The organism is Burkholderia sp. BCC0419 (assembly GCF_902830285.1).
Classification (GTDB): Bacteria; Pseudomonadota; Gammaproteobacteria; order Burkholderiales; family Burkholderiaceae; genus Burkholderia.
Map to the genome: position 1 here is coordinate 1,591,697 of NZ_CADESR010000001.1, position 114,189 is coordinate 1,705,885.

Annotated in this window: 103 protein-coding genes and 2 pseudogenes (1 of these 105 running past the window's edge); 61 read left to right on the plus strand and 44 right to left on the minus strand. The window is 66.4% G+C overall.

Features of this window, described 5'->3' with window-relative positions; all coding sequences use genetic code 11:
• Positions 1-632, minus strand: the beginning of a protein-coding gene (locus tag HWW87_RS07120) for a pitrilysin family protein (RefSeq protein ID WP_244107146.1). Its footprint begins 670 nt before the window's first position; only the first 632 of its 1,302 coding nucleotides appear in the window; its start codon is at positions 630-632; its stop codon lies beyond the left edge, outside the window.
• 487 nt (positions 633-1,119) lie between these two features.
• On the opposite strand from HWW87_RS07120, the gene rimO reads away from it, so the two are divergent.
• The 3 genes from rimO to HWW87_RS07140 all read left to right on the plus strand — a co-directional run bounded on the left by rimO (position 1,120) and on the right by HWW87_RS07140 (position 5,357).
• Positions 1,120-2,481: a 30S ribosomal protein S12 methylthiotransferase RimO gene (gene rimO / locus HWW87_RS07125; protein WP_175819731.1), complete on the plus strand. Its 1,362-nt coding sequence runs from the start codon at positions 1,120-1,122 to the stop codon at positions 2,479-2,481.
• A 3-nt stretch (positions 2,482-2,484) separates the two neighbouring features.
• A complete protein-coding gene (locus HWW87_RS07130; protein ID WP_175819732.1) occupies positions 2,485-3,411 on the plus strand; it encodes a sugar kinase in 927 nt (308 codons plus the stop codon).
• A 764-nt stretch (positions 3,412-4,175) separates the two neighbouring features.
• On the plus strand, positions 4,176-5,357 hold the full coding sequence (locus tag HWW87_RS07140; protein WP_175819733.1) for a cystathionine beta-lyase: 1,182 nt from the start codon (positions 4,176-4,178) through the stop codon (positions 5,355-5,357).
• An 87-nt stretch (positions 5,358-5,444) separates the two neighbouring features.
• Here HWW87_RS07140 and serB read toward each other — a convergent pair whose 3' ends face one another.
• Positions 5,445-6,290 (minus strand): phosphoserine phosphatase SerB, encoded by an 846-nt coding sequence (serB, locus tag HWW87_RS07145; RefSeq protein ID WP_174431613.1) that lies wholly within the window; start codon positions 6,288-6,290, stop codon positions 5,445-5,447.
• Between the two features lie 212 nt (positions 6,291-6,502).
• Positions 6,503-7,456, minus strand: coding sequence for a LysR family transcriptional regulator (locus tag HWW87_RS07150; RefSeq protein ID WP_175819734.1), 954 nt, complete (start codon positions 7,454-7,456; stop codon positions 6,503-6,505).
• A gap of 124 nt (positions 7,457-7,580) precedes the next feature.
• On the opposite strand from HWW87_RS07150, the gene HWW87_RS07155 reads away from it, so the two are divergent.
• Both HWW87_RS07155 and HWW87_RS07160 read left to right on the plus strand, forming a co-directional pair.
• A complete protein-coding gene (locus HWW87_RS07155) occupies positions 7,581-8,597 on the plus strand; it encodes a zinc-binding alcohol dehydrogenase family protein (protein WP_175819735.1) in 1,017 nt (338 codons plus the stop codon).
• A 160-nt stretch (positions 8,598-8,757) separates the two neighbouring features.
• The gene (locus HWW87_RS07160; RefSeq protein WP_175819736.1) at positions 8,758-9,309 is read left to right on the plus strand and encodes a DUF6013 family protein; all 552 of its coding nucleotides are present in this window, start codon (positions 8,758-8,760) and stop codon (positions 9,307-9,309) included.
• 259 nt (positions 9,310-9,568) lie between these two features.
• On the opposite strand, the gene fetB is transcribed toward HWW87_RS07160, so the two are convergent.
• Together fetB and HWW87_RS07170 are read right to left on the minus strand one after the other, a co-directional pair.
• Entirely contained in the window at positions 9,569-10,372 is an 804-nt protein-coding gene (fetB, locus tag HWW87_RS07165; protein ID WP_027784553.1) for an iron export ABC transporter permease subunit FetB, read from the minus strand.
• Positions 10,369-11,070, minus strand: a complete 702-nt coding sequence (locus HWW87_RS07170; protein ID WP_175819737.1) for an ATP-binding cassette domain-containing protein — start codon at positions 11,068-11,070, stop codon at positions 10,369-10,371. Before HWW87_RS07170 ends, fetB begins: the two co-directional genes overlap by 4 nt.
• Positions 11,071-11,222: 152 nt before the next feature.
• Here HWW87_RS07170 and HWW87_RS07175 point away from each other — a divergent pair, with 152 nt between their 5' ends.
• On the plus strand, positions 11,223-13,520 hold the full coding sequence (locus HWW87_RS07175) for an AsmA family protein (RefSeq protein ID WP_175819738.1): 2,298 nt from the start codon (positions 11,223-11,225) through the stop codon (positions 13,518-13,520).
• A gap of 6 nt (positions 13,521-13,526) precedes the next feature.
• Here the strand turns inward: HWW87_RS07175 and HWW87_RS07180 are convergent, their stop codons facing one another.
• Complete coding sequence (locus HWW87_RS07180) at positions 13,527-13,979, minus strand: lipocalin-like domain-containing protein (RefSeq protein WP_175819739.1); 453 nt, start codon at positions 13,977-13,979, stop codon at positions 13,527-13,529.
• A 173-nt stretch (positions 13,980-14,152) separates the two neighbouring features.
• Between HWW87_RS07180 and HWW87_RS07185 the strand changes: the two genes are divergently transcribed.
• The gene (locus HWW87_RS07185) at positions 14,153-15,745 is read left to right on the plus strand and encodes an ABC-F family ATPase (protein ID WP_175819740.1); all 1,593 of its coding nucleotides are present in this window, start codon (positions 14,153-14,155) and stop codon (positions 15,743-15,745) included.
• 454 nt (positions 15,746-16,199) lie between these two features.
• Here the strand turns inward: HWW87_RS07185 and HWW87_RS07190 are convergent.
• From HWW87_RS07190 to HWW87_RS07210, 5 genes and pseudogenes are all read right to left on the minus strand, one after another.
• Positions 16,200-16,337: pseudogene (locus HWW87_RS07190) on the minus strand (IS3 family transposase); the annotation flags it as partial.
• 53 nt (positions 16,338-16,390) lie between these two features.
• Positions 16,391-17,425 (minus strand): AraC family transcriptional regulator, encoded by a 1,035-nt coding sequence (locus HWW87_RS07195; RefSeq protein ID WP_175819741.1) that lies wholly within the window; start codon positions 17,423-17,425, stop codon positions 16,391-16,393.
• A 96-nt stretch (positions 17,426-17,521) separates the two neighbouring features.
• A complete protein-coding gene (locus HWW87_RS07200; RefSeq protein WP_175819742.1) occupies positions 17,522-18,343 on the minus strand; it encodes an SDR family oxidoreductase in 822 nt (273 codons plus the stop codon).
• Between the two features lie 459 nt (positions 18,344-18,802).
• Positions 18,803-19,459, minus strand: coding sequence for a methyltransferase domain-containing protein (locus HWW87_RS07205; RefSeq protein ID WP_175819743.1), 657 nt, complete (start codon positions 19,457-19,459; stop codon positions 18,803-18,805).
• Positions 19,460-19,734: 275 nt separating this feature from the next.
• Positions 19,735-20,553: an oxidoreductase gene (locus tag HWW87_RS07210; protein WP_175819744.1), complete on the minus strand. Its 819-nt coding sequence runs from the start codon at positions 20,551-20,553 to the stop codon at positions 19,735-19,737.
• A gap of 402 nt (positions 20,554-20,955) precedes the next feature.
• Here HWW87_RS07210 and HWW87_RS07215 point away from each other — a divergent pair, with 402 nt between their 5' ends.
• From HWW87_RS07215 to HWW87_RS07235, 5 genes are read left to right on the plus strand one after another with little or no spacing between them, the layout of a single operon-like run.
• Positions 20,956-21,705, plus strand: a complete 750-nt coding sequence (locus HWW87_RS07215) for an FkbM family methyltransferase (protein WP_175819745.1) — start codon at positions 20,956-20,958, stop codon at positions 21,703-21,705.
• Positions 21,706-22,704, plus strand: coding sequence for a phosphotransferase (locus HWW87_RS07220; protein WP_175819746.1), 999 nt, complete (start codon positions 21,706-21,708; stop codon positions 22,702-22,704).
• Between the two features lies 1 nt (position 22,705).
• On the plus strand, positions 22,706-23,584 hold the full coding sequence (locus tag HWW87_RS07225) for a 4Fe-4S cluster-binding domain-containing protein (protein ID WP_175819747.1): 879 nt from the start codon (positions 22,706-22,708) through the stop codon (positions 23,582-23,584).
• Positions 23,581-24,648 (plus strand): asparagine synthase-related protein, encoded by a 1,068-nt coding sequence (locus HWW87_RS07230; protein ID WP_175819748.1) that lies wholly within the window; start codon positions 23,581-23,583, stop codon positions 24,646-24,648. The genes HWW87_RS07225 and HWW87_RS07230 overlap by 4 nt, the downstream gene beginning before the upstream one ends.
• Before the next feature lie 7 nt (positions 24,649-24,655).
• The gene (locus HWW87_RS07235) at positions 24,656-25,864 is read left to right on the plus strand and encodes a glycosyltransferase (RefSeq protein ID WP_175819749.1); all 1,209 of its coding nucleotides are present in this window, start codon (positions 24,656-24,658) and stop codon (positions 25,862-25,864) included.
• On the opposite strand, the gene HWW87_RS07240 is transcribed toward HWW87_RS07235, so the two are convergent.
• Complete coding sequence (locus HWW87_RS07240; protein ID WP_175819750.1) at positions 25,821-26,510, minus strand: CmcI family methyltransferase; 690 nt, start codon at positions 26,508-26,510, stop codon at positions 25,821-25,823. The two genes, HWW87_RS07235 and HWW87_RS07240, sit on opposite strands and share 44 nt — an antisense overlap.
• 25 nt (positions 26,511-26,535) lie before the next feature.
• Here HWW87_RS07240 and HWW87_RS07245 point away from each other — a divergent pair, with 25 nt between their 5' ends.
• The gene (locus HWW87_RS07245; RefSeq protein ID WP_175819751.1) at positions 26,536-27,501 is read left to right on the plus strand and encodes a phosphotransferase; all 966 of its coding nucleotides are present in this window, start codon (positions 26,536-26,538) and stop codon (positions 27,499-27,501) included.
• Between the two features lie 12 nt (positions 27,502-27,513).
• On the opposite strand, the gene HWW87_RS07250 is transcribed toward HWW87_RS07245, so the two are convergent.
• Positions 27,514-28,092: a polysaccharide deacetylase family protein gene (locus HWW87_RS07250; RefSeq protein WP_175819752.1), complete on the minus strand. Its 579-nt coding sequence runs from the start codon at positions 28,090-28,092 to the stop codon at positions 27,514-27,516.
• A 16-nt stretch (positions 28,093-28,108) separates the two neighbouring features.
• Positions 28,109-28,663, minus strand: coding sequence for a hypothetical protein (locus HWW87_RS07255; protein WP_175819753.1), 555 nt, complete (start codon positions 28,661-28,663; stop codon positions 28,109-28,111).
• 283 nt (positions 28,664-28,946) lie between these two features.
• On the opposite strand from HWW87_RS07255, the gene HWW87_RS07260 reads away from it, so the two are divergent.
• Entirely contained in the window at positions 28,947-29,429 is a 483-nt protein-coding gene (locus tag HWW87_RS07260; protein WP_175819754.1) for a DUF2501 domain-containing protein, read from the plus strand.
• A 163-nt stretch (positions 29,430-29,592) separates the two neighbouring features.
• Here HWW87_RS07260 and HWW87_RS07265 read toward each other — a convergent pair whose 3' ends face one another.
• Complete coding sequence (locus tag HWW87_RS07265) at positions 29,593-29,958, minus strand: hypothetical protein (RefSeq protein ID WP_006488152.1); 366 nt, start codon at positions 29,956-29,958, stop codon at positions 29,593-29,595.
• Positions 29,959-30,225: 267 nt separating this feature from the next.
• Here HWW87_RS07265 and HWW87_RS07270 point away from each other — a divergent pair, with 267 nt between their 5' ends.
• From HWW87_RS07270 to HWW87_RS07280, 3 genes are all read left to right on the plus strand, one after another.
• On the plus strand, positions 30,226-31,662 hold the full coding sequence (locus HWW87_RS07270) for an aldehyde dehydrogenase family protein (RefSeq protein ID WP_175819755.1): 1,437 nt from the start codon (positions 30,226-30,228) through the stop codon (positions 31,660-31,662).
• A 123-nt stretch (positions 31,663-31,785) separates the two neighbouring features.
• Positions 31,786-32,976, plus strand: a complete 1,191-nt coding sequence (locus HWW87_RS07275; RefSeq protein WP_175819756.1) for a nitronate monooxygenase family protein — start codon at positions 31,786-31,788, stop codon at positions 32,974-32,976.
• 65 nt (positions 32,977-33,041) lie between these two features.
• Positions 33,042-33,683 (plus strand): OmpW family outer membrane protein, encoded by a 642-nt coding sequence (locus HWW87_RS07280; protein ID WP_175819757.1) that lies wholly within the window; start codon positions 33,042-33,044, stop codon positions 33,681-33,683.
• Between the two features lie 75 nt (positions 33,684-33,758).
• Here the strand turns inward: HWW87_RS07280 and HWW87_RS07285 are convergent, their stop codons facing one another.
• Positions 33,759-33,962, minus strand: coding sequence for a DUF1289 domain-containing protein (locus HWW87_RS07285; protein ID WP_027784516.1), 204 nt, complete (start codon positions 33,960-33,962; stop codon positions 33,759-33,761).
• A 418-nt stretch (positions 33,963-34,380) separates the two neighbouring features.
• On the opposite strand from HWW87_RS07285, the gene HWW87_RS07290 reads away from it, so the two are divergent.
• The 4 genes from HWW87_RS07290 to HWW87_RS07305 all read left to right on the plus strand — a co-directional run bounded on the left by HWW87_RS07290 (position 34,381) and on the right by HWW87_RS07305 (position 38,464).
• Entirely contained in the window at positions 34,381-35,475 is a 1,095-nt protein-coding gene (locus HWW87_RS07290; protein WP_175819758.1) for a polyamine ABC transporter substrate-binding protein, read from the plus strand.
• 87 nt (positions 35,476-35,562) lie between these two features.
• Positions 35,563-36,723, plus strand: coding sequence for a polyamine ABC transporter ATP-binding protein (potA, locus tag HWW87_RS07295; RefSeq protein ID WP_175819759.1), 1,161 nt, complete (start codon positions 35,563-35,565; stop codon positions 36,721-36,723).
• Entirely contained in the window at positions 36,720-37,646 is a 927-nt protein-coding gene (locus HWW87_RS07300) for an ABC transporter permease subunit (RefSeq protein WP_050015507.1), read from the plus strand. Before potA ends, HWW87_RS07300 begins: the two co-directional genes overlap by 4 nt.
• Complete coding sequence (locus HWW87_RS07305) at positions 37,643-38,464, plus strand: ABC transporter permease subunit (protein ID WP_175819760.1); 822 nt, start codon at positions 37,643-37,645, stop codon at positions 38,462-38,464. Before HWW87_RS07300 ends, HWW87_RS07305 begins: the two co-directional genes overlap by 4 nt.
• A gap of 102 nt (positions 38,465-38,566) precedes the next feature.
• On the opposite strand, the gene HWW87_RS07310 is transcribed toward HWW87_RS07305, so the two are convergent.
• Genes HWW87_RS07310 through HWW87_RS07320 form a run of 3 tightly spaced genes read right to left on the minus strand, consistent with a single transcriptional unit; the run spans position 38,567 to position 41,978 of the window.
• Positions 38,567-39,373 carry a sulfite exporter TauE/SafE family protein gene (locus HWW87_RS07310; RefSeq protein ID WP_175819761.1) on the minus strand — a complete coding sequence of 269 codons (807 nt, stop codon included), beginning with the start codon at positions 39,371-39,373 and terminating at the stop codon, positions 38,567-38,569.
• Between the two features lie 18 nt (positions 39,374-39,391).
• Positions 39,392-41,059 carry a bifunctional protein tyrosine phosphatase family protein/NAD(P)/FAD-dependent oxidoreductase gene (locus HWW87_RS07315; RefSeq protein ID WP_175819762.1) on the minus strand — a complete coding sequence of 556 codons (1,668 nt, stop codon included), beginning with the start codon at positions 41,057-41,059 and terminating at the stop codon, positions 39,392-39,394.
• 34 nt (positions 41,060-41,093) lie between these two features.
• Complete coding sequence (locus HWW87_RS07320; RefSeq protein WP_175819763.1) at positions 41,094-41,978, minus strand: MBL fold metallo-hydrolase; 885 nt, start codon at positions 41,976-41,978, stop codon at positions 41,094-41,096.
• Between the two features lie 253 nt (positions 41,979-42,231).
• Here HWW87_RS07320 and HWW87_RS07325 point away from each other — a divergent pair, with 253 nt between their 5' ends.
• The 5 genes from HWW87_RS07325 (at position 42,232) to HWW87_RS07345 (ending at position 45,841) form a co-directional block, all read left to right on the plus strand.
• Positions 42,232-43,614, plus strand: a complete 1,383-nt coding sequence (locus tag HWW87_RS07325; RefSeq protein ID WP_175819764.1) for a sigma 54-interacting transcriptional regulator — start codon at positions 42,232-42,234, stop codon at positions 43,612-43,614.
• 83 nt (positions 43,615-43,697) lie between these two features.
• Positions 43,698-44,231: a DUF4124 domain-containing protein gene (locus HWW87_RS07330; protein WP_175819765.1), complete on the plus strand. Its 534-nt coding sequence runs from the start codon at positions 43,698-43,700 to the stop codon at positions 44,229-44,231.
• A 155-nt stretch (positions 44,232-44,386) separates the two neighbouring features.
• Positions 44,387-44,947 carry a DUF2975 domain-containing protein gene (locus HWW87_RS07335; protein WP_174387767.1) on the plus strand — a complete coding sequence of 187 codons (561 nt, stop codon included), beginning with the start codon at positions 44,387-44,389 and terminating at the stop codon, positions 44,945-44,947.
• A gap of 8 nt (positions 44,948-44,955) precedes the next feature.
• A complete protein-coding gene (locus HWW87_RS07340; RefSeq protein ID WP_012328573.1) occupies positions 44,956-45,180 on the plus strand; it encodes a helix-turn-helix transcriptional regulator in 225 nt (74 codons plus the stop codon).
• Positions 45,155-45,841, plus strand: a complete 687-nt coding sequence (locus tag HWW87_RS07345) for a hypothetical protein (protein WP_175819766.1) — start codon at positions 45,155-45,157, stop codon at positions 45,839-45,841. The genes HWW87_RS07340 and HWW87_RS07345 overlap by 26 nt, the downstream gene beginning before the upstream one ends.
• Positions 45,842-45,888: 47 nt before the next feature.
• Here the strand turns inward: HWW87_RS07345 and HWW87_RS07350 are convergent, their stop codons facing one another.
• From HWW87_RS07350 to HWW87_RS07365, 4 genes are all read right to left on the minus strand, one after another.
• Positions 45,889-46,917, minus strand: a complete 1,029-nt coding sequence (locus tag HWW87_RS07350; protein ID WP_175819767.1) for a MerR family transcriptional regulator — start codon at positions 46,915-46,917, stop codon at positions 45,889-45,891.
• A gap of 124 nt (positions 46,918-47,041) precedes the next feature.
• Positions 47,042-48,592: an efflux transporter outer membrane subunit gene (locus tag HWW87_RS07355; protein WP_175819768.1), complete on the minus strand. Its 1,551-nt coding sequence runs from the start codon at positions 48,590-48,592 to the stop codon at positions 47,042-47,044.
• A 2-nt stretch (positions 48,593-48,594) separates the two neighbouring features.
• Entirely contained in the window at positions 48,595-51,774 is a 3,180-nt protein-coding gene (locus HWW87_RS07360) for an efflux RND transporter permease subunit (RefSeq protein WP_175819769.1), read from the minus strand.
• Positions 51,771-52,880 carry an efflux RND transporter periplasmic adaptor subunit gene (locus HWW87_RS07365; RefSeq protein WP_175819770.1) on the minus strand — a complete coding sequence of 370 codons (1,110 nt, stop codon included), beginning with the start codon at positions 52,878-52,880 and terminating at the stop codon, positions 51,771-51,773. The genes HWW87_RS07360 and HWW87_RS07365 overlap by 4 nt, the downstream gene beginning before the upstream one ends.
• A 188-nt stretch (positions 52,881-53,068) precedes the next feature.
• On the opposite strand from HWW87_RS07365, the gene HWW87_RS07370 reads away from it, so the two are divergent.
• A complete protein-coding gene (locus tag HWW87_RS07370) occupies positions 53,069-53,689 on the plus strand; it encodes a TetR/AcrR family transcriptional regulator (protein WP_050015483.1) in 621 nt (206 codons plus the stop codon).
• A 27-nt stretch (positions 53,690-53,716) separates the two neighbouring features.
• On the opposite strand, the gene HWW87_RS07375 is transcribed toward HWW87_RS07370, so the two are convergent.
• Together HWW87_RS07375 and HWW87_RS07380 are read right to left on the minus strand one after the other, a co-directional pair.
• Positions 53,717-55,450 carry a ClcB-like voltage-gated chloride channel protein gene (locus HWW87_RS07375; RefSeq protein ID WP_208449935.1) on the minus strand — a complete coding sequence of 578 codons (1,734 nt, stop codon included), beginning with the start codon at positions 55,448-55,450 and terminating at the stop codon, positions 53,717-53,719.
• A gap of 151 nt (positions 55,451-55,601) precedes the next feature.
• On the minus strand, positions 55,602-56,678 hold the full coding sequence (locus HWW87_RS07380; RefSeq protein WP_175819772.1) for a YeiH family protein: 1,077 nt from the start codon (positions 56,676-56,678) through the stop codon (positions 55,602-55,604).
• 112 nt (positions 56,679-56,790) lie between these two features.
• Between HWW87_RS07380 and HWW87_RS07385 the strand changes: the two genes are divergently transcribed.
• The 8 genes from HWW87_RS07385 to HWW87_RS07420 all read left to right on the plus strand — a co-directional run bounded on the left by HWW87_RS07385 (position 56,791) and on the right by HWW87_RS07420 (position 64,588).
• Positions 56,791-57,684 carry a LysR family transcriptional regulator gene (locus tag HWW87_RS07385; protein WP_175819773.1) on the plus strand — a complete coding sequence of 298 codons (894 nt, stop codon included), beginning with the start codon at positions 56,791-56,793 and terminating at the stop codon, positions 57,682-57,684.
• A gap of 160 nt (positions 57,685-57,844) precedes the next feature.
• Entirely contained in the window at positions 57,845-58,609 is a 765-nt protein-coding gene (locus HWW87_RS07390; protein WP_175819774.1) for a TIM barrel protein, read from the plus strand.
• Between the two features lie 28 nt (positions 58,610-58,637).
• On the plus strand, positions 58,638-59,630 hold the full coding sequence (locus HWW87_RS07395) for a sugar kinase (RefSeq protein ID WP_175819775.1): 993 nt from the start codon (positions 58,638-58,640) through the stop codon (positions 59,628-59,630).
• A gap of 112 nt (positions 59,631-59,742) precedes the next feature.
• Entirely contained in the window at positions 59,743-61,023 is a 1,281-nt protein-coding gene (locus tag HWW87_RS07400) for an MFS transporter (RefSeq protein WP_175819776.1), read from the plus strand.
• A gap of 4 nt (positions 61,024-61,027) precedes the next feature.
• Positions 61,028-61,993 (plus strand): NAD(P)-dependent oxidoreductase, encoded by a 966-nt coding sequence (locus HWW87_RS07405; RefSeq protein WP_175819777.1) that lies wholly within the window; start codon positions 61,028-61,030, stop codon positions 61,991-61,993.
• A gap of 332 nt (positions 61,994-62,325) precedes the next feature.
• Positions 62,326-63,369, plus strand: coding sequence for a LacI family DNA-binding transcriptional regulator (locus HWW87_RS07410; protein WP_175819778.1), 1,044 nt, complete (start codon positions 62,326-62,328; stop codon positions 63,367-63,369).
• A 54-nt stretch (positions 63,370-63,423) separates the two neighbouring features.
• Positions 63,424-64,212, plus strand: a complete 789-nt coding sequence (locus HWW87_RS07415; RefSeq protein WP_175819779.1) for a YhfC family glutamic-type intramembrane protease — start codon at positions 63,424-63,426, stop codon at positions 64,210-64,212.
• Between the two features lie 13 nt (positions 64,213-64,225).
• Complete coding sequence (locus HWW87_RS07420) at positions 64,226-64,588, plus strand: DUF3022 domain-containing protein (RefSeq protein WP_175819780.1); 363 nt, start codon at positions 64,226-64,228, stop codon at positions 64,586-64,588.
• 33 nt (positions 64,589-64,621) lie between these two features.
• Here HWW87_RS07420 and HWW87_RS07425 read toward each other — a convergent pair whose 3' ends face one another.
• Positions 64,622-65,053 (minus strand): PGDYG domain-containing protein, encoded by a 432-nt coding sequence (locus HWW87_RS07425; RefSeq protein WP_175819781.1) that lies wholly within the window; start codon positions 65,051-65,053, stop codon positions 64,622-64,624.
• A gap of 132 nt (positions 65,054-65,185) precedes the next feature.
• Positions 65,186-65,737: a Spy/CpxP family protein refolding chaperone gene (locus tag HWW87_RS07430; protein ID WP_175819782.1), complete on the minus strand. Its 552-nt coding sequence runs from the start codon at positions 65,735-65,737 to the stop codon at positions 65,186-65,188.
• Between the two features lie 248 nt (positions 65,738-65,985).
• On the opposite strand from HWW87_RS07430, the gene HWW87_RS07435 reads away from it, so the two are divergent.
• Entirely contained in the window at positions 65,986-66,450 is a 465-nt protein-coding gene (locus HWW87_RS07435; RefSeq protein ID WP_006481526.1) for an Lrp/AsnC family transcriptional regulator, read from the plus strand.
• A 511-nt stretch (positions 66,451-66,961) separates the two neighbouring features.
• The gene (locus HWW87_RS07440; RefSeq protein WP_034181371.1) at positions 66,962-68,062 is read left to right on the plus strand and encodes a saccharopine dehydrogenase C-terminal domain-containing protein; all 1,101 of its coding nucleotides are present in this window, start codon (positions 66,962-66,964) and stop codon (positions 68,060-68,062) included.
• A gap of 131 nt (positions 68,063-68,193) precedes the next feature.
• Here the strand turns inward: HWW87_RS07440 and HWW87_RS07445 are convergent, their stop codons facing one another.
• Positions 68,194-68,811: an ATP-binding protein gene (locus HWW87_RS07445; protein WP_175819783.1), complete on the minus strand. Its 618-nt coding sequence runs from the start codon at positions 68,809-68,811 to the stop codon at positions 68,194-68,196.
• On the minus strand, positions 68,808-68,954 hold the full coding sequence (gene cydX, locus HWW87_RS07450; protein ID WP_175819784.1) for a cytochrome bd-I oxidase subunit CydX: 147 nt from the start codon (positions 68,952-68,954) through the stop codon (positions 68,808-68,810). Before cydX ends, HWW87_RS07445 begins: the two co-directional genes overlap by 4 nt.
• A gap of 201 nt (positions 68,955-69,155) precedes the next feature.
• Between cydX and corA the strand changes: the two genes are divergently transcribed.
• On the plus strand, positions 69,156-70,133 hold the full coding sequence (gene corA / locus HWW87_RS07455; protein WP_174431568.1) for a magnesium/cobalt transporter CorA: 978 nt from the start codon (positions 69,156-69,158) through the stop codon (positions 70,131-70,133).
• A gap of 7 nt (positions 70,134-70,140) precedes the next feature.
• Here the strand turns inward: corA and HWW87_RS07460 are convergent, their stop codons facing one another.
• Entirely contained in the window at positions 70,141-70,434 is a 294-nt protein-coding gene (locus HWW87_RS07460; RefSeq protein WP_175819785.1) for a YciI-like protein, read from the minus strand.
• A 457-nt stretch (positions 70,435-70,891) separates the two neighbouring features.
• Here HWW87_RS07460 and HWW87_RS07465 point away from each other — a divergent pair, with 457 nt between their 5' ends.
• From HWW87_RS07465 to HWW87_RS07535, 15 genes are all read left to right on the plus strand, one after another.
• Positions 70,892-71,380 carry a YbaK/EbsC family protein gene (locus HWW87_RS07465; RefSeq protein ID WP_059723782.1) on the plus strand — a complete coding sequence of 163 codons (489 nt, stop codon included), beginning with the start codon at positions 70,892-70,894 and terminating at the stop codon, positions 71,378-71,380.
• Positions 71,381-72,245: 865 nt separating this feature from the next.
• Positions 72,246-72,947, plus strand: a complete 702-nt coding sequence (locus tag HWW87_RS07470; protein WP_175819786.1) for an energy transducer TonB — start codon at positions 72,246-72,248, stop codon at positions 72,945-72,947.
• A gap of 86 nt (positions 72,948-73,033) precedes the next feature.
• Positions 73,034-73,939: a MotA/TolQ/ExbB proton channel family protein gene (locus tag HWW87_RS07475; RefSeq protein ID WP_175819787.1), complete on the plus strand. Its 906-nt coding sequence runs from the start codon at positions 73,034-73,036 to the stop codon at positions 73,937-73,939.
• Between the two features lie 20 nt (positions 73,940-73,959).
• Positions 73,960-74,382: a biopolymer transporter ExbD gene (locus tag HWW87_RS07480; RefSeq protein WP_011549764.1), complete on the plus strand. Its 423-nt coding sequence runs from the start codon at positions 73,960-73,962 to the stop codon at positions 74,380-74,382.
• A gap of 199 nt (positions 74,383-74,581) precedes the next feature.
• Positions 74,582-75,013 (plus strand): biopolymer transporter ExbD, encoded by a 432-nt coding sequence (locus tag HWW87_RS07485; protein ID WP_175819788.1) that lies wholly within the window; start codon positions 74,582-74,584, stop codon positions 75,011-75,013.
• Positions 75,014-75,029: 16 nt separating this feature from the next.
• Positions 75,030-76,220: a tetratricopeptide repeat protein gene (locus HWW87_RS07490; RefSeq protein ID WP_175819789.1), complete on the plus strand. Its 1,191-nt coding sequence runs from the start codon at positions 75,030-75,032 to the stop codon at positions 76,218-76,220.
• Positions 76,221-76,522: 302 nt separating this feature from the next.
• A complete protein-coding gene (locus tag HWW87_RS07495; RefSeq protein WP_175819790.1) occupies positions 76,523-77,098 on the plus strand; it encodes an XRE family transcriptional regulator in 576 nt (191 codons plus the stop codon).
• Between the two features lie 353 nt (positions 77,099-77,451).
• Positions 77,452-80,277, plus strand: a complete 2,826-nt coding sequence (locus HWW87_RS07500) for a TonB-dependent receptor (RefSeq protein WP_175819791.1) — start codon at positions 77,452-77,454, stop codon at positions 80,275-80,277.
• Between the two features lie 240 nt (positions 80,278-80,517).
• The gene (locus HWW87_RS07505) at positions 80,518-82,392 is read left to right on the plus strand and encodes an extracellular solute-binding protein (RefSeq protein WP_175819792.1); all 1,875 of its coding nucleotides are present in this window, start codon (positions 80,518-80,520) and stop codon (positions 82,390-82,392) included.
• Positions 82,393-82,404: 12 nt separating this feature from the next.
• Positions 82,405-83,457 carry an ABC transporter permease subunit gene (locus tag HWW87_RS07510; protein WP_175819793.1) on the plus strand — a complete coding sequence of 351 codons (1,053 nt, stop codon included), beginning with the start codon at positions 82,405-82,407 and terminating at the stop codon, positions 83,455-83,457.
• On the plus strand, positions 83,411-84,514 hold the full coding sequence (locus tag HWW87_RS07515) for an ABC transporter permease (protein ID WP_175819794.1): 1,104 nt from the start codon (positions 83,411-83,413) through the stop codon (positions 84,512-84,514). Before HWW87_RS07510 ends, HWW87_RS07515 begins: the two co-directional genes overlap by 47 nt.
• Positions 84,514-86,148: a dipeptide ABC transporter ATP-binding protein gene (locus tag HWW87_RS07520; protein WP_175819795.1), complete on the plus strand. Its 1,635-nt coding sequence runs from the start codon at positions 84,514-84,516 to the stop codon at positions 86,146-86,148. Before HWW87_RS07515 ends, HWW87_RS07520 begins: the two co-directional genes overlap by 1 nt.
• Before the next feature lie 112 nt (positions 86,149-86,260).
• Entirely contained in the window at positions 86,261-89,434 is a 3,174-nt protein-coding gene (locus HWW87_RS07525; protein WP_175820686.1) for a multidrug efflux RND transporter permease subunit, read from the plus strand.
• A 42-nt stretch (positions 89,435-89,476) separates the two neighbouring features.
• Positions 89,477-89,623: a Tn3 family transposase gene (locus HWW87_RS07530; RefSeq protein ID WP_347879279.1), complete on the plus strand. Its 147-nt coding sequence runs from the start codon at positions 89,477-89,479 to the stop codon at positions 89,621-89,623.
• 639 nt (positions 89,624-90,262) lie between these two features.
• Positions 90,263-92,983 carry a TonB-dependent receptor gene (locus HWW87_RS07535; protein WP_175819796.1) on the plus strand — a complete coding sequence of 907 codons (2,721 nt, stop codon included), beginning with the start codon at positions 90,263-90,265 and terminating at the stop codon, positions 92,981-92,983.
• Between the two features lie 438 nt (positions 92,984-93,421).
• On the opposite strand, the gene HWW87_RS07540 is transcribed toward HWW87_RS07535, so the two are convergent.
• Both HWW87_RS07540 and HWW87_RS07545 read right to left on the minus strand, forming a co-directional pair.
• Positions 93,422-94,762 (minus strand): APC family permease, encoded by a 1,341-nt coding sequence (locus tag HWW87_RS07540; protein WP_175819797.1) that lies wholly within the window; start codon positions 94,760-94,762, stop codon positions 93,422-93,424.
• Positions 94,763-94,884: 122 nt separating this feature from the next.
• On the minus strand, positions 94,885-95,730 hold the full coding sequence (locus HWW87_RS07545; protein WP_175819798.1) for a carbon-nitrogen hydrolase family protein: 846 nt from the start codon (positions 95,728-95,730) through the stop codon (positions 94,885-94,887).
• A gap of 173 nt (positions 95,731-95,903) precedes the next feature.
• Between HWW87_RS07545 and HWW87_RS07550 the strand changes: the two genes are divergently transcribed.
• The gene (locus HWW87_RS07550) at positions 95,904-96,722 is read left to right on the plus strand and encodes a helix-turn-helix transcriptional regulator (protein WP_175819799.1); all 819 of its coding nucleotides are present in this window, start codon (positions 95,904-95,906) and stop codon (positions 96,720-96,722) included.
• 30 nt (positions 96,723-96,752) lie between these two features.
• Here the strand turns inward: HWW87_RS07550 and HWW87_RS07555 are convergent, their stop codons facing one another.
• A complete protein-coding gene (locus HWW87_RS07555; protein ID WP_175819800.1) occupies positions 96,753-97,358 on the minus strand; it encodes a GNAT family N-acetyltransferase in 606 nt (201 codons plus the stop codon).
• A gap of 182 nt (positions 97,359-97,540) precedes the next feature.
• On the opposite strand from HWW87_RS07555, the gene HWW87_RS07560 reads away from it, so the two are divergent.
• On the plus strand, positions 97,541-97,702 hold the full coding sequence (locus HWW87_RS07560) for a hypothetical protein (protein ID WP_175819801.1): 162 nt from the start codon (positions 97,541-97,543) through the stop codon (positions 97,700-97,702).
• Positions 97,703-97,841: 139 nt separating this feature from the next.
• Here the strand turns inward: HWW87_RS07560 and HWW87_RS07565 are convergent, their stop codons facing one another.
• Positions 97,842-98,066, minus strand: a complete 225-nt coding sequence (locus tag HWW87_RS07565; protein WP_175819802.1) for a hypothetical protein — start codon at positions 98,064-98,066, stop codon at positions 97,842-97,844.
• Between the two features lie 209 nt (positions 98,067-98,275).
• On the opposite strand from HWW87_RS07565, the gene HWW87_RS07570 reads away from it, so the two are divergent.
• From HWW87_RS07570 to HWW87_RS07585, 4 genes are all read left to right on the plus strand, one after another.
• A complete protein-coding gene (locus tag HWW87_RS07570) occupies positions 98,276-98,695 on the plus strand; it encodes an organic hydroperoxide resistance protein (protein WP_175819803.1) in 420 nt (139 codons plus the stop codon).
• 66 nt (positions 98,696-98,761) lie between these two features.
• On the plus strand, positions 98,762-99,088 hold the full coding sequence (locus tag HWW87_RS07575) for a DUF4148 domain-containing protein (RefSeq protein ID WP_175819804.1): 327 nt from the start codon (positions 98,762-98,764) through the stop codon (positions 99,086-99,088).
• 62 nt (positions 99,089-99,150) lie between these two features.
• Positions 99,151-99,480, plus strand: coding sequence for a DUF4148 domain-containing protein (locus HWW87_RS07580; RefSeq protein WP_175819805.1), 330 nt, complete (start codon positions 99,151-99,153; stop codon positions 99,478-99,480).
• 168 nt (positions 99,481-99,648) lie between these two features.
• Positions 99,649-100,365, plus strand: a complete 717-nt coding sequence (locus HWW87_RS07585; protein WP_175819806.1) for a GNAT family N-acetyltransferase — start codon at positions 99,649-99,651, stop codon at positions 100,363-100,365.
• Positions 100,366-100,417: 52 nt separating this feature from the next.
• On the opposite strand, the gene HWW87_RS07590 is transcribed toward HWW87_RS07585, so the two are convergent.
• From HWW87_RS07590 to HWW87_RS07595, 3 genes are all read right to left on the minus strand, one after another.
• Positions 100,418-100,873, minus strand: coding sequence for a MarR family transcriptional regulator (locus tag HWW87_RS07590; protein WP_006482257.1), 456 nt, complete (start codon positions 100,871-100,873; stop codon positions 100,418-100,420).
• 107 nt (positions 100,874-100,980) lie between these two features.
• Entirely contained in the window at positions 100,981-101,109 is a 129-nt protein-coding gene (locus HWW87_RS37410; RefSeq protein WP_279608009.1) for a hypothetical protein, read from the minus strand.
• A complete protein-coding gene (locus HWW87_RS07595) occupies positions 101,106-101,477 on the minus strand; it encodes a GFA family protein (RefSeq protein WP_175820688.1) in 372 nt (123 codons plus the stop codon). Before HWW87_RS07595 ends, HWW87_RS37410 begins: the two co-directional genes overlap by 4 nt.
• 259 nt (positions 101,478-101,736) lie before the next feature.
• Here HWW87_RS07595 and HWW87_RS07600 point away from each other — a divergent pair, with 259 nt between their 5' ends.
• On the plus strand, positions 101,737-102,369 hold the full coding sequence (locus tag HWW87_RS07600; RefSeq protein ID WP_174430451.1) for a 5-formyltetrahydrofolate cyclo-ligase: 633 nt from the start codon (positions 101,737-101,739) through the stop codon (positions 102,367-102,369).
• A gap of 10 nt (positions 102,370-102,379) precedes the next feature.
• Here the strand turns inward: HWW87_RS07600 and HWW87_RS07605 are convergent, their stop codons facing one another.
• Together HWW87_RS07605 and HWW87_RS07610 are read right to left on the minus strand one after the other, a co-directional pair.
• The gene (locus HWW87_RS07605) at positions 102,380-103,513 is read right to left on the minus strand and encodes an AAA family ATPase (protein WP_175819807.1); all 1,134 of its coding nucleotides are present in this window, start codon (positions 103,511-103,513) and stop codon (positions 102,380-102,382) included.
• A 41-nt stretch (positions 103,514-103,554) separates the two neighbouring features.
• Positions 103,555-104,424, minus strand: a complete 870-nt coding sequence (locus HWW87_RS07610; RefSeq protein ID WP_175819808.1) for an RNA ligase family protein — start codon at positions 104,422-104,424, stop codon at positions 103,555-103,557.
• 470 nt (positions 104,425-104,894) lie between these two features.
• On the opposite strand from HWW87_RS07610, the pseudogene HWW87_RS07615 reads away from it, so the two are divergent.
• Positions 104,895-105,184: pseudogene (locus HWW87_RS07615) on the plus strand (RtcB family protein); the annotation flags it as partial.
• A 218-nt stretch (positions 105,185-105,402) separates the two neighbouring features.
• Here HWW87_RS07615 and HWW87_RS07620 read toward each other — a convergent pair.
• The 5 genes from HWW87_RS07620 to HWW87_RS07640 form a co-directional block, all read right to left on the minus strand.
• A complete protein-coding gene (locus tag HWW87_RS07620) occupies positions 105,403-105,615 on the minus strand; it encodes a hypothetical protein (RefSeq protein WP_014897011.1) in 213 nt (70 codons plus the stop codon).
• Positions 105,616-105,758: 143 nt separating this feature from the next.
• Complete coding sequence (locus HWW87_RS07625; RefSeq protein WP_244107148.1) at positions 105,759-108,356, minus strand: EAL domain-containing protein; 2,598 nt, start codon at positions 108,354-108,356, stop codon at positions 105,759-105,761.
• 39 nt (positions 108,357-108,395) lie between these two features.
• A complete protein-coding gene (locus HWW87_RS07630; RefSeq protein ID WP_175819809.1) occupies positions 108,396-112,079 on the minus strand; it encodes a hybrid sensor histidine kinase/response regulator in 3,684 nt (1,227 codons plus the stop codon).
• Positions 112,080-112,126: 47 nt separating this feature from the next.
• Positions 112,127-113,362, minus strand: coding sequence for an ABC transporter substrate-binding protein (locus tag HWW87_RS07635; RefSeq protein WP_175819810.1), 1,236 nt, complete (start codon positions 113,360-113,362; stop codon positions 112,127-112,129).
• Positions 113,363-113,698: 336 nt separating this feature from the next.
• The gene (locus tag HWW87_RS07640; protein ID WP_174430427.1) at positions 113,699-114,136 is read right to left on the minus strand and encodes a hypothetical protein; all 438 of its coding nucleotides are present in this window, start codon (positions 114,134-114,136) and stop codon (positions 113,699-113,701) included.
• Positions 114,137-114,189: the final 53 nt, after the last annotated feature.

The window sequence follows — 114,189 nt, forward strand, 5'->3', positions numbered from 1 at the left end:
CCGACCAGGATGACCACCGCATTGTCCGGCCAGTAGAAGGTGTCGTAGAAGCTGCGCAGCTTGTCCACGCTGGCATGCTCGATGTCGCTGCGCCAGCCGATGGTCGGATGGTGGTACGGATGCGCCTGGTAAGCGGTGGCCAGCACCTGCTGGAACAACGCACGGAAAGGACGGTTCTCGCCCCGCTCGTACTCGTTGCGCACCACCGTCATCTCGCTGGCCAGATCCTCCGGGCGCAGCAGGAGGTTGCGCATGCGGTCGGCTTCGATGGCGATATAGCCTTCCAGCGCGTGGCGTTCCAGCGTACCGAAGTAGTTGGTGCGGTCCATCGATGTGGTGGCGTTGAAGCTGGCGCCTGCCCGCTCCAGATAGTCGTTCACCGAGTTGCCCCGTTCCTTCGTGTAGTGCCGGCTGCCCTTGAACATCAGGTGTTCCAGCAGGTGGGTGCCGCCGGTGGTGCCGGTGGCCTCGTTGCGCGAACCTACCCGGTACAACACCTGGAAACTGACCACCGGTGCGGCAGGGTCGGGCAGGGCGAGCACCGTGAGGCCGTTGGCGTCCAGGCGGTATTCGTCGATACCGGCCAGGGAGCGCACATGGGTAAAGCCCGGTACCTGGGTGGATTGGGCCATCGCTGTGCCTGCGATCAGCAGGCACAGCGAGAGTCCTGTCCGTATTGAATGCGGCAATGACATTGGACTTTTTCTCGTGAGCACGATGAGCGTGAAGGGTTAGGGGCTGGCCGGCACGGCCAGCGAGGGGCCAGGCGTATTTCGCGTCGCGGCGCACGACCCTCGATGCTACGTGGCATCGGGTTCACCGTGGAATGAGACGGGTTCGAATTTTCGTGGCAAAAAGGAAGAAAGCACGGACGCGAGCGCAGGTGTCGTAACAGCCGGAGCAGGAACTGGCGTGGGGCGATCCGGGTCACGTCGTACCTCTGCGGCAGTCGCTCGCCCCGAAATGAAAGGGTCGCATCAAACTCCGATTCGTGACCCGCCGCCCGTCATGTCGCGTATTCGAGCGGGCGGCCCATGCCGTCGCCAGCCGCTCATTTTGGCTCGCCGCCCCTAAATCGCTGTAAACTCACGCTTTTGCTGCCACGCCCCCACATTCCAGATGTCCCAATCCCCCAAAGTAGGGTTCGTATCCCTCGGGTGCCCGAAAGCGCTCGTCGATTCCGAACAAATCATCACGCAACTGCGCGCCGAAGGTTATGAAATCTCCGGCACCTACGACGGCGCCGACCTCGTCGTCGTGAACACCTGCGGCTTCATCGACGAAGCCGTGCAGGAAAGCCTCGACGCGATCGGCGAAGCGCTGACCGAGAACGGCAAGGTGATCGTCACCGGCTGCCTCGGCGCGAAGTCGAGCGCGAGCGGCTCGAACCTGATCGAGGAAGTCCACCCGAAGGTGCTCGCCGTCACCGGCCCGCACGCGGTGGGCGAAGTGATGCAGGCCGTGCATTCGCACCTGCCGAAGCCGCACGATCCGTTCGTCGATCTCGTGCCCGCGGCCGGCATCAAGCTCACGCCGCGTCACTACGCATACCTGAAGATCTCCGAAGGCTGCAACCACCGCTGCACGTTCTGCATCATCCCGTCGATGCGCGGCGATCTGGTATCGCGCCCGGTCGCCGAAGTGATGCTGGAAGCCGAGAACCTGTTCAAGTCGGGCGTGAAGGAACTGCTCGTGATCTCGCAGGACACGAGCGCATACGGCGTCGATGTGAAGTACCGCACGGGCTTCTGGAACGGCAAGCCGATCAAGACGCGCATGACCGACCTGGTCGCCGCGCTCGGCGAACTCGCCGCACAGTACGGCGCGTGGGTGCGCCTGCACTACGTGTATCCGTATCCGAGCGTCGACGAAGTGATTCCGCTGATGGCCGAAGGCCCGTTCAAGGGCCACGTGCTGCCGTATCTCGACGTGCCGTTCCAGCACGCGCACCCGGAAGTGCTGAAGCGCATGAAGCGTCCGGCGAACGCCGAGAAGGTGCTCGAGCGCGTGCAGAAGTGGCGCGAGATCTGCCCGGACCTGACGATCCGCAGCACGTTCATCGCGGGCTTCCCCGGCGAGACGGAAGAACAGTTCGAAACGCTGCTCGACTTCGTTCGCGAAGCGGAACTCGATCGGGTCGGCTGCTTCGCGTATTCGCCGGTCGAGGGCGCGACCGCGAACGACCTGGACGGCGCGCTGCCGGACGAGGTCCGCGAGGAACGTCGCGCGCGCTTCATGGAAGTGGCCGAGGAAGTGTCGGCCAACCGCATGCAGCGCAAGGTCGGCAAGACGCTCAAGGTGCTGATCGACGAAGTCAGCGAAGAAGGCGGCATCGGCCGTACGGCAGCCGATGCGCCGGAGATCGACGGCGTCGTCTACGTCGAGCCGGCGGTGAAGGCGTCGAAACGCTACAAGGTCGGCGATTTCGTGTCCGTGAAGATCACGGGCGCCGACGGCCACGATCTGTGGGGCGAGGTGTAAGCGATGGCCGCTGCATTTCCGGAGATTCTCGCGCTCGGCGAGGCGATGATCGAATTCAACCAGTCGCAGCCGGGGCGTCCTGAATTCCTGCAGGGCTTCGGCGGCGACACGTCGAACTTCTGCATCGCGGCGGCGCGCCAGGGCGCGTCGACGGGCTTCGTGTCGGCGATCGGCGACGATCCGTTCGGCCGCCTGCTGGCCGACATGTGGGCGGCGGAGCAGGTCGACACGACGTACGTGCGGATCGACCGCACGGCGCCGACCGGCGTGTATTTCGTCACGCACGGCGCCGACGGCCACCAGTTCGACTATCTGCGCGCAGGGTCGGCTGCGAGCCGCTATGCGACGGGCGACCTGCCGCTCGACGCGCTGGCGGCCGCGAAGGCCGTGCACCTGTCGGGCATCAGTCTTGCGATCAGCACGGCCGCGTGCGACGCCGCATTCGCGGCGATCGACCATGCGCGTCGCAACGGCGCGAAGGTCAGCTTCGACACGAACCTGCGCCTGAAGCTGTGGCCGCTGCCGCGTGCCCGTGCGGTGATGCGCGAGGCGCTGCGGCAGACGGACATCTGCCTGCCGAGCTGGGACGACGTCACGGCGCTCACGGGCGCGAACGATCGCGACGCGATCGTCGACGCGATGCTCGAACACGGGCCGCAGGTCGTCGCGCTGAAGCTCGGCAAGGACGGCGCGTATGTCGCGACGCCGCACGAGCGGCGCGTCGTGCCGGGCTTCGCGGTCGAGGCCGTCGACGCGACCGGCGCGGGCGACTGCTTCGGCGGTGCGTTCGTCGCGCGGATCGTCGCGGGCGACGATCCATTCGCGGCCGCGCGTTATGCGAACGCGGCGGCGGCGCTGTCGACGACCGGTTACGGCGCGGTCGCGCCGATTCCGCACCGCGATGCGGTGGAACGCCTGATGCAGGGCTGACGCAAAACGCGCACGCCGGCGCATGCGCCGCGCAAGCTCGCGCGGTGACGCAGGAGCCGGGTCTCGACCCGGCATGGTCCGCGATTGTCGGGCGAATCTGAAGCAAGGAGCAACACAAGGTGGGTCGATATTCGGAATGGCAACGGACGCTCGTCGTCGCGGGTGCGCTGGCAGCGGGCATCGCGATGCCGACGGTGGTCGCAGCGCAGGCGGTCGTACCGGGCGTGCAGCAGGATGAACCGGCGCCGGCGCGGCCGCTGAAGCCGAATCCCGAGTTCGCCCGCCTGCCGCGCTACGAAGGCACGCTCGGCGACCGGCCGATCGTCGTGCATCTCGGCCCGAAGACGGACGAGGAAGGCGTGCACGGCGAATACCAGTTCGCCGACACGGGCGAGGTCGTGCTGCTCGCGGGCGACCGCGACGGCGATACGCTCGAGATCGAGGAGTCGAACGACGGCACGAACATCACCGGCGTGTGGATCGGCCGCTTCGACGCGACGGGCGACCTGAAGGCCGACCGGATGAACTCGGACGAGTCGGATCCGCAGCCGGTCGTGCTGCGTCTGGCGCCGGGCAAGCGCGCGGCGCTGCAGGTGCGCGACGGCCGCGTGCACGAAATCGAGACGGTGCAACCTGCGTACCGACGACTGAGCGCGTGCTGGCTCGGTGTGCGCGGCGCGCATTGTACCGGGCCAAGCGCGCCGATTTTGGCTACTCTAACGACATATTCCGCAACCGAACGGCCTCGTTCCCGGCTCCCCGTCATGACTGCATCCACTCCCAAGCGCGCACTGCAAACCCGCATCGTTCAACCCGACGACGTCATTCCGGAAGGCTTCCGTTCGTTCGTGCCGCCGGTCGCGCGCGCGTCGACGGTCGTGTTCCCCGATCTCGCGACGATGCGCGCGCTGGTCTGGCACGACGACAACCAGTGGCGCTACGGGCTGCACGCGACGCCGACGTCGCTCGCGCTCGCGCAGCGGCTCGCCGAGATCGAAGGCGGCACGCATGCGCTGCTGCAGCCATCGGGCCTCGCGGCGATCATGAACGTCTACTTCGGGATCGTGAAAGCGGGCGACGACGTGCTGATTCCGCATAACGTGTACGGCCCGAACGCCGATTTCGGCAACTGGCTCGCGAACGATTTCGGCATCACCGTGCGGTTCTACGATCCGTTGATCGGCGCCGGCGTCGCCGAATTGATCCAGCCGAACACGCGGCTGATCTGGATCGAGGCGCCCGGCTCGGTGACGATGGAAGTGCCCGACGTGCAGGCGATCACGGCGGCCGCGAAGGCGCGCGGCATCGTCACCGCGATCGACAACACCTTTTCGGCAGGCCTCGCGTTCAAGCCGTTCGAGCACGGCGTCGACATTTCAGTGCAGGCGCTGACCAAGTACCAGTCGGGCGGCAGCGACGTGCTGATGGGCGCGACGATCACCGCGAACGCGGAACTGCACGCGAAGCTGAAGCTCGCGCGGATGCGCTGCGGGATCGGCGTGTCGGTCGACGATTGCTCGCTCGTGCTGCGCAGCCTGCCGAGCATGCAGGTGCGCTTCGACGCACACAGCAAGAGCGCGCTCGCGCTCGCGCAATGGCTGAAGGCGCGGCCGGAGATCGCAGCGGTGCTGCACCCGCAGCTCGCCGACTGCCCGGGGCACGCATCGTTCATGCGTGATTTCAAGGGGGCGGGCGGGCTGTTCTCGGTGGTGTTCGACGCACGCTACAGCGCGGAGCAGGTCGACCGTTTCGTCGAGTCGCTCGAGCTGTTCGCGATCGGCTGGAGCTGGGGCGGCGCGTGCAGCCTCGCGATGCCTTACGACGTCGCGTCGATGCGTCCGGACTGGCCGCATCGCGGCACGCTGGTGCGTTTCTACGTCGGTCTGGAAGACGAAGCCGATTTGCGCGCGGACATCGAGCGCGCGATGCAGGCCGCACTCGGCTGATCGCTGGCCGGCAACGTCCGGCACAAAAACGAAACGCCGGCGCGATGCTCTATCGCGCCGGCGTTTTGCATTGATGGTGCCGCGGGATCAGAACAGTCGCAGCAGCCCGTCGAGGCCGACATGGTCGAACGCGACCGTCGCCGCATCGCGCACGACGGGCTTCGCGTGGAACGCGACCGACAGCCCGGCTTCGGCCATCATCTTCAGGTCGTTCGAGCCGTCGCCCATCGCGATCGCGCGGCTTGGCTCGAGGCCGAGCGACGCGCAGGTCTCGCGCAGCAGGCGCGCCTTCACGTCGGCGTTGACGATTTCGCCGAGCACCTTGCCGGTGAGCTTGCCGTCGACGATCTCGAGCGTGTTCGCATGCGCGTAGTCGAGGCCGAGGCGGGCTTTCAGCCGCTCGGTGAAGAACGTGAAGCCGCCCGACACGAGCAGCGTCTTCATGCCGGCGGCCTTCACGCCGGCCAGCATCGTCTCGGCGCCCGGCGACAGTTGCAGCCGTTCTTCGTACACGCGCTCGAGCGCGTGCGCGTCGAGCCCGGCCAGCAGCGCGACGCGGCGCGTGAGGCTTTCGTTGAAGTCGCGGATCTCGCCGCGCATCGCCGCTTCGGTGATTTCCGCGACCTGCGTTTTCAGCCCGCAGAAATCGGCGATCTCGTCGATGCATTCGATCGTGATCAGCGTCGAATCCATGTCCATCACCGCGAGCCCGAAATCGCCGAGCGTGCGGCCGGCCTCGACGAACCCGAAGTCGAGCGCATGCGTGCCGCAGTATGCGTCGATGTCGAGGCGTTGCGCCGGGCTCGCGTTTTCGACGCGCAGCGCGTGCTCGTCGGTCTGCACGATGCGGGTGCCGCGCGACAGCGCGAGCAGCGGTTTGTGATGGGCGTCCGACAGCGGCGAAAGACTCTGGATGACGAGATTGTGGGTCATGACGGGATGGTAGGGAAGCGAATGAAATGCATGCACGGCCAACGGGCGGCTGCCTGCGAACGAAGGTCCCGTTCGGCTGCGGACCAGTGCGTCGCGATCGCGTCATTGTAGCCGGTTGGTATCGGATAGCTATCGGATAGCTATCGGATACCAGATACCGGACCGCCAGTTGCCGGGATCCATGCGTACGGCGATTCTCCGGTCGATGCCGGCTATCGCCCGTGCGCATGATCCCAGTACGGCGGATCGCCGAAATGCTCGGCCAGGAACGCGATGAACGCGAGCGTTTTCAGCGGCACGTGCGCGCGGCTCGGATAGACGGCCCAGATCGCGACGTCCTCCGCGAACGGGTAGTCGTCGAGCAAGGTGACGAGCGCGCCGCTCGCGAGCAGCGGGCCGACGTCCCAGGTCGACTTGATCGCGATCCCGAAGCCGTCGACGAGCGCTTCGCGGATCGCCTCGCCGTTGCTCGCGACGAGCCGGCCGCCGACCCGCACCGTGAGCGGGCCCTGCGGCGTCGCGAACGACCAGTCGCGCTGGTCGCCGAGGATCACGCACTCGTGCTGCGTCAGGTCGGCCGGATGGCGCGGGGCACCGTGTTTGGCGAGATAGGCGGGCGAGCAGCACAGCACGCGGCGGTTGGTGGCGAGCTTGCGGGCGACGAGCGTCGAATCCTTCAGCGCGCCGAGGCGGATCGCGACGTCGTAGCCGTCGTCGACCAGATCGATGATCTCGTCGGACAGCCGCAGATCGAGCGACACGGACGGGTAGCGGCGCAGGAACACGGGAATCACCGGCGCGACGTGCTGGCGGCCGAACGACGACGACATCGATACCTTCAGCCTCCCGTACGGCTCGCTGCGACCGTGGCCGACCGATGCGCGCGCGGCATCGGCGGCCGCCAGCAGCGCGTCGGCGCGCGCCATGAAGACTTCGCCGTCCTGCGTGAGGCTGATGCGGCGCGTGGTGCGGTGCAGCAGCCGCGCACCGAGCTGGCGTTCGAGCTGCGCGATGCGCGCGCTCGCGACCGCGGCCGACACGCCGAATTCGCGTCCGGCCGCGCTGACGTTCGCGAGCAGTGCCGCACGCACGAACAGCGCGACGTCGAGCAGGTCGAGCGGCTTGTCGGGCGCCGGAATGGGATCAGACCTGGGATCGGACGTCATTATTCTGAAATTCCTGAAAATGTTTCAGGAAATATAGCGGTTTTCTCGAATGATCGGGTTGCCTACGATGGCACGCATGGAGGTTGCGCCGCAGCCTGCCGGATTCCCTGAAAGGAGTATCGAGATGAAAGCCGTTGGATTGACCCGTTATCTGCCGATCGACGACCCGCAAGCGTTGCTCGACGTCGAACTGCCGCAGCCCGTGCCGGGCCCGCGCGATCTGCTCGTGAAGGTCGAGGCGATTTCCGTGAACCCGGTCGACACCAAGGTGCGTGCGCCGAAGCCGCAGGTCGAGGAGACGCCGCGGGTGCTCGGCTGGGATGCGGCCGGCACGGTCGTCGCGGTCGGCGCCGACGTCACGCTGTTCCGGCCCGGCGACGAAGTGTTCTACGCGGGCAGCATCACGCGGCCCGGCGCGAACAGCGAGTTCCACGCGGTCGACGAGCGGATCGCCGCGCTGAAGCCGCGCACGCTCGACTTCGCGGCGGCGGCCGCGCTGCCGCTCACCGCGCTGACCGCGTGGGAAGCGCTGTTCGACCGGTTGCGCGTGTCGCCGCAGGGCGCGGACGCGGGCAAGTCGGTGCTGATCATCGGCGGCGCGGGCGGCGTGGGCTCGATCGCGATCCAGCTCGCGAAGACGCTCGGCAAGCTGCACGTGATCGCGACCGCGTCGCGGCCGGCGTCGGCCGAATGGGTGCGCTCGCTCGGCGCGGACGAGGTGGTCGATCATTTCGGCGACCTGCCCGCGCAGTTGCGTGAAATCGGCCATCCGGACGTCGACTACGTGCTGATCTTCAACGATACGGATCGCCATTTCCCCGCCGCGGCGGAGGTAATCCGGCCGCAGGGCGGCATTTGCACGATCGTCGAGAACGAGAAGCCGATTCCGGTCGAGCTGCTGAAGGCGAAGAGCGCCGCGTTTCACTGGGAGTTCATGTTCACGCGCGCGATGTTCGAGACGCCGGACATGATCGAGCAGCACAAGATCCTGAGCGAGGTCGCGCGGCTCGTCGACGGCGGCACGCTGCGCACGACGCTCGGCGAACAGCTCGGCACGATCAATGCCGAGAACGTGCGGCGTGCGCACCGGATGCTCGAGGGCGGGCGCGCGATCGGCAAGCTCGTGCTGAGCGGGTTCTGAGCCGGCAGCACGCGTCAATAAAGTTGCGGCGCCGCGAACGCAAGCGGGGTAACACCCGATGCGTTTGCGGCGCATTGCATCCCGCTTGGCGGTAGACTGGCAGCGCATCATGCATCGAAAACCGCGCGGCACGCGCGTGCCGCATTACAAGGAGGTCAGCATGAGCCAACGCAGCTTGTCGGTCGCCGCATCGTGGTCGGTCGTGTTCGCGGCGGCGTGCGTCAGCGCGAGCGTATTCGCGGCGCCGCCGGTCAAGGGCAGCCTGAAGGGCGGCGGTACGGGACAGCTCGAATATACCGTCAAGGTCGACTCGAAGACCTTCGGCAATACGCAGGAGACCCGCAAGATCCGCTCGGGCGAGACGGACGATTTCAACTGGAAGTCGGTGCCGCCGAGCGGTGCGGTCGCGATGCCGGACGGCTGCCCGAACGCCGACAACCTGCCGCGCGACGCGAACGGCGCGATGGTGCGGCAGACCCAGGTGCGGCTCGCACCGTCGGTCGACGCAAAGGGTGTCGCCAACGTGCAGTTGAGCTTCCAGGCAGCCGCGCCGAAGGGCACGCGCAGCGTGACGGCCGGCGGCAAGTCGCTGCAGTGTCCGGACGTCGTGTCGGTGAGCCAGGTGAAGTGGGTGTCGATTCCGACCAACGGCGGGTCGAAGTCCGTGGCGATGAGCGACGGTACCAAGGTGACGGTGTCGATCAAGCATTGAGCGGCGCGTGCGGGCCGGCGTTTCGTCCGGTGCGCGCGCAACCGGTTAGATTGGCGGAACGAGCAGTGCGGCACGCGAGCAGGTCGTGCCGTGCCGCCGTTGCAATGCGTCCGCTGCCTGCTCCGCGGTACGGCGCGACGGCCGTGCGACGGCGATGCGTGTGACGTCATGCGGATGTCACGTCATGCTCGCCCGCATCCTGTCCTTCCGGTCAGGACATCCCGATGAAACTTCGCACGTCGCGTGCCGCCGCCGCGCGTCAGTGCGTACGCTCTTCGAGCCGCGACGCGAGAAAGCGGTGATCGGCCGAGAACAGCCGGCGATAGGTCATCAGCACCGCGCCGACGGTGCCGAGCGCGGACGCCGCGGCGATCAGGAACATGATCACGATCTGGTAGCGCACGGCCTGCAGCGGCGACTGGCCGGCCAGCACCTGGCCCGTCATCATCCCCGGCAGGCTCACGACGCCGACCACCGCCATCTGGTTCAGCGTCGGCAGCATGCCCGCGCGCACGGCCTGGCGCGCGGCGTCCTGCGCGGCTTCCCAGCGCGTCGCGCCCAGTGCGAGCGCGGTTTCGACGCGATCGCGCCGCGCGGTGAGTTCTTCCATCATCCGCTCGACGCCGAGCGAGACGCCCGTCAGCGTATTGCCGAGAATCATCCCGAGGATCGGGATCGCATATTGCGGCGCGAACCACGGATGGATGCGGATCACGACGAACAGGCCGACCGCCGCGACGAACCAGCTGCTGAACCAGATCGACGCGATGCTGTCGATGCGCTGGCCGCGGTACGTGCGCTTGCCGCGCCCCGCGCCGGCGAAACCGGCGATCAGCGTCATCAGCGCGGTGAGCGGCAGCACGACGTACCAGTGCGGATGGCCGAACACCCAGCCCAGCACGTAGCCGATCGCGAGCAACTGCACGACGGTGCGCACCGCCGCGAGCGCGAGCTTGCGGCCGAGGCCGAGTGACAGCGCCGCCGAGATCGCGCCGTTGACGGCGACGAGCGCGGCGGCGATGCCGACGTCGACGAGGCTCAGGTCCTGCAGTGCCGGGCTCATTGCGCAGCCTCCGCCGGGGTGGCCGCGTGCAGGACGCCGGCCTGCATCACGAGCCGCATCGTGCCGATCCGCGCGGCCTGGGCCGGATCGTGCGAGATCCACATGTAGGCCCGTGCGTCGGGCGCCGCGTCGAACCACGCGCCGACGAGCGCTTCGATCGCGCGCGCCGATTCGGGGTCGAGCGCGGAAGTCGGCTCGTCGAGCAGCAGCACGTCGGGATCGAGCTGCAGCACGCGCAGCAGCGCGGTAATCTGCGCTTCGCCGCCGGACAGGTCGGTCGCGCGCTTGTCGAGAAAGTCGGCGCCGCGGCCGGCTTGCGCGGCGAGCCCTTCGACGCGCGCGCGATCGAACGCGACGTCGCGATAGATCGCGAGCGAATACGGATAGCGCAATTGCGACTCGACGGTGCCGTCCATTTGCGCGGGGCGCTGGCGGACATAGGCGACGCTGCGCCGGTAGCGCGGAATCGCACTGCGCCGGATTCGACGGCCGCGCCACAGCACGTGGCCGCCGTCGAGCGGGTCGAGCAGCGCGAGCGCGCGCAGCAGCACGCTCTTGCCCGACCCGGACGGTCCCGTGATAGCAATTCGCGATCCCGCGGCGAGGCTGAAATCGGTCGGGGCCAGCAGCGCCTTGCCACTGCTGGCGTCGCGCCGCGTGATGTGCTGCGCATCGATGAGGCCGGTGGAGGAGGTCATGTCACAAATGAAAAAAAGCGTTAATGGCGCCGAGAGGTCGCCGTGTCGTGCGCCATAATACCGATTGAAAAGCCGCAGTTGTCGTGCGCCGTTCGTCCACGCAAGCGGCCCGGCATGGTGCGGCAACACTTCAGAACAACAACGGAACCGCCATGACGCTAACCCGAGCCATCGGCAAATCGGCTGCATGGATCGTCGGTATCGTCGCGGTGCTCATCGCGGCGGCCGGCGTCTTTCTCTTCACGTTCGACTGGAACCGCGCGAAACCGTGGGTCAACGAACAGGTGAGTACGGCACTTGGCCGCCCGTTTGCGATCAACGGCGATCTCAAGGTCGGCTGGCGTCGCCCCGATGGCGAGACCGGCTGGCGCGCGTGGGTGCCCTGGCCGAGCTTCTCGGCCACGCAGCTCGAGATCGGCAATCCCGACTGGGCGACGGCGCCCAAGTTCGTCACACTCGATGCCGCGCACTTCGATCTCGCGGTCCTGCCGCTGCTTGCGCATGAAATCGTCATCCCGTCGATCGACGTCGTGAATCCGGCCGTCGATCTCGAACGGCGCGCGGACGGCAGCAATACGTGGACCTTCCAGTTCAAGCAATCGTCGCAACCTTCGCGGTGGAAGGTGCGGCTCGACAGCTTCGGGTTCGCGAAGGGCACCGTCACGTATCGCGACGCGATCACGAAGGCTGACTTGACCGTCGCGATCGATACGCTCGGCCAGCCGATCCCGCTCGGCGACGTGCTGAAGGAACAGGAGCAGACGTCGCGGGCGGCGTCGGCGCAGCGCGTCGGCAAGCATGGCGCCGCGCAACTGGGCGCGAAGGCCGATGCGGAAGCCGCGTCAGGGGCGTCGGGGGCGAGTGCGGCCGCGGCCTCGGGTGCGTCGGCCGCGAGTGTCGTTGCGTCGGCTGCTTCCGGTTCGTCGGGGCCATCGGCTTCGTCCGCGCCTGCCGCGTCGGCAGCCGCTGCCGCGTCCGGCGCGAGCGGGGCCGCGGCGCCCGCGAAGCCGTCCGGCCCGACCTATGCCTTCGGGCTGAAGGTCGACGGCCGCTACAAGAACGTGCCGATCAGCGGCACCGGCAAGGTCGGCGGCGTGCTCGCGATCCAGGATGCGTCGCGGCCGTTCCCGCTGCAGGCCGACGTGAAGGCCGGCGATACGCGGCTCGCGATCGTCGGCACGCTGACCGATCCGAGGCATCTCGCGTCGCTCGACCTGCGGCTGTGGCTGCAGGGCACGTCGATGTCGCACCTTTACCAACTCACCGGCATCACGCTGCCCGATACGCCGGCGTATGCGACCGAGGGACGCCTGATCGGCAACGTCAAGCCGAACGCGAGCACGTTCCGCTACGAGAACTTCAACGGCCGCGTGGGCGGCAGCGATCTCCGCGGCACGCTCACGTGGGCGCAGCGCGAGCCGCGGCCGAAGCTGTCGGGCGAACTCGTGTCGAACCTGCTGCAGTTCTCCGACCTCGCGCCGGTGATCGGCGCCGACTCGGCCGCGAGCAAGGCCAAGCGCGGCGACATGACGCGCCAGCCGCCGGATCGCGTGCTGCCGGTCGCGGCGTTCCGTACCGAACGCTGGAGCGCGATCGATGCGGACGTGAAGTTCACCGGCCGCAAGCTGATCAAGAGCGCGCAATTGCCGATCACGAACCTGTACACGCACATCCTGCTGCAGGACGGCGTGCTGACGCTCGAGCCGCTGCAGTTCGGCGTCGCGGGCGGCACGCTCGCGACGAATGCGCATCTCGACGGCAGCCGCACGCCGCTCAAGGGGCGCTTCACGCTGAGCGCGCGCCACCTGAAGCTCAAGCAGTTGTTCCCCACTCAGAAGGTGATGCAGACCGCGCTCGGCGAGATCAACGGCGATGCGTCGCTGTCGGCAACCGGCAATTCGCCGGCCGCGCTCGCGGCGACGTCGACCGGCGAAGTGAAGGCGCTGATCACCAACGGCCGTATCAGCCTCCTGCTGATGGAGGCGGCGGGCCTGAACGTCGCGAACGTCGTCTACGAGAAGCTGTTCGGCAACCGCGACGTCAACATCAATTGCGCGGCGATCGATTTCGTCGCGAACGACGGCATGCTCGAGCCGAAGGTCTTCGCGCTCGATACCGATGATGCGCTGATCAACGTCGACGGCCCGATCAACCTGCGCGACGAATCGATCGACCTGAAGATCCATCCGCACACGAAGGGCTTCCGGGTCTTCTCGCTGCGCTCGCCGTTGTATGCGAAGGGCACGTTCAAGAACCCGAAGGTCGGCGTCGATGCGGGCGCGCTCGCGCTGCGCGCCGGCGCGATGGTCGGGCTCGGGCTGATCAACCCGTTCGCGGCGCTGATCCCGCTGATCGCGCCGAGCAACAACCGCGACGTGCCGTGCTCGGAACTGTTCGGGCAGATGAAGGCGCAGGCCGCGCAGAACGCGGCCAAGAAGGCCGGCAAGTGATGCGTGTCAGCGGCCCGCGCGCGCCCACAGCAGCACGGCCTCGACTTCGCGGCCGTCGATCCGCACCGGCGCGACGGTGCCGAGCTGCAGGCGATCGCCGTCGAGCATGACGGCCCGCTGCTGGACGTTGCCGACCCAGTTCGGGAACAGGCTGACGTCCATTTCGTGGGTCAGCGTGCCGTCGTCGGCCACCTGAAAGGGGCCGGAATAAGCGATGTAGCCGCGCGCGGCGGTCGCGCATTCGTCGTCGGTGCCGCCCTGGAGGTCACCGTTTGTGTAGCGCGGTCGGCCGGCGGCCATGAGCTGGGCGGACATGTAGCCGTCCGGCGTATAGAGGATCCAGCCGCGCGCGTCGCGGCCGAGCGGATAGGCGACCGCGCTGCCGTCGCACGGGCGGATTTCGTAGGACACGAGGCGCCATGCGCCGACGAGTTGTTCGCGAAGCTGGCTGGCGAGCATGCGGGATTCCGGTAAGACGGCCGTGGGGGGCGCGTGCCGTCGTGTTGACGGGCCGCCGGGCGGCGGGCCGGAGGGCCTGGAATGCGCTGCCGGGGCCGGTGCGGTCGGCAGTTTCTCCGACACCTGCTAAAATACACGGTTTTCCGTCGATTTCTCTCTTAACGGGACCTGCCGTGCTTTCAACTGCCAACATCACGATGCAATTCGGGCCGAAGCCCTTGTTCGAGAATATCTCGGTCAAATTCGGCGAGGGCAACCGCTACGGTCTGATCGGCGCAAACGGCTGTGGCAAGTCGACCTTCATGAAGATCCTCGGCGGCGACCTCGAGCCGAGCGCCGGCAACGTCGCGCTGGAGCCGAACGTCCGCCTCGGCAAGCTGCGCCAGGACCAGTTCGCGTACGAAGACGTGCGCGTGCTCGACGTCGTGATGATGGGCCACACCGAGATGTGGGCCGCGATGGCCGAGCGTGACGCGATCTATGCGAACCCGGAAGCCACCGACGACGACTACATGCACGCGGCCGAGCTCGAAGGCAAGTTCGCCGAATACGGCGGCTACGACGCCGAGGCGCGCGCGGGCGCGCTGCTGCTCGGCATCGGCATCGAGGAGAAGTTCCACACCGGCACGATGGCTGACGTCGCGCCGGGCTGGAAGCTGCGCGTGCTGCTCGCGCAGGCGCTGTTCTCGAAGCCGGACGTGCTGCTGCTCGACGAACCGACCAACAACCTCGACATCAACTCGATTCGTTGGCTCGAGCAAACGCTCAACGAGTACAACTCGACGATGATCATCATCTCGCACGATCGTCACTTCCTGAACTCGGTGTGCACGCACATGGCCGACATGGACTTCGGCACGCTGAAGGTCTGGCCGGGCAACTACGACGACTACATGCTCGCATCGGCACAGGCGCGTGAGCGTCAGGCCGCGGCGAATACGCGTGCGAAGGAACGCGTGGCCGAGCTGCAGGACTTCGTGCGCCGCTTCTCGGCGAACAAGTCGAAGGCCCGCCAGGCAACCAGCCGCGCGAAGCAGATCGACAAGATCAAGATCGAGGAATTCAAGCCGTCGTCGCGCCAGAACCCGTTCATCCGCTTCGAGTTCGAGAAGAAGCTGCACAACGTCGCGGTGGTCGCCGAGGAGATCACGAAGAAGTACGAGCGCACGATCTTCCAGAACTTCAACCTGTCGGTGCAGCCGGGCGAGCGCATCGCGATCATCGGCGAGAACGGCGCGGGCAAGACGACGCTGCTGCGCTCGCTGCTCGGCGCGCTGCCGCTCGATCACGGCACCGTGAAGTGGTCCGAGAACGCGAATGTCGGCTACATGCCGCAGGACACGTACGAAGAGTTCCCGAACGACATCACGCTGATGGACTGGATCGACCAGTACCGCAAGGACGGCGACGACGAAACGATGGTGCGCGGCACGCTGGGCCGCCTGCTGTTCTCGTCGGACGACATCAGGAAGTCGGTGAAGGTGCTGTCGGGCGGCGAGAAGGGTCGCATGATCTGGGGCAAGCTGATGCTCGGCCGCCACAACGTGCTGCTGATGGACGAGCCGACCAACCACATGGACATGGAATCGATCGAGTCGCTGCAGATCGCGCTCGAGCAGTTCGAAGGCACGCTGATTTTCGTGTCGCACGACCGTGAGTTCGTGAGCGGGCTGGCGAACCGGATCATCGAAGTGAAGACGGATGGGACGTTGTTCGACTTCGGCGGGAATTATGAGGAGTTCCTGACGAGTCAGGGGCAGGAGTAATTGCTCTAGCCTGTACCCAATCTGATGTACCCGGTTGTACCCAAGAGGCCCGCCAAGTCGTACTCGGCGGGCTTTTTGTTGTATCCAGGCCAGCCCCCAGACCGCACCGACTGGCCCACGATCACCGCGCCATCCAGCTATTCCGTCCTCCAGGTACAGGTCGTTGACCTTGGCCAGTGGAGTTGGCGTATCGAACATTCACGGTACATACCGGCCGCGCTCGGCTAGGGCGGTCTTCGCTGCTTCGAGGCAGCACGTTGTGCGCGAACAGTGACTGTTGCGCGTCGAGAATCCTGCTATTCAGGTCGGAAACCTTCGCGGCCATATCGTTGTAATTCAATCGCGGAAGTCGAGCAATAGGGCAAGCGACGTGCAGGGGTACGTCGAGCCGTTGATCGAACGGCTGTCCCCAGACTTGATGCGCAGCCTGTCAAACAGGCACTGCGATAGGTCGTTTCCACTCCGTGATCTGGTTCGGATGCACATCGAACTGCTGCGCCAGTTTGGCCAGCGTGCGCTCGCCCTTGGCAGCCGCCAGGGCCACTTTCGCTTTAAGCGCCGCTGAGCGCATGCGTCGGGTTCGTTTCGTCATTTCCTCGGTTCCTTTGCCTGCATTATCGCTGGCTCAGGCCGTGGCCGCACCATTCACCCGCTGTCCGGATTTGCACCGCCACCTCGGAGAGCGTCGTTCCTGGCTTGATTTCGAACCGCTTCAGGAGTGGTCCCCGCCCACGTTCGAAAAGCGCGGTAAAAGGAGTTTGGTTCATCGAAGCCAAGCAGGAACGAAATCTCTGCGGCCGACAGCGTAGTTTTTGCCAAATAGTGCCGAGCTAGATCCGCGCGTGTGTGGCTTAGTATCTCCTGATAGCTTGTGCCTTCCGACTCGACTCGTCGCTGGAGCGTTCGCTTACTTAGAGCAAGCTTCCGGGCGATGTCTTCGATCGTAACGAGCCCGCTGGGAAGCCCTTCAAGCAGGGCTGCCCGGACGCGCATCGCGGTCGTCGCCGATGCGTTTAGATCGACGAGGCGCTTGCGTAATTCCGGCTCGAACGCTGCCCACAGTGGTTCGTTTGATGTGACGAATGGACGTGTTGCATCGGCGGCCGAAAACTTGACTTGGTGACGGGTGCCCCGCTTCACGCGTGCTCCGAGAAAATCCTCATATGGTGCCAAGGGGGACGGCAGAACCGTCGTGGTGACTTCGAGCGGCCGCACTGATTCTCGAGTTCCCATGCGGGCGAGCGTCACGCAGAAGAGGAGTTCCAAAACAACCAATGACGCCGGTGGCGACAGCGAACTATCGAGCCATGTCACTTCTACCGTCATAAGGCTGTGTGTCTGCAACACATCCACACGTATCGGCGCGATGAGCCGCTTGAAACGCGCGATGCGCTGCGCAGCGACGAGCAGATTCGGGCTGCAAAGCGCCGCGAACAGTAGCGGAGAGAAGGACTCGCTCCGAACGGCCTGACATACCCGAAGGGGAAACAATGATTCTCCCGACTCGACTTCGATACTGTTCCAAAGCCGATAATAGTCATCAGTTGCGAGACGGACTGATGGCTGTTCGAGAAGGTCATCGGGCAGCCCTGCACGACGCAGCACGTTGGCAGGCACGATCCCGAGGTCCTTCAGAAGCGTGCGCCAAGTGGTATCGAGTGAATATGCCAGCTCTGTCATGGTCTATTCGTTCTATCAAGTCGTGCCGCGTGGCAATCATATTGCGCCATATTCGACTCAGATTGCCACACGGCCGTTTCATTCCTTACGACACGCTCAAGCGCCAAGTCCCAGCAGTGCCTTAATGCTATTGAAGAAGGTGGCGTCATCGGTCTCGCGACGGCTCTTCAACATCTGGATGCCGCCTGCTCCCGCCTCGTAGCGAAGCTGGTCCGTTCCGTCCGTTGCTGCGGCGAATATGACCTCGGCTACTTCTTCAGGCTGCGAGCCTTGCGCCATCATTGGACCCATTGCACTGAGCAGCGACTGCACGAGAGGCTGATATTCGGTGAGGTTCGGATCATTGTTAAAGTCAAAGGAACGCCCACCGAAGTCGGTCTTGATACCGCCAGGCTCAATAATCTTGACGCGGACCCCGAACGCGCCAACCTCGTAGTGCAGCGCTTCGGAAATCCCCTCCACGGCGAACTTTGTACCGTGGTACAGCGTCCCAAGCGGAAGGGCCAATCGTCCACCTACCGATGAGATGTTGACGATGGTGCCACTACGGTTCGAGCGGAAGTGGGGCAATACGGCCTGCGTCGTTGCCAGCAGGCCGAGCACGTTTACCTCAAACTGACGGCGAATTTTCTCGGCAGCCGTTGCCTCGAGGGGGCCGTATGCACCGTAGCCCGCGTTGTTCACCAGCACATCGATGCGACCGAATCTTGCGATCCCGGCATCAACTGCCGAGCGGATGGAAGCGACGTCCTCCACATCGAGGCGTGTGACCAGAGTGCGTTCAAGCTGTGTTAGCTCCGACTCTTTATCGGGTGTACGCATCGTTGCGATTACGTTCCAGCCCTGCGTATGGAAGTGCTTGGCTGCGGCTCGACCCAGTCCCGTTGAAGTACCGGTAATGAGAACAGTTTTGGTCATTTGAGACTCCTTGTGGCAAGGCTTCGACGTTAAGGCTCGGCGCGGGCGTTGTCAGTAGCGACTCGCGCCGTTCTTCAATCGGATCGCGCCATACGTCAGGGCTGAGCCTGCAACGCCAATGCAGGGCACGATGGCTCGTAACGTGCCGTGAGGTACGTCGGAGTAGCAAGGTCAAAAGGTTTTTGTAGTGCGGCGCGAGCCAGCGCCCCAGGAAACGGGGGGCGCCAATGGCACGATCGCTAGGAATGACAGGGCACAGACGGAGGCGGAGACCTGTAGCAGCAGGCTGAAATTGTCCGTCCTGCCCACGGGGTGGCCTGCGCCGGTTCGCGATCGCGCAGCGCTGTCGGCAGGTTACGGGTGATGATCACGCGATGCCCCCGCCACTCGGCCAGCCCCTGTTCGGCCAGGAAGTCGGCGCGCTGTTACATCATCTATGCAAGCCGTCGGCCGGACCGTTCAGTTCAACAACTTACGGCGCGTTATCCGATAGACGCCGGCCGGTGGAAGATTGAAATAGGTGGTGCTGACCCGCAAGGCTTTCAATCCGAGCCTGTCCAGCAGCCGGCGCGATACAGGGCAGCGCGCTCCGTATGTAAACTGGTAGAAGGCACCGTCGAATCGCAAATGATGAAACGCGCCGCGCAAAACGTTCGCCACCTTGCGAGGGGACATGGACAGTAGCGGCAAGCCGCTCACAACCGCGCCAGCCTTGCGCTCACTGAAGACGTCGAGTGACCTCAGAGACGCGGCGTCCTTATGAAGAAGCTTCGCCTTGGGAAACTGCTGGCGCAGTCCGGCCAGGAACTCGTCGCCACTTTCGATCAGGACGAGATCGTCCTCCGCTACGCCCCGGGCAAGCATTGCGCGTGTGAAGACGCCGGTTCCCGGTCCGAGCTCCAGCACAGGTCCGCTAGACGGAGAAATCTCCTGCGTGATGGCGAGCGCAAGATGGTTGCTCGACGGGATGATGGACGCCACCCGCAGAGGATTGGCAAGCCAGGCAAGGAAGAAATCGAAGCTGTCGGGGCGGCGGCAACCGCAACCGCAACCGCCTTTGCCACCCTCCGCTTTTCCAGGGTCGATGTTTGTTTCGCTCATGACGTCTTGTGTCATCGGAGAATTTCCCCCGAGAATGTGCGGCTCCCAAGCCGATCGCTGTTATTCATTATCTGGAGAGCTCGACGCCATCCGGCGTGCCGCTTCTTTCCCACGCCCGAGCCGAATCCCGGGCCTTCCACTGGACCGGCCCGGTATCCCTTTCCGCCGTTATCGCGATATCCTGACGGGAATTCGATGGGTAGTAGTCGACAGGACTGGCTTTTACATCCGACTCCTACGCAAAGGAATTGCTCATCCGCCAGCATATCCACGGTCGTGAACAAGACGGGTTAGGCAATCGATACAATGATCCGATCAAACAGGCGATCCGGCAGAAGCCAGCGCAGGAATAGAACAGGCCTCGCCATGTAGCCCGCGGCGTATCGGGTCCGGGGCTTGGCTACGGTTACCGCCTTGGCGATGGTTTGCGCGATGACCGAAGGGTCCGAGAGCTGCTTGCCGGCGTAGAGCTTGGCCATGCCATCGGCTGCCGTGGCCACCGCCGCAGCATACGCGCCCGACCCGGACGTCTTCCGGAGATGATCGACAGCGATAGCGCCCCATGGCGTTCGAATGCCACCCGGTTCAACGATAACGACATCGACATTGAAGGGCGCCGTCTCAATTCGCAGGGCATCCGACCAGCCCTCGAGCGCGTGCTTGGTGGCGTGATACCAAGCACCGAAGAGCGTATAGATTTTTCCACCGACCGATGTGACGTTGACGATCTTGCCGAAGCGGTTCTCTCGCATTTTCGGCAGGACCAGCTGGGTCAGGCGAGCAAGCCCGAAGATATTCACCTCGAACTGCCGCCGGGCCTCCTCGATGGTCACGTCCTCGACAGCGCCATAGGAGCCATAGCCCGCGTTGTTCACCAGAATGTCGATCCGGCCTTCTCGCTCTAGAATAGTTTCGATGCAGGTTCGGACCGATGTCTCATCCGTGACATCAAGCGGCAAGACATGAATGCCGGCAGCTTCCAGAGGCTTCATCTGTTCAACCCGACGCGCTGCGGCGTAGACGGTAAGTCCATTTTTTTTGAGAAGGCGGGCCGTGGCATCGCCGATCCCCGAGGAGGCACCGGTGACCAATGCGATTCTCGTATTCATTTTCAACTCCGTAATGGCGAGGCTTCGACGTTAGGGCTCGGCGGGAGCGTTGTCAGTAGCGAGTCGCGCCATTCTTCAATCGAAGTGCGCCAAGCATCGGGTGTGGGGCTTGCAGCGACAAAAGAAGGAGACTTCGACGAGAACGAAACGACAAGACACGACCGCGAGTTCGTGAGCGGGCTGGCGAACCGGATCATCGAAGTGAAGACGGACGGGACGTTGTTCGACTTCGGCGGGAATACAGGCCTGTATCGACAGCAATGTCGATGCGGGCTTTTCATATCCGCCGCGGCAAAACCCGGCCACGCCGCGCATGCCTGTTTCCTCTGCTTAATCGACTTCAGGTAAATTACCCACCCAGCGCCACCCATCATTCCCCATTTCGCTCCGGAGCCACCTTCGATGCAGGACCATCCTCTCCCGCTCGACCTGTCCGGCCTTGCGCCCAGCCTGTATGCGCAGGGCACCGAGGAGGGCATCCTGTCGCGCCTGATGGAGCGGATCGCGCCGACCAACCGCTTCTGCGTCGATATCGGCGCGAGCGACGGCCTGCGCAACAGCAATACCGCGCGGCTGCTGCGCGAACAGGATTGGGCCGGCGTACTGGTGGAAGGCAGCGCGTATCGGTTCGGCAAGCTTGCCGCGCACTACGCGGGCGTGGCGCGCGTCCGCCTGCATCACGATCGCGTCCAGCCCGACACGGTCGACCAACTGCTCGCCGATGCGAACGTACCGACCGACTTCGACCTGCTGTCGATCGACATCGACGGCAACGATTACTGGGTGTGGCGCGGCCTGCAGGCGTTTCAGCCGCGCATCGTCGTGATCGAATACAACCCGTACTACACGCCGCCCGAGCGCTGGGTCATGTGCTTCAATCCGGACCACGAATGGGACGGCTCGACCTATTACGGCGCAAGCCTCGAATCGCTCGCGCATCTCGGCAGGCAGAAGGGCTATGAACTCGTCTGCTGCGACGACATGGGCAACAACGCGTTCTTCGTGCGGCGCGACCTGTACCCGCTGCTCGGCATCGCGAACAACGATCCGTCGGTGTTGTTCCGGCCGGCGATGTACAAGCTGCGCTACGTCGGACACAACACGTTCCTGACCGGTCATCCGTATCGGCATGGGCCGGCCGAGCACATCTGAATGGATGCGCTCGCCGTCACCTTCGACGAGATTCGCGATGCCTACGGGCTCGATCGCGGCGGGCCGCCGACGCAGGTCAGTGAGCGGGTGTGGCATCTGCCGACTGACAGCGGCGCGGGCGTGGCGGTCAAGCTCTATGCACTCGAGCACCATGCGCGCGCGGTCAAGGAAACCGCCATCCTCGCGCATCTGGAAAAGCATGGCGATACCCGCTTCCATGTGCAGACGCTCAAGCGCACGACGTCCGGCGCATCGCTGTGGTCGGGGCAGCATTCGCACGCGATGCTGACGCGCTGGGAAGCCGGGCAATTCAAGACCTACGATACGTTCTCGCCAGCCGAATGGGATGCGCTCGGCGCGAGTCTGGCCGCGTTGCACCTGAGCTTCGAACCACTGCATCTGCCGTCGCTCGATACGATCCGCGCGCGGCTGACCTCGATCGATGCGGATGCGGTACGCCGCAGCTTGCTGGATGCACTCGATCGAGCCGATGCGAACGCCACCGACGCCGCGAACCTGCGTCGCTACGTCGAGCTCGCGCTGCGCATGCTCGACCGCTACTATCCGGGCAGCATCGATGCGTTTCCGGCCGAGGATCCGCAGCACCCGATCCACAACGACTACAACCAGTTCAACTATCTGTTCACGGGCACGCTGCCGCCGCTGATCATCGACTGGGAAGCGTCGATCGGCGCGCCTCGCGAATACGAGCTGGTGCGATGCCTGAATCATTTGCCGCTGGAAGCGCCGCACCTCGCGGAAGCGTTCGTGCGTGCCTACGGGCGCGTGCGGCCGGTGAACCCGGCGCACATCGCATGGGCGGTCGATGCCGCATGCTTGCAGCACGCGCTCAAGCTGTGGATCGTGCAAGGCTGGCTCGACGATCCGTCGCGCTTCGCGTCGCACCTGAACGGCGCGGTGACGATGGCGTCCGCGATGGTGGACGCGCGTGGCCATCTGGTCGATTTCTTTTCCCGTTGCGTGGAAGCAGGAAACTGATGTGAGTGCGAACCCGAACAAGATCACGAATCCGCCGCGGCCCGGCGAGCGGCAGCACGTGTTTCCGCCGCCGCTGGATCGCGATTACCGCGTCGAGGACGGGCGGGTCCAGACGCGCTCGCTGGAAGCGCATATCGCCGATCACTGCAACCTGACCTGCGCGGAATGCTGCTCGTTGTCGCCGCTGCTGCCGGAGTGGTACGCGAGCCCCGAATCGATCGAAGCCGATCTGCGCACGGCCGCGAAGGTGTTGCGCCCGCGCATGTTCAAGCTGGTCGGCGGCGAACCGTTGCTGCATCCGGCACTCGTCGAACTGGTCGAACGCGTGCGCGGCACCGGCATCGCGCCCGTGATCTCGGTCACGACGAACGGCCTGAAGCTCGGCGAGATGCCCGACGCGTTCTGGCAAGCGGTGGATGCGCTGACGATCTCGCGCTATCCGAAGCCGGCGCTTTCCGCCGACCTCGTTGCGCATGTCGAGCATCAGGCCGCGCGCTTCGACGTGCGGCTGAACTGGAAGGTGCAGGACGTGTTCACGACGATGAACCGCGCCCAGCCCGGCACGGATCGCGACGAAGCCCGACGCCTTTATCACGATTGCTGGATCCGCGAGCGCTGCCATATGATTCGCGACGGCATGTTCTACACGTGCACGCGTCCCGCGCATTTCCATACGCTGTACAAGGGCGAGAAGGATTTCCAGGCCGACGGCCTGCCGCTGCGCGACGACGCGGGCATGCTCGACGCGATGCTCGCCTATCTGCAACGCGAGACGCCACTCGAAGCGTGCCTGCATTGCCAGGGCGGCAGCGCGCCGGTGGCGCCGCATCGCATCCTCAAACGCATTGAAGTGGACACCTTGAAGGCTCGTTATCCATGATCGTCGGCACGCGCGACCTGTTCGGTTTCGATCGTCTGCACTACCATCCGCGCAGCGGCGTGTCGGCGTCGGGCATCCGCGCCGTGTTGCGGGCGTCGGGGCAACCGACCGGTGCGCCGGACACGGCCGCCATCGCGGGTTACCTGAGCGGCGAGCGCCCGAGTGGCCGCACCGTGCTGCGCGACGTGCTCGCGGTGCCGCCCGGTCATGCACTGATCCGGTCGCCGCACGGGCTGACGGTGGAGCCGACACACGAGCAGCCGCAGCCTGCCGACCTCGACACCGTGCTGCGCGCGTCGCTGCAACGCGCGCTCGACAGCGGCAAGCGCGTCGCGCTGGCGCTGAGCGGCGGGCTCGATTCGGCGCTGCTGCTCGCGTTGCTGCGCGAGCTCGGCGCATTGCGGCACGTGACGGCCTACATCCTCGCGACCGACATGCCCGATTACTGCGAACTCGACGCGGCGCTCGAACTCGCCACGCAGATGCAGGCGAACGTGAAGATCGTGCGCGCGAACGAGGCCGATTTCGTCGCGGCGCTGCCGAGAACGACTCACGCGGTCGAGGAGCCGATGTTCAACCTGCATCCGGTCGCGAAGCTGCTGCTGGCCGACGCGATGGCGGCGGACGGCGTCGAGGTGGCGATTACCGGCGACGGCGCGGATCAGGTATTGCGCCGCGACCGCTCGGCCAACTATCTGCCGCTGTGCCACGCGTTGTTCGACGCCGCGTCGGTCGACCTGCATCCGCCGTTCGTCGATGCCGCCGTCGTCGCGCATCTGACGAGCATCGCGCCCGACCCGGACAAGCAGTGCCTGCGCGATCTCGGTGCGCGCCTGAACCTGCCGGACCGTCTCGTGCACGGCCCCAAGCGCGGGCGGCTCGCGCCGGCGATGGATCTCGCGACGCTGCTCGATCGCGACCGCACGCATGCACTGGCCGACACGCTCGGCCTGGCCGCGCCCGCTTTGCAGGCGGATACCGAACGCGTGCTGTGGACGACGCTGACACTGATCCTCGATCATCTCGATCGCCTTCATCCCGATGCCGCGCATCGCCCAACCTGAGCCGCTCATGAAACGCATCCTGTTCTGCGTGGTGCCCGAGAAGGGCCACGTCAATCCCTGCATCGGCTCGGCCCAACATCTGCGCGCGGCCGGCTGCGACGTCGCGTTCTATGCGCCGGCCGACATCAGCGAACAGCTCGACGGCGCCGGCGACTTCGCGTTCGTCGGGCCGCGCGAGACGCCCGAGCGCCGCGACCTGTCGCGCGGCGCGAGCTTCGCCGCGAACATTCGCGACGCCGACTGGCTGCGGCACTGGATCCGCACGCTGCTGATCGACCTCGCGCCCGCGCAGGTGGACGGCCTCCGCGCGGTGCTGCGCGACTGGCAGCCTGACGTGGTCGTGATCGACCCGCTGCTCTATGCCGCGGCGATTGCCGCCGAGCTGGAAGGGCTGCCATGGGTCTCGATGTCCAATTCGCTGAATCCGGTGCTGCCGGACGATCTCGATTCGGAGCTGCTGCGCACGGTGCGATGGCTCGAACCGGAGCGCACGCGGCTGTTCGCGCGCTACGGCCTCGACGCCCGCTTTCGTGGTTGCGACGTGCTGTCGCCGCACCTGACGCTCGCGTTCACGACCGACGCGCTGGTCGGCGCGCCGCCGCCCGGTGTCGAACTGGTCGGCCCCGCGATGCCGTCGGGCCCGCGCGGCGACGAGACGGCGTTTCCGTGGGAACGCGTCGACGCGGATCGCCCGCTCGTCTACATGTCGCTCGGCAGTCAGCTTTACTACCATCCGGACCTGTTCGCGAAGGTGATCGACGCGACACGCGCGACCTCGGCGCAACTGGTGCTGTCGGTCGGCGAACTGATCGATTCGGATCTGCTGCCGGCCGGCGACGAACGCGTGATCGCGGTGCGTTACGCGCCGCAACTGGCGCTGCTGCGGCGCACGCGCGCGTTCGTCAGCCACGGCGGCGCGAATTCGGTGATGGAGTCGCTCGCGTGCGGCGTGCCGATGCTGCTGTCGCCGTTCTGCAACGACCAGTTCCATTCGGCGCACTTCGTCGAGCGGGCCGGCGCGGGTTGCGTGCTCGATTTGCAGCAGGCAGGCGTCGCGGAAATCACCGATGCGCTCGAGCGCCTGTTGCGTGCCGGATCGTTGCGCGAGCAGGCGGCGCGGATTCGCGACAGCTATGCCGCGCGCGACGGCTCCGCGCAGGCCGCCCGCCTGATCAGCGCACTCGCTTCAGGAAGCCGCCTGGCGACAGCGTCATGAGCACGCGGTCCTCGATGTCGCAATCGACTTCGAACCGGTCGTCGCGGGCAAGGAATTCGCGTGTGGCCGTGGCCGGGTTGTTGCCTCGGCCGTACGGTTTGCCGTCGAACATCGACTCGGGCAGGTATTCCATGATGGTGTCCATCACGATCGCGTGGCTGCCGGGCGTCACGAACGGCGCATAGCATTCGAGTTCGCGCAGCACGTGCGCGTGCGTATGCGTGAGATCGAGGATCGTCATCACGCGCGCGCCGTCGCCGATCTGCGCGCGCACCGACGCGAGCGTGTCGGCCGCGCACGATTCGCCTTCGATCAGCACCATGCGATGGGCGAGCCGGTGCGCTTGCAGGCGCTGCCGGACTTCGTCGCGCAGGCGCGGTTCGATCGCGACGACGCGGCCCGGGTTGCCCGCCAGCTCCAGCATCGACGCGGTGAACACCACGCCGCCGCCCGCGGCGATACCGGTCTGCACGATGCAGTCGGGGCGCTCGCGCCAGATCAGTTCCTGCAGCGCGAGCATGTCGCCGGGCAGATGGAAGAAGCGCTCGCCGAGCCAGCGGGTCTGGAACAGATGGCCGAATTCGGCGGCGCGCGTCAGCCATTCGATGTTGATGTCCCGCATGCGGGCCGAAGGACGCTCTGACATGGTCAATGCAACGAGTAGGAGTGACGTGAAAACGCTGGAACCGTGGCTACACCGGTACTGGAACATCGGGCCGGCGCGCCTGCAGGCGCTGGCGTCGGGCCATACTAACAAAACGTATCTCGTCGAGTGCGAGGCGGGGCGCACGGTGCTGCGCGTGTCGTGGGCCGGCAAGCCGGTCGGGCAGATGCGGCGCGAGGCGTCGATACTCGGTCATCTCGGCGAGGCGCGCACGGCGTCGAAGCTGCCCGCGCTGCCGCGACTGCGACCGACCGTCGGCGCGCAAACCGGCGTGCAGACGCCCGACGGAAGCTGGCTGCATCTGTTCGAGCATATCGACGGCCGTCCCGGCCTGCCGGACGCCCCGCACGCGGGGGCGACCGATGCGATGCGCACGCTCGCGCATCTGCATACGGCGCTGGCCGCGATACCCGCGAGCGAAGCGGCGCCGCTGGCGTGGTTGTCCGCCCGTCATGCGCGCGTCGCGGCGCGCGCGATGCCGTCGCTGCCGGCCGACCTGCGCGACGCTTACGACACGGTGATCCGGCGGATCGGCGCGCATCTCGACGCGGCGGCCTCGTGGCTGACGGGGCCGGTGCATTGGCTGCACGGCGACTATCACGCGGGCAACCTGCTGTATGTCGGCAACGCGGTAAACGGCGTGCTGGATTTCGACGATGTGGGGCAGGGGGCGCAATGGCTCGAGGCGGCGTTTGCGTCGTTCGCGCTGTCGCGCGATGCGGGCCGGGACGATGGCTTCGTGTTCGACCGAGGGCGATGGGTGGCCGGCGTGCAGGCCTATGCGGCGACGCGGCCCGATGCGGCGCCGCAGTGGCTGCGCGACAACCACGACGCGCTGATGGCGCTGTTCTGCGCGGACCAGACGCTGATCCATCTCGAAGCCGCGCAGCGCGGCCTGTGGATGCCGGGGCCCGGCATCGGATTCCTCGGCGGCTGGCGCCGGTTGCTGGACGAGGCGGCGCCCGCCGGTTAGCTGGCCGTCGCGTCAGCGCTGCCGGTTCAGGAACAGCCGCACGGCTTCGACCGTGTTGGGCCGGGCGTCGCCGTGCCGCGATCCGTCGTGCAGGCAGAACAGCACGTCGCGATGCTGCGCCGCGCAGGCGTCGACGTGCGCGCACATCGCGTCGAACAGCGCCTGCGGCGATGGCGCCGGTCGCTGCCAGTCGTCCAGTATCGCGGTCCAGCCCGTGTGTTCGCGTTGCAGGTGCGCGAGCACGGCGGCGCGATCGTCCTGCGGCATCAATCCGTACGGAAGACGCAGCGGGATCGCGTTCGGCGCGGCAAGGCCGGCGCGGCGGTAGACGTCGCGAATCAGCGTATCGGTCGTGTGGATTTCGTCGATCATTGCGGCGTCAGCGAGCGCGCCCGGCCTGGCATGCGAATGGGTGTGATTGCCGAGCCGATGGCCTTCGCGCACGATTCTCGTCGCGACGTCGAGCGCGCCCGCCAGGTGCTTGCCGAGCACGAAGAAGGTCGCCGCGCATGATGCATCGCGCAGCACGTCGAGCAGCGCAGGCGTCGAGGGGCCGGGGCCGTCGTCGAAACTGAGGTGAACGGATGTCATGGGTCGCCCGGGCCGCTCACTGAACCGGCTCGATGGCCAGCGGGCATGTGCCGACCGGACGCAGCCGGGCACCTGTCCATTCGTAGAAGAACCGGGCCGCTTTTGCGTTGCCGTCGTCACAATCGTCGTTGAAGCAGCCGGCGACGATCAGCAGCCTGCTGCCGGCACGGAAGTCGACGCGCTCGTCGTCGTTGCCCATCACGCCCGAGACGGCCTTCACGCCGGGCATCGTGTACGTCGCGCCCGTGTTCTTGTCGACGATCGCGAAATTTCGGCAATCCGTTCCGCAACCCCAGATCGCGACGCGGTAGTGACCGGCAAAATTGGCCGGTTGCGCGAATTCGTCGCGAATGACGGTTCGGTACAGGCGCGCTTCGTTGCTGGTGAGCCGAGGCGCGGCAGCCGGTTTGCGCGGCGCGGGGGCTGTGGCCGGTGCCGGATAGCGGTCGAACGAAGGCGATGCGCAGGCCGCGGCCGCCGTGGCTGCGGGCGCGGCACCGGCGGCACCGGCGCCGGCCATCAGCGCGGTTGATGCGCCCGCGCTCAGCAGAAGTCGATGGGCAAGCGCCACGCGAGTGTCCTTCATGTTCGAGGTGGATGTCGGGCCGCAGCGGCCGAATGGCCGGCGACGACGATTCTATGACGCTTCGCGCGGGCCGGCGACACGGAATGGCGGTCGCGCGCCTGTCGAACCCGCGATGCCGCGCGGAATCTCCCGTCAAGCATTGTCAAATCGCCGCGATATCACGATGCCTGACGTTTCATGCCGGCCGCGAGGCTGTCATGCCCCGGTCGATTGCGTATCCTTGGATACGATTCGCGGTACTCACGCAGTCACAACCGGGAGGCTTTACATGAATGCACGTCTTTACCGCGCGACCGTTGCCGGCGCGCTGATCGGATTGCTCGCGCCGTTTTCGGTCGCCCATGCGCAACTGGGCGACGTCCTGAAGCAGGTCGGCGGTGGTGGCGATTCGGGCGGCAGCGCGGGCGGGGCGCTCGGCAACCTCGGCGGCCTCGGCGGCGCGCTGGCGGGCGGCGGCGGTGCGTCACTGACGCCGGGCAGCACCGGCAACGTCGCGGGCCTGTTGCAGTTCTGCATCCAGAACAACTATCTCGGCGGTGCAACCGGCGGCGGCGCGTCGTCGGTGAAGGACGCGCTGTTGGGCAAGCTCGGCGGCAACGCGTCGTCCGACAGCGGCTATACGAGCGGCGCGAGCGGGATCCTCGACGCAGGCAACGGCAGCAAGCTCGACCTGAGCGGCGGCGGCCTGAAGCAGCAGGTGACCAAGCAGGTTTGCGACAAGGTGCTGACGCAGGCCAAGTCGCTGCTGTAAACGCATCGGCACGCATCGCGCGTGCCGGCACAGGGGCGGTGCGCATGCACCGTACCCCGTCGTCATTCCGGCCGTTACGTTCGTCACGGCGAAAAGCGCGTCGCGTCAGGCGATGTCGCGACCCGCGCGCAGGCGCCGCCTGCGCGGCTCACGCCTGCGCGGCTCAATCGGCCAGCCGCTTGTCCGCGAGCGCCTTGCAGCAGTCTTCGTACACCCATTGCACGAGTTTGGCCCGATAGTCGAGATCGTCGGTATCGACGATTTCCTCGACCGCGTCGCGCGCCCACGACGCGTCGACGAACCCCGCATGCCGCTTCGCGATGTCCTGCGCGAGCGCCGCAAGCCTGGCGACCGACAGCCAGTCGGCCTGGCGGTGATGACGGTCGAGCCAGCGGTGCGCGGCCTGGACCTGGAACGCGGCGTCCGGCCAGGATTCGTTGAGGTAAAACGCGCCGAGGTTGCCGCAGGTGAGCCAGCAAAGCAGCTCCAGGCGGTCTTGCGAGCCGAGGGTATGGGATGCGTCGGACATGGCAGCGCTCACGAAGTGCGTCGATTCCGGGCGGCGCCGGCCGCAACGGGCCGGTGCCGATAATAAAAACATAGCACGATGCAGGCCCGGCCGCGCACCCGGGTGGATGCTGACGTGGCGGTGGCCACACAAATGCGTCGCCAGCATGTGCAACTGGCGGCGGAGCACTGGCGCGAGGGTGCGCCGGTTCTTTCGAACGGCTGTCATTCGTCACACCAGCCACCGAAACGCTCGCTAGAATGTCGGCTTCCCTGGAGGCGGAAAACGATGAAAATCTACGACCAGTTCTACATCGACGGCGCATGGCGCAAACCGGCCGGCACCGGCACGATCGACGTGATCGATTCGGGCACCGAAGCCGTGATCGGCCGGATTCCCGAGGGCGTCGCGTCCGACGCCCAGGACGCGATCCGCGCGGCGCGCGCGGCCTTCGACGCCTGGGCGGCCACGCCGGCCGCGACGCGCGCGGGCTACCTGCGCAAGATCGTCGAGCATCTGCAGGGACGCAGCGAAGAACTCGCACAGTCGATCACCGGCGAAGTCGGCATGCCGATCAAGCTGTCGCGCGCGATCCAGGTCGGCGGACCGATCTACAACTGGAAGGCGTACGCGAAGCTCGCCGAATCGTTCGAATTCGAGGCGCAGGTCGGCAATTCGCTGGTGGTGCGCGAGCCGGTCGGCGTCGTCGCGGCGATCACGCCGTGGAATTACCCGCTCAACCAGGTCACGCTGAAGGTCGCGCCGGCGCTGGCGGCCGGCTGCACGGTGGTGCTGAAGCCGTCCGAAGTCGCGCCGCTCAACGCGTTCATGCTCGCCGAAGCAATCCACGCGGCGGGGCTGCCGGCCGGCGTGTTCAATCTCGTGTGCGGGTATGGCCCGGTCGTCGGCGAGGCGCTGGCCACCGATCCGGACGTCGACATGGTGTCGTTCACCGGCTCGACGCGCGCGGGCAAGCGCGTGGCCGAGCTGGCGGCCGCGGGCGTCAAGCGCGTCGCGCTGGAGCTGGGCGGCAAGTCGGCGTCGGTGATCCTCGACGACGCCGATTTCGCGACGGCGGTGAAGGGTACGGTCAACGCGTGCTACCTGAACGCGGGGCAGACCTGCTCGGCACACACGCGGATGCTGGTGCCGGAAGCCCGCTATGACGAAGCGCGCGAGATCGCGAAGGCCGCGGCCGAAACGTACGTCGCGGGCGACCCGCGGCAGGACGCGACGCGCCTCGGCGCGCTGGCGTCGGCCGCGCAGCAGCAGCGCGTGCAGGCGTACATCCAGCGCGGGATCGACGAAGGCGCGGAACTCGTGACGGGCGGCACCGGTTTGCCGGCAGGGCTCGCGAAGGGCTTCTTCGTGAAGCCGACCGTGTTCGGCCGTGTCGATCCGAAATCGACGATCGCGCAGGAGGAGATCTTCGGGCCGGTGCTGTCGATCATCACGTATCGCGATGAAGACGAGGCCGTGCGGATCGCGAACGATTCGCCGTACGGGCTCGGCGGCGCGGTGTGGGCCGGTAGCGACGAACGTGCGATGCGTGTCGCGCGCCGCATCCGCACGGGGCAGGTCGACATCAACGGCGGCACGTGGAACGGCGCCGCGCCGTTCGGCGGCTTCAAGCAGTCGGGGCACGGCCGCGAGAACGGCGTGTACGGGCTCGAAGAGTATCTCGAATACAAGTCGATGCAGTTGAAGCCGGCGAAGCCGGCCTGAGCGCTGCTCGCGGCCTGAACCGGAAACGGCACGCTCGCGTGCCGTTTTTTTGTTGACGGCCGTCAAGATGCGCAGCGGTGGATCGTCGATCATCGCGGTTCCGATGTTCCGACGAGGTTTCAGATGACCGTACGCACTTCCTTTCCGCCGCTGACGATTCGCGGCCGCACCTTGCTGCCCGTCGTGCAGGGCGGCATGGGCGTCGGCATCTCCGCGCACCGGCTGGCGGGCAGCGTCGCGCGCGAAGGCGCGGTCGGCACGATCGCGAGCATCGACCTGCGCCACCATCATGCGGATCTGCTCGCGCGTTGCCGCGCGCAACCCGATCGCGCGACGCTCGAAGCGGCGAACCTCGACGCGCTCGCGCGCGAGATCCGTCTCGCGAAAACGTACAGCGAAGGGCGCGGGATGATCGCGGTCAACGTGATGAAGGCGGTGAGCGCGCATGCGGACTACGTGCGGGTCGCGTGCGACGAGGGCGCGGATGCGATCGTGATGGGCGCGGGCCTGCCGCTCGACCTGCCCGATCTCACGCAAGGGCACGACATCGCGCTGATCCCGATCCTGTCGGACAGCCGCGGGATCGCGCTGGTGCTGAAGAAGTGGATGAAGAAGGGGCGCCTGCCCGATGCGATCGTGATCGAGCATCCGGCGCACGCGGGCGGGCACCTCGGCGTCACGCAGATCGACGACATGCACGACGGCCGTTTCGATTTCGCGCGCGTGCTCGACGAGACCGCGCAGGTGATGGCGTCGCTCGGCATCGCCCGCGACACGATCCCGCTGATCGTGGCCGGCGGGATCAACAGTCACGACACGGTGCGCGCGGCGTTCGCGGCCGGTGCGAACGGCGTGCAGGTCGGGACGCCGTTCGCGGTGACGGAAGAAGGCGATGCGCATCCGCATTTCAAGCGCGTGCTCGCCGATGCGACGCCCGACGACATCGTCGAATTCGTCAGCGTGACGGGGTTGCCGGCACGCGCGGTGAAGACGCCGTGGCTCGATCGCTACCTGCGCAACGAGACGCGCATTCGCAACAAGCTCGGCGCGCTGAAGCAGCGCTGTCCGACCGCGCTCGAATGCCTGAGCGTCTGCGGGCTGCGCGACGGCATCGAGAAATTCGGCCACTTCTGCATCGACACGAGGCTCGCGGCCGCGCTGCGCGGCGACGTCGCGAACGGGCTGTTCTTCCGCGGCCGCGAAGCGTTGCCGTTCGGCCGCGCGATCCGCAGCGTGCGCGATCTGCTCGACCTGCTGTTGACGGGCAGTGCGACCGAACCTGCGGCAAACCGTCCCACGTTTACGCTGGCTTGACCAATATCAAGATGACGAAAAGACCCTACAGGGAGAATGGAAACCATTCTTTGGGGGTCCGTACCATGCATAAAACGATTCGAACTTGTGTCACCGCAGCCGCCGTCATGGCCGGCGTCGTCGCGATGCCGTCGCTGTCGTACGCGGCGTCGCCGGGCGACGGCATCAACCAGGGTGACGTACTGGTCCGGCTGCGCGCGATCAGCATCCAGCCGAACGAGCGCGCGAGCGATACGCTCGGCGCGATCAACACGGGCGTGAACAACGCGATCGTGCCCGAGCTCGACTTCACGTACATGATCCGCGACTACCTCGGCGTCGAGCTGATCCTCGGCACGTCGCGGCATCAGCTGACGTCCAGCCTCGGCAATCTCGGCGGCGTGGGCGTGCTGCCGCCGACGCTGCTGCTGCAGTATCACTTCAATCATGCGGGCAAGGTGCGCCCGTACGTCGGCGCCGGGTTGAACTACACGTACTTCTACAACAACGGGCTCAACGTCGGCGGGGAGGGCGTGTCGATCAACAAGAGCAGCTTCGGCCCCGCGCTGCAGTTCGGCGTGGACGTGCAGTTGACGAAGAAGGTGTTCATGAACGTCGACGTGAAGAAGATCTGGATGAGCACCGATGCGACGCTCGGCGACAAGGGCATCGGCACGCTGCACATCGATCCGCTGATCGTCGGCGTGGGCGTCGGGATGAAGTTCTAGACGCGACGGAAAAAGAACAGAGTTGGGGTTGGCGGCATGGCGGTCGGCATGCCGCTCTTTTTTTGCGCGGCGGATTTACAGCTTGTCGTACTGGAAGCGCATCGCGGTGCCTTCGCGCGTGATGCGCTCCCACACCGCGCGCTTTTCGTCGTCGCTCAGGAACACCCAGTTCGACACTTCGCCGGCCGTGCGGCCGCAGCCCTTGCAGACTTCGTCGAAGAGCGTCGAGCACACGCCGATGCAGGGGCTGTCGGGGAGGTCGTGAAGATTGGAGGCCATCGAAAGGGTTCGCGCAGTTGAATCGTCAGCCGCCATTTTAATGCATCGCGGCGGCCCGGCCGGATGCGGGCGCCGGCATGCTGTCCCGGCGCGGGAGCGGGACAGTTCGGCCGGCGTCAGGCGCGGGCGCCGAGCGGGCGCACCCGGCATGCGAACGCCGATTCGTCGCGGTCCGTTTTTCCCGGTGGACAGCCGCCGATTACCCGATAGAATTCCTCCGGAACGCCCCGCCGCACGGGCGGCCCCACAGGCCGGCGGCGGGAATCTGTTCCGTTTGCGCGACACCGGCATGATTTTTTTGTGACGGGGCGCGAATGATGGTAGTTTTCGGGGTTTTCGAGGGGCGGCGCGCCATAATGCGCCGCCATGACGAGGCAGAAGGCAGCCGGGCAACGCGTCCGGCCGGAGGGAGAACGGGATGAAAGCAAAGGTAGTGGGCCGGTTCGCAGCGCTCGCGCTGTGCGTGGGTGCATCGGCGGCAGCGGCGAAGGATACGCAGCTCAATGTCTATAACTGGTCGGACTACATTGCGAAGGACACGATCCCGAACTTCGAGAAGCAGGCAGGCGTCAAGGTCCGCTACGACAACTACGACAGCGACGACACGCTGCAGGCGAAGCTGCTGACGGGCAGCTCGGGCTACGACATCGTCGTGCCGACCAGCAACTACGCGGGCAAGCAGATCGCCGCCGGCATCTTCGCGCCGCTCGACAAGTCGAAGCTGCCGAACCTCAAGTACCTCGATCCGCAACTGATGGCGCTCGTCGCCGGCGCGGACCCGGGTAACAAGTACTCGGTGCCCTGGGCGTACGGCACGACCGGTCTCGCGTACAACCTGACGAAGGCGCAGCAGGCGCTCGGCAAGGTGCCGCTCGACAACTGGGACATCCTGTTCAAGCCGGAAAACCTGTCGAAGCTGAAGACCTGCGGCGTGTCGGTGCTCGACGCGCCGGACCAGATGTTCGCGGCGGCGCTGCACTACATCGGCAAGGATCCGATGAGCACGAACCCGGCCGACTACAAGGCCGCTATGGAAGTGCTGAAGAAGATCCGCCCGTACATCACGCAGTTCAACTCGTCGGGCTACATCAACGACCTGGTCGGCGGCGACATCTGCTTCGCGTACGGCTGGTCGGGCGACGTCGTGATCGCGAAGCATCGTGCGATCGAGGCGAAGAAGCCGTACAAGGTCGAGTACTACATTCCGAAGGGCGGCGCGCCGGTGTGGTTCGACGTGATGGCGATCCCGAAGGATGCGAAGAACAAGGAGGCCGCGCTGCAGTGGATCAACTACATCGAGGATCCGAAGGTGCACGCGGCGATCACCAACGCGGTGTACTACCCGAGCGCCAATGCCGAGGCACGCAAGTACGTGCGGCCCGACGTCGCGAACGACCCGGCCGTCTACCCGCCGGCCGACGTCGTGAAGACGCTGTTCCTGCTCAAGCCGCTGCCGCCTGAAATCCAGCGTCTGCAGACGCGTCTGTGGACCGAGCTGAAGTCGGGCCGCTGACGCGAGCCGGAGTGAACCCGCAGTCCATGAAGCCCCTGGTGCCCCCGGGGGCTTTGTTCGTCTAACGCAGGAGAGAAGCAGCACATCATGAATAGCCAGTCGGGCGCGCCGGTCGCAGGCGCGCCGTTCTCCGTTTCCTCCTCCGGCGCCGATGCGCGCGCCGAGAACTTTGTCCAGATCGTCGACGTCGTCAAGAAATTCGGCGACACCGAAGCCGTGCGCAGCGTCAACCTGACCGTGCGCCAGGGCGAGCTGTTCGCGCTGCTCGGCAGTTCGGGCTGCGGCAAGTCGACGTTGCTGCGGATGCTCGCGGGTCTCGAGACGGTCACGTCGGGCAAGATCCTGATCGACGGCGAGGACCTCGCGCAGATGCCGCCGTACAAGCGGCCCGTGAACATGATGTTCCAGTCGTATGCGCTGTTCCCGCACATGTCGGTCGAGTCGAACGTCGCGTTCGGGCTGAAGCAGGAAGGCACGCCGAAGGCCGAGCTGAAGGCGCGCGTCGCGTCCGCGCTCGAACTCGTGCAGATGGGCAAATATGCGAAGCGCAAGCCGCACCAGCTGTCCGGCGGCCAGCAGCAGCGTGTTGCCTTGGCCCGCTCGCTGGTCAAGCGCCCGAAGCTGCTGCTGCTCGACGAGCCGATGTCCGCGCTCGACAAGCAGATCCGCCAGCGTACCCAGATCGAGCTCGTCAACATCCTGAACAAGGTCGGCGTCACCTGCATCATGGTCACGCACGACCAGGAAGAGGCGATGACGATGGCGAACCGCATCGCGGTGATGAGCGAAGGCCAGATCGTGCAGATCGGCTCGCCGAACGAAGTGTACGAATACCCGAACAGCCGCTTCTCGGCCGAATTCATCGGCTCGACGAACCTGTTCGACGGCGTGACGGTCGAGGACGAACCCGATCACGTGTACATCGAATCGCCGGAACTGCCGAGCCGGCTGTACGTGAGCCACGGGATCTCGGGCCCGCTCGGGATGCCGGTCACGGTGTCGGTGCGCCCCGAGCGGATCGCGCTCACGCGCAAGCCGCCCGAAGGCGCGTTCAACTGGGCGCGCGGCCGGATCAGCAACGTCGCGTACATGGGCGGCTATTCGCTGTATCACGTGAAGCTCGACGGGGGCAAGACGGTGATCGCGAACGTGTCGAGCCTCGCGATTTCCGAACTCGACACGCCGTCGCTCGGCGATGAGATCTACGTGCGCTGGAGCGCGACCGCCGGCGTGGTGCTGACGTCATGAACGCGTTCAAGTCCCTGCTCGAGTGGCCGGTGCGGCGCTTCAACCTGACGGGCGCCACGGCGGTCGTCGCCGGGCCGTTCACGTGGCTCGTGCTGTTCTTCCTCGTGCCGTTCGTGCTCGTCGTGAAGATCAGCTTCGCGGAGCTGCAGCTCGGCATCCCGCCGTATACGGAACTCGCGTCGTACGCGGACGGCGTCGTGCACGTCGCGCTGAACCTGTCGCACTACGCGTTCCTGTTCACGGACAGCCTGTATTTCGCGACCTATGTGAACTCGGTGTGGGTCGCCGCGATCACGACGCTGCTGTGCCTGCTGCTCGGCTATCCGATGGCGTATTACATCGCGCGCTCGAACCCGGCCACCCGCAACCTGCTGATGATGGGCGTGATGCTGCCGTTCTGGACGTCGTTCCTGATCCGCGTGTACGCATGGATCGGGATCCTGAAGAACAACGGGCTCCTGAACAACTTCCTGATGTGGATCGGGCTCACCCATACGCCGATCGAGCTGTACCGCACGAACTACGCGGTGTACATCGGGATGGTGTATTCGTACCTGCCGTTCCTCGTGATGCCGCTCTACGCGCACCTCGTGAAGATGGACCTGCGCCTGCTCGAAGCCGCGTACGACCTCGGCGCGAAGCCGTGGAAGGCGTTCGTGCAGATCACGCTGCCGCTGTCGAAGAACGGGATCATCGCCGGCTGCCTGCTGGTGTTCATCCCGGCGGTCGGCGAGTACGTGATTCCGGAACTGCTCGGCGGCGCGAATACGCTGATGATCGGCCGCGTGATGTGGAATGAGTTCTTCAACAACGCGGACTGGCCGATGGCGTCTGCCGTGACCTGCGCGATGGTGCTGCTGCTGCTCGTGCCGATGGCGATGTTCCAGCACTTCCAGGCGAAGGAACAGGGAGGCCGTCGATGAAGCCGAACCGCTACCTGCAGTTCGCGGCGCTGTTCGTCGGCTTCGCGTTCCTGTACATCCCGATCATCAGCCTGATCGTCTATTCGTTCAACGAGTCGAAGCTCGTCACCGTGTGGTCGGGTTTCTCGTTCCGCTGGTATGAGGCGCTCGTCGAGGACGACGAGCTGCTGACGGCCGCGTGGCTGTCGCTGAAGATCGGCGTGCTGACCGCGTTCGCGTCGGTGTTCATCGGCACGTGGGCCGGCTTCGTGCTCGCGCGGATGGGGCGCTTTCGCGGCTTCGCGCTGTTCAGCGGGATGATCAACGCGCCGCTCGTGATTCCCGAGGTGATCCAGGGGATCTCGCTGCTGCTGCTGTTCATCGAGCTCGCGAAGTGGATCGGCTGGCCGGCCGAGCGCGGCGTGTTCACGATCTGGCTCGGCCACGTGATGCTGTGCATCTCGTACGTCGCGATCATCGTGCAGTCGCGCGTGCGCGAGCTGAACCCGTCGCTGGAGGAAGCCGCGCTCGATCTCGGCGCGACGCCGCTGAAGGTGTTCTTCACGATCACGCTGCCGCTGATCTCGCAGGCGCTGATCGCGGGCTGGCTGCTGTCGTTCACGCTGTCGATCGACGACCTCGTGCTGTCGGCGTTCCTGTCGGGCCCCGGCTCGACGACGCTGCCGCTCGTCGTGTTCTCGCGCGTGCGCCTCGGCCTGAACCCGGAGATGAACGCGCTCGCGACGCTGTTCATCATCGCGGTGACGGCCGGCGTCGTGATCGCGAACTTCGTGATGCTGCGTCAGGAACGCAAGCGGCTGGCGGGGTTCGCGACCTGACACACCGGTTGCGGCCGTCATGAAAAACGCCCGGTGCCGACGACGAGTCGGGCCGGGCGTTTTGTTTGTCGGCGCGTGACGATCGCCGGCCGTCGCCGGCGTTCATGCGCCGAACGCGGCCTTGGCCAGCAGCCCGAGCGCGACGCACACGAGCACGGCCGCAAAACCGGCCTGCACGTGCCGCGCGGCGAGGTGGCGCGACGCGCCGCGGCCGGCGGCCATGCCGAGCGCGGTCGCGACGGTGAACCACAGCGTCACGTCGAGCGGCGCGCGCGTGCCCGACACGAGCGTCGCGAGCACGCCGCCGGTGCCGACCAGCGCGATCACCATCAACGACGTCGCGACCACGCCATGCATCGACACGTTCGTGAACTTGCGCAGCATCGGCACGATCACGAAGCCGCCGCCGACGCCGAGCAACCCCGTCATCAAGCCCGTGACCGCGCCGGTCGAAGCCAGCGCGACGCCGACCGGCCAGGACCACACGAGCCGGCCGGTATCGGGATTGATGCGGCCGACGCACAGCGGCGACGCGTCCGCATCGACGGCCGCCTGTCGCAGCGCCTGTCGCAGCAGGCGGCCGGCGACGACCAGCATCGTCAGCGCGAACAGCGTGAGCAGCAGGCGCTGCGGCAGCACGTGCGCGAGCCGCACGCCGAGCGTGGTCAGCGGCACGCCGGCCACGGCCATCAGCAGCGCCGCGCGATAGCGCACGAGCCCGCGGCGAAAGCCTTCGAGCGCGCCGAGCGCGGCGCTGCCCGCCACCGCGACGAGCGCGACGGGCGTGGCCTGCTGCATCGGCCAGCTCATCCCGACGACGAGCGCGGGCACCGCGAGAATGCCGCCGCCGGCGCCGGTCAGACCGAGCACGGCGCCGACGAAGCCGCCGAGTACGAGGGAAATCAGCATGACGTCATCGCGCTCCGGTCAACGTGCGATCGCGGGCTTCGCGAGCCATTCGCGGCCCTTGAGCATCGCCTTCCAGTAGAGCGGCGGCAGCACGCGCTCCTTGAGCAGCCACGCGAGCCGCGACGGGCGCTTGCCGTCGATCAGCCAGGCGGGGAAGGTCGGCGCGACCTTGCCGCCGTACAGGAATTCGGCGAGCACGATCTTGCCGCGCTCGACGGTCAGCGGGCACGAGCCGTAGCCGTCGTACGCGGCGTCGCCGTGCGCGCGGCCCAGCGACGCGAGCAGGTTGTGCGCGACGACGGGCGCCTGCTTGCGGGCGGCCGCGGCCGTTTTCGCATTGGTCGTGTTGGTGACGTCGCCGAGCGCGTAGATGTCTGGAAACTGCTTGTGCCGCAGCGTCGCCGGATCGACGTCGATCCAGCCGGCCGCGTCGGCGAGCGGGCTCGCGCGCACGAAGTCGGGCGCCTTCTGCGGCGGCACGACGTGGATCATGTCGAACGAGCGCTCGACGGTTTCCTTGCCGCCGTCCGGCAGCGCGCGCGAGAACGTCGCACGGCGCGCGGGCCCGTCGATCGCGACGAGGTTGTGGCCGAACGACAGCGCGATGTCGTAGCTTTTCACGTACTCCATCAGCGCGGGCACGTAATCGGCGACGCCGAACAGCGCGCCGCCCGCATTCAGGAATTCGACGTTCGCGGCGTCGAGGCGCCCCGTGCGCCGCCAGTGGTCGCACGACAGGTACATCGCCTTTTGCGGCGCGCCCGCGCACTTGATCGGCATCGGCGGCTGCGTGAACAGCGCATTGCCGCCGCGGAACGCGCGCACGAGCTCCCACGTGTACGGCGCGAGATCGTAGCGGTAGTTCGACGTGACGCCGTGGCGGCCAAGCGTGTCGGCGAGGCCGTCGATCGCGTGCCAGTCGAGCTTGAGCCCCGGGCACACGACGAGCTTGCGATAACCGATGCGCCGGCAGCCGTCGAGCACGACCGCGTGCGCGTCGGGCTCGAAGCCCGCGACCGCGGCGCGGATCCGCTGCACGCCGCGCGGCAGCACGTCGGCCATCGGCCGCGCGGTGGTGCCGGGCTGGAACACGCCCGCGCCGACCATCGTCCAGCCGGGCTGGTAATAGTGGACGTCGGCGGGATCGATCACCGCGATGTCGAGCGATGCGTCGCGTGCGAGCAGGCTCGACGCGACCGCGATGCCGGCCGCACCGGCGCCGACGATCACGATGTCGTGTCGCGCGTCCACGGCCGGAGCGGCATGGGCGCTGCCTTGCGCGAGACGCGGGGCGAGCGCGCCGAGGTCGTAGCCGGCCGCGGCGGCGATCGCGATGAGGTCGCCCGCCGGACGCCGGCCCGCCTGCGACAGCGCCCACAGCGTGGCCGAACGCGTGCCGCTGCGACAGTACGCGAGCACGGGCCCGTCGAGCGACGCGACCAGCGCGCCGAATTGCGCGGCCTGGTCGTCGGTCACCTTGCCGGTATCGACCGGCAGGTAATGCACGTCGATACCGAGCGGCGCGGCGGCCGCGCGGATCTCGGTGATGGTCGGCTGGTCGGCGCCTTCGCCGTCGGGCCGGTTGCAGATGATCGCGCGGATGCCCGCCGCGTGAAGCGCGGGCAGGTCGGCCGCCGCGATCTGCGGCGAGACCGACAGCGTGTCGGTCAGCGTGCGGATGGTCATGTCGGGGTTCTCCGGTGGGGGCGGGGCGTGCGGCTCAGATCGCGTCGAGCGGGATCTTCAGGTAGCGCACGCCGTTGTTCTCGGGTTCGGGCAGGTGGCCGGCGCGCATGTTGACCTGCACGGACGGCAGCATCAGCACGGGCATGTCGAGCGTCGCGTCGCGCGCGGTGCGCATCGCGACGAAATCGTCCTCGGTCACGCCGTCCTTCACGTGCACGTTCGCGCGGCGCTGCTCGGCGACGGTCGTGACGAACTGCACGTCGCGGCCGCCCGGCTGGTAGTCGTGGCACAGGTACAGGCGCGTGTCGGGCGGCAGCGCGAGCACGCGCGCGATCGAGCGGTACAGCGTGCGCGCATCGCCTCCGGGGAAGTCGCAGCGGGCCGTGCCGTAGTCGGGCATGAACAGCGTGTCGCCGACGAACGCCGCGCGCTGCGTCGCGTCGTCCACGCAATAGGTCATGCACGCGGGCGTGTGGCCCGGCGTGTGCAGCGCGCGGATCGTCAGTGCGCCGAGCGCGAGCGTGTCGCCGTCGTCGACGAGCCGGTCGAACTGGCGGCCGTCTTCCGCGAAGCCGGGGCCCGCGTTGAACAGCGTGCCGAATACGTGCTGCACGCGGCGCACGTGCGAACCGATCGCGATCCGGCCGCCGACCCGCGCTTTCAGGTACGGCGCGGCCGACAGGTGATCGGCGTGCACGTGCGTCTCCAGCAGCCAGTGGACGGTCGCGCCGAGTTCGGCGACGCGCGCGATCAGCCGGTCGGCGCTGGCGGTGCGTGTGCGGCCGGATTTTGGGTCGTAGTCGAGCACGCTGTCGATCAGCGCGCACGCGCGGCTCGCCGGATCGAGCAGGAGATAGCTGACAGTGTGGGTCGCCGGGTCGAAAAAGCCTTCGACCGACAGGGCGGGGGCGTTGCTCACGGGGTGTCCTCGATCGGGTTCTGCATCTGCAATCGCGGTCTTTATCTCAAGAAGCATGCCAACCTGCGGCGCGGCCCTGGTCGATGTGGCAGGGCCTTGATTCGGCTCGGGTTTTCGGGGCGTTGGCGGCGTCGAGAATGCGGCAGCGATATCCGGTGGCGGACGAGGACTGCCACAACTGGCAGTGTCATGGCAGAATTGGCAGTCAGCCTGGCAGTCCGTCCGGGCGCCCCTTCGCCGAGCGAGCCGACGCATGAATCCGCACGACACCATCCCGATCGTCCCCGCACCGCGTCACGATGCGATGCCCGACGTGCGCGCGCTCGTCGCGTATCTCGAGCAGGACCCGCAGCCGATGATCGTGGTCGACCCCGACTACCGCATCCTCGCGGCGAACGATGCGTACCGGCGCCAGTTCGGGGTGGCCGGTGTCGAGCACGTGGGCCGGCACTGTTTCCAGGTGTCGCATCACTACGACGTGCCGTGCGACCAGGCTGGCGAGCATTGCCCGATGAAGCAGGCGCTCGAATCGCACGGGCTGAACCGCGTGCTGCATATCCATCACACGCCGCGCGGCCCCGAGCATGTCGACGTCGAGCTGCGGCCGATCTTCGATGCGGACGGCAACGTGATCGCGTATGTCGAGCGGCTGACGACGGTGCGCAGCGCGTCCGCGCAGCCGAGCGCGGAAGGGCTCGTCGGTGGCGCCGACGCGTTCAACGCGGCGCTCGGCGCGCTGCAGCGCGTCGCGCCGTCGATGCTGCCGGTGCTGCTGCTCGGCGAATCGGGCACCGGCAAGGAGCTGTTCGCCCGCGCGCTGCACGAAGCGAGCGATCGCGCGATGGGACCGTTCGTCGTCGTCGATTGCTCGGGGATCGCCGAGACGCTGTTCGAGAGCGAACTGTTCGGCTACGAGAAGGGCGCGTTCACGGGCGCGAACCAGCGCAAGCCGGGCCTCGTCGAAACCGCGCAGGGCGGCACGCTGTTTCTCGACGAAATCGGCGACGTGCCGCTGCCGATGCAGGTGAAGCTGCTGCGGCTGATCGAATCGGGCACGTTCCGGCGCGTCGGCGGCGTCGAGGCGCTGCGCGCCGATTTCCGGCTCGTCGCGGCCACGCACAAGCCGCTGCGCGAGATGATCGACGACGGCCGATTCCGGCAGGATCTGTACTACCGGATCAACGCGTTCCCGATTCCGCTGCCGGCGTTGCGCGAGCGGCGCGGCGACGTCGCGCTGCTGGCCGAATCGATCCTGCAGCGGATCGCGAACGCGCGCGGCAAGGCCGGCGACGCTAATGCCCGGCCATTCATGCTGACCGAGCGCGCGCGGGCGTGCCTCGACGCGTATGCGTGGCCCGGCAACATCCGCGAGCTGCGCAACGTGCTCGAACGCGCGTGCCTGTTCGCGGACGACGGGACGATTCGCGTCGAACATCTGCCGGCCGAGCTCGTCGCGGCAGCGGCGGCGCCGCACGCGCAGGCGGTGGACGCGCGCGGCGTGTCGGATGCGGAGCTGGTCCGTATCGCGCGCGCGTTCGACGGCACGCGCAAGGCGCTCGCCGAGCAGCTCGGATTGAGCGAACGGACGCTGTACCGGCGGATGAAGGCGCTCGGCCTCGGCTCGCGCGAGCGCTGAACGGGCCTGTCGCGCGCGGCTGGCGGCGGCACGCGGCTTTGCCGATAATGGCGCGTTCGATTCCCGCGCTTTCGCCATCGCCGATGAAAAAACATGCCCTCTCGCGTTGCCTGTTGCTTGCAACCCTTGCAATCACAGCGCTGGCCAGCCCGGCGCACGCCGCCGACTACACGTGGACCGATGCGGCCGGCGCGCACGCGGTGACGCTCGCCAGAACCGCGTCCGGCGACGACGTCGAGCTCAAGGTGTCCGCGACGCTCGACGGTCACCCCGACTGGACGGTGCGCGACTACGTGAAGGCATGTCCGGTCGACGTGATTCTCGACGTCGTACCGAAGTCGATCGAAATGCGCGACCTGCTCGGCAACGGCCGCAAGCAGTTCCTGTTCGCGTACAAGATCGGTTGCCGCGGCGACGTGAGCGCCGATCAGGTCAAGTACTTCCTGATCGACGCGGGCACGAAATACGTGCTGCGCGGCGAGGAAACCGTGACGGTCAACGGCAAGTTCGTCGACGCCGGCGCGGCGCCCGTACCGAATGCGGACCTGAAGGCGCAGCCCGCGTTTCTGCGCTACATGACGAAGCACTGGCGCGGGATCAGCGCGCGCAACGACTAGGCGGGCGTCCGGCCAGTGCGCGCGACATGGGCGGATCGACGCTGGTCAAGCATGTTGGGCAATAAAAAATCACAACAAGACGACAATTAATTATCGTTTTACGATAATTATCGACGTACAATCGATGCTCGTTCATTCGTCGTCGAGGAGACGTCATGCATTCCGATCGCATTGCCCGTATCAGCCAGCAGATGGCCACCGTCACGCTGGGGTTCATCGTCTGCATGCTGGTGCTCAACGCTGCGTGCTGGCTGTTTCCATCGCTGGACACAGCGTCGGGGCCCGGCTTCGTCTTCGGCCTCACGGATTCGGTGCTCACGAACCTGCACGTGGACGTTGCCGCGTTCCCGTGGTGGCAGAAGGCGGTCGGCATCCTGCTGTCGAGCGTGCCGCTGATCGCGCTCGCAAACGGCCTTCGTCATCTGCGCGCGCTGTTCCGCACGTATGCGCGGCGCGACTATTTCTCTGCGCAGGCGGCCGGCCATCTCGGCAAGACGGGGCGCGCGATCGGCCTGTGGGTGGTGCTGAGCCTGGTGTGCGAGCCGCTGCTGAGCGTGTGGGCGACGCTGCGCGAACCGGTCGGCCATCGTGTGGTCAGCATCGGCTTCACCATGCCGTACGTGGTCGCGCTGTTCACGGCCGCGTGCATCGCGGTCATCGCGCACATTCTCCGGCAGGCGAGCGAGCTCGACGCCGAGCATCGGCAATTCGTCTGAGGCGCGCGATGACGATCGTAGTCAAGCTCGACGTGATGCTCGCGATGCGCAAGGTTCGCTCGAAGGATCTGGCCGCAGCCGTCGGCATCACCGAGCAGAATCTGTCGCTGCTCAAGCAGGGGAAGGTGAAGGGCATCCGCTTCGCGACGCTCGAGGCGATCTGCCGTTATCTCGACTGCCAGCCGGGCGACCTGCTCGCGTTCAGCGATGACGGCGGCGGCGAGCCCGACTGACGCAGCGCGCACGCGGCGTGTCGATGCGGCGGGGCGCCGTCGGTCGCGTGTCGTCGCGCTGGCTGTCGCGGTGTCCGTGTCGATCCACCTGCTCGGATGGTTCGTGCTGCAATGGGCGCCGACGCCGGCCGGCCCGAAAACGAGCGAGAAGCCGCGGACCGCGCTGCGCGTCGAGTTGATTCCCGCGCGGCCGAAACCCGAGGTGATCGCGCGCGAGATCGGGCGGGCCGGCCCGAGCGCAGGCGGGCGAGGCGCCGTGCAATCGGCGAAACGTGCTGCTGCGGTGGCGAACGCGCGTAGGGCGGCGCGTTCGTCTCCGGATGCGCCGAGTACGCCACACAGGCAAAGCGGGACGACCGCCGACGCACGTGACAACGCCCCGGCGACCGCTGCCAGCCCCGATCTCGACTGGCGTCGCGATCTGGACGCGATCGGTGCACCGCAACGCGCAGCGCGCAGCCCCGCGCAGGCGGCCGTCGGTGCGCTGAGCGCATCGTCAGGCGGCGCGTTGCCGCGCCGTAACACCGTCGACGCGAAGCTGGCTGATGGCATGTCGGGCGCGCGTCGTGCCGATTGCCGGAACGCGTACGCGGGTGCGGGCTTGCTCGCCTTGCCGATGCTCGCGCTGGATGCGGTTCGCGATACCGGCTGCCAATGGTGAAACGGGCGGCACACGGGACACCCGCTTGCCGCCCGCCAGTCATGCGATCAGCGCACCGGCGCCAGTTGCGCCATCGCTGCGCGCACGAAACCGAGCAGCGTGTCGTCGGTCCACGAATCCTTCGTCAGCGCCGGCTCGTTCATCAGCGCCTGGCGGAATTTCGCGTGCGTGGCCGGATCGTGGCCCGCGTAGCTGCAGAACAGCTCGAGCCAGCGCTGCGCGAGCGCGCGGCCTTGCGGCGAATCGGGCTGCGTGCCCGCGTCGATCGCGTCGCGCACGTCGGCCATCAGTTGCGGCCATTCCATCGCGCGTTCGCGGTAGTGCGCCCGCATGAAGCGGATCTCGTCCGGCGCGAGGTACTTCTCGAAGAGCCGCATCTTCGTTTCCGACGAAGCACGCAGGACATAGTCGCGCAACGCGGTCGAAATGCCGATCTTCGACTGCATCGACGGTTCGTGCTCGTGCATCAGGTTCAGCTTCGCGAGCAAACGCGGATCGTTGTTCGTGTCGCGCACCAGCAGCGCCATCCAGCGCGCGGCGAGCGCACGGACGCGCTCGTCCTCGGCGGGCACGCCCGCATCGTGCAGCACACGGACCTCGTCGACGAGCGCGATCCATTCCGCGTCGCCTGCCTGGCTCTTCTGGTACATCGGCAGGCGCGCGAGTTCCGCCTCGGAGAAATATTTGTCGTACACGGTCATCAACTCCAGTGTGGTGAGCCAATCGGCCAGTTCCGGCTCGGTGCCCGCCGCGAGCTGCGCATGCAGGCGCGCGAGCCGCTCGCGCAGCTGCGCGGTTTGCGCGAGCTGGCGGTCGAGCGACGCGATCTGCTTCGCGACGAGATCGACGAGCGGGGTACCGGGCTGGTTCAGGTAGTCGCCGATTTCGGCGAGCGACAGTCCGAAGCGACGCAGGGCCTGGATCTGGTGAGGCCGGGCGATGTCGTCGCGGTCGTACAGCCGGTAGCCGTTGTCGGCGCGCGCCGAAGGCGTCAGCAGACCGATTGCGTGATAGTGATGAAGCGTGCGGACGGTCAACCCGCTGCGTTTCGCCAGTTCTCCCACTTTCAGCCGCATTCGTTCCTCCGTTCGGTGCGCACACTGGAGTCTCGAACGTTACGCTACGTGAGGGTCAAGCGGAAGATCGGCGATCGGACGGGCGTTGCGGGGAGCCGCACGCACGTCCGATCGAAGGGGCGGGTTACTGCGCCGAAGGCGCGGCGTCGGGCGTGGCGGCGCGCGCGTCCTTGCCGGCGGCGCTCGCGGTTTTGCCGGACTTGTCGCCGTTGTCGGCGGGCGGCGTGCCCATCGCCTGGTAAAGCCGCGCGGTATCCGCGAACCGTGCGCCGGTCGCGCGAATCTCGTCGAGCCGCGCATTGCGGTACTGCAACTCGCTCGCGCGCGCGGCCGACGGCGGCAGCGCACCGAGCCGCACGCGGGCGGCCGCGTCGTCGTATGCGCCGCGTGCGGACAGCGCGGCGCGCGACGACGCATCGAGCGCCTCCGCGTCGTGCTCGAGCGCCGCGAGCGAATCGGCGACGTTCTGGAACGCGCCCAGCACCGCCTGCTTGTACTGGTCGACCGCGGCCTCGTAGGTCGCCTTCGCCGCGCGGCGCTGGGCGAGCAGCGCGCCGCCGTGGAAGATCGGCTGGCTCAGCGACGCGCCGACGTTCCAGATCGCGCCGGCGCCCGACAGCATCGCCGGCCAACTGAAGCCGCCTTTGCCCATCGCCGCCGACAGCGACAGTTGCGGGAACATCTGCGCGGTCGCGAGGCCCACTTCGGCGGCGGCGGCCTTCAGCCCCGCGTCGGCGGCCTGGATGTCCGGGCGGCTTTGCAGCAGGTCCGACGGCACGACGACGGGCACCTGCTCGGGCAGGTGCAGATCGGCGAGCGCGAGATCGGCCGGCGGCCGGTCGGGCGTGCGGCCGACCAGCACCGCGAGCGCATGGCGCGCCGAGTCGCGCTGCTGGCGCAGCGCGGGCAGGCTTGCCGCGAACGTGTCGGCGCTTTGCCGGGCATTCAGCGCGTCGCTGCGCGATGCCGAACCCAGCGCATGGCGGCGCTCGGCGTCGTGCGCCTGGTCGTTCGCGAGCGCGACGAGCCGCTCGGTCGTCTCGATCTGCGCATTGAGCACCGACACGGTGATCGACGCGGTCACGATGTTCGCGGCCAGCGCGCGCCGCGCGGATTCGAGCTGGAACGCGCTGACGTCGACGCGTTTCGCGAGCGCGCGGTTCGCGAAGCGCGACACGCCGAACAGGTCGACCGTGTAGCTCGCCTGCAGTTGCCCGACGAACGTGTCGTACAGCAGCGTCGGCGCGCCGAGCGCGGGAATCGGCACGCCGAGCGCACGCTGGCGCGTGGCCTGGCCGACCGCGTCGATCGACGGCAGCATCGAGCTGCCGATCTGTCCGCGCAGTTGTTCGCGCGCGGCATCGAGCGAATGCGACGCCGCACCCAGCGTCGGGCTGTTGCGCAGCCCTTCGTCGACGAGCGCGTTCAGCGCATCGGAACGGTACTGCTTCCACCAGTCCGGCACCGGTTGCGCGCCGACCTCGAACTGCTGCGCCACGCCTTGCGCGGACACGGTCTGCTCGACTTGCGGCGCGGCGCCATAGTGCGCGGGCGATGGCATCGCGGGCGGCTCGCCGCTCGGCGCGAACCACGCGCAGCCCGCGAGCGGGCCGGCGACGCTCGCCGCCGCGAGCAGCCGCACGGCTTTCGTTTTCAGGGTCATCGATCGATCCATGGTCAGGCTCCCGACGGCGCGGCCGGCGTGCTGCCGCCTGGCGGCGGGCCGTCCTGCGGGTCGCGTTCGTCGCGCTTCACGCGGAACCACGTCGCGTACAGCGCAGGCAGGTAGAACAGCGTCAGCACGGTCGCGCTCGTGATGCCGCCCATCAGCGCGGTCGCCATCGGCCCGAAGAAGTTCGAGCGCAACAGCGGGATCAGCGCGAGCACGGCGGCCGCGGCCGTCAGCGTGATCGGTCGGAAGCGCCGCACGGTTGCGCCGATGATCGCGTCGACGCGGCCGTGGCCGACCGCGATGTCCTGCTCGATCTGGTCGACCAGGATCACCGAGTTGCGCATGATGATCCCGAACATCGCGATCACGCCGAGCATCGCGACGAAGCCGAACGGCTGGCCGAACAGCAGCAGCGTCGCGACCACGCCGATCAGCCCGAGCGGCGCGGTCAGCACGACCATCAGCACGCGCGAGAAGCTCTGCAGCTGGATCATCAGCAGCGTGAACACGGCGATCGCCATCAGCGGCATCTGCGCGTTGATCGACGTCTGCGCCTTCGCGCTTTCCTCGACCGAGCCGCCGATGTTGATCTGATAGCCGACCGGCAACTGCGCGCGCAGCGCGTTCAGCTTCGCGTCGACCGCATGCGTGACGTCGATGCCCTGGGCGCCGGCGCGCACGTCCGACTGCACGGTGATGGTCGGCTGGCGGTCGCGTTCCCACACCACGCCGTATTCGAGCGTAGGCGTGAAGCGGCCGAGCGAGCCGAGCGGCACGGGGCCGTTCGGCGTCGGCAGCGCGAGGCCCGCGAGTTTCGCCGGATCGACGCGGTCGGCGCGCGGCGCGCGCAGGTCGACGGCGATCAGCTTGTCGCGCTCGCGATACTGCGTGACGGTCGTGCCGGACAGCGTCATCGCGAGGAAGCTCGACACGTCCTGCGACGTGACGTTCAGCTCGCGCGCCTTCTTCTGGTCGAGCTCGAAGCGCACCGAGCGCTCGGCCGGCTCGTCCCAGTCGAACTGCACGTTCACCGTGCGCGCATCGCCGCGCATCGTCGCCGCGACCTTCTCGGCGATCGAGCGGACCGTCGCGATGCTGTCGCCGCTCACGCGGAACTGCACCGGATAGCCGACCGGCGGGCCGTTCTCGAGCCGCGACAGGCGCCAGCGCACGGCAGGGAACGTGTCGCGCAGCGTGGTTTCGAGCCAGGTCGCGAGCTTCTCGCGATCCTCGACCGATTTCGCGGTGATCACGAACTGCGCGAAGTTCGGCAGTTGCAGCTGCTGGTCGAGCGGCAGGTAGAAGCGCGGCGCGCCGCTGCCGACGAAGCTCACCGAATGGTCGATCTCGGGACGCTTGTCGATCGCTTTCTCGAGCCGCTCGGTCTCGCGCAGCGTCGCCGCGAACGACGCGCCTTCCGGCAGCCGCAGGTCGACCAGCAGCTCGGGCCGGTCGGAGCTCGGGAAGAACTGCTGCGGCACCAGCGAGAAGCCCATCATCGCCACGACGAACAGGGCGCCCGTGATCAGCAGCACGACGAAGCGCCGCTCGATGCACCAGTCGATCCAGCCGCGCAGCCGCCGGTAGAAGCGGGTGTCGTAGATGTCGTGCTCATGATCGTCGGGCAGGTGCGCCTCGTGCGCGTGCCGCTTGCGCTCGGGCAGCATGTGGAAGCCCAGCAGCGGGATCAGCACGACGGCCGCGAACCACGACGCGATCAGCGCGATCGCCGACACCTCGAAGATCGAGCGCGTGTATTCGCCGGTACTCGATTTCGCGAGCGCGATCGGCAGGAAGCCCGATACCGTGACGAGCGTGCCGGTCAGCATCGGGAACGCGGTGCTGGTGTACGCGAACGCAGCGGCGCGCGCGCGGGTGTAGCCCTGTTCGAGCTTCACGGCCATCATCTCGACCGCGATGATCGCGTCGTCGACGAGCAGCCCGAGCGCGAGCACGAGCGTGCCGAGCGACACCTTGTGCAGCCCGATGTCGAACAGGTACATGAAGAGGGCGGTGACCGCGAGCACGACCGGGATCGAGATCACGACGACCATCCCGGTGCGCAGCCCGAGCGACACGAGGCTCACGACCAGCACGATCGCGACCGCTTCGGCGACCGCTTCGAGGAAGTCGTCGACCGAATGCGAGACCGCGTGCGGCATGCTCGACACCAGCGTCAGCTTGAGGCCGGCCGGCAGTTGCGCCTGCAAGTCCTTCGATTCGGCGTCGAGCGCCTTGCCGAGCCGGATCACGTCGCCGCCCGGCTGCATCGTGACGCCGATGCCGAGCACGGCTTTGCCGCTCGTGCCTGGACCGGCCGCGCCTGGACCAGCCATCCGCATTTGCGTGACGGTCGGATCGTCGTAGCCGCGCCTGACGGTGGCGAGATCGCCGAGCCGGAACGTGCGGCCGTTGATGCGGATCAGCGTATCGGCGATCGCGCCGACGTTGTCGAACTGGCCGCTCGGCCGCACGAACACGCGATCGTCGGCGGTCGTCAGCACGCCGGCCGACGAGATGTCGTTCTGCGCGTTGATCGCCTGCCCGAGCTGCTGCGGCGAGATGCCGAGGCGCGTGAGCTGCGCATTGTTGACCTCGATGAAGATCCGCTGGTCGGGGTCGCCGAAATAGTCGACCTTGCCGACGCCCGGCACGCGCAGCAACACGGTGCGCAACTGGTCCGCGTAGTCGTGCAGTTGCGCGGGCGTGAAGCCGTCGCCCTCGAGCGTCCAGATGTTGGTGTAGACGTCGCCGAATTCGTCGTTGAAGAACGGGCCCTGCACGCCGGGCGGCAGCGTATAGCCGATGTCGCCCACTTTCTTGCGGATCTGGTACCAGGTCTCGGGCACGTCCTTCACCGGCGCCGAATCCTTCATCGTGAAGAAAATCAGCGATTCGCCGGGGCGCGAATAGCTGCGCAGGAAATCGATGGCCGGCGTTTCCTGCAGCTTGCGGCCGATCCGGTCGGTCACCTGTTCCTGCACCTGCCGCGCGCTCGCGCCGGGCCAGAAGGTGCGGATCACCATCACGCGGAACGTGAACGGCGGGTCTTCGGATTGCGCGAGCCGCGTGTAAGCGAGGATGCCCGCGAGCGTCGCGAGCGCGATCAGGTAGACGACCAGCGCCTGGTGGCGCAGCGCCCATGCGGACAGGTTGAACCGGCCTTCTTCGTGGGAGACGCTCACGATGCGAAGTCCTCCGGATGCAGCGGCGCGATCGCGCGGACCTTCTCGCCCGCGCTGACCGTATGCACGCCCTGCAGCACGACGCGCTCGCCCGGCTGAAGCCCGTGCGACACGGTGACGGTGCGCTCGTTGAAGCGGGCGACGTCGACGCGGCGCAGTTCGAGCGTGTCGTCCTTGGTGCGCACGACCCATACGGCCGGTTGCGCGCCGTCGTGGAACAGCGCGGTCGCGGGCAGCGTGATCGGCTGCGTATCGCCGGCCGCCGGCGCGCCGTCGAACGCGACATCCGCGGTCATCCCGAGCCGGATCGCCGGATCGGGTGCGCCGAGCGTGAGCTTCACGCGGTAGGTGCGGCTTTGCGGATCGGCGGCCGGCGCGATTTCGCGCACCTTCGCGGCGAACCGGCGGCCCGGCAGCGACGGCAGCGTGACGGTGGCGGCATGACCGGGCGCGAGCGATGCGAGCGCGGCCTCGGGCACGTCGCTGACCACGTCGACGTCGCCCGACCACGCGAGCTGGTAGACCGGCTGGCCGGCCGACACGTTCTGGCCGGTATCGGCCTGTTCGGCGGTGATGGTGCCCGCATGGTCCGCGACGAGCGTCGCGTAGCGGAGCTGGTTCTTCGCGAGCGCAAGCTGTTGCTGCGCCTGGTCGCGCTGCGCGAGCGCCGACGTGTAGCTGTTCTGGGTCTGTTCGAGCTGCGCGGTCGCGATCAGGTTTTCGCGGGCCTGCGCGCGATCGCGGTCGAGCTGCTGCTTCGCGAACGCGAGGCTATGCGACGCGGCATCGAGTTGCGCCTGCGCACTCGCGGCGTTCTTCTCGACGTCGGACGGATCGAGCAGCGCGACGACCTGGCCGACCTTCACCGTATCGCCGAGCCGCACGCGGCGCTCGATGATCTTGCCGGCGATGCGGAACGACAGCGGGGTGGCATAGCGCGGCTGGATGTCGCCGGGCAGCGTGCGCGCGGCCGCGAGGGTGTCGGCCCGTGCGGGCAGCGCGACGACGGGGCGCGGGGCGGGCGGCGCGGATTCTTTCGGATGACAGGCGGCAAGGACGAGCGCGGCGCTGATCAGCAGCGCGGCGCGGGAACCGGAGCGATTCACGAAACCCCCAGGTGAGGTGGAGCGGAACGAAGCCGGCAAGCGCGGCGGGCGCTTGCCCCAAGCGGCGCCGGCACCGGCGCACGCGGACAGACGAACGACATCTTCAGAAACTGTGGCGGATTCTAATACACACCTGTATCTGAATGCAAAGATGAATCTGAAAGGGAAGGGATGCTAGACTGCGCGGCATGAAACCACAGCGCTTAACTCGCGAGCAGAGCCGGGACCAGACGCGCGAACGTCTGCTGAAAGCCGCGCATCGCATTTTTCTGAAGAAAGGCTATGTGGCCGCGAGCGTCGAGGACATCGCGGCGGCGGCGGGCTATACGCGCGGCGCGTTCTACTCGAATTTCCGCAGCAAGTCCGACCTGCTGCTGGAATTGCTGGAGCGCAACCATGAGGAGGTGCGGGCCGACTTCGAGGCGATTTTCGAAGGGGGCGGCACGCGCGAGCAGATGGAATCGATGGCGCTCGCGTATTACCGGACGCTGTTTCGCGACGACGAATACTCGCTGCTGTGGGGCGAGGCGAAGCTGCAGGCGGCGCGCGACGCGAAATTCCGCGTGCGCTTCAACCAGTTCCTGCACGGCAAGCGCGTGCAGATGGCCGAATTCATCGAGCGCTTCGCCGAGCGCTCGGGCACGCCGCTGCTGCTGCCGGCCGACACGCTCGCGTTCGGGCTGATGTGCCTGTGCGACGGCGTGCAGTCGTATTACACGGCCGATCCGCAGCACGTCTCGGTCGACGTGGCCGAATCGGTGCTCGCGGGGTTCTTCGCGCGGGTCGTGCTCGGGCGCGCGCCGGACTGACCGGCGTGGACGGTGCGGCGATGCGCGTCAGCGCTCGCCGGTCATCCGCCGGTAGGCGTCGAGCAGCGACGTCTTGTAGACGACGCCCGCGAGCGTCGGCTCGGCTTCGCTCTCGATCACCGGCAGCCGTTCGCCCTGGAACGCCATGAAGCGTTCGAGCGCGGTCGCGAGCGGCATGTCGGGCGTGAGCAGCGGAAACGGCGTATGCGCGTAGTGCGCGGCCGTCTTGTCGGTCGTGTCGCGCTTGTCGAGCAAATCGGACGTGATGTCCTTCAGCGCGACCGCGCCGCGGAAGCGCCCGGCGTCGTCGGTCACGTACAGGTACTTCACCGGATATTCGAGAAACACGCGCGTCATGTCGGCGACGCTCGCGGTGAGCGGCACGACCGTCTGCGCGGGCTGGATCAGCTCGCGCATCTGCGTGGTGCGCAGCCGCTGCCGCTCCTGCGCGTCCTGGTAGTGGTGCTGCGTGATTTCGTACATCGACGTCGTGCCCGTCGCGCGTGCGACGAAATACGCGAACACGCACGACACCAGCAGCGGCAGCACGACCTGGTAGCTCAGCGTCATCTCGAAGATCATCAGGATCGCCATCAGCGGCGCCTGCGTGGCGCCCGCCATGAACGCGCCCATCCCGACGATCGCGTACGCGAAATACGCGGACGTATGGCCCGGCCACAGCGCGTCCATCGCGAGCCCGAACAGCGAGCCGAACACGGCGCCGACGAACAGCGTCGGCGTGAACACGCCGCCGATCGCGCCCGAGCCGGCCGTCGCGGCGGTCGCGATCACCTTGAACACGAGTACCGCGACGAGCGCCTGCCAGGTCCACGGCGAATGGAGGATGTGGTTCACGACGCTGTAGCCGTTGCCCCACACGTCCGGAATCCATACCGAGATCACGCCGACCACGAGGCCGCCGAGCGCGAGCCGCACGGGCAGCGGCACCGGTAACCGCTTGAACTGCGTCTTCGACGCGTCGAGCAGGTGCAGGAACTGCGGCGCGAGCACGCCGCACAGCGCGCCGAGCACGACGAACGGCAGCACCTCGGGGCCCGTCACGGCCGGAAACACCGGCATCTCGTATGGCGGCCGGTAGCCGGCGAATTCGCGCATCACGATGTTCGCGACGACCGACGCGACAACCATCGGCCCGAAGCTCTCCATCGCGATCGTGCCGAGCACGATCTCCGACACGAAAAAGGCGCCGGCGATCGGCGCGTTGTACGCGGACGTGATACCGGCCGCCGCGCCGCACGCGACCAGCAGGCGCAGGCGCGGCGGATCGAAGTGCACGAACCGGCCGACCAGCGACGCGGCGAGCGCCGCGAGCTGCACCATCGGGCCTTCGCGGCCGATCGAGCCGCCGCTGCCGATCGTCAGCAGCGACGACACGCTGCGCCACAGGCTCTGCCGCACCGGCACGACGCCGTTGCCGAGCGCGACCGATTCCATGTAGTCGGTCTTGGCGGCCTGCTGGTCGCCGCGCGTCGCGAGCAGCAGCACGCAGCCGGCGAGGAAGCCGCCCGCGGCCGGCATCCAGAACCGCACGTACCACGGCAGGCTCTTGGCCATCTGCACGAAGCTGCCGCTGTGCCCCGAGATCAGGCGCTGCATCAGGTCGATGCCTTCGCGGAACGCCATCGTGGCAAAGGCGCCGCCGACGCCGACGATGGCCGACCAGATCAGCATCGTATGGGCGTCCGACAGGCGGAACAGCGTTTGCGCGCGAGTGCGCAGCTTCAGCAGGAACGAGAGCACGGCTGAAAGGGGGCGATGGAAAACGACGCGAAGCATAGCACTGCGCCGCGCCCGCGGGACTCTCCCGTCGGGCTCCCCGTCGGGCTCCCCGTCGGGCTCCCCGTCGGGCTTCCCGTAGGGCGCGGCGCGCGAACCGTCGCGGATAGGCGGCTCAGCCAAACCAGTGCTGCACGGCCCAGGTGATCCCGTAGCCGCCGGCGATCAGCCACACGTACAGGATCAGGCCGGTCATCAGCGCACGCGGGCCGGCTGCGCGGATCTGCGCGACGCGCGTTTCGATGCCGAGTGCGGTCATGGCCATCGTCAGCGCGAAGGTGTCGAGCACGTTCAGCGTATGCGTGACATCCGCGGGCAGCACGTTCAGCGAATTGACGATCACGAAGCCGAGGAAGCCGAGCGCGAACCACGGAACCGCCACCTTGCGCTTGCCTTGCGCGCCGCCGGCCGCGTCGTGCGCCGAGCGCGCCGAACGGGCGAGCCACCAGCCGAGCGCGAGCAGCACCGGCACCAGCAGCATCACGCGCGTCATCTTCACGATCGTCGCGACGTGCGCGACCTGCGGGCTGATGTCGCTCGCCGCGCCGACCACCTGCGCGACTTCGTGGATCGTGCCGCCGAAGAACAGGCCGAGGCCGGCCGGATCGAGGTTCAGCAGCCCGGCGTGATAGGCGAGCGGATACAGGAACATCGACAGCGTGCCGAACAACACGACGCTGCCGACGGCCATTGCGCTCTGGTGCGGCTTCGACTGCAGCGTCGACTCGAACGCGAGCACGGCGGCCGCGCCGCAGATCGCGCTGCCGGCGGCGGTCAGCAGCGCGGCGTCGCGGTCGAGCTTCATCAGCTTCATGCCGACCCAGGTGCCGATCACGAGCGTACTGACGACGACCAGCACCGACACCGTGAGGCCCGGCAGTCCGACCTGCGCGATTTCCTGCAGGCTCACGCGCAACCCGAAGAACGCGACCGCGATGCGCAGCAGCTTGCGTGCGGAGAAGTTGACGCCGGCCGCCCAGCTGGCCGGCATGCCGTCGCGCAGGCCGTTGCCGTACAACGCCCCGGCGACGATGCCGACGATCAGCGGCGACAGGCCGAGCCCCGCAATCGCGGGAAGCTGGGACAGGCTCGTGACGGCGGCGGCAAACAGCGCGACGAACAGCACGCCGTTCAGCTGGCCGCGCCTCGACGGCGCGGCGTGGCTGAGAGGGGGAGTCGGAGCAGTGGACATGGAAGCACCGTGATGGAGCGTGTGGCGATGCTGTAATCCTAATTTCGTTATATCGATATGAAAAATTGTGATTTGTGACGTAAACTATCCGGAAAGCCGATAATTCATCCCCATGACCCCGGATCAACTGATAACGTTCGCCGCCGTCGCCGAGCATCTGAACATCAGCCGCGCCGCCGTGGCGCTGCATCTGTCGCAGCCGGCCGTGTCGGGCCAGTTGCGGCTGCTGCAGGACGAGTTCGGCGAGCCGCTGTACCAGCGCGACGGCCGCGGCATCCGCCTGACGCCGGTCGGCGAACAGCTCGCGCAGTATGCGAAGGCGCAGCGCGACACGTTCGCGCAGGCGCGTGCGTTTCGCGACGCGGTACGCGGGCTGGAAGCCGGCACGCTGCGCATCGGCGCGAGCACGACGCCCGCGAGCTACCTGCTGCCGTACCTGATCGCGGCGTTCCAGCCGCGCGCGCCGCGCGTGTCGATCCAGACGATGAGCGGCAATACGGCCGACGTGGTCGCGGCGCTGCCGTCGCTCGACATCGCGCTGATCGAAGGGCCGCCCGGCGAGGCGCTGCCGCCGGGAACGGCCGTGCACGCGTGGCACGAGGACGAGATCGTCGCGATCGTGCCGGCCGGCCATCCGCTCGCGGCGCCCGACTACGACGCGGGCGTGACGCTCGACGCGCTCGCCGCGCATCCGCTCGTGCTGCGCGAGGCGGGCTCCGCCGTGCGGCAACTCGTCGAGCGCGCGTTCGCGCATGGCGGCGCGCCGATGCGCGTCGCGTTCGAGATCGCGGGGGTCGAGGCCGTGAAGGAGGCCGTGCGCGCCGGGATGGGCGTCGGGTTCGTGTCCGCGATGTCGCTGCGTCACCAGGAGGCGGCGCTGGTGTTGCGCTCGCTGGCGCCCGCGCCGCTCACGCGGCATTTCTCCATTCTCGTGCCGCATGGCGGCGCACCGTCGCGGGTCGCCGCGCAATTCCTCGAAATGAGTCTCGCGCAGGATCTCGCGTAGGCGGCCGAAGCCGCTCCGGGAACACGCATTGCCCGCCGTCGGACGCGTATTTGCGCGCCAAGCAGTCTTAGGGATTTCCTCTATGGCGTGGGTCTGAAGCGAAGCGCACCATCCGTCTCAAGCAAATGGAACCGGTTCCATTCCGGTGAAAAAGGGCAACATGGCAGACATCGTGATCGTGGCGAGCGCATTCGGGATGGACCGGGTGCGCCAGGAGGGCCACAGTGCATTCATCGCCACCGTGGCGGCATCCGGTGCGTCCGGTTTCGAGGTGCGGCGCGAGCTGTTCGCGTCGGACGACGACACGGCGCCCGGCGCGCTGGCCGCGCTCGGTGCGCAAATCGCCGGCCACGGGCTGTGGTCGGTCTATTCGACCCCGGACTCGCTGTATACGGAAACGGGTGCGCTCGATGCCGACGCATTGCGCGACGCGCTCGTGCAAGCCGACGCGCTCGGTGCGCGCTTCGTGAAATTCCAGCTCGGCGGCTTCGCCGGCGACGCGCACGCGGCCGAGATCGTCGCGCTGTCGCGCGGCGCGCGGGCCCGCGTGGTGGTCGAGAACGGCCAGCCCGAGATCGGCGGCGCGTTCGCGCAGTTCCGCGGGCTGTTCGACGCGCTGGCCGATGCCGGCATGCCCGATGCGCTCGGCATGACGTTCGACATCGGCAACTGGCAGTGGCGCGGCGAAGCGCCGCTCGACTGCGCACAGGTGCTCGCGCCGCATGTGGAATACATTCATTGCAAGACCATCGAAGGCGAGGGCGCGCGTCGTTTCGCCGCCGCGCCGGCGCCGAACGATCCGCTCGTGACCGGCGTGCTCGCCGCGCTGCCGCAGCACGCGCCGCGCGGCATCGAGTTCCCGTTCGACGCGGCCGACCTGGCCGGCGATGCCTGCCGGCGCGTCGCGTGGCTCGCGACCGCGTGACGGCAGCAGGATCCAGAGGAGTTCAGTCATGAAAGCAGCACTCGATGTCGTGACCTATGGCGAAGCGATGGCGATGTTCGTCGCGACGGAACCGGGCCATCTCGCGCACGCCGGGCAATTCGCGAAGCGGATCGCGGGCGCCGATCTCAATGTCGCGATCGGCCTGTCGCGGCTCGGCTTCCGGGTCGGCTGGATGAGCCGGGTCGGCCGCGATTCGTTCGGCCGCTACGTGCTCGACACGCTGGCGCGCGAGGGCATCGACGCATCGTGCGTGACCGTCGACCCGCGCTATCCGACCGGTTTCCAGCTGAAGTCGCGCAACGACGACGGCAGCGACCCGATCGTCGAATATTTCCGCAAGGGCTCGGCGGCGAGCCACCTGTCGTGCGACGACTACGTGGCCGACTACGTGCTCGGCGCGCGCCATCTGCACCTGACGGGCGTCGCGCCGGCGATCTCGGCGACGTCGTGCGAACTCGCCTTCCGGCTCGCGCGCGAGATGCGTGCGGCCGGCAAGACGATCTCGTTCGACCCGAACCTGCGCCCGACACTGTGGCCGTCCGCCGACGTGATGGCGAAGACCCTGAATGCACTCGCGACGCTCGCCGACTGGGTGCTGCCGGGCCTGGCCGAAGGTCGGCAACTCACCGGGCACGACACGCCGGCCGACATCGCGGGCTTCTATCTCGCGCGGGGCGCGCGCGGCGTCGTGATCAAGCTCGGCGAGCAAGGCGCGTATTTCCGCACGGCCGACGGCCGCGAAGGCATAGTCGCCGGCGAGCGCGTTGAAAAGGTCGTCGATACGGTCGGCGCCGGCGACGGCTTCGCGGTCGGCGTGGTCAGCGCGCTGCTCGAAGGCCGGAGCGTCGAGCAGGCGGTCGCGCGCGGCAACCGGATCGGTGCGCTCGCGATCCAGGTGATCGGCGATTCGGAAGGGTTGCCGACGCGCGACGCGCTCGACCGGCTCGAAAATGTCAGCAATCACGCCGATCGCTTAGAGGAAACCGTCACCGCGCAATGAGAGGCCGGACACGGCACAATCCGCGGATCCATTTCGTGCTTCATGCACGGTTTTGCATGAGACCGGACGACGCAACGATGCGCCGATGCCGGTCTACTCAGGAGACACTCTGATGGCAGCCAATCTCGCAGCTCGACGCTGGTGGACGATCATGCCGATCGTCTTCATCACGTACAGCCTCGCTTACCTCGATCGCGCGAACTACGGGTTCGCGGCGGCGGCCGGTATCAACCAGGATCTCGGGATCAGCAAGGGCCTGTCGTCGCTGATCGGCGCGCTGTTCTTCCTCGGCTACTTCTTCTTCCAGATCCCCGGCGCGATCTATGCGGAACGCCGCAGCGTGAAGAAGCTCGTGTTCGTCAGCCTCGTGCTGTGGGGCGGCTGCGCGGCACTGACCGGCGTGGTCAGCAACATCCCGTCGCTGATGGCGATCCGCTTCGTGCTGGGCATCGTCGAGGCGGCCGTGATGCCGGCGATGCTGATCTACATCAGCAACTGGTTCACGAAGAACGAGCGCTCGCGCGCGAACACGTTCCTGATCCTCGGCAACCCGGTCACCGTGCTGTGGATGTCGATCGTGTCCGGTTATCTCGTGCATGAATTCGGCTGGCGCCACATGTTCATCGCCGAAGGCGTGCCGGCCGTCATCTGGGCCGTGTGCTGGTGGTTCCTCGTGCAGGACAAGCCGGCCGATTCGTCGTGGCTCAGCGCGCAGGAAAAGCGCGACCTCGACGCCGCGCTCGCGGCCGAGCAGGCGGCGATCAAGCCGGTGCGCAACTATGGCGAGGCGTTCCGCTCGCCGGCCGTGATCAAGCTGTGCGCGCAGTATTTCTGCTGGAGCATCGGCGTGTACGGCTTCGTGCTGTGGCTGCCGTCGATCGTGAAGAACGGCTCCGACCTCGGGATGGTCGCGACCGGCTGGCTGTCGGCGCTGCCGTACCTCGCCGCGACGATCGCGATGCTGGCCGCGTCGTGGGCGTCCGACAAGGTCGGCTCGCGCCGCGGCTTCGTGTGGCCGTTCCTGCTGGTCGGCGCGGCCGCGTTCGCCGCGTCGTACGCGCTCGGCTCGTCGCATTTCTGGATCTCGTATGCGCTGCTGGTCGTCGCGGGCGCCGCGATGTATGCGCCGTACGGCCCGTTCTTCGCGATCGTGCCGGAACTGCTGCCGAAGAACGTCGCCGGTGGCGCGATGGCGCTGATCAACAGCATGGGCGCGCTCGGCTCGTTCGTCGGCTCGTACTTCGTCGGTTACCTGAACGGTGCGACCGGGTCGCCCGTCGCGTCGTACGCATTCATGAGCGCCGCGCTCGTCGCCGCGGTGATCCTCACGCTGTCCGTCAAACCCCAGGCGCGCGATGCGCATCCGCTCGCCGCGCCGCTGCAAGGAAAATGAAACGATGAAGCCCCGTATCGTCGCGTACAAGCCGCTGCCCGATGACGTTCTCGCGTACCTGCGCGAGCATGCGGAGGTCGTGCAGGCCGACGGCGCCGATGCGCTCGCCGCTGCGCTCGGCGACGCGGACGGCGCGATCGGCGCGAGCCTGAAGGTCACGCCGCAGATGCTCGACCGCGCCCCGCGGCTGAAGGCGTGGTCGACGATCTCGGTCGGCTACGACAACTTCGACGTCGCCGATCTCACGCGGCGCGGCATCGTGCTCGCGCATACGCCGGACGTGCTGACCGAGTCGACGGCCGATACGGTGTTTTCGCTGATCCTGGCCTCCGCCCGGCGCGTGGTCGAGCTGGCCGAGTGGGTGAAGGCCGGCCACTGGCAGCGCAGCATCGGCCCGGACCTGTACGGCACCGACGTGCAGGGCAAGACGCTCGGCATCGTCGGGCTCGGGCGGATCGGCGGCGCGGTCGCGCGGCGTGCGGCGCTCGGCTTCCGGATGCAGGTGCTGTACGCGAACCGGTCCGCGCATGCCGAGGCCGAGACGCAGTACGGCGCCCGGCGCGTGACGCTCGACGAACTGCTCGCGCAGTCGGATTTCGTGTGCCTGCAGGTGCCGCTGTCGCCCGACACGCGCCACCTGATCGGCGCGCCCGAATTCGCGAAGATGAAGCGCAGCGCGATCCTGATCAATGCGTCGCGCGGGCCCGTCGTCGACGAAGCCGCGCTGGTCGACGCGCTGCGCGCGGGGACGATCCGCGGCGCGGGGCTCGACGTGTTCGAGCAGGAGCCGCTGCCGGCGGATTCGCCGCTGCTGCAGATGAAGAACGTCGTCGCGCTGCCGCATATCGGCTCGGCGACGCACGAGACGCGCCATGCGATGGCGCGCTGCGCCGCGGAAAACCTGGTCGGCGCGCTGGCCGGCACGCTGCGCACGAATCTCGTCAATCCGGATGCGCTGGCGCACGCCTGAGCCGCTTCCGGCAACCGGCCGGCGCGGTGCCGGCGCCGTTAGAGTCGATGATCTTGGTGCCGGCGGGCTGGCTGCGTTATGATCGCCCGCTCGCGTCGCATCGACGGCCGGCCACGCGGCCGGTAGCGTCGCGCGACGGGCATCCGCGCCAGGTCCGGTGCGGCCGACTGCTGTAGCACGCGACTGGCGGGCGCTGCTCGAGCGCGAAGCACCGGGCCAGCGCAGGCGCCGACGCGCCAGGACAGGGGAGGCCGCCGGTTGGCTTACGTTTCCAACAACAAAGGTCCGTCTGCTCACGAAGCGGCGCAGATCGTACGTCGCGAGGCACGACAGTGACCGATTCGCAACCTTCCACGACGCGTCCGGCGACGATCAGCGACGTCGCGCGCGAGGCCGGCACGGGCAAGACCAGCGTTTCGCGCTACCTGAACGGCGAGACGCACGTGCTGTCCGTCGATCTGCGCCAGCGGATCGAGGCGGCCATCGCGCGGCTCAACTACCGGCCGAACCAGATGGCGCGCGGGCTCAAGCGCGGCCGCAACCGGCTGCTCGGCATGCTCGCGGCCGACCTGACCAATCCTTACACCATCGAAGTGCTGCAGGGCGTCGAGGCCGCGTGCCATGCGCTCGGCTACATGCCGCTCATCTGTCACGCGGCGAACGAAGTCGAGATGGAGCGCCGCTTCCTGCAGTTGCTCACGACCTACCGCGTCGAAGGGCTGATCGTCAATGCGCTCGGCGCCGACGAAGACGTGCTGCGCCCGCTGCGCGGCGCGGGCATTCCGGCCGTGCTCGTCGACCGCACGGTCGAGGGCTTCGAGGCCGACCTGATCGGCCTCGACAACGGCGACGCGATCGAGACGGCGCTCGCGCACCTGGTCGAACACGGTTTCGACGCGATCCATTTCGTCGTGCAGCCGTTCGAGCGCGTCAGCTCGCGGCGCGTGCGCGAGGCCGCGTTCCGCGCGGCGCTGGCGGCGCGCGGGCTGGCGGTGCCGTCGACGATCGTGCTCGACCTGGACGAATCCGATGCGGCCGCGGCGGCGCTCGCCGACGTCGATGCCCGCATCGACGATGCGGCCCGGCGCGGCGTGCGCGCGGCGCTGTTCGCCGCGAACGCGCCGGTCGCGCTTGCAATCGCGCGCCACTTGAGGGCGCGGTTCGGCGCCGCGTGGCAGCAGCAGGCGGCGCTGCTGTCGATCGACGATCCGGAATGGGCCGAGCTGATCGGCATCACGACGATCCGTCAGCCGACCTACGAAATCGGCTACAAGGCCGTCGAATTCGTGCACGAGCGGATCGACGGCGCGGCGGGCGACGTGCGCGTCGCGATGCTGCCCGGCGAACTGATTGCGCGCGCGTCGACCGCAAGCTGAGTATCATTCGGGGCACGCGGCGCGTCAGGTGCGCCGCCCCGAACAAGGAACTACATGACTGTCGCTCCCGTCACGCTGGCGGCGCTGATCGCCGCCACGCTGATCATCGCGCTGCTGCCGCTCGTCCTCTACCGCCTCCTGCGCAAGCCGCTTGCGCTCAACCGCCGCGACACGATCGTCGGCGTCGCCGTCTTCACGCTGTTTGCGATGATCCTCGAGCGCGCGTTCCACGGGCTCGTGCTGAGCCACACGCCCGAGGACGGCTGGCTGACGCAGCCGCTCGCGTTCGTCGCGTACGGCGCGCTCGCGACCGCCGTGTTCGAGGAAGTCGGCCGCTATCTGGGGATGCATGTCCTGAACCGCCGCTATGGCGCATCGGCCGGCGACGGCCGCGGGATCGGCTACGGGATCGGCCACGCCGGCGCAGAAGCGTGGTTCGTCGGCGTGCTGGTGTGGGGCCAGTGGTCGTATCTCGCGTGGCTCGCGAGCCGCGGCCAGCTCGAGACGCAGCTGTCCGACCTGCCGGTCGACACCGTGGTGCGGCTGCACATGATGCTCGCGACGCTGTCGGCCCAGTCGATCCTGCTGTTGCTGCTCGAACGCTGCGCGGCGTTCGCGGTGCAACTGGCGCTGTCGGTGCTGGTGTGGCGCGGCGTGCGGGCCGGCCGAATGGCCGTGCTGCCGCTCGCGATCGTGCTGCATGCGCTCGCGGCGACGCCGACGCTGCTGTATCAGGTGCGCGTGCTGCCGGCCGCGTGGGCCGAGGCCGCGTATTTCTTGCTGGCCGCGATCCTGGTGGTCGTGCTGGTGAAGACGTGCCGGCCGTCGCGTGCGGCGGCCTGACGGGGAAGACGCAATGGACGACTATCTGATCGAATGCCAGAGCGCGGAATTCGATGCGCTTGCGCGCGTGATCTGCGATCTGTTTCCGGAGCAGACGCGCTTCGCCGAAAGCAGCGATGCGCGCGGGCGCTTCCTGTCCGTGCACTGGCTGGCGATGCGGTTCGGCGCGACGCCGAAGCGGATGACGCTCGACATCCGGGTCGTGCCGGCCGCGCTCGCGCGCTACCTGGCGCTCAAGCCGATGCAGCGCGCGCGCAGCCATGCGGTGCTGCATGCGTATACGGAAGCGATGCTCGGGTCGCTCGAAGAGCGGCACGCGGCCGGCGAGGCCGTCGAGTGCGACGCGGAACTCGAACTCGACGAAGACTTTGCGTGAGCGGCGGCGCCGGCCTCGGGCCGGCGCGGTGCGTTACGCGTCGCGGTAGACCTGCGCGAAGCGCTGCGCCTGCACGACACCGTAGTCGCCGGGCGCGTATTGCATCACCCAGTCGCCGGCGACGCCGCGCAGCGTGTCGCCGTTTTCCGAGCGGGCGATCGTAAACGGTTCGTCCATCCGGCGCGCGAGCACGACGGCCGGCCGGTTGCGGTAGGCGCCCGGCGCGCCGTGCGCGAGCGCCGGATCGGCGGGCAGGTATTTGGCGTCGAAGCGCGCGCGCGACACGACCCAGCGGTCGCCGGTCGAGCCGGTGATCAATGCGTCGCCCGCGACATAACGGTTCGGGCCTTCGAGGCTCATCAGTTCGCCGTCGGCGTCCGCGAAGGACACGGCGACGGTTTCGTCCTTGACGACGCGACGGGCCTGCGGATCGGTACGCAGATCGAGTTGCTTGAGTTCGAGCATGGGGAAGGGCGGGAAAGCGGGAAAAGCCGGGAGCTTATCCCGAATTCGGCGCGCCGTGTGACGCGCCGGTCGCCCATAGCGGCGCGGCGCCGTTCGGCCCGGGCGGGCAGCACGGCGCCGGCGGGGAGGGCGTCAGGGCTGCACGGGTGCGCTCGCGGCCGGCGCGGCGGCCGCCTTGCCTTCCTTGCCCTTCGTCTTGCCCTTGCCGCGGTGCTCGCCGCCGTGGTGCAGCCAGCTGCGGAAGGTCGTGTCGGCCAGCGCCTTCTGCTCGGCCGGGAAGCTCTCGTAGAGCGGCGCGAAGGCGTCGGCGAGCTTCTTCGCGCCGTCGGCGTTCGCCTGCGACAGTTCCGCGTACTGCTTCATGTCGTCGAGCGCGGACACGTCGTGCTTGGCCATCCGTTCGCTATAGAGGCGGCCCATCGTTGCGCCGTTGTCGCGCATCGTGTCGGCGAACGTCTTCCATTGCGGCTCCTGCGCCGACGTGATCTTCAACTGGTCGTGCAGGTACTTGATGCGTTGCTCGATGCGCGCTTCGTGGCGTGCCGCGCGCTCTTCGGCGCTCGGGGCCGACGCCGCGGCGGTCGTGGCCGGCGCCTGGGCGGGCGCTTGCGGCTGCGCCGGGGTTTGCGCGAATGCGCTGGCTGCAACGACGAGCGTAGCGAGGGTGAGCGAGATTTTCTTCATGGTTGGCTCTCCGGGGTGGTGTCTTGCGAGCGGGCGCGGCGGCCATTGCCGCCAGCGCGCATCTTGCGTCGCACGCTATTAGTAGCACGTTGCATGCAGCGCGGCAGTGAATGCGACACTTGCTTACATCCGATACGAATCGAAATCGAAGGTTCGAATCCGGGCCATGCCGGTTGGGCGCGCCGGCGTTCGGCGCTATCATCGCGTCACTTTCCACTCCGCCGGCACATGCGTGCCGGCCCAGCGTCATGCGTCCACCCCGCCTCGACCAACTCGACGATCTCGACCGGCAACTCGTCGCGCTGCTGCAAGCCGATGCGCGCGCCAGCGTCGCGGATCTCGCGCGCCAGCTCGACGTGGCGCGCACGACGGTCGTCGCGCGCATCGCGCGGCTCGAACGCACCAACGTGATCGCCGGGTACAGCGTGCGGCTCGGGCAGGACGTGCTCGATGCCAGCATCTATGCGTACGTCGGCATCATCCTCACGCCGAAGTTTGGCAAGGACGTGTTGCGCAAGCTCGACCGGATGCCGGAAGTCCAGCTGCTGTGCGCGGTGAGCGGCGAGTATGACTACGTCGCGTGGCTGCGCGCCGATTCGCCCGAACGACTCAACGACCTGCTCGACCAGATCGGCACGCTCGAAGGCGTCGAGCGCACGACGACATCGATCATCCTGTCGCGCAAGATCGATCGCGGGACGATCGGCGGCTGACCATTCTGTTGCACGCTGCGCCGCGCATGACGGCGCAAGCGCATGCGCGGCGCAGGTTTCGTTGCGTCACGGGCGCCCGGATTGGCGTCGGGTATGTGCCCGCACGCATTCCCGCACGCATTCGTATCGGCCTTCGCCGTCCATCATGATCGGTACGGGCATCCGCCATCATCCTTCCGCGCACTTCGCGCCTCTCTCCCGAATCTCCTTTCGTATTCCGCTTCGACCGCCGTGCGGCACCTGACGCATGGGCAGTTCGTGCGTCAGGTGCCACACCGTGCGTTCTCGCTTTCGTCATTGCGATGCGCAACCGCCAACGGCCGGTTTGCGACAGCGCCTCTACGCGATTTTTAGACGAATGTGTCATTTCGGCGAAATATGTCGTCATAACGTCGAAATTATCGGTCGTTTCGCATCATTCTTCGTCTTGGAACTGATTTTGAGCGTCCCTACACTGTGTTCATGGCTCAACGCCGTCCACAACACCAACCCATCATCAGGAGATAAGCGCATGAAAATCGCCATCGTCGGCGCAGGTCTGATCGGCCACACCATTGCTCACATGCTGCGCGAAACGGGCGACTACGAAGTCGTCGCGTTCGACCGCGACGCGGATGCGCTCGCGAAGCTGTCGCGCGAAGGCATCGCGACGCAGCGGGTCGATTCGGCCGACGCGAATGCGATTCGCGAAGCGGTGAAGGGCTTCGATGCGCTCGTCAATGCGCTGCCTTACTACCTCGCGGTCAACGTGGCCGCCGCCGCGAAGGCTGCCGGCGTTCACTACTTCGACCTGACCGAAGACGTGCGCGCCACCCACGCGATCCGCGAACTGGCCGATGGCTCCGACCGCGCGTTCATGCCGCAGTGCGGCCTCGCGCCGGGCTTCATCGGCATCGCCGCGCACGAACTCGTGAACGGCTTCAGCGAAGTGCGCGACGTGAAGATGCGCGTCGGCGCGCTGCCCGAATATCCGACCAACGCGCTGAAGTACAACCTGACGTGGAGCGTCGACGGCCTGATCAACGAATACTGTCAGCCGTGCGAAGCGATCCGCGACGGCCGCAAGCAGTGGGTGCAGCCGCTCGAAGGCCTCGAACACTTCTCGCTCGACGGCACCGAATACGAAGCGTTCAACACGTCGGGCGGCCTCGGCACGCTGTGCGAGACGCTGTCGGGCAAGGTCGAGACGCTCGACTACAAGTCGGTGCGCTACCCGGGCCACCGCGAGCTCGTCCAGTTCCTGCTGGAAGACCTGCGCCTGTCGACCGACCGCGACACGCTGAAGTCGATCATGCGCCGCGCGGTGCCGTCGACGAAGCAGGACGTCGTGCTCGTGTTCGTCACGGTGACGGGCGTGAAGGACGGCCAGCTGGTGCAGGACGTGTTCACGCGCAAGATCTTCGCGAAGGACGTGTGCGGGATGCACATGAGCGCGATCCAGATCACGACGGCCGGCGCGATGTGCGCGGTGCTGGATCTGTTCCGCGAAAAGAAGCTGCCGCAGAGCGGTTTCATCCCGCAGGAAAAGGTGTCGCTGAAGGCGTTCCTGTCGAACCGCTTCGGCAAGCTGTATGAAGGCGGCACGATGGAGCGCGTGCACGCGGTTGCCTGACCGCAGTTGTCAGACCATTCGCCAGCCTCTGGCACGAGGGCCGTACGACGCCGGGAGCGCAGCAGCGCTTCCGGCGTTGTTTTTTGCGGTAAGCGGTAAGCGGTAAGCGGGAAGGGCGCCTGGCGGCGCGATCAGGCCGGCAGCGGCGGGACGATCGTCGCCGGTTGCGGTGGCGGCACGATGCGGTACAGCAGCGCGTCGATGTCCGCGTCGGACGGCGCGGTGTTGTCGAACATCACGATGCCGTCGCATTCGCGGCCGGTCGGCACGAAGCGGCGCTGCCGGTATTCGTCCCAGTGCGCAAGCTTGTACGCATCGTTCGGGTTGGCGCGCGCGACGATCCGCTGGTGCGCGATATCCTCCGACGTGTGAACCCAGACGACCGTCAGCGTGACGTCCGGCGCGATGCCGAGCCACGCGCGATCGAGGATGCGCCGGTCGCGCACTTCACGCGACAGCGGGCCGACGACGAGCGCGCCGATGCCGAGCGAGAGATTTTCACGGGCCGTGTCGAGCAGGCCCTGGTATTCGGGATCGCGAAGATGTTTGAGGTAGAGCGGGCTGTCGCGGTCGTTCGGATCGTTCGTGAGCGCGCCCATCGCGGCGGCGCTGTAGCGACCGTACAGCGTGTCTTTGTCGAGCAGGCAGAACGCCTCGCCGGTCGCGCGCATCAGCGGCCCGATGAGCCGCTTCGCGAGCGTGGTCTTGCCGGTGCCGGCGTGACCGCAGAAGAACACGAGATGTGTCACGAATACCGGCTCCCCGCCTCCTGGCGCGACGTGTCGCTGCGCTTGTCGTCGCGCGAGAACACTTCCGCTTCCAGCCACATCGCGTTGATGATGCCGAAGCCGAGTGCCACGCCGATGCCGAGTATCCACGAGAAATACCACATAGGTCTGTCTCCTTGACGGTTGAGCCGTACGGTCGTTGTGCAGCGCGCAATGCAGGCCCGGCGCGCCTGTCGCCGTGCCGCGACGCGCGTGCTGCGGTGCACGCAGCCCGATCATGACCAATATCGACGTGCCGCGCAAGCCGGGCCGTCCGTGCAGCAAACCGGTAAACTGATGTGCAAACCGCAACATCGTGGGACAACATGCTGATCAACTGTGCTGCTTACCAGGACGGCCGCAAGCTGGCCGATATCGACATCGACGCCATCAGCGATTACGTGTCGAAGCCCGAATGCTTCGTGTGGGTCGCGCTGAAGGATCCGACGCCCGAGGAAATCGACCTGATGGGCGAGGAGTTCGGATTGCACGAACTCGCGCTCGAGGATGCCCGCAAGGGTCATCAGCGGCCGAAGATCGAGGAATACGGCGACTCGCTGTTCGCGGTGCTGCATACGGTCGAACTCGATGAGGATGACGAATTCAAGGTCGGCGAATTGAACGTGTTCGTCGGCCCGAATTACGTGCTGTCGATCCGCAACCATACCGAGCAGGATTTCCGCGACGTGCGCAAGCGTTGCGAGCGCGAGCCGCATCTGCTGCGAGAGGGGGCGGCGTTCGTGTTCTACGCGTTGATGGACCAGGTCGTCGACCGGTATTTCCCGATCCTCGAAACGCTCGGCACCGAGCTCGAGGAACTCGAGGATCGCATCTTCGCGAAGGCGACGCCTGCGTCGTCGCGCGCGATCATCGAGGATCTCTATTCGCTGAAGCGCCGGCTCGTGCTGCTGTACCAGCACACGGCGCCGCTGATGGAGCCGCTCGCGAAGCTCACCGGCGGGCGCGTGCCGCACGTCTGCAGCGGGATGGCGGCCTACTTCCGCGACGTGTACGACCATCTGCAGCGGATCGTGAAGACGATCGAAGGGCGCCGCGAGATGGTCGTCACGGCGATCCAGGTCAACCTCGGGATGATTTCGCTCGCGGAGAACGAGGTGACCAAGCGGCTCGGCTCGTTCGCCGCGTTGTTCGCGATACCGACGATGATCGCCGGCATCTACGGGATGAACTTCGCGAACATGCCCGAGCTGCACCTGAAATACGGGTTCTACGGCTGCATCGCGGTGATGGCCATCGCCGACCTCGCGCTGTGGTGGCGTTTCAGGCGGGCAGGGTGGCTGTAGCCCGATTTCACGCGGGACGCGGCGCGTGCTTGCCGATCACGACGCGCCACGGCCGCACGCGCCACGATTTCACGAGGCCGTTCTGCACGTACGGATCGGCGCGCGCGAACGACTCGGCCGCCTCCGGCGAATCGCCTTCGAACACGAGCACGGCCTGGTCGGCGGGGTCCGCCAGCGCGCCGGCGAGCACGAGTTCGCCGCGCTCGGTCGCGGCCTGCGCGAGCGCCAGATGCTCTGCACGGAACGGCTCGCGTCGCGACAGGTAATCGTCGACGAGTTCGTAGATCAACTGGTAGTGCATGATCGCTCCGGAAGTCGGTTTCCGCCGCGGGATGGTGGGCGTCCGGCTCAGTATAGGGCACCGGGAAAGCCGTTGGCGGCGTGGTTTGCCGGCGTGACGGCAGGCATTCGTGGGTCCGTTTTTTTGAACGACGTATCCCGGACGGTATCCCGGCGTTTTTCTTAGAACGCAACTAACGGTCTGGTTTCCCGACGTCGGCAAAGTGCCGGCTCATTCGCGTCTACGTAAGCACTGCCTGAAATCTGTCTACAGAAATGAGGGGTCCTTCCAAGCAAATTCCGGGTCCGGATCTCGCATGCCGGCGAGGGACGAGCGGATGAAAAAGGACGGGAGCCGGCTGCCGGGCCATCTGAACCGGGCGTCGCGCGAGGGCGTTTCCATTGGGCCGGAATGCGACCTATGCTGAACGAATCCGGAGCGAACGCCGTTCGCCCGATTCGCCCAGACGAGGTGTGCCATGCCGGTCTCAGCCACCCTGCAGGATTGCCTGCGCCAGAAGTCATCGCGGTACGAAGTCGTGTACCACCCCTATAGCCATACGAGCATGGAGACGGCCGCCGCCGCGCATATTCCCGGCGATCGGCTCGCGAAAACCGTGCTCCTCGAGGACGCCGAGGGCTACGTCGCCGCCGTATTGCCGACGACGCACGCCGTGCGCCTGTCGGATCTCTGGGTGAAGACGGGACGTCATCTCGTGCTTGCCCGGGAGGTCGAATTGCGCGAGCTGTTCAAGGATTGCGACATGGGCGCGCTGCCGCCGGTCTGCATGGCGTACGGAATGAAGACGTTCCTCGAGGAACGCCTCGCGCAGCAGCCGGAAGTCTATTTCGAGGCCGGCGATCACGAAGCGCTGATTCACATGATGCAGGACGAATTCCTGATGCTGATGGAGACGGCCGAGCGCGCGCATTTCTCGCACAGGATGCAGGGGATGATGCTGTCCTGAGCGACGCCGGTCGTTCGTCGACGAAGCATGCGCGCGGGCATTTTCCCGCCGGGTTCGGCGGGGCGGAGATGCCTGTGTGCGCTGAGGGTTGGGCAATGAGTTCATGCTGATGCAGCGGTATCCGGCGTCAGAAAATAGATTCGTTATGCAAATCATTGAGTTGATTCGTCGATCGACAAGTTTTCCAATTTTTATTTGGAATCCTTGATAAAGAGACGATTGGTGCCTCGTCGGAACATCGCGTGAACAGGCCCGGCCCTGGCCCCGCATGACAATGGTCAATCGGCTTCCATCCATGAATGAGTCAACGAAACGCATCCGACAACGCTCGTTTCCGGGGCCGATTCGGTGCGCTGCACTAAATTAGGGATTATTTATGCGCAAATCACTGAATTAGTGCGGCAACCATACAAATCAATTACCAAATCAATGGGAAGTTGTTTAAAGAAGCTTACTAACTCGTTATTCGAGTAGGGCCTCCAAACTTTGTATTTGAGTATCAAATAAAGTTTGACGCCCAGATTTTTTCCTTGCTATCTTCTGCACCCAAGACGAACGGCCTGGCTGACATCGGCGTGTAACGAAGATCCAAGCATCACGAGAAAAAGGTGCCGGTGTCGACGCGGTTGCAATTGCCTGAACGTGCCGGTGCGGGGTAGACGCCGGATAGGGCGGCTATCCCGTCGCGGTTGAAACGATTCCTTGAAATTGAATGAATTTGGATCCGAATTCGATGCTTCCAATTCGGATTTCAAGTTGAATTGAAAATGAAATTTCGCATTGAGGCGGAGACGGAGCCGACCCGGTTCCGGAGCCCGCCATCATCGCGAAACTGGGCGATTCGCTTGGGGGATGGATAGTGGGCATGAAAGTCGAAGAGCATCTGGTTGCTTCGAATAGCGGACTGGCCACGCTGGGGCGTCCGCGGGAATTCGGCAAGAAGCAGCAGAATCCGGTGCGCCGTTTCGGCGGCATCGCAGTCGTCCTCCTGTTGCATGCAGTGCTGATCTACGCATTGCTCAACGGCCTCGCGACCAAAGTCGTGCAGGTGATCCAGCATCCGATCGAAACCCGCATCATCGAGCCGGTGAAGCCGCCGCCACCGCCGCCGATGCCGGTCGTCAAGCTTCCGCCGCCGAAATTCGCGCCGCCGCCGCCGCCGTTCGTGCCGCCGCCGGAAGTGCCGGTGCAGGCGCCCCCGCAGCAGGCGACCATCACGCACCAGTCGGCACCGGTGCCGTCCGCGCCGGCCGTGCAGGCGCCGGTCATCGCACCGCCCGCGCCGCCCAAGCCGGTCAGTCACGAAGTGGGTGTCGTCTGCCCGAATTCGGACTCGATGCGCGCGTCGATGCAGTACCCGAAGGAAGCGCAGGAAAACAACATCACGGGTGACGTGACGATCGAGTTCGTCGTGGATGCAGAAGGGAACATTACGAACGAGCGCGTGGCCCAGTCGGCCGACCCGGTGCTCGATCGTGCGGCCTACAACACCGTGAAGCGGTTCAAATGCGTGGCGCAAGGCCAGGCAGTACGGGTCCAGGTGCCGTTCTCGTTCAACCTGAATTGATGCAGTGGGCGGTCCGGCGGGAGCCGGACCGGGGAAAACCGGCTTGAACTTAAATCGTAAGTTCAACGAAAGAATTGGAGTGGGGTATGACGAAGCGTTCTCTGGCCGCGCTGGCGGCAAGCCTGTTGATGTCCGTCGCTGCAATCGACGGGCTCGTTGCACCGCAACTCGCTTACGCGCAAGCGAGCGGATCCATGACGACATCCGACGCGTCGACACCGGTCGCGGCGCCTGCGCAGGCGACCACCGCCGCCGAGCCGGCCCCGCCCCCGGCGCCGGCCACGACCGAAGCGGTCGAGAATCCGTACGGGCTCGGGGCGCTATGGAAGAACGGCGACTTCGTCGCGCGCTTCGTGCTGATCCTGCTCGTGATCATGTCGATGGGCAGCTGGTACATCATGGTCACGAAGTTCGTCGAGCAGTTGCGGGCGAACCGCCGCGCGAAACTTGCCGACGCACAGCTCTGGAGCGCGCCGTCGCTGGCCGAGGGCGCGAAGCTGCTCGACGAGGCATCGCCGTTCCGCTTCATCGCCGAAACGGCGATCGAGGCGGGCGAGCATCACGACGAGGCGCTGCTCGAAGCAGTGGACCGCAACACGTGGATCGACGTGTCCGTCGAGCGCTCGATCACGAACGTGTCGAACCGCATGCAGGACGGGCTCGCGTTCCTGGCGACGGTCGGCTCGACCGCGCCGTTCGTCGGGCTGTTCGGCACGGTCTGGGGGATCTATCACGCGCTGACGGCGATCGGGATCGCGGGCCAGGCGTCGATCGACAAGGTCGCAGGCCCGGTGGGCGAGGCGCTCATCATGACGGCGATCGGCCTGGCGGTCGCGGTGCCTGCCGTACTCGGCTACAACTTCCTGGTCCGGCGCAACAAGTCGGTGATGGAGCGGGTCCGCAACTTCGGCGCCCAGCTGCACACCGTGCTGCTGGCCGGCAGCAAGCGTCCCGCTCGCGTGCCGTCGGCCGCCGCGTCGCTCGTGAACTGACCGGCTGACGGAGGCGCGCGATGGGCATGAACGTCGGGCAGGACGAAAGCGACGAGGTGATCGCGAACATCAACACGACGCCGCTCGTCGACGTGATGCTGGTGCTGCTGATCATCTTCCTGATCACGATTCCGGTCGTCACGCACACGATCCAGCTGCAGTTGCCGAAGGAGGTCGTGCAGCCGCTGCAGACCACGCCGAAGAGCGTCGAGATCGCGGTGAACCGCGACGGCGATTTCTTCTGGGGCGAGCAGTTGGTGGATGCGTCGACGTTGCTCGCGAAGCTGAAGGGTGTGTCGCAGCAGCAGCCGCAGCCGAGCGTGCACGTGCGGGGCGACCAGAACACGCGCTACGAGTTCATCGGCCGGGTCATCACGATGTGCGAGCGAGCGGGTATCGCGAAGGTGTCGTTCATTACGGAACCGCCGGCGCGTGGTGGCTAGCCTTGCATGGGGGACGGCGCACGCGCCGATTCTGATTGACCGCTATTGCATGGGACCAGAGTAAGCGCTGAAGCGCTAACTCTGGTCGACCGCGAAGCATGGGATCTGAGTAAGCGCTAAAGCGCTAACTCAGATCGACCGCTATGCATGGGACCAGAGTAAGCGCTAAAGCGCTAACTCTGGTCGACAGGAGCAGACGATGGGAATGAACGTGCCTTCGGGCGGGAGCGGCAGCGAGCCGGAAGTGATGGTCGATATCAACACCACGCCGCTGATCGACGTGATGCTGGTGCTGCTGATCATGCTGATCATCACGATCCCGATCCAGATGCATTCGGTGAAGATGGACCTGCCGGTGGGCACCCCGCCGCCGCCCGCCACACAGCCGGAAGTCGTGCAGATCGACATCGACTTCGACGGTACGACGACGTGGAACGGCGCGCCGGTGCCGAATCGCGCGGCACTCGAGGCGAAGCTGACGGCGGTCGCGCACGAGCCCGTGCAGGCGGAGATCCATCTGCGGCCGAACAAGCTGGCGCCGTACAAGGACGTGGCGGCCGTACTGGCGTCCGCGCAGCGCGTGGGCGCGACGAAGATCGGCCTGATCGGAAACGAGCAGTTCATGCAATGACGGGACAGGCCAACCGATGAACCAGCGACGATGGAAACGGGTGATGGCGCTGACCGCGCTCGGTGCGGCCTGCGTGTTCGGCCGGCCGGCGTGGGCGGCCGACGCGTTGCGGCCCGATGTGGCGAAGCCGCTGGCGGCGGCGCAGGACCTGTATCGCGCGCACAAGTATCGCGACGCGCTCGGCAAGATCGCGCAGGCGGCCGCCGTGCCCAACCGCACGCCGTATGAAACCTACATGGTGGAAGCGACGCGCGGCGCGGCGGCGATGGCGGCCGGCGATACCGGCGTGGCCGCGCAGGCCTACGAAATCGTGCTGAACTCGGGGCGCCTGTCGGGCGAGGACGAGCAACGGACCACGGCGGCGCTCGCGGGGATCTACTTCCAGCAGAAGAACTATCCGCAGGCGATCCGCGTCGCGCAGCGCTACCTGAAGGCGGGCGGCACGGATCCGGAAATGCATACGCTGCTCACGCAGTCGTATTACCTGTCGAACGATTGCAGCCAGGTCGTGAGACAGTTGAAGGCAAGCACGGATGCACAGGTGAAGGCCGGCCACGCGCCGGACGAAGGGCAGTTGCAGATGCTGGCGACGTGTGCGCAAAAGGGCAAGGATGCCGATGCCTATCGCAGCGCGCTCGCCATGCTGGTGGCTTATCACCCGAGCCCCGCGTACTGGGAGGACATGGTCTCGGCCATTCGCGGCAGCCCCGGTTACCTGTCGTCGCTCGACCTCGACATCTACCGGTTGCGCAGGGCGACGGGCTCGTTGACGACGGCCGACGCCTATATGGAGATGACGCAGCTCGCGCTGGTGGCGGGAACGCCGGCCGAAGGCAGGCAGGTGATCGACCAGGGGTTCGCGTCCGGCGTGCTGGGCAAGGATGCGCAGGCGGACCGCGAGAAACGGCTGCAGGCGCTGGCCACCAGGCGCGCGCAGTCAGGCGCGGACGCTGCCGATCCGGTGGCGCCGATCGACGTCGGCATGAATCTGGTGTTCGCGGGCCACGCGGCGCAGGGGCTGTCGATGATGGAGCAGGCGATCGCGAAGGGCGGGCTCGATCATCCCGATGTGGCGCGACTGCGGCTCGGCGAGGCGTACTACGTGGCGGGCGAGAAGGCGCACGCGGTTCAGGTGCTTCGCACGGTGAAGGGCGCCGACGGGTCGGGGGATCTGGCGAAGCTCTGGACGGCGGTGGCATCCCGGTAGCGCAACGCAAGGGCGCGACGGCGTGCGACGCGCACGCGCTCGACAAGCAGCGTGGCGCGGCGGAAGTACAAGTGCTTGACGGTCAGGCATGAAGAGAAAGAGGGGTAATCTTGTTAATTAGTAAACCGAATGAAATATGCGGAGGTCGCGCGGCCATGGGGCGACGGCGTCGAGCCGCACCGCGCGCCGGCTGCACGCAGCGGCAGTGCGCGGCCGGGTATCACGCCGAGCCGGTCGCGTCATCGCATCGGCGAAGGATCGCCGACATCAAACCGGTTTCGACTGCGAGGCTCCGCACTTCCATGACTGTGCCCCCTGATGAGTCGGTTCTGGTCGCCGTATCGCTAGGCAACAAGATCCGGGCGCTGCGCCAGCGCCTGAAGCTCACGCTTGACGAGACGGCCGGGATCGCGGGCATTTCGAAGCCGTTCCTGTCTCAGGTCGAGCGTGGGCGCGCGACGCCGTCGATCACGTCACTGGTCCGGATCGCGCAAGCGCTGGGCGTGACGATGCAGTACTTCATCGACACGCCGACGGAAGCGCGTTCGGTGTGCCGCGGGAACGCGATGCAGTATTTCCAGTTCGCGAACTCGGCCAGCCTGTTCGCCAGGCTGACGAACCTGGTGGATGGCCGCAAGCTCGACGCGATTCTCGTCAGGATGCCGGCGGGGCAGTCGCCGTCCGAGATAACGACGCATTCGGGCGAGGAGTTCGTCTATGTGATGCGCGGGCAGGTCGCGCTGACGCTCGAGGATTGCACGTTCACGCTGAACGAGGGCGATACCGCGCACTACGAATCGACGATGCCGCATGCGTGGCACAACACGGCCGACGAAGAGGCGGTGATCGTCTGGGTCGGCACGCCGAGGCTGTTCTAGCGGAGGCGGCAGGTGCCGCACGCCGCGATGCCGGAGAATTACCCGGCCGATGGAAGACAGAACGCAGTACGGCGCGCGAACAGTTTCGTTGCCGGCAGGGCTGGACTCGTCATCCATCGAATCGGAAGCAGCAGGAAGTGCGCTCATTACATGTAGTAAGTATGACGAATCAAAATATAAAGAGACGGTGATGCTGAGTGGCACGGGTGCCCCGAGGCCGGTCCGTTCGAGTCATTGCAGTCGGAAGAGTGGCTATCGCGGGTTCCGTTACACGGGCACCCAGGACGCGCGAGGAATTCACAAGGTTCCGGCGCGCAGCAGGCGGGGTCTTACTACGAGCGAGAGGGAACAAGATGAAGCAGAGAGTTTTGGCGTTGGCCATCAAGAGGATGGTCTGGGCGGAATTGGCGCTGACGGCCGTGCTGGTGCCGCCGGCGTTCGCCCAGAGCCAGCCGGCGCCGGGCGCCGCATCGATCGCGGATGCGGTCGCGAACGGCGCACTCATGACCGTTGCACAGGCGGACGGTGCGGCGGGCGCTGTCGCTGCCACGGGTGCCTCGGCATCCGGTGCGGCAGCCGAGGCGACGCCTGCCGCGCCCAGCGCGAACGGACAGGGCAAGGTCGCGCAGATCAAGCGGTTCGAAGTGACGGGTTCACTGATCCGGCAGGCCGACAAGGTCGGCTTCAACCAGGTTCAGACCGTCACGAGCAAGGACATCGAGAACAGCGGTCAGACCAGCGTCGCTGACTACCTGCGCAGCACCTCGGCGAACTCGGCAAGCAGCTGGAGCGAAGGTTCGACGAACAGCTTCGCGCCGGGCGGCGCTGGTATCGCGCTGCGCGGTCTCAGCGAGAAATACACGCTGGTGCTGATCGACGGCATGCGGGTGTCGCCGTATGCGTTCGCGGTGAACGGCAGCGATCAGTTCTTCGACCTGAACACGCTGCCGCTCAACATCATCGACCGTATCGAAATTGTCAAGACAGGCGCGGTGTCTCAGTATGGTTCCGACGCAATCGCGGGCGTGGTGAACATCATCACGAAGAAAAACTTTCAGGGTCTTGAACTGGGAGGCAGCTACGGTGGCGCGACGAACGGTGAAGGCGGCCAGGGCACGACGAAGTTCAACATCCTCGGCGGCTTCGGCGACCTGAACGCCGATCGTTTCAACGTGACGGCGGCGCTCAGCTACTACAAGTCGAACGGCATCTCGATCGCCGATCGCGACACGACGCAGAACCAGAACTTCTCCAATTTCCCGGGCGGTCTGTCGAACCAGAGCGTGTCGTACTGGCGCAATCCGGCCACCGGCGCGAAGGTGCCGCTGAGCCCGTGTCCGAACGGAGGCCAGGCCGTGCCGGGCACCGCGGTCGCGCAGGTCAACGGTCCCGGCACGGTCTGTGCAAACAACACCGCGTACGCATCGTCGCTGTCGCCGTGGACTGAACGCCTGAGCGCGAAGGTGCATGCCGACTTCAAGATCAACGACGCGATGCAGGCGTTCGCCGATCTCTGGGAAAGCAACAATACGACGGTCACGAACAACTTCGTCGGCCGCCTCGGTAACAGCACGCAGACCTATGATCCGGCGACGGGCGGTCTCACGCCGATTTCGAACCTGGTGCCGGGCAGCAACCCGTATAACCCGTTTGGCGTGCCGGCCAAGCTGGTCTACGCATTCCCGGCCACGCAGGCCGTGCATACGAGTTCCAACTTCTGGCGTGCCGCGACGGGCGTGAAAGGCTCGTTCAGCACGCCACGCGTGGGTGATTGGGATTGGACAGCGTCCTACACGCATTCTCAGAACACGGTGTCGAACAACTATTCGAACCTGATCAACGCGGCCGCACTGGAAAATATTGTCCAGAACGGCGTGTTCAACTTCGCCAATCCATCGTCGACACCGAACGGGTTGAACGGGCTGTACGGAAGCACGTCGACACAGGCCATCACGAAGCTCGACGCTGTCGACGCGACGCTGTCTACGCCGAACCTGTTCACGTTGCCCACGGGTAACGTCGGCCTGGGTCTCGGTACGCAATTCATGCACCAGAGCCAGTACATCGGTACGGGCGCGGACTACGCGAACGGCACGCTCGTCCAGCCGTCGCTGCAATCGGTCAACGGCGAGCGCAACGTCGCGGCGATCTACTACCAGATCGATATTCCTATCCTGAAGAACTTGACGTTCAGCCAGTCGGGGCGCTATGACCACTACAGTGACTTCGGTGGAGCGTTCTCGCCGCGCTTCGCGTTGCGCTTCCAGCCGATCCGCGAGCTGACGATGTACGGTTCGTACAACCGTGGCTTCCGCGCACCGACGCTGATCGAAAACACCTCGTCGAGGACCTACGGCGCGCAGGGCGCGGTCGATTCGAACGATCCCAACAACCCGAACGCATACAACCTCGTTGAGGAAGTGCAGGCCGGTAACAGCAAGCTGCAGCCGGAGCGGACCAAGAACTACAACATTGGCTTCCAGCTGTCGCCCACCCGCAATACCGATTTCGGCTTCGACTGGTACAAGATCCACATCGACAACGTGATTGGCACGGAAGACATCCAGACGGTGGTCGACCAGAATGATCCGTCGAATGTGATCCGTAACCCGAACGGCTCGATCGCGTATGTGCGGCTGCCGTATATGAACCTGTCGTCGCTCGATACGGACGGCTTCGAGACCACCTTCCGCCAATCGGTGTCGACCAAGATCGGTACTTTCACGCTGTCGGGTGACTGGGCCTACGTGTGGCACTTCAAGATGCCGGTGGGCGGCGAGTCGACCGACTTCGCGGGCAACAACGGTTCGCTGAACGAGCCGTTCGGCGGCAGTTTCCCACGCTGGAAGGGCAACACGAGTCTGAACTGGAACTACCACAACCAATGGAACGCGACGTTGACGTGGATGTTCACGGGGCCGTACAGCCAGGCCATCCTGTCGCCGGGCCAATATCCGAACATGCAGGACAGCGTGGCTTCGTACAGTCAGTTCAACCTGATGGTCAGCTACACCGGCTTCAAGCACTGGACGATTTACGCGGGCATCGACAACATCTTCAATCGTGCGCCGCCGTTCGACCCGGTTTATATGAACGCGAGCTACCAGACGGGCTACGACACGTCGCTGTACACGTATGTCGGTCGATTCGCGCAGGTTGGCGCGACCTACAAGTTCTGATGGCGATTGCGATGCACTGATAGGTTTTAGACCGGCCGCTCCACGTCCACCTCCCCATTTTTTGGAGCGGCCCTTTTTCGCCTGGCGCCACGACGGCCCGCAACCGGGACGTGCGGCGATGCAGTTTGCAGGATCATTTTCAGCACGAACAACCGGTGGGATGCAGGTGGCACGCGGCATCCTGCACAGGAATCTACCGCGCGCAGGCATCGCGCCCGCACGCTTTCGGACAGACCGACCATGAAACTGTTGAAATGGCGATGGGCAGGCGTGCCGCGCGCGGCGCTGTTCGCGTGCGCCGTGCTGCTCGTGTCGGGTAGCGCCATGCCACGTGCGGCGCTCGCGGTGTCGTCGATCGCGCAATACGACCAGCCCAAGTACCTGGCCAATTTTACGCATTTCGATTATGCCGATCCCGATGCGCCGAATGACGGCACGCTCAACTTCGAAAACTACGACGAAGCACAGAGCTACGACTCGCTGAACCCGTTTCTGACCCGCGGCTCGCCCGCGCCGGACATCAAGAACCTGATGTTCGACACGCTGATGCAGCGCAGCTGGGACGAGCTCGCGTCCGAATACGCGCTGATCGCCGACGATGTCGAGGTTGCGCCCGACGGGCTGTCGGCCACGTTCCACATCAATCCGGCCGCGCGCTTCTCGAACGGCGACGCGATCACCGCGGCCGACGTCAAGTATTCGTTCGATACGCTGACGAGCCCGCAGGCATCGCCGCTGTACAACGCGCAGTTCTCGATCATCAAGCGCGCGGTGGTCGTCGACGGTCACACGGTCCGCTTCGAGTTCAAGCACGCGGAGCGCGACGCCGCGCTGATCGCGGGCGACCTGCCGGTGTTCTCGCCGAAGTGGGGGCAGCGCGCGGACGGTACGCGGCCGCCGTTCGACCAGATCGCGAACGTGCCGCCGATCGCGAGCGGTGCGTACCTGATCGAGCAGCGCAGGAACGACAAACAGATCCGATACGTGCGCAACCCGCGCTACTGGGCCGCGAATCTGCCGTCGCGGCGTGGGATGTTCCGCTTCGCGCGCGTGTCGTTCAAGCTGTACCTCGACCAGTACACGGCGCTCGAGGCGTTCAAGGCCGGCGATGTCGACGCGCGGATGGAGTACAGCTCGACGCAGTGGGCGCGCAAGTACGTCGGCAAGAATTTCAGCAATGGCATGCTGAAGAAGGGGGAATTCCCGGACGGCCCCGCGCAGATGCAGGGGTTCCTGATGAACCTGCGCAAGCCGATGTTCCAGGACGTACGTGTGAGGCATGCACTCGCGCTGGCGTTCGACTTCGACTGGATGAGCCGGATGATGTTCTACGGGCAGTATCGCCGCACCAACAGCTTCTGGGAGGCGAGCCCGTTCGCAGCGTCCGGCGTGCCGAGCGCGACGGAGCTCGCGCTGCTCGAACCGTACCGGTCGACGCTGCCGTCGGAGGTGTTCGGCCCGATGATCAAGCAGCCGTCGACGCTGCCGCCGGGCTCGCTGCGCGCGAACCTCAGGCAAGCGCGCGACCTGCTCGCGCAGGCCGGCTGGCACTATCGCGACGGCGCGCTGCGCGACGCGAACGGCACGCCGATGACGATCGAGATCATCGACGACCAGCCCGGCATGGATCGCCTGATCCTGCCGTACACGCAAGCGCTCGCGACGCTCGGCATCCATGCGTACCTGCACGAGATCGACAGCGCGCTCTACCAGAAGCGGCTCGACAATTTCGAGTACGACATGACGACGTATATCTACTCGCCCGTGACGATCCCCGGCGCGGAGCTGACCCGCCGTTTCGGCAGCGCGGCCGCCTCGCAGCCCGGCTCGGAGAACTATCCGGGCGTGAAGTCGAAGGCCGTCGATGCGCTGATCCGCGCGGCACTCGCGGCCAATACGCTCGACGATCTCGAGACGGCCACGCACGCGCTCGATCGCGTGCTGATCAACCTGTACGTGCTGGTCCCGCAGTACTACATGCCGAACGCGCGGATCGCGTACAAGACGACGCTCGGCCATCCTGCGGTCGTGCCGGCTTCCTATCAGTACGAGGACTGGATCATCGACTACTGGTACGGGAAGCGGCCGGCGGTCCAACCCGCTCCGGCGGCCTGACGGAGAACAACCATGCTGGCATACATACTCAGGCGCCTGCTGTTGATGATCCCGACGCTGATCGGCGTCGTGACGATCACGTTCGCCGTCACGCAGTTCGTGCCGGGCGGCCCGGTCGAGCAGGTGCTCGCGCAATTGCGCCACGGCAGCACGCGCGGCGGGGAGGCGGGCGGAGGCGGGGGCGGCTACCACGGCAGCCAGGGTGTCGACCCGCAGCAGATCGAACAGATCCGCAAGCAGTTCGGCTTCGACAAGCCGCCGCTCGAACGCTACGCGCTGATGCTGAAAAGCTATGCGACGTTCGACCTCGGCCAGTCCTACTTCGCGCACCGCAGCGTGTGGGCGGTAATCCGCTCGAAGCTGCCGGTGTCGATCACGCTCGGGCTTTGGACGGTGATCCTCACGTATCTCGTGTCGGTGCCGCTCGGCATCTCGAAGGCAGTGCGCAACGGTTCGCGGTTCGACACCGTGACGAGCGTGCTGGTGCTGACCGGCTACGCCGTGCCGGGCTTCGTGCTCGGCGTGCTGCTGCTGATGCTGTTCGGCGGCGGCACGTTCTGGCAGGTGTTTCCGATGCGCGGGCTCACGTCGGACAACTTCGACGACCTGACGTTGATCGGCAAGACCCTCGACTATTTGTGGCATATCGCGTTGCCGGTGACGGCCTCGGTGATCGGCAATTTCGCGATCGTCACGATCCTGACGAAGAACACGTTCCTCGAGGAAATCGGCCGGCAATACGTGCTGACCGCGCGCGCGAAAGGGGCGCCGGAGCGTGACGTGCTGTGGAAGCACGTGCTGCGCAATGCAGCGATCCCGCTGCTCACCGGGTTGCCGGCCGCGTTCGTCGGTGCATTCCTGAACGGCAACCTGCTGATCGAGACGCTGTTCTCGCTCGACGGGATGGGGCAACTGTCGTACGACTCGGTGATCCGCCGCGACTATCCGGTCGTGCTCGGCTCGCTGTTCCTGTTCACCCTGATCGGTCTGCTGACCAAGCTTATCGCGGATATCTGCTATGTCCTCGTCGACCCCCGTATCCAGTTCAGCCGCCTGGACCACTGATCCAGCGTGCGCGCCGTCGCCGTCGCCGTGGCGGCGCACGTGGCAGCGCTTTCGTGCGCAGCCGCTCGGCTATGCAAGCCTCGCGATCTTCGCGACGCTGTTCGTGCTCAGCCTGTGTGCCGACGGCCTGTCGAACGATCGGCCGCTGCTCGTGCGCTACGACGGGCACTATTACTTTCCGATTGTGAAGGACTATCCGGAGACCGAGTTCGGCGGCGACTTTCCGGCGAAGACCAACTATCTCGACCCGTACATTCGCGCGAAGCTCGAGGCAGGCGGCAATTTCGCGATCTATCCGCCGAATCGCTACCGCTACGACACGATCGACTATTTCGCATCGCGGCCGTATCCGGCGCCGCCGTCGGCGAGCAACTGGCTCGGCACCGACCAGTTCGGGAGGGACGTGCTCGCGCGACTGCTGTACGGGTTCCGGCTGTCGGTGCTGATGGCGTTCGCGCTGACCGTGTCGGGGGTGCTGGTCGGCGTGCTGACCGGCGCGCTGCAGGGCTTCTACGGCGGCCGCACCGACCTGGTCGGGCAGCGCCTGATCGAGATCTGGAGTGCGTTGCCAGACCTGTACCTACTGATCATCTTCGCGTCGATCTTCACGCCGTCGCTGTGGCTGCTGTTCATCTTGCTGTCGATGTTCGGCTGGCTCGTGCTGTCTGATTACGTGCGCGCGGAGTTCCTGCGCAACCGCGCGCTCGACTACGTGAAGGCCGCGCGCACGATGGGACTGTCGAACTGGCAGATCATGTGGCGGCACGTGCTGCCGAACAGCCTGACGCCGGTGATCACGTTCCTGCCGTTCCGGATGAGCGCGGCGATCCTGTCGCTGACGAGCCTCGACTTCCTCGGCCTCGGCGTGCAGCCACCGACGCCGAGCCTCGGCGAACTGCTGCAGGAGGGCAAGAACTACCTCGATGCGTGGTGGATCTCGATCTCCGCATTCGCGGCGCTGGTGGTGACGCTGCTGCTGCTGACCTTCATGGGCGACGCGCTGCGCAACGCGCTCGACACGCGCTCGCGCGGCTCGGCATTCGGCGGGGAGCGATGATGGCGAACGCGTTGCTTCAGATCGACGGGTTTTCGGCGCGCTTCGGCGCGAAGGCGGCCGTGCAGGACCTGAGCCTGTCGGTCGGCCGCGGCGAGCGCGTGGCGCTCGTCGGCGAATCGGGGTCGGGCAAGAGCGTGACGGCGCTGTCGATACTGCGCCTCGCGCAGCAGGCGACGCTGTCGGGACGGATGCTGTTCGACGGCGAGGACCTGCTCGCGAAGACCGAACGGCAGATGCGCGGGATTCGCGGCGCCGACATCGCGATGGTGTTCCAGGAGCCGATGACGGCGCTGAATCCGCTGTATACGATCGGCAAGCAGATCGCCGAGAGCCTGCGGCTGCACGAGGGGCTGCGGCCGGGCGATGCGCGCGAGCGGGGGATCGCGCTGCTGCGGCGCACCGGTATCCCGGAGCCGGAGCGGCGTATCGACAGCTTTCCGCATCAGTTGTCGGGTGGGCAGCGGCAGCGCGCGATGATCGCGATGGCGCTGGCGTGCCGGCCGCGGCTGTTGCTGGCCGACGAGCCGACGACGGCGCTCGACGTGACGGTGCGCCAGCAGATCGTCGATCTGCTGATCGAATTGCAGGAGCAGGAGGCGGCCGCGCGCGGGATGGCCGTGCTGCTGATCACGCACGACCTGAATCTCGTGCGGCGCTTTGCGCAGCGCGTGGCCGTGATGGAGCAGGGCGTGCTCGTGGAGACGAACACGACCGACGCGCTGTTCGCCGCGCCGCAGCACGCCTATACGCGCCGGCTGCTCGACAGCGCGCCGCAGCGGGACGTCGAGCCGGTCGCGGCCGGCGCGCAGACGATTCTCGACGTGCAGGACCTCGCCGTCGATTACCGCATCGCGGCGAAGGGCTGGCGCGCGGTGCTCGGCAAGACGACGTTCCGCGCCGTGCACGATGTGAAGTTGAACCTGAGGCGCGGCGAAACGCTGGGAATCGTCGGCGAATCGGGCTCGGGGAAATCGACGCTGGCGGCGACGGTGCTCGGCCTGCAGCGGCCGGCCGCCGGCTCGATCGAAATCGACGGCATGCCGCTGGACGCGCTGCGGAAGACGGGCGGCAGGCGCGCGCTGTACGGCAGGATGCAGGTCGTGTTCCAGGATCCGTTCGGCTCGCTGTCGCCGCGGATGACGGTCGAGCAGATCGTCGGCGAGGGGCTCGCCGTGCACCGGCCGCAGGTGGCCGGAGTCGCGCGGCGCGCGCGGATCGCCGCGCTGCTTCAGGAGGTCGGCCTGCCGGCCGAGTCGATGCTGCGCTATCCGCACGAATTCTCCGGCGGCCAGCGGCAGCGGATCGCGATCGCGCGTGCGCTGGCGGTGGAGCCGGAACTGCTGGTGCTGGACGAACCGACGAGCGCGCTCGACGTGTCGATCCAGAAGCAGGTGCTGAATCTGCTGACGAATCTGCAAAAGAAGTACAAGCTGAGCTACCTGTTCATCACGCACGATCTCGCGGTGATGCGTGCAATGGCCCACCGGGTCGTGGTGATGAAGGCGGGGCGGGTGGTCGAGGAGGGCGATACGCTCGACGTGCTGGATGCGCCGTCCCATCCGTATACACGCGCGCTGCTTGCATCGTCGATGCTGGCTCCGGTGCACGGCAAACAAGAGAGAACCGATGATTGACGCGAACCGGGCGAAGTACGCCCAGGCCGCCCGCACGCCGTGCGGCGGTGCCGACGGTGATGCCGTTCCGCAGTTCCGCGCCGAAACGCCGGCGGTTCGCTGACGCATGCCGATGCCATCGTTCTTCATCGATCGTCCCGTCTTTGCGTGGATCGTTGCGCTCGCAATCGTCGTCGCGGGCGTGCTCGTCATTTCGCAGCTTCCGATCGCGCAATATCCGCGACTTGCGCCGCCGCGGGTCGTGATCACGGCCGCGTATCCGGGCGCGTCGACCGAGACGGTCGACGGCGACGTCGGCAGCATCATCGAGGAAAGCCTCGACGGCGCCGACGGGCTGCAGTACTACGCGACGAGCAGCGACGGTCACGGCAATCTCGAGATCGACGTCACGTTTGCGCCTGGCACCGATCCGGACATCGCGCTCGTCGACGTCAACAACCGGCTGAAGCAGGTCGAGCCGCGGTTGCCGCAGCAGGTCGTCCAGCAGGGGATCGGCGTATTCAAGGCAGCGAACACGTTCCTGATGCTCGTCACGCTGACGTCGACCGACGGCACGCGCGATTCCGCGCAACTCGGCGATTACCTGAACCGCTACGTGCTGCGCGAACTGAAGCGTGCGCCGGGCGTTGGCGCGGCCGAGCTGTGGGACGCCGGCGAGGCGCTGCGGGTCTGGCTCGATCCGAACAAATTGCGTGAATACGACCTCGGCGCCGATGACGTGATTGCGGCGATCGGCGTGCAGAACGCGACGGTGACGGCCGGTGCGATTGGCGATGCGCCGTTCGTACGCGGCCAGCAGCTCACCGCGACGATCGTCGTCAAGGGACAGCTGACGGCGCCGGAGGAGTTCGGCCGAATCGTGCTGAAGTCGAAGCAGGACGGTTCGGTGGTGCGCGTCGCCGACGTCGCGCGTGTCGAAATCGGTCGCGACGACTACTCGTTCTATTCGCGGCTGAACGGCCGGCCGGCGGCAACCGTCGGCATCCAGCTTGGCCCGCGCGGCAACGCGCTCGAAACGTCGAACGCGATCCGTGCGCGGCTTGCCGAACTGTCGAGGGTATTGCCGCCGGGCGTGGCGATCGAGATTCCGTTCGATGGCGCCCATTTCGTGACGATCGCGATCCGGGAGGTCGTGCTGACGCTCGTCGAGGCGGTCGTGCTGGTGTTTTGCGTGATGTGGCTGTTCCTGCGCGATCTGCGTTACACGCTGGTGCCGACCGTCGTGATTCCCGTCACGCTGATGGGCGCGTTCGTCGCGATGTGGGCGTTCGGACTGTCGATCAACGTGTTCACGATGTTCGGTCTCGTGCTGGCGATCGGCATCCTTGTCGACGATGCGATCGTCGTCGTCGAGAGCGTGCACCGGGTGATGGAGGAGGGCGTGTCGCCGCGCGACGCCACGCGCCGCGCAATGAAGCGGATCGGCGGTGCGATCGTCGGTGTGACTGCGGTGCTGACCGCCGTATTCGTGCCGATGGCGTTTTTTCCGGGCACCGTCGGCGGCATCTACCGGCAGTTCGCGGTGGCGATGATCGCATCGATGCTGGTGTCGTCGTTCATGGCGCTGTCGCTCACGCCCGCGCTGTGCGCGAACCTGCTGAAGCCGGTTGCGCGGCACGACGGCGGAATCGGCCGCGCGCGGCGACGTGGCATCGGCACACGTCTGGCCGACCGCTTCGATGCGGCCTTCGCGCGCGTCGAAACCGGTTATCGCCGCATCGCCGTGTTCGCCGTGCGCCGCACCGGCATGGTCGTGGCGGCCTACGCGGTGCTCGTGATCGCATGCGGGCTGCTGTACTGGATGATGCCGGGCGGCTTCCTGCCGACCGAGGACCAGGGGCAACTGCAGGTGATGATCCAGTTGCCGGCGGGCGCCACGCAGGCGCGCACGCTCGCGGTCGTCGAGCGTGTCGAGGCGATCCTGCGCGCGGAGCCGGCGATCGCGAACGTGACGAGCGTGATCGGCTGGAGTTTCGCGGGCAGCGGGCAGAACGTCGGGATGGCGTTCGTGGAGCTGAAGGACTGGGCGCGGCGCGACGTCGATGCGATGGCGTTGCGCGACCGGCTCAACGGGCATTTCGGCACGATCCTCGACGGCGACGTCGAGGCGTCGCTGCCACCGTCGGTGCGCGGCATCGGGCATTCCGACGGATTCACGTTCCGGCTCGAGGATCGGGGCGGTGTCGGGCTCGACGCGTTGAAGGCGGCTCGCGAGCAGTTGTCCGGACGAGCGAAAGCGGATCCGTTGCTCGCCGCCGTGCATTTCGAAGACCTGCCGGACGCGCCGCGCATCGAACTCGATGTCGATCGTGCGAAGGCGTATGCGCTCGGCGTGCCGTTCGAGCGAATCGCGGGCCTCCTGGGCGGCACGTTCGGCTCGAACTACATCAACGATTTTCCGGCATCGGGCCGGATGCGGCGGGTGATCATCGAGGCCGACCCGGCCGCGCGCGCGACCGATGCGCAACTGATGGCGCTGACGGTGCCGAACCGCACCGGCGACATGGTTCCGTTGTCGGCCATCGCGGCGCCGCACTGGACGGTCGGCCCGGTGATGCTGAATCGCTACAACGGCTATCCGTCGCTCGACATCAGCGGCCGCGCGGCGACCGGCACGAGTTCGGGCGCGGCGATGGCGGAGATGGAGCGGCTCGCCGGCGCACTGCCGGTCGGGATCGGCTTCGACTGGGTCGATGCGGCGCGCGAGGAGCAGGTTGCCGCGCGGCAAACGCCGCTGCTCGTCGGGCTGTCCGTGCTCGCGGTTTTCATGGCGCTTGCCGCGCTGTACGAAAGCTGGACGGTCCCGCTGTCCGTGCTGACGATCGTGCCGCTCGGCATGATCGGCGCGATCGCGGCGGCGCTCGCGCGCGGGATGCCGAACGACGTGTATTTCAAGGTCGGGATGATCACGGTGGTCGGGCTGGCGGCGAAGAATGCGATCCTGATCGTGCAGTACGCGCGCGATCTGGCCGGGAGCGGCGTGCCGCTGCGGCAGGCGGTGATCGACGCGGCCGCCGCGCGATTCCGGCCGATCATGATGACGTCGATGGCGTTCCTGCTGGGCGTCGTGCCGCTCGTGCTGGCGACGGGCGCGGGTGCGGAAAGCCGGCGATCGATCGGCACGGGTGCGTTCGGGGGCGTGCTCGCCGCGACGATGTTCGGGCTCGTGTTCGCGCCGGTGGCGTTTCGGGTGGTGGTATCCATAGGCCGGCGCGGGCGGCATGCAGCGGTGACGAAGCGCGAGGCGCAGCGCGTGGAAACGGCTGGAAATCTGGAGATCGATTGATGGTCGCGACGGGGCGTTGGCGGTGGGATCAAGCGATGACGGGTGGGCGACGCCACGCACGTGCTCGAAGGGCTGCTCTATCAAGAGTCCGATCTGCTGATCGAGGAACACTATACCGACACGGCGGGATTCATCGATCACGTGTTCGGACTGTTTCTATGCCAAGGATTCGTGTCTCCTCTCTGGTAAACAAAAAAGTTCGGACTGGCGAGTACCGGCCGCATGCTCCATTGCGGCGCATGCGCGAGCGGATGAAAAAGCAGCCGAACAGGGAAGACAAGACAACGGTAGCGGCTGATGAACCATATCGCTTTTCATTCGGCACCAACCGAGTGCGCTTAATGTACCTAAACAAAGTTATGTGGTATCAAATATTTTTTGACGCGTCGATTCTGTCCTGCTATGTTCGCGTCCAACGTAAAACTTTGGTAGTGAACGGTAATGAAGATTCCGTGCATTAAGACTTTCAAAGTGAAGAAGTAAAGCAGCCCTTCAACGGGCGACTGCCTTTCCTGGTAGCGCGTCCGCTCTAATTTATGAAGCGCCATGGTGCGAATGTTCCAGGGTGCAGCGTGTATGCAGCCGTTCGATGCACGGAAAGATCGATCCATGTAATTAGAGTTCCTAACTCTATGGGAATGCAGATTCTTTTATTTCAAATTCATTCTTCTTGATAACGGAAGAAATAACGTTGAAAGGAATAAGCAAACGGACGGAATGGTTGTGAGCACCAGATGACGAATCAGGAACGCGGGGCAACGCTATTTAAAGGCCGGCGAATCCCCGTGCATACAAAAAGGTCAGGCCTTGCGACGACAGAGGGGTGTTATGAAACCAACGGCTTTGGGATCGGCAATACGCAGCATCGTATGGGCTGAAGTCGCGTTGACGGCGGCTTTGGGTACCTCCGCTTATGCGCAGACAACGCCTGTCGACGGGAGCGTCGCCGCCGAGCAGACCGGAAGCGCTGCCGCCGCCGCGCCCGCGCCGGCATCGGGCACCGCCGCGGGCGGGCAGACCGTGAAAAAGCTCGACAAGTTCGAAGTGACGGGCTCGCTGATCCGCACCTCCGACAAGGTCGGCCACACCGAAGTGCAGGTCATCACCGCGAAGGAAATCCAGCAAAGCGGATACACGACGGTCGCCGATTTCCTGCGTTCGACCTCGGCCAATTCCGCAAGCAGCTGGGGCCAGACGACGATGAACAGCTCGGCCCCCGGCGGCGCCGGCATGGCGTTGCGCGGGCTCAGCGAGAAATACACGCTCGTGCTCGTCGATGGCCAGCGCGTCGCGAACTATGCGCAGTCGGTGAACTTCACCGACACGTTCTTCGATGTCAACACGATCCCGCTGAACATGGTGGAGCGCGTCGAGATCGTCAAGACCGGCGCGGTATCCGTCTACGGCTCGGACGCGATCGCGGGCGTCGTCAACATCATTACGAAGAAGAACTTTCAGGGCCTGCAGATCGACGGCCAACTCGGCAAGGCGCAGCATCCGGGCGACGGGCAGGGTAACTTCAGCGTACTGGCCGGCTTCGGCGATCTGAATTCGGATCGCTTCAACGTCACCGCGGCCGCCAGCTATTACCGCGATTCGGGCTCGACGCTCGGCGATCGCGACATGACGTCGGCGCAAGACTTCACGCAATATCCCGGCGGGCTGGCAGCGCCGCTCGGGCCGAACCAGCAATCGTACTGGTCGCTGGCGGACGGCTCCAAGGTGCCGCTTTCGCCGTGCCCGCAGGGCAGCAAGACGAGCGCGACCAATTGCACGTACAACCCCGCCGCGTCGACATCGCTCGTTCCGTCCACGACGCGCCTGAACGCGAAGGTGCGCGCCACCTTCAAGATCGACGACAACACGCAGGCCTATGCGGGCTTCTGGCTGAGCCGCGATGAAACCGTCCAGTTGCAGGGACCGGCCTCGATCTCGAGCACGACGAACGTCTACAACCCTGCGACCGGGTCCGTTTCGCCGCTGCCGCGCACCGTACCGGTGAGCAACCCCTATAACCCGTTCGGCGTGCCGACGGCGATCAACCTGACCTTCCCGGGCAACGTCGTGAGGGCGGACACGGTATCGACGTTCTGGATGGCGAACACGGGCGTCAAAGGCTCGTTCGACGCGGGCAGATTCGGCGCGTGGGACTGGTCGGCCGATTACGGGCACTCGCAGAGCACCGTCGATACGACGTATAGCAACCGGATCAACGCCGCGGGCCTCGAGAACATGCTCGCGAACGGCACCTACAACTTCTCGAACCCGGCCGCCACGCCAAACGGCCTGAACGGCGTTTTCACGGACGACGATCAGCAGGCCATCTCGAAGGTCGACAGCGTGACAGCCAAGGCCTCGACGTCGAATCTCTTCACGCTGCCCGGGGGAGCGGTCGGCCTGGGCCTGGGCACCGAGTTCCGCCACGAATCGTCGACGATCAACCCGCAGACGCTCGCGTCGCAGGGCGTATCCGCACCCGCGAACGTGCAGACGGTGGAGGGTTCGCGCAACGTCGCCGCCGCGTTCTACCAGGTCGACATTCCGATCCTGCGCAACCTGACGTTCACGCAGGCGGGCCGCTACGATCACTACAGCGACTTCGGTGGGGCGTTTTCGCCGAGCTTTGCGCTGCGTTTCCAGCCGGTGCAAATGCTGACGACGTATGCATCGTACAGTCGCGGCTTCCGCGCGCCGACCCTCGTCGAAAACTCGCAGGCCGTCTATCTCTCTCACCAAAACCTCGTCGATCCGAACGATCCGAGCGGTGTGCCGACCAAGCACTTCACGACGGAGCAAGTCGCGGGCAATCCGAATCTTCAGCCCGAGCACACGAAGAACTACAACATCGGCTTCCAGCTTTCGCCCGATGCGATGACCGATATCGGCGCGGCGTTCTACAAGGTCCGCATCGACGGAGTCATCGGCACCGACGATCCGAACTCGGTGCTCGTTGCCAACGATCCCTCCCGCGTCGTGCGCAACGCCGACGGGTCGGTGCGTTACCTCGTTCAGCATTTCGTGAACCTTGGTGCGCTCGATACCGATGGTTTCGATCTCAACTTCCGCAAAGCGCTGCGCACCAAGTACGGCACGTTCACGCTCGCAGGCGACTGGACTTATGTGTGGCACTTCAAGCTGCACAGCCCCGGAACCGCGCCGCAGGACTTCGCCGGCAACAACCTTGCGCTGCTGCAGCCGTTCGGCGCGAGCAACCCGCGCTGGAAGGGCAATACGAGCGTGAGCTGGGACTACCGGCAGCTGACCACCACGCTGACCTGGCAATACACCGGGCCATATACGAACGCCGTGGCCGCGGAATTCGGCGACGGCGGTACGGGATCGGTGGCGTCGTACAGCCAGTTCAACCTCATGTTCAACTATCGCGGCTTCAAGCATTGGACGATTTACGGCGGCATCACGAACCTTTTCGACAAGAAGCCGCCGTTCGACGTCGAGTGGCAAGCCGTGCCCGACATCACTGGCTATGACCAGTCGCTCTACACGGACCTCGGTCGCTTCTTCCAGATCGGGGCGACGTACCGGTTCTGACAGAGAGGAGGCCGCCAGGCGGCAACCGGTCCCGGCGCGCGGCCCGCGCCGGGACGACGAAGAATGAGCTGGACCGGCAGCCGGCCTCACTCAAGGTCAAGTGCAAAGGTGCAAGGTTTGAACGCGGGGACGCTTGGCCAGCAGCACCTCGTGCAGTCGATTTATCGTATTTGACATAATCAAAATTATCGATAGTTTGTGTTGTAGTAGCTAGATTGAAATGTCCGCTTTTGGCTACATAGAAATGTCCGCTTTCGGGCCGCGTAAGCTGTCCGGCTGCCGGTTTCCCGGCGCCGGAGGCTGCGATGGCTGCAACGGAGCGGATCACGATGACGATGCGCGAACTGGACCGATCACCGTGAACGATTCACGCAGGCGCGCGGATAACGCGTCGTTCAACCGCCTCGCCCACAAAAATGCGGACAGGCCGAAGCCCGCTCAAATCGCCACCTCCGGCGGCGCCTGCCGAAACAGCCGCGTGATCCAGCACAGATACACCAACCCAAGCGCGAACCACACGACGCCGAGCACGAGCGCCGTCTTCTCGAGGCTGACGAGCAGCCAGATATCGGCCACGGCGCCGATCACCGGAAAGACGATGCCGCCGAACACGCCGATCCTGCGCTCGCCGTGATTGCCGGACAGATACAGTCGGATCACGCACAGATTGACGGCCGTGAACGCGAGGAACGCACCGAAGTTGATGAACGACGTCGACGTCGCGACGTCCAGCTTCAACGCGATCAATCCGACGACGCCGGCCAGTGCGATGTTGATCGCGGGCGTCTTGAAGCGCGGGTGAATGAAACCGAAGATGCGCTTCGGCAGGATTTCATCGCGGCCCATCGCATACAGCAGCCGCCCGACGCTCGCCTGCGCGGAGATGCCCGATGCGAACTGGGCAAGGATCAGGCCGGCAAGGAACACTGTCACGAACAGGTCACCACCGATCATCTTCGCGACTTCGAATGCGGCCGAATCCGTGTCCTTGAACTCGACGCCGGGGTGCGCGAGCTGCATCGTGTACGCGGCGATCACGAAGATCGCGCCACCGATCAGTGCTATCAGCAGGATCGCGCGCGGCATGTTCTTTTTCGGATCGATCGTTTCCTCGGTCAGCGTCGACACGGCGTCGAAGCCGAGGTACGAATACGCGGCGATCGCGGCACCGGCCATCGTCGCGCCGAACGGTACGTGCGGCTTGAAGAACGGCTCCGCCATCGCGATGCCGCCCGCGCCAGCCGCCGCCGATGCGTAGTGCCAGCACAGCACGACGAACATCGCGACGATTGCCAGTTGCACGACCATCAGCACGATGTTGAAGCGCGCGGCCAGTTCGATACCGAAGATGTTCAGCCCGCTCGTCAGCACGATGAACGCGACGATCCAGATCCACGTCGGCACATGCGGAAATGCCGCGTTCAGATAGGCCGCGCCGATCAGCCAGATCACCATCGGCAGGAAAAAATAGTCGAGCAGCGTCGCCCAGCCGATCATGAAACCGACGTGCGGGTTGAACGTCTTGCGCGTGTACGTATAAGCAGAACCTGCGGCGGGATAGAGTCGCGCAAGCTTGCCGTAGCTGAGTGCGGTGAACGCAATGGCCACCAGCGCGAGCAGGTACGCGAGCGCGGCTGTGTCGTCGCTGGCCTTGGCGAGCACGCCGTAGGTACCGTAGACGATCAGCGGCGCCATATAGGCGAGGCCGAACAGCAGCACGGACGGCAGGCCGAGCGTGCGCTTCAGGCGCGCGGGTTCGTGGGATGACGACGCTTGCATGTTATCTCCTGGGCCTTCGGGGCCGATACGAATGCCTGTGGCCGGCATTTCCATGGAATGGCAGGCACGCGCCGGGCGTGACGCCCGCGCGATGCCGCAGAGGGACAATGCGTGAAGCCGGGCTACCCGGCGCGGTGACGGTGCGTGTCGATCATCAGCGCGCGATGCCCGTTCGGCTGTTCGACGGGCGCGAGACCGAGCGCCACGCGTGCGTCGTGCAGATAGCTGTAGTGTTCGCGGCTCGCTTCGAGGAGGGTCAAGTCGAGGCTCGCCTGCACGACGGCTTCGTCGCGGCCGAGTTCGAGCGTGCTCTCGCCAAACGGATCGACCAGGGCGGACTGGCCGGCGAACGTCAGGTCGTCGTCGCCGGAACCGCAGCGGTTCACCATCAGCGCGAACATCTGGTTCTCCATCGCACGCGCCGCGATCGCGCGGCGATGCACGGGCCCGAACGGGTCCATGTTGCCGTTGGTGACGATCAGCAGATCGGCGTCGAGCGCACCCACCGCGCGCGCCGTCTCCGGGAATTCGATGTCGTAGCAGATCAGCAGGCCCACCGTCAGGCCATTCCACGTGCAGGTCGCGAAACGGTCGCCCGGCGTGAAGACGCCGACGTCCGACGCCCACAGATGGGTCTTGCGATAGCGCAGCACGATGTCGCCCTGCTCGTCGACGAGCACCGTGGTGTTGTAGAACTGTCCGCCGTCACGTTCAGCAAGGCCCACCGCGACGGCGACGCCCTTTTGTCGTGCCGCATCGCGTACCGCGGACAACGCGGGACCGTCGAGCGTCTGCGCGACATCGGCGACGTTGTCCCGTGTCGGGAAGCCCGACAGCGTCGTTTCGGGGAACACGACCAGCTGCGTGCCGCCTGCCGCATCGACGCGCGCGATCGTGTCGATCACCTTGCGCGTGTTGCGTGCGACGTCGCCGTCGGTCAGCGCGAGTTGCGCGAGTTCTACCTGCATGAAGCTCACTCCTTCCAATAGCCTTTCATCTGCGTGTCGTATGCATCGAGCATACGACGCCTCGTCGAGCGAAACGGTAGCCGCTGCCGCTGCTTTTTGAAGTGAGGCCGATTATCGGGTTATTATTTTTGACCTGAAATTCCCCGCCAGGGTTACCCTCACCGGAGGACACGATGGACCTCGAATGGCGAGATCTCGCTTTTCATCGGGAGATCGGTTCGGCCATCGACGCCCTCGATGGCCCGCATTTCTGGGCGCGCCTCACGCGCGTGCTAGAACGGCATCTCGATTTCGACAACTGGGTCGCGCTGCGTTTCGCGCGCGATGCCGCGCCGCTCGTGCTTGCCGAACAGGCGATGCCCGACGGCAAGATCGACCTGATGTTCCAGGACTACCTGGCCGCGCTCTACCAGCTCGATCCGTTCTATCTCGCCGCGTTCGAAACGCAGGCGTCGGGCTTCTACACGCTCGCCGACGTCGCGCCGGACAACTTCCGGATGACCGAGTACTACCAGCGTTACTTCAAGAAGAACATCGTCGGCGACGAAGTGCATTTCAACGTCGTGATCGATCGCGATCACACGCTGGGCTTTTCGCTCGGCAAGACGAGCAAGTACGACGACCGCGAGATGGCCTTGCTCACGCTGTACACGCCATGGGTGCTGTCATTGATGCAGCAGCGCCTGCGCTTCGAGACGTTTGCCGTGAAGGAGGAACCGCGTGCAGCTGAAAGTGAGGCACCCGATCCGCAAGCGCGCTTCGGCATGCTCACGGGCAAGAACGGACGCGGCGCATTGACGTCGCGCGAAATCGAGGTGGCGATGCTGTCGTTGAGCGGGTTCTCGTCGCGTGCGATCGGCGAGAAACTGTCGATCTCGTTCGAGACCGTGCGTGCGCATAAAAAGCACATCTACGCGAAGCTCGGTGTCGGGTCGCAATCCGAACTGTTTGCGATGTTCTACGATCGCGGGCGAACGGGGGAATCCGCGTGATTCACCTTGGGCGCCCGCAAGCGCCCTCCTTCACGCTTCGCGCTCGAGTGTCGGGCAGCGCGTATCCAGATCGAGCCGCAGGTCCGTCACGAATGCACTCCCCGGCTGATGGGACAGCCTGAATCCAATGGAACGCGCGAGGCCTTTCATCGCATCGTTCTCGCTCAACATCGTGCCGACCATCTGCCGCATGCCGGAGCGTCGCGCCAGATCGATCAGGCTCGACAGCAGCACGGCGCCGAGCCCTTGCCGCTGCCACACGTCGTCGATCACGATCGCACATTCGACGACATCGGTTTCGCCGTCGTCCATCGCATAGCGCGCGACGCCGATCAGCTGCTCGCGGCCGCTGGCCCAGATCGTCGCGATCACCGCGCCTTCGCGCCGGCGATCGATGCGGGTCCAGCGGATCATGTCGTCTTCGGTGGGCTTGCGTGCCGACATCAGGCGCATGTAGCGGCTGTGGCTCGACAGCCGGTCGACCAGATCGCGTTCGATGTCGAGATCGCCGTGCTCGATCGCACGCAGGAGGATCGGCGTTCCGTCCTTCGCGTCCCAGATGCGCCGGATGCCGAGGGCCGGCGCATCCTGCCCGGCCGTGACGTACGCCGCCTGTTCGAGCGCCATCGTATCCATCATTCCCTCCGACCTTTCCCGCGTGCCGGGCGCGTCGCGACCGGATCGCCGCGTGCCCTGCCCTTGACGCATGGCTTCCATTATCGGAACGGTCGCCTGTCCGATAAATGCATGGCGGGCGACTTCACAGTTAGCCGCGCGGAAACAATGGACCGGCGACGTGGAAGCGACTGCTGCTGCAGGTGGCCGAACCGCGGCAAACGCTCGCCGTGCTGTACCGGATGCGAGACCCGCTGCAGCGCGAATGCACACATGCGCTGGTCGATGCGACCGCACACGGTGTCGCGCCCGCGACGGCGGACGTGCTGGCGGTGCTGCTGGCGTGGATGAACGCGCCGGATTGACGGCGCGCGTTCGCTTCCCTGCCCTTCGAATCGACGTCGCGTCCGATGTCAGGCGCGTTTTTGAAATGGTCAGTTTGATTTGTAAATAATGCTATTGTGATAAGAAAAGTTATCCAGATAGAGTCGTCGATTTATCCAACTACGTGTTACGCGACAGAAAAATCAGGTCGTCAAACCACCGGAAAATCGGGTCCCACGGTGAGATCGCGCCACGCTTCGACATTCGCGTGCGGCGCATCGAGACGCTTAGGCACGACGTCGAGCGCCGATTGCCGAACCGCAGACGCAACGACGGCGTATCCGGGCCCTGCGCGGCGATCACCGCGCCGAGCGCCCGAACCACATCGGCCAGGATCCACCGCACCGTCCGGTTGGCCGCCGCCGTGGTTCATCAGGATTGGGATCGCCTGAAAGCCTTGTCCCACAAGGCGCTACACATTCCAGATACATTGAAATACAAAATATCGCATGCGATTTAATCGAATGCGCTTGACGTGAGTGATCGTCAGGCGGAAACTGCATCGCATGCGATCGAATCGCATCTGAAACAAACCTCAACTGACGGAGCAAACGATGAGCAAGATCGACAAAGTGCTGTACACGGGCAAGACGCATACGACTTCCGGCGGTCGCGACGGCGCGGCGCGCAGTTCCGACGGCCGCCTCGACATCCAGTTGTCGTCGCCGGGCAGCGCCGGTACCGGCACCAACCCGGAACAACTGTTCGCAGCCGGCTGGTCGGCCTGCTTCATCGGCGCGATGCAACTTGCGGCGCGCGCCGCGAAGGTGACGCTGCCGGCCGATCTCGCGGTCGACGCCGAAGTGGATCTCGGCACGGCGGGCAACGCGTACTTCCTGCAGGCCCAGCTGAACGTGAGCGTGCCGGGGCTCGAGCGCGACGTCGCACAACGCATCGTCGACGCCGCGCACCAGACCTGCCCGTATTCGAAGGCGACGCGCGGCAACATCGACGTCGACATCCGGATCGCCTGAACGTTGCATCGGGCGGCCGAGCGCCGCCCTCCCGAATTCCCGATTCCTTTTCTATCGAGGTGAAAAATGAAAGTCCAATCGTTCGCTGCCCTGCTCGTCGCTGTTTCGGCTGCCGTTGCTGCTCCGGCGTTTGCCAATGAATCCACCGTGACGCGTGCGCAGGTGCGCGCCGAACTCGCGCAGCTTCAACAGGCCGGCTATCCGCTGAACCGCGCGACCGACGCCACCTACCCGAACGATCTGCAGGCCGCGCTGACGCAGATCCACGCCGGCGACGCCGTCGCAGCCAACGCGGCGGCTTCCGGCTACGGCAGCGACGGCGACACCGCGACGCAATCCGGCCGCCGGCATGCCGTCAGCGTGGCCGAGCGCTCGGTGTACTTCGGTCACTGAGCACCACGCTTGATACGTGAACCCTGATTCCTTTTATTCCTGATTCCATTTTGTCGAGGTGAATGATGAAGACCCAACTGATTGCCGCCCTTCTCGTTGCCGTGTCGGCCTCCGTCGTCGCACCGGTTTTTGCCGGCGAAAGCAGCGTCACGCGTGCGCAGGTTCGTGCGGAACTGGCCGCATTGCAGCAAGCCGGCTACCAGCCGAATCGCCCCAATGATCCGCACTACCCGGACAATATCCAGGCGGCGCTGAACCGGATTCGCGACAACGGTGCGGTCGCGGCCGATACGCAGGCAGCCGGTTACGGCAGCGATGCAGCCGGCGCCACGCAGGCCGGCAGCCGCGGTGCGATTCGCACGGCCGAGCGCTCGATCTATTTCGGCCATTGAGTTCGGTACGGCGAATTCGGTCGCTGAAGCTCCTCATATAAAGCGCATGCGATGTAATCGCGTGCGCTTTTTCTATTTGTTTTGTCCGGGTCTGCATCGCCAGCGCTACCTGTCCGGCCCATCCAGGATTATTCTGTGCGGCACCTCAACTTCCACCAAGGAGCCGCGATGTCGGACGCCACGACCGGAAACGCGACAGGCGATGCGCACGTGCTCGACCGGGTCGTCTGGAATGCGCTCACGGGCAGGCAGCGCCGCTTTGCGCTCGGCGAGGGCCGTGCGGTGCGGTTCCCGACAGCCATCGCGCCGTTTGCCGCGATCGACGACACGAGCCCGGCGTCGTTCGACGCACTGCGCGAGCTGATCGTCGCACACGGGCCGGCGGCGCTCGTCACGCCGGACGAGATCGAGCCGCCAGCCGGCTTGTCGGTGATCCGGCGCGCGACGTTGCTGCAAATGACCTGGCAACGGACGTTCGATCCGACACACGAATCGGAACCTGTCCCGCTCGGCGAAGCCGACGTGCCGGACATGCTCGCGCTGACCGCCGCCGCGCAGCCGGGCCCGTTCGGCCCGCGCACGTTCGAGCTTGGCCACTACATCGGCGTGCGCAATGACGGCCGGCTGGCCGCGATGGCCGGCCAGCGGATGCAGGTGGACGGATATACCGAGATCAGCGCCGTCTGTGTGGATGCCGCGTTTCGGCGGCAAGGGCTGGCGGCTCGGCTGATCCGGTCGTTGATCGCGACGATCGGCGCGCGTGCGGAAACACCGTTCCTGCATGTCCTCACGACGAACCAGGTGGCGATCGAGCGCTATCTCGCGCTCGGTTTCGTCGTCCGTCGCGAGATGCACCTGCTGGTGTTGGGCGATGCGCACGCATGACAACGCGGCCGGCGCGATTCACGCGTCGGCCGCTTATCGTGCCTGAGGGCTTTTATGCTTCGGTCGACCGGATCAGGTTGCCGCGCAGCGTGACGATTGCCTTCTGCACCTTCGCGAATTCGTCCGGCTTCAGCCCGGTGGCTTCGACCAGGTTCATGTCGAGCCCCTTCTCGCGCACGCGGCGACCGCTTTTCGTCAGGCTGACGAGCACCTGGCGCTCGTCGGACGGATCGCGGTGCCGCTCCAGGTAGCCCATCGCCTCGAGCTTCTTCAGGATCGGTGTCAGCGTATTGGATTCGAGGAACAGCTTTTCGCCGAGCTGGCCGACGGTCTGGTTGTCCTGCTCCCACAGCGCAATGATCGTGATGTACTGCGTATACGTGAGACCGAGCTCGTCGAGGATCGGCTTGTACGCCTTGCCGAACGCGAGGTTCGCCGAGTAGATCGCAAAGCACAGGAACTCGGACAGCTTCGGCGCGGCAGGCGACGGGGTTTCGGTCGGTTTCATGGACTTCCTCCAGCGACTTGAACGGTCGCAGACGATCGCATTATATATCGCATGCGATCTTATCGGAAGCATGATAATCGGTGTCGATAGGCTGACGCGCCGCGCGCTCAGCCCAGTTTGCGACGCTTGCCGGTTTGCTGACGGCTGACCGACAGCAACGTGCACTGCACCGGATGCGCGATTTCGGTCGCGAGCCCGCCGGCGGCAAACAGCAGGATCATCAGCCAGCGTTTCATGCGTCCTCCACGATCGAGAGGCTCGCACCATCGGCGACCGTCGCGTCGAGCGCATACGGATCGACGCCATCGAGGCAACCGAGATTGACGCGCCAGCACGCCGGATCCTTGCGGGTCTGGTGGAACGGATAGACGCCGCACCGGCTGCAGAAATAGTGGCGCGCCGTGTGCGTGTTGAAGCGATAACACGTCAGTGCGCCCTCGCCTTCGACGATTGTCAGGTTGGCGGCGGCGAACATCGGGCTCATCAGCGCGCCGCGCCGGCGGCAAAGGCTGCAGTTGCAGCGGACGGCGGGTGCAATGGCAGCCCTGACTTCGAATTTGACGGCCCCGCAATGGCAGGACCCTTTGAACCAGGTGGCAGACATGATGGACTCCGAAGCGGTCATGCCTGCTTTATAGCGAACCTGCGCGCGGGCGTTGTATCGCACTGTATCGGCGGTCGGCGCAGATACAGGACATTGCAAATCCGCGGCGCGCGGCGACAGATATCGCATTTCCGGTTTCACCCCTAGAATAGCGGCCGGGGAAACCGCATCCAGGGCCGTCAGCGTGCAGCGTTCATCGAACGCTTCGCCGACATTCACGCGGTTCCGCCGAATAACGAACAACATCATTACAACACTCATGAAAAGAAGAACATTTCTCGCGCTGCCCGCCGTGGCGGCGTCCGGCATGCTGGCCGGCTGCGCCGATTTCGGTCCCGTCACCAAGGAATGGATGAAGGATTCGAAATACGACGAAACGTTGTCGACCTTCCTGATTACATCCGACGGCAAGCAACTCGTCGTGCTCGGCAAGCGGTATCACTACATCTTCGAGATGCCGCCGGGCCTCGCGACTGTGCTCACCGCGCCTTATCGCCCGAAGCTCCACACGGCGTTCAGCGATTTCGAGGCGCATGGCGACAAGGTCACCGGTCATTACACGATGATGCTGGACTACGCAGATGCGCCGACCGGCTCCGACACGCGCGAGCGTGCGCTTGCGGACGGTTTCAAGAAGGACTCGGGCCGCCTGGAGTCGGAAGGCACGATCAGCGGCAAGCGCTACCTGCCGAACGATGTCACGCCGTCGGCGGTCCCGCAGGCGTTCAATCACGCGTATGGCGTCACGGTGACTGAGAAGCTGTCGGCCGTCGGCAAGGGCGCCAAGCTCGCCCTATCGCCGATCACGATGGCGGCGGACGGCGCGCTGGGCCTGCTTGGTCTCGCGCTGTTCCCGATTGCGCTGACGGTGTTCATCGTGATGGCGAGCTAGGATCGCCGCGTCAGACTTCGTAGCGCACCGCATGCGCTTCGGTCGGCAGCGGCAGATCCCAGCGCAGCAGCATCGCCTCGAGCGCACGGTTCGTCAGCGACGTGTCGCGCCGCGCATTGCGGCGCAACAGCTCCGCGCGCGGCCGTTCGAGGTAGACGAGCGTCACGTCGGCGCCGTACGCATACAGCAGGTCGAGCGTCTTCTTGCGCATCAGCGGCGACAGGTTCGTCGCATTCCACACGAACGGCCGCCGGTCGCGCAACAACGCCTTCGCGGCATCGACCGCATGGTGCGCGACCGCGCCCTCGTTGCGGCCGTGACGCAGCCCCAACGCATCGCGCGCATCGTCGAACGACACGACCGGCAGATCCGGATGATGCCGCGCAACCCACGTGTTCTTGCCCGATGCCGGCAGGCCCGCCATCACCACGACCGGCGAGCCCGGCGTGCGGAACAGCGGATAGTCGGGATGCACGTCCGCGCCGCGGAAATAGCTGAGTGCGGTATGCGCGTCGGCGAATGCACGCGGCTGGCCGTAACAGCCGTCCTCCCGCGCCAGTTCGCGCCACAGCTCGATGTTGTCGAGCACGCGCTGCGTGTCGTTGCAGATGCGGCCACGGATGTCGGCTTCGGCGAGCAGGCACAGCAGCGGCAAGCTGACCTGCCACGACAGTTCGCGCGCGATGAACTCCGGCGTGCCGCGGCGCGAGCCGCTCATCGCGAAGAACGGCACCTGGTGCACGGCGATCATCCGGCAGATGGCCTCGCGCACCGCGAACGGCACGCCGGCATCCCACAGCGCGATGCGCGCATCGATCGCACCCTTGCGCGAGTGGCCGGGATGGCCGATCGCACCGGTGACGGGATCGACGACCGTCGTGCTCGACTTGGCGATGTCATGCAGCAGCGCGGCCAGGAACACGATTTCCTGGTCGGCGCGCGACGCGGCCCGATAACCGGGCAGCGCCAGCAGCGCATCGATCACCATCATCGTATGTGTCCACACGTCGCCTTCGCCGTGATGCGCGGGCTCCTGCGGGGTCGTTTTCGCGTGTTCGAGCGCGGGGAACGCCGCGAGGCACGCGCGATAGTCCGGCTGCTGGCCGGGCGCAGGCACGAGCGCCTGCAGATGTTCGTACTTCATGATCTGGACTCCTGTCGAAGCGGCATGTGGCCGCTTCGCATTCATGGGTTCGGATGTGCTGCCGGGCTCGACGCCCACGTCACCGTCGGACGCGGCGCATACAGGTCGACACCCGGCGCGAGCAGGTTCGGGATGAACGGCTGCTCCGAGTGATGGCGCGCGGAAGCGAGAATCGCCTGCACGAAATCGTGGCGCACCCATTTCAGGCGCGCGGTCGTCGTATCGTCGGTCTCGACCTTCACGTAGAGCCCTTCGGACCGCTCCGACTTGTCGCACTGCTGCCAGGCACGCGCGAGGTCGAGCCCCTGCCGCCGCACGGTGTCCTCGAACGCGCGGCGCCAGTCCGGCGTCTTCGCGAGCGACGGACCGAGCAGCGCCTTGAGGTCCGCGAGCCGCGCCGGCGCGACACCTTCGTACAGCACGGGCACCGACAGCACCGGTCCGTCGGCGAGCAGCGCGCGCCGCGCGGGCGTCGACAGGAAGCGGCCCGTCGCGCGGTCGAACACGTCGAATTCGAAGAAATGATGCGGCAGCGCATCGTAGAACACCGCGTGCTTCTTGCTCATCGTCTCGCCGTACATCACGTAGCGATCGCCGAGGCGGTCGAGCAGCCAGCCGGCATGGGCCGCTGCCCAGGTCTTCACGAAACCGAACTGCCGCTCGCGGCCGCCGCCGGCCAGATAGTGGCCGCGCGACTGCAGCAGCAGCTCGCCTGCCGGGCTGAAGCTGATGCCCGTGTTCGCGCCGTCGAGCTTTTCCTCGACGACGAGGTGCGCGCCCGCGAGGGTGCGATAGGGAACGTGGTCGTGACCTTCGTCGCCGTCCTGCAGGCGCGAGCCTTCAAGGTGCGGCGTGCGCGGGTAGCGGGCGAGGTCGAGCGATTGCGCGTAGGCGCGAAAATCCAGCGTCATGGTCTTTCTCCGGAAACAGGGAAAAAGCCGACGACGTGAACGAACGGATTGGAGTGCGTTGCGGTGTCAGTGCGAGTCCGGGCGCGGCCCTGCGATCACCGTTCCGGCGCGATGGCGCGAACGGAAACGGGCAGGACGACACGCGGCCGGGACGGCAGTCGTCGGCGTATCAGGCGAAGGGACGAATGATTGCGGGCACTTGGATCACCGGTTCGATGAGGGTTCAGGGATGAAGCAGGCGGATGCTACGAAACGGTTTTGGCGGTGTCAAGCGCGACCGGGTGTGTCCGTTGTGGTCGTCCGAACGCATTGAACGCCTGCTGCGACGCGCGGCACGCGTGATCGGTACGGGAATGATCTGGAATCCTATATGTGTGTTTTTCGCCACATCACGCGCCGAATCGAGCGGCGACCTCGCGCTGCCCGCGCCATGGGCCACCGTTCTTCCTTTTCATCGAACGGAAACCTCCATGGGCACTTCCATGCAATACCTGGCCGAGCGCATCACGCTGTGCGCTTGCGCTACCACCTGGATCGAAGTGAGGCCACCATCCGGCAACTCGAACAGGCTGCCACCCTCCCCGGCATGCGGCGCGTCGCCGGCATGCCCGATCTTCATCCCGGACGCGGCTACCCGGTCGGCGCCGCGTTCTTTTCCATGGGCCGGCGGTATCCGGCGCTGATCGGCGGCGATATCGGCTGCGGAATGGCGCTCTGGCAAACCGCGCTCGATGCGCGGCGCATCAGTGCGTCGAAACTCGCGATGCGGGTTCGGAGCACGTGAAGACGTGACGGCGCACTGTGAACAGCAAGGCGCAGCGGGATCGGAAGAATCGGGAAGGTGGTGCTCAGAAGGAGTGTTCAGACGCGCGACCGGAACCGGTGCGCGTGAGCGCGCGATGCGCGCCGCCGGCGCGTGTCGGCCGTCGGCCGCGCGTCGGCGGGAATCAGCGGGGATGCGTCAGCGGGGGGCGAGACTCAGTAAGCGGACATCTCGACGCAAGGATCGACCTTGGACGGCGAGCAGATGACCGAATACTTGGCGCTTTCGCGCATCAGCGCTTCGCCTTCATGCAGGGCGATCTTGATCTCGGGGTGACGCTCGTACGCGAGGAAGGCGGAGCAGACGACCGCGGACATCACGACCAGGGAAAACACAAATTTTTCAAGGGATTGGAAACGTTCGGGCATGGTTCGACCTTTCTTCTAGGCCGACATTATAACCAAGAATAAGGGTTTTCCCTATATGCGCGCCGGCATACCGAGGATCGCTCCGGTCGTCCCCCTTTCGTCGTCATTTCGCGCTGGCGGCCCCGCAGCGACGCCGGCGCCGTTCAAGGCCGACCGTGCGGTTCCGCCACGTCGGGAGACCGCAGCGGAGACGGATGAATGCCGAGGCGGCCCACGCCGAGGTCTGCCCGGCTCAGCGACGTGTGCTCGAACCGCTGGAACGACTCGGCAATGTGCTTGCGCAGCAGCGCGACGTCCCACGGCTTGATCAGCAGCTTCTGGACGGACCCGTTGCCGGCCGCGTCGGCGATCGACGTCCCTTCGCCGTAGCCCGACAGCAGGATGCGCACGATGTCCGGGTACAGCGCCTTCACACGCTGCAGCAGGTCGATGCCCGACACGCTCGGCATCCGGAAGTCCGACACGATCACGCCGACGCGATGCTGGGCGAGCAGCTCGAGCGCTTCGTCGGGATCGGTGGTGGCGAGTATCTCGTAGCCGTCGCGGCCGAGCGCCTGCCGGAGCATCTGCAGGACCGCGCGGTCGTCGTCCACCAGCAGCAGCGTCCGGTGCAGCAGTTCGCGCTGCCGGCAATGCTCGGGAAGCTCCGAGCCGGCGGACAACATGTCGGCGATCTCGTCGCCGGTGACCGGATGGCTGAAGTAGTAGCCCTGCATCGAATGGCAGTGATGCCGGTTCAGGAACGACAACTGCGCTTCCGTCTCCACGCCCTCGGCCACCGTCTCCATGTGCAACGACTCCGCCATCGCGATGATCGAGCGCGTCAACGACGCGCCTTCCGCGCTGGTGGTGACGTCGCTGAGGAACGACCGGTCGATCTTGACGACGTCGATCGGCAGGTCCTTCAGGTACGACAGGCTCGAATAGCCGGTGCCGAAGTCGTCCAGCGACAGCACGACGCCGAGCGCCTTCAGCTCGCGCAGCGTGTGCGCGATCGCGTTGCAGTCCTGCATCAGCACGCTTTCGGTCAACTCGAGTTCGAGCGAGTCCGGCGCGAGACCGGTTTCCTCGAGCGTCGTGCGCACCATGTCGGCCACGTCCTGCTGCCGGAACTGGCGCGCCGACAGGTTGACGGCGATCCGGATCGGCGGATGCCCTTCCCGCCGCCACGCGACGGCCTGTGCGCACGCGGTGCGCAATACCCATTCCCCGATCGGCAGAATCAGCCCGCTTTCTTCGGCGATCGGGATGAAGCGGTCGGGCGGAACAATGCCGATCCCCGGACGCCGCCAGCGAATCAGCGCCTCGACGCCGCTGATCTGGCCGGTCTTGAGATCGACCTTCGGCTGGTAGTACAGCTCGAGCTCGCCGTTCGCGACGGCCTGATGCAGCGCGGTTTCGATGACGGCCTGCTCTTCCACGCGCGCGCCCAGTTCGCGTGTATAGAAACTGTAGCAATTGCGCCCGCGCTCCTTCGCGCAATACAGCGCGGCATCGGCCGTCTTCAGCAGCGTCTCCGCGTCCGTGCCGTCGGTCGGGTAGAGACTGACGCCGACGCTGGTCGTCACGTGCAGGTCGTGGCCGTCGAGCACGAACGGCGCGATGAAGGTGTCCAGGATCTTGTGGGCGATCGCGTCCGCGTCCGACGCCGTCGCCAGGTTGACCAGCATCACGACGAACTCGTCGCCGCCGAGCCGCGCGACCGTGTCGCCGTCGCGCACCGAGCTCTTCAGACGCGCGGCGACGACCCGCAGCAGTCCGTCGCCGACCGAGTGGCCGAAGCTGTCGTTGACGTGCTTGAAGCGGTCCAGGTCGAGCACCATCACCGCGATCAGCTGCCCGGTGCGGCGCGCCTGCGACATCGCCTGCTCCATCCGGTCGCTGAGCAGGTTGCGGTTCGGCAGGCCGGTCAGCGCGTCGTGGTTGGCGAGGTATTCGATGCGGCCCTGCTGCATCTTGCGTTCGGTGATGTCCTGGACGATGCCGCGCAGGATGATCGCGTGACTCGGATCGCGACCGGATTCCGCCTGGTGCAGCACGCAGCGCTCGGTGCCGTCCGCATGGATCAGCCGATGCTCGAGCGAGAACGCGACGCCTTCGGTGCGCAGGCTCGTGTACGATTGCACGAGCAGCGGCTGTTCGTCGGGCGGCACGGCCTGCACGAGGCGCTCGAAGGTCGGCGGCGTGCGGGCGGCGTCGAGCCCGAGAATCCGGTACAGCTCCGGCGACCAGTAGCCGTCCGTCCGCCCGGCCTGATACTCCCAGTTGCCGAGATGCGCGAGCGCCTGCGCATGGGTGAGGCTGACCTCGGTGGTCGCCAGCTTTTCGACCGCCGCGGCGGCGCGCAGCAGATAGCGGATCCGGTAGCCGAGCAGCTTCCACCGCATCGGCTTGGACACGAAGTCGGTCGCGCCGGCGTCGAATGCACTGGCGATCGATGCGTCGTCGTCGTTGCCCGTGAGCATGACGATCGGCACGCGGCGCCCTTCGGGCATGGCGCGCAGCGTGCGGCAACAGTCGAATCCATCGCCGCCCGGCATCTCGACGTCGAGCAGCACGACGGCGGGACGATGACGCAGGAACGCGTCGATGCCGTCCTGCGGCCCGGTCGCTTCCTCGACGCGGAACCCTTCGGGTTCGAGGGTCTCCACGACCAGCATGCGCGTCATCACGTCGTCATCGATGATCAGAATCGCCGGCACATCGGCCTGTTCCTGGTTCACGACCGTCCTCCTGTTCATGCCGCATCGCGATCGCCATGGCGATCGGCCGGCCTCCGTTCAACTGTCGACGCGCTCCGCCATCAGCGCGGCGTGCGCTTGCCCGAATTCCGCGTCCGTGCCGGCGACCAGTTCCACCGCCGCGTTCACGTCGGCGGCGCGCGCCAGCCGCTCGATCTCGCGGCAACGCGCCGACAGCAGGTGCGCGCCGACGTTCGCGCTGCTCGATTTCAGCGTGTGGGCGGCCAGCTTCAGCGCATCGGCGTCGCCCGCGTCGACCGCCGCATGCATGTCGCGGATCAGCCGCGGCGCATCCGCCGTGAATTGATCGATGATCCGCGTCAGGACATCCGGGCGGCCCGGCCGCTGAAGCGCGCGCAATGCATCGAGCGCCTTGTGGTCGATCACGCCTGCGTCGTCGTCCGGATCGGGGGCGCCGCCCCCACCCGCTTCCGGACTCGTTTCGATGCCGCCGGCGGTCACGGCCGCATCGCTTTCGGTGGCCGGCGCGCATGCCGCGCCGCCGACATGGCGCGCGAGCGTCCGCAGCAGCGCATCGCGGCGGAACGGCTTGCCGAGATAGTCGTCCATGCCGGCGGCCAGGCAGCGCTCCCGGTCGCCGCTGAGCGCGTTGGCCGTCAACGCGATGACCGGCATGCGCGGCGCACCGGCTTCGGCTTCGCGACGGCGCAACTGCCGCGTCGCCTCGAAGCCGTCGAGCCTCGGCATCTGGCAGTCCATCAGAACGACGTCGAATACGTCGTCCGCCAGCCGGTTCAGGGCCTGCTCGCCGTCGTCGGCCACGGCGACCTGATAGGCGGTGTCCTCCAGCATCGCGAGCGCGATCTGCTGATTCACGACGTTGTCCTCCACCAGCAGCACGCGCGCCGGGATCGCGTCGAGCGGCCGGCCCGCGCCGGCGTCGTCGGCCACCGGCTCGGCCGACGTCAGCCGCGGCGGCATCACGTGCATCGCCGACGCGATGGCCATATAGAGGTTGACCCCATGGAGCGGCTTCGTCAGCCGGGCGGCGATGTCGAGTTCGCGCGCGATCAGGACGCTGTCCATCATCTCGAACGCGGTCAGCGTGATGATCCTGAGCGCACGCAGCGACGGATCGTGGCGGATGTGCTGCACGAGCGAGATGCCGTCCATGCCCGGCATCCGCACGTCGACGATCGCGAGATCGAACGGTGCGCCGTCGGCGACCGCCGAGCGCAACTGCGACAGCGCGTCGTCGCCGCCGATCGCCGTGGCGACGCACAGCTGCCATTCGATCGCATGTTCGAGCAGCACGCTGCGATCGGTTTCGCTGTCGTCCACGATCAGCACCTTCAGGCCGGCGAGCGACGGCCTTGCCGCCGATGCGACGCCGACCTCGCCGGACGCCGGCTCGAACGGAGTCGTCACGGTAAACACCGAGCCCTTGCCGGGCGTCGATTCGAGCGTGAGCGCGCCGCCCATCATCTCGGCCAGCTGGCGGGAAATCACGAGGCCGAGCCCGGTTCCGCCGTATTTGCGCGCGACCGAGTTGTCGGCCTGCTGGAACGGCCGGAACAACTGCGCGGCCACCTCGGGCGCGATGCCGATACCGCTGTCGGCGATCGAGAACACGAGGCGGCCGTCGTCCGCATACGATGCAGTGAGCGCGACGTGCCCGTGCTCGGTGAACTTGATCGCATTGCCGAGCAGATTCATGAGCACCTGGCGCAACCGCACCGGGTCGCCGCGCATCCATTCCGGAACGGTGTCGCCGCGCTGGTACACGAGCGCAAGCGCCTTGCGTTGTGCGTTGGGCTCCAGCAGCGCGACGACATCGTCGAGCAATTGATGCAGATTGAAATCGATGCGTTCCAGCGTCAGCTTGCCGGCCTCGATCTTCGAGAAATCGAGAATGTCGTCGATCAGGACGAGCAGCGTCTGACCGGATCGATACACGGTGTCGACGAACTTGCGCTGCTTCGACGTCAGCCGCGTGCGCTGCAGCAGTTCGGTCATGCCGAGCACGCCGTTCATCGGCGTGCGGATCTCGTGGCTCATTCGCGCGAGAAACTCCGATTTCGCCGAATTCGCGGCTTCGGCCGTAGCGATCGCCGCCTGCAAATCGACGTCGCGGCGCTCGATTTCGTCGAGCATCATGTTGAAGCCGGCGATCAGCGCCGCGACTTCGTCGCTGCCTTTGTGCGCCATGCGCAGCGACAGGTCGTTGCCGCTGCGGATGCGCGCCATCGTGCGCGTCAGGTTCGACAGCGGGCGGGAGATCGACGTGCCGAGCCGATGACTGATCACCAGGCCGCCGATCGCGAGCAAGAACGATACCCCTACGATCATCAGGAACGCGGTCGCCACGGCCCGGTAGACGTCCGATACGATGCCGCGCTGCTGAAGGTCGACGCGCACGGCCTCCTGTTCGGTGTAGGCCGCGAGGCGATTGGCCGTCGTGTCGACGTCCGCGACGATGCGCTGCATGGCCACGTCGTTGGACAGCATGTCGGACTTCACCGCGAGGATGCGGCGCGCGGAGCCGGCCAGCTCCGTGGTCAGCGCAACGACATCCTGTGCGCGCTTCGCGTTGCCCGGGCCGTCTGCGGCGAGCGCATCGCGCAGCGCGCCGGCGGACGCGGTCAGCGTGACGACGTTCGTGCGCAGCTCGTCGTCGGCGCGCTTCAGGCGCTCCACGCTGTCGCTTTGCGCGACCATGCGCAGGTCGAACGCCAACGCGTTGATGCCGCCGTTCACCACCGCCGACAGCGACGCGATCCGCGCGGCGCGGCGCCGGAATTCGATCGCTTCGTCGAGGCGCTGTCGCGCCTTGACGATCTGCAGCGCGAACGGGTCCGCGATCTCCGCGAGCTTCGCGTCCAGCGCATCGAGCGACTGCAGCGCCTTGTCCTCTTTCGTCCGGTAGCGGGTCGCGACGGACGGCTCCGCGAACATGGCGCCGCGCAGCGCGACGAGGCCTTCGTGGTCGTCGAGGAGGTCGGCCGCCACGCGCCCGAGCGCGCTCGTCACGCCCTGCGCGGTGGCGGCATCGAGGTTCGGCGCCGCGATCGCGAGCGCATGGCGTGCGCCGTCGATGGACGCCTGCATGCGTTCGCGCAGCGGCGCGAGCCGGTATCGGTTCGGCGCGACGTCGACGCGGCCGGCGACGGTGATGATGTCCTTGACGTTCGTGCGCACCTGGTCGAGCGCATGAATCGTCCGGTTGTACGCGGTGTTGGCCGCGAGCGCGTCGCTCACCGCGGCATCGGCATCGTCGTCCAGCCGCGCGGTTTCCTTGCCGATCTCGGTCAGCAGCGTGGCGCCCCGCGCCTGCACGCGCTCGATCAGCCCGCGTTCGGCGGCGAGTTGCGCATCGCCCCGCAGCCGCTTGTCGACGCCTTCGTTCATCGACCCGAGCATCGTCCGCAGGTCGGCGGACGGTTCGTCGATGCCGTGCCGGTCGATCGCGCGCACGGCGGCCGTGATACCCGTGATCCGCTGCAATTGCGTATCGATCTCCGCCGACGACTGCTGCCGTTCCGTTGCATCCTGCGCCCGCTCGAGCCGGTTGAAATCCACGGCCAGTTCCGCGTACGCGCGCTGGAGTTCGTTACTGCGCACCTGCAAGGGCAGCGATTCGGTCGTCAGCGTGCGCACGCCGGACGCAATTCCGTGCACCGCGATCAGGCTGGTCGCGGAAATCGCCACTGCGCCCAGCAGCATCAGGCTGGTGCTGGTGACGAGCTTCGCCTTGATGTCCATGCAGCCCTCCAGGACCGGGATGGCCTCGCGCGCGGCCATCCGGCCGGTTATCTGGCCGATGCGTCCAGCGGCGTGACGCGGCCGTGTGCGATTTCGGTGAGGAACACGTCGTCCAGCGCCTGGTGATCGTCGGCGCCCAGGGTCACCGCCAGGCCGCCCAGGTCGAGATCCCGGATCGATTCGAGCGCCTGCTTCAGCGTGGCCCGCGTCGGTGCCGGGCCCGCGCGTTCCAGCCCGATCAGCGCGAGCTTTGCGTCGAGGCAACCCTCGATGTGCACCACGCCGACGTGCTCGTCCGGAAAGCGCTGTGCGATCAGCCGCGCGCAGTCCCGGACAACCGGGCGCTCGTTCTGCGGCAGCGGCACGACCTGCGAGATCAGCGTGCCGTTCCCTTCGTCGCCGAGCAGGCGCAACAGATCGTCGGCGCCGACGAACGACACCGCCGCGAGCCGCGCCGTGAGGCCTTCGCGGTGCGCCGCGCGAATGAAGGCGGCGACCGGCGTATACGGGCCGACCATGATGACGACGTCCGGCCGAGCGTCGAGTACGGCCGCGAGGCCCGTGTCGACCGCCGTCGTGCCGCGGCGGAACGTGCCCGTGGCGACGACCGCCAGGCCGTGGCGCTGCAGCGCGAGCTGCGTGCCCGCCAGCACCGCGAGCCCGAAGCCGTCGTCCTGATAGAACACCGCGAAGCGCTTGGCATGGTCGTGCGCGATCAGATGGTCGACCAGCGCGCGCGTTTCGTCTTCATAGCTCGCCCGGATGTTGAAGACTTCCGGAATCACCGGCTTGCGCAGCGCCATCGCGCCGCTGAACGTGCCGACGAGCGGAATGCCGACGTCCCGGATGATCGGCAGCACCGCGGTGCTCGTCGGCGTGCCGACATAGCCGAACAGCGCAAGGACGTTGCGCCGCTCGATCATGTCCAGCGTGTTGTCCACCGTCCGGTCGGGTTCGTAGCGATCGTCGGCGACGACGAGATCGATCTTCCTGCCGTGCACGCCGCCATGTGCGTTCGCGTCGTCGAAGACGGCTTGTGCGCCGATCATCAGCCCGTGTCCGAGGCCGGCGGAATTGCCCGACTGCGCGTTGACCATGCCCAGGCGGATGGTGTCGTCGGTCACGCCCGGTTCTGCCGCGAAACCGGTGCCGCGGCCGGTCAGCGCGACGCAGCACGCGATCAGCGCCAGCGTCCGCCTGAAGCCGGGACGGACGAGCGCGGGCCATCCATTCGACGACCCGATACCCGAACACATCCGTGCGACAGACTCGCTCTCGTCCATGCTGGGCTCCCCTCCGGCACCCGGTTATCTTGATCTGATGGTGCGCCCCGCCGCATGTCGCACCGCTGCTGGGGTACGTGTCGATTAGTCATATATATAGTTTGCATCCCTTGCGACTGCAAGCCGGAGGAGCGGATGGACGCTGTTTGTCGGGAGGGTCGCGGATGTTGCACTGCTGCGGCGGAACGCAGCGACGCAGAATTGCGTTTTCCGGAATTTCGATTCGCTTTTCAATGCGTCGATTCGTTGCGGAAATCGGCTCATACGAGCCGGGACGCGCGCGGGGGCGCGCGTAGCCGGTGCGGCTGTGTCCTCAACGATAGGGACTGCGATCGATTACTGCGGCGCCGATGCCCCGCTGGCCGCATTGCCGGGCCATGCCTTGCCGATCTTGTCGATCAGCGACTTGGCGGCGCCGGTCGCGATGGCGGCGTCGACGCCCGACGTCTGCCACGAACCGTCGGCGGCCTGCACGAAGGTCAGGTTCGCACGCGACGGCGCGTAATCGGCATTGCGCCACGTGACCACCACGTCGCATGCGTACGTGCGTTCGCCGACCTTCCTGCAATCGCCGTCGGGCTTCGCCGAGATCACGTCGGCCGATACGGGCAGCGGCTGGCCGAACAGCGCGTTCAGGCCGCCGTGGTTTTCCGCTTCGAGCGCGCGGCGCACGGCGGCGTCGACGTCGCTCGATCCGGGACCGTCGTGGAGCAGGTTGCAGGCGGCAAGCAGCGTAGCGGCACAGCCGAGCGTCAGCAGCGTGGGAAACTTCATGGCTATCCGTGAATCGGGTGAACGTCGGGCGGCAGGCGGCGATGCCTGAGAAT

Excerpts from the sequence above, each read along its gene's own strand:
- HWW87_RS07405 (WP_175819777.1), top strand. The coding sequence starts at position 61,028 with ATGAAGCCCCGTATCGTCGCGTACAAGCCGCTGCCCGATGACGTTCTC.
- HWW87_RS07180 (WP_175819739.1), bottom strand. The coding sequence starts at position 13,979 with ATGCTCGCCAGCCAGCTTCGCGAACAACTCGTCGGCGCATGGCGCCTC.
- HWW87_RS07630 (WP_175819809.1), bottom strand. The coding sequence starts at position 112,079 with ATGGACATCAAGGCGAAGCTCGTCACCAGCACCAGCCTGATGCTGCTG.
- HWW87_RS07240 (WP_175819750.1), bottom strand. The coding sequence starts at position 26,510 with ATGTCAGAGCGTCCTTCGGCCCGCATGCGGGACATCAACATCGAATGG.
- HWW87_RS07285 (WP_027784516.1), bottom strand. The coding sequence starts at position 33,962 with ATGGCCTCCAATCTTCACGACCTCCCCGACAGCCCCTGCATCGGCGTG.
- HWW87_RS07465 (WP_059723782.1), top strand. The coding sequence starts at position 70,892 with ATGCCGGTCTCAGCCACCCTGCAGGATTGCCTGCGCCAGAAGTCATCG.
- HWW87_RS07280 (WP_175819757.1), top strand. The coding sequence starts at position 33,042 with ATGCATAAAACGATTCGAACTTGTGTCACCGCAGCCGCCGTCATGGCC.
- rimO (WP_175819731.1), top strand. The coding sequence starts at position 1,120 with ATGTCCCAATCCCCCAAAGTAGGGTTCGTATCCCTCGGGTGCCCGAAA.
- HWW87_RS07220 (WP_175819746.1), top strand. The coding sequence starts at position 21,706 with ATGGATGCGCTCGCCGTCACCTTCGACGAGATTCGCGATGCCTACGGG.
- HWW87_RS07370 (WP_050015483.1), top strand. The coding sequence starts at position 53,069 with ATGAAACCACAGCGCTTAACTCGCGAGCAGAGCCGGGACCAGACGCGC.
- HWW87_RS07310 (WP_175819761.1), bottom strand. The coding sequence starts at position 39,373 with ATGCTGATTTCCCTCGTACTCGGCGGCTTCGTCGGCGCCGTGCTCGGT.
- HWW87_RS07265 (WP_006488152.1), bottom strand. The coding sequence starts at position 29,958 with ATGTCCGACGCATCCCATACCCTCGGCTCGCAAGACCGCCTGGAGCTG.
- HWW87_RS07290 (WP_175819758.1), top strand. The coding sequence starts at position 34,381 with ATGAAAGCAAAGGTAGTGGGCCGGTTCGCAGCGCTCGCGCTGTGCGTG.
- HWW87_RS07420 (WP_175819780.1), top strand. The coding sequence starts at position 64,226 with ATGGACGACTATCTGATCGAATGCCAGAGCGCGGAATTCGATGCGCTT.
- HWW87_RS07355 (WP_175819768.1), bottom strand. The coding sequence starts at position 48,592 with ATGGATCGATCGATGACCCTGAAAACGAAAGCCGTGCGGCTGCTCGCG.
- HWW87_RS07540 (WP_175819797.1), bottom strand. The coding sequence starts at position 94,762 with ATGCAAGCGTCGTCATCCCACGAACCCGCGCGCCTGAAGCGCACGCTC.
- HWW87_RS07205 (WP_175819743.1), bottom strand. The coding sequence starts at position 19,459 with ATGACACAAGACGTCATGAGCGAAACAAACATCGACCCTGGAAAAGCG.
- HWW87_RS07175 (WP_175819738.1), top strand. The coding sequence starts at position 11,223 with ATGACGCTAACCCGAGCCATCGGCAAATCGGCTGCATGGATCGTCGGT.
- HWW87_RS07210 (WP_175819744.1), bottom strand. The coding sequence starts at position 20,553 with ATGAATACGAGAATCGCATTGGTCACCGGTGCCTCCTCGGGGATCGGC.
- HWW87_RS07395 (WP_175819775.1), top strand. The coding sequence starts at position 58,638 with ATGAAAGCAGCACTCGATGTCGTGACCTATGGCGAAGCGATGGCGATG.
- HWW87_RS07215 (WP_175819745.1), top strand. The coding sequence starts at position 20,956 with ATGCAGGACCATCCTCTCCCGCTCGACCTGTCCGGCCTTGCGCCCAGC.
- HWW87_RS07640 (WP_174430427.1), bottom strand. The coding sequence starts at position 114,136 with ATGAAGTTTCCCACGCTGCTGACGCTCGGCTGTGCCGCTACGCTGCTT.
- HWW87_RS07330 (WP_175819765.1), top strand. The coding sequence starts at position 43,698 with ATGAAAAAACATGCCCTCTCGCGTTGCCTGTTGCTTGCAACCCTTGCA.
- HWW87_RS07535 (WP_175819796.1), top strand. The coding sequence starts at position 90,263 with ATGAAACCAACGGCTTTGGGATCGGCAATACGCAGCATCGTATGGGCT.
- HWW87_RS07475 (WP_175819787.1), top strand. The coding sequence starts at position 73,034 with ATGACGAAGCGTTCTCTGGCCGCGCTGGCGGCAAGCCTGTTGATGTCC.
- HWW87_RS07585 (WP_175819806.1), top strand. The coding sequence starts at position 99,649 with ATGTCGGACGCCACGACCGGAAACGCGACAGGCGATGCGCACGTGCTC.
- serB (WP_174431613.1), bottom strand. The coding sequence starts at position 6,290 with ATGACCCACAATCTCGTCATCCAGAGTCTTTCGCCGCTGTCGGACGCC.
- HWW87_RS07170 (WP_175819737.1), bottom strand. The coding sequence starts at position 11,070 with ATGACCTCCTCCACCGGCCTCATCGATGCGCAGCACATCACGCGGCGC.
- HWW87_RS07635 (WP_175819810.1), bottom strand. The coding sequence starts at position 113,362 with ATGGACGAGAGCGAGTCTGTCGCACGGATGTGTTCGGGTATCGGGTCG.
- HWW87_RS07400 (WP_175819776.1), top strand. The coding sequence starts at position 59,743 with ATGGCAGCCAATCTCGCAGCTCGACGCTGGTGGACGATCATGCCGATC.
- HWW87_RS07155 (WP_175819735.1), top strand. The coding sequence starts at position 7,581 with ATGAAAGCCGTTGGATTGACCCGTTATCTGCCGATCGACGACCCGCAA.
- potA (WP_175819759.1), top strand. The coding sequence starts at position 35,563 with ATGAATAGCCAGTCGGGCGCGCCGGTCGCAGGCGCGCCGTTCTCCGTT.
- HWW87_RS07270 (WP_175819755.1), top strand. The coding sequence starts at position 30,226 with ATGAAAATCTACGACCAGTTCTACATCGACGGCGCATGGCGCAAACCG.
- HWW87_RS37410 (WP_279608009.1), bottom strand. The coding sequence starts at position 101,109 with ATGAAACGCTGGCTGATGATCCTGCTGTTTGCCGCCGGCGGGCTCGCG.
- HWW87_RS07490 (WP_175819789.1), top strand. The coding sequence starts at position 75,030 with ATGAACCAGCGACGATGGAAACGGGTGATGGCGCTGACCGCGCTCGGT.
- HWW87_RS07305 (WP_175819760.1), top strand. The coding sequence starts at position 37,643 with ATGAAGCCGAACCGCTACCTGCAGTTCGCGGCGCTGTTCGTCGGCTTC.
- HWW87_RS07315 (WP_175819762.1), bottom strand. The coding sequence starts at position 41,059 with ATGACCATCCGCACGCTGACCGACACGCTGTCGGTCTCGCCGCAGATC.
- cydX (WP_175819784.1), bottom strand. The coding sequence starts at position 68,954 with ATGTGGTATTTCTCGTGGATACTCGGCATCGGCGTGGCACTCGGCTTC.
- HWW87_RS07235 (WP_175819749.1), top strand. The coding sequence starts at position 24,656 with ATGAAACGCATCCTGTTCTGCGTGGTGCCCGAGAAGGGCCACGTCAAT.
- HWW87_RS07325 (WP_175819764.1), top strand. The coding sequence starts at position 42,232 with ATGAATCCGCACGACACCATCCCGATCGTCCCCGCACCGCGTCACGAT.
- HWW87_RS07580 (WP_175819805.1), top strand. The coding sequence starts at position 99,151 with ATGATGAAGACCCAACTGATTGCCGCCCTTCTCGTTGCCGTGTCGGCC.
- HWW87_RS07470 (WP_175819786.1), top strand. The coding sequence starts at position 72,246 with ATGAAAGTCGAAGAGCATCTGGTTGCTTCGAATAGCGGACTGGCCACG.
- HWW87_RS07545 (WP_175819798.1), bottom strand. The coding sequence starts at position 95,730 with ATGCAGGTAGAACTCGCGCAACTCGCGCTGACCGACGGCGACGTCGCA.
- HWW87_RS07345 (WP_175819766.1), top strand. The coding sequence starts at position 45,155 with ATGACGGCGGCGGCGAGCCCGACTGACGCAGCGCGCACGCGGCGTGTC.
- corA (WP_174431568.1), top strand. The coding sequence starts at position 69,156 with ATGCTGATCAACTGTGCTGCTTACCAGGACGGCCGCAAGCTGGCCGAT.
- HWW87_RS07570 (WP_175819803.1), top strand. The coding sequence starts at position 98,276 with ATGAGCAAGATCGACAAAGTGCTGTACACGGGCAAGACGCATACGACT.
- HWW87_RS07550 (WP_175819799.1), top strand. The coding sequence starts at position 95,904 with ATGGACCTCGAATGGCGAGATCTCGCTTTTCATCGGGAGATCGGTTCG.
- HWW87_RS07390 (WP_175819774.1), top strand. The coding sequence starts at position 57,845 with ATGGCAGACATCGTGATCGTGGCGAGCGCATTCGGGATGGACCGGGTG.
- HWW87_RS07380 (WP_175819772.1), bottom strand. The coding sequence starts at position 56,678 with ATGTCCACTGCTCCGACTCCCCCTCTCAGCCACGCCGCGCCGTCGAGG.
- HWW87_RS07150 (WP_175819734.1), bottom strand. The coding sequence starts at position 7,456 with ATGACGTCCGATCCCAGGTCTGATCCCATTCCGGCGCCCGACAAGCCG.
- HWW87_RS07350 (WP_175819767.1), bottom strand. The coding sequence starts at position 46,917 with ATGCGGCTGAAAGTGGGAGAACTGGCGAAACGCAGCGGGTTGACCGTC.
- HWW87_RS07230 (WP_175819748.1), top strand. The coding sequence starts at position 23,581 with ATGATCGTCGGCACGCGCGACCTGTTCGGTTTCGATCGTCTGCACTAC.
- HWW87_RS07275 (WP_175819756.1), top strand. The coding sequence starts at position 31,786 with ATGACCGTACGCACTTCCTTTCCGCCGCTGACGATTCGCGGCCGCACC.
- HWW87_RS07300 (WP_050015507.1), top strand. The coding sequence starts at position 36,720 with ATGAACGCGTTCAAGTCCCTGCTCGAGTGGCCGGTGCGGCGCTTCAAC.
- HWW87_RS07620 (WP_014897011.1), bottom strand. The coding sequence starts at position 105,615 with ATGCCCGAACGTTTCCAATCCCTTGAAAAATTTGTGTTTTCCCTGGTC.
- HWW87_RS07590 (WP_006482257.1), bottom strand. The coding sequence starts at position 100,873 with ATGAAACCGACCGAAACCCCGTCGCCTGCCGCGCCGAAGCTGTCCGAG.
- HWW87_RS07610 (WP_175819808.1), bottom strand. The coding sequence starts at position 104,424 with ATGACGCTGGATTTTCGCGCCTACGCGCAATCGCTCGACCTCGCCCGC.
- HWW87_RS07500 (WP_175819791.1), top strand. The coding sequence starts at position 77,452 with ATGAAGCAGAGAGTTTTGGCGTTGGCCATCAAGAGGATGGTCTGGGCG.
- HWW87_RS07515 (WP_175819794.1), top strand. The coding sequence starts at position 83,411 with ATGTCCTCGTCGACCCCCGTATCCAGTTCAGCCGCCTGGACCACTGAT.
- HWW87_RS07425 (WP_175819781.1), bottom strand. The coding sequence starts at position 65,053 with ATGCTCGAACTCAAGCAACTCGATCTGCGTACCGATCCGCAGGCCCGT.
- HWW87_RS07335 (WP_174387767.1), top strand. The coding sequence starts at position 44,387 with ATGCATTCCGATCGCATTGCCCGTATCAGCCAGCAGATGGCCACCGTC.
- HWW87_RS07160 (WP_175819736.1), top strand. The coding sequence starts at position 8,758 with ATGAGCCAACGCAGCTTGTCGGTCGCCGCATCGTGGTCGGTCGTGTTC.
- HWW87_RS07575 (WP_175819804.1), top strand. The coding sequence starts at position 98,762 with ATGAAAGTCCAATCGTTCGCTGCCCTGCTCGTCGCTGTTTCGGCTGCC.
- HWW87_RS07385 (WP_175819773.1), top strand. The coding sequence starts at position 56,791 with ATGACCCCGGATCAACTGATAACGTTCGCCGCCGTCGCCGAGCATCTG.
- HWW87_RS07340 (WP_012328573.1), top strand. The coding sequence starts at position 44,956 with ATGACGATCGTAGTCAAGCTCGACGTGATGCTCGCGATGCGCAAGGTT.
- HWW87_RS07140 (WP_175819733.1), top strand. The coding sequence starts at position 4,176 with ATGACTGCATCCACTCCCAAGCGCGCACTGCAAACCCGCATCGTTCAA.
- HWW87_RS07435 (WP_006481526.1), top strand. The coding sequence starts at position 65,986 with ATGCGTCCACCCCGCCTCGACCAACTCGACGATCTCGACCGGCAACTC.
- HWW87_RS07525 (WP_175820686.1), top strand. The coding sequence starts at position 86,261 with ATGCCATCGTTCTTCATCGATCGTCCCGTCTTTGCGTGGATCGTTGCG.
- HWW87_RS07480 (WP_011549764.1), top strand. The coding sequence starts at position 73,960 with ATGGGCATGAACGTCGGGCAGGACGAAAGCGACGAGGTGATCGCGAAC.
- HWW87_RS07625 (WP_244107148.1), bottom strand. The coding sequence starts at position 108,356 with ATGAACAGGAGGACGGTCGTGAACCAGGAACAGGCCGATGTGCCGGCG.
- fetB (WP_027784553.1), bottom strand. The coding sequence starts at position 10,372 with ATGAGCCCGGCACTGCAGGACCTGAGCCTCGTCGACGTCGGCATCGCC.
- HWW87_RS07600 (WP_174430451.1), top strand. The coding sequence starts at position 101,737 with ATGAAAAGAAGAACATTTCTCGCGCTGCCCGCCGTGGCGGCGTCCGGC.
- HWW87_RS07195 (WP_175819741.1), bottom strand. The coding sequence starts at position 17,425 with ATGACAGAGCTGGCATATTCACTCGATACCACTTGGCGCACGCTTCTG.
- HWW87_RS07605 (WP_175819807.1), bottom strand. The coding sequence starts at position 103,513 with ATGAAGTACGAACATCTGCAGGCGCTCGTGCCTGCGCCCGGCCAGCAG.
- HWW87_RS07555 (WP_175819800.1), bottom strand. The coding sequence starts at position 97,358 with ATGGATACGATGGCGCTCGAACAGGCGGCGTACGTCACGGCCGGGCAG.
- HWW87_RS07510 (WP_175819793.1), top strand. The coding sequence starts at position 82,405 with ATGCTGGCATACATACTCAGGCGCCTGCTGTTGATGATCCCGACGCTG.
- HWW87_RS07260 (WP_175819754.1), top strand. The coding sequence starts at position 28,947 with ATGAATGCACGTCTTTACCGCGCGACCGTTGCCGGCGCGCTGATCGGA.
- HWW87_RS07250 (WP_175819752.1), bottom strand. The coding sequence starts at position 28,092 with ATGACATCCGTTCACCTCAGTTTCGACGACGGCCCCGGCCCCTCGACG.
- HWW87_RS07595 (WP_175820688.1), bottom strand. The coding sequence starts at position 101,477 with ATGTCTGCCACCTGGTTCAAAGGGTCCTGCCATTGCGGGGCCGTCAAA.
- HWW87_RS07520 (WP_175819795.1), top strand. The coding sequence starts at position 84,514 with ATGGCGAACGCGTTGCTTCAGATCGACGGGTTTTCGGCGCGCTTCGGC.
- HWW87_RS07200 (WP_175819742.1), bottom strand. The coding sequence starts at position 18,343 with ATGACCAAAACTGTTCTCATTACCGGTACTTCAACGGGACTGGGTCGA.
- HWW87_RS07460 (WP_175819785.1), bottom strand. The coding sequence starts at position 70,434 with ATGCACTACCAGTTGATCTACGAACTCGTCGACGATTACCTGTCGCGA.
- HWW87_RS07440 (WP_034181371.1), top strand. The coding sequence starts at position 66,962 with ATGAAAATCGCCATCGTCGGCGCAGGTCTGATCGGCCACACCATTGCT.
- HWW87_RS07505 (WP_175819792.1), top strand. The coding sequence starts at position 80,518 with ATGAAACTGTTGAAATGGCGATGGGCAGGCGTGCCGCGCGCGGCGCTG.
- HWW87_RS07130 (WP_175819732.1), top strand. The coding sequence starts at position 2,485 with ATGGCCGCTGCATTTCCGGAGATTCTCGCGCTCGGCGAGGCGATGATC.
- HWW87_RS07495 (WP_175819790.1), top strand. The coding sequence starts at position 76,523 with ATGACTGTGCCCCCTGATGAGTCGGTTCTGGTCGCCGTATCGCTAGGC.
- HWW87_RS07415 (WP_175819779.1), top strand. The coding sequence starts at position 63,424 with ATGACTGTCGCTCCCGTCACGCTGGCGGCGCTGATCGCCGCCACGCTG.
- HWW87_RS07485 (WP_175819788.1), top strand. The coding sequence starts at position 74,582 with ATGGGAATGAACGTGCCTTCGGGCGGGAGCGGCAGCGAGCCGGAAGTG.
- HWW87_RS07430 (WP_175819782.1), bottom strand. The coding sequence starts at position 65,737 with ATGAAGAAAATCTCGCTCACCCTCGCTACGCTCGTCGTTGCAGCCAGC.